This is a genomic window from Ruegeria sp. AF2, from assembly GCF_056542025.1.
In genome coordinates this window covers 970,751-1,084,041 of the sequence record NZ_JBQFZC010000001.1, presented here as the reverse complement: position 1 = coordinate 1,084,041, position 113,291 = coordinate 970,751, and the positions used below count along the sequence as shown (strand labels likewise).

Here is a 113,291-nt window from a genome sequence, read left to right as displayed (position 1 = left end):
TGAACGCAGGACCCGACTGCTGGCTTGCAAATACGATGCCGTCATAACCGATGCGGACTTCCATGATGTCGGTCACACCGTTTTCGGCGCATGCTTTAATCTCTTTTTCACGGATGGCACGCGATGCGTTTGCAACGTCGATCGTGTTTTCACCGACGCCTTCGCAGAAGCGTTTCAGACCGGCGGACGAGCCGCCTGATTCAACAACCGGTGTGGGGAAGTCGGTATTTTCACCGAACAGTTCTGCAACGATTGACGCATAAGGCAGAACGGTGGAAGAGCCAGCAACTTGAACGTTGTCACGCGCAGCAGCAGTGGTTGCCGAGACGGCAGCGATAGCCAGCGCAGAAGCCGACAGTTTTACAAAGGACATTTCAGTCTCCTTGAAAAGGATGGGTACTGATCATCCCCATGATGATCTGAGCGCAGCACTATGACGCCTGCGTAAGCCTTTTGTGACAGGTATGTAACGGTTTCATGACAACTCATGAATTTCTCAGAAATTCTTAACTTGACGAAGCGTCACCCCAGTAAAGCCTGCGTTTGGCACGACCTCAGCGTGGTAGAATGACCGTAAACGTCGCGCCCTGCCCCGGCTCACTTTCCACCCGCAACCTGCCCCGATGGCGATTGACGATATGCTTCACGATTGCAAGCCCCAGTCCGGTTCCGCCCAACTCGCGCGAGCGGTGACTGTCTGCGCGGTAGAACCGTTCGGTCAACCTGGGCAGGTGTTTGGCATCAATACCGGGCCCTTGATCAATGATCTTGATACGTACCGCAGGACCGCGCATCGCCGTATCCCGCTCAGACAGGGTTACGACCACACCGACCTTGCCACCGCTGCCCCCGTATTTGATCGCGTTTTCAACGAGATTGGTTATCACCTGACGAAGCTGATCGCTGTCTCCGACCATCTCGATCGCCTCGTTTGGGGCATCCAACGAAACAACAACACTGGCATCATCCGCCAGCGGTCGCAGAGTGTTTAAGGTCGATTGAATCAGGCCTGTTAGTTCCAATGGCTCTTTAGGTCTGACCCGTTCTTCACTTTCCACCCGATTGAGCGACAGCAAATCCCCCACAAGCCGGTTCATCCGATTGGCCTCATCCGCCATGATCTGAAGAAAGCGGTCGCGGGCGGCGGTGTCGTCGCGGGCGGGGCCTCGCAATGTTTCGATAAACCCCATCAAGGCCGTTAGCGGCGTGCGCAATTCATGGCTGACATTGGCCACAAAATCGCGCCGCATCTGACCGGCCTGTTCCAAATGCGTGATATCCTGAAATACCGCCAATACCGCCTCGGTCCCGCCGACGAATCTGCACTGCACCTCAAACGTCGTATCCTGAGCACCATCATTGGAAAGATGCCGCGCTTTGCCGGGTTGCTTCGAGCGCAGGCATTGTTCGACGGCATCGATGACCTGAGGTTGGCGCAGGATCGTGGCAAAATGCCTGCCTTCGATTGCGTGCCCCAAAAGCGTCCGTGCCTCGCTATTTGCGGCGACAATACGCTCGGTCTGACCGACCAGCACGGCGGGCATCGGAATGGCAGAAACCAATTCGGCAAGCAGGGTATCCGTCATGCGCGTTTAGACCGGACGCAATGTTTGGCGAAACTTGCGCATGTTGTCCTGATAGTGCAGCGCACTCAGCGTTAGTTTCTGGGCCGCCGCCTCATCAAGCTGCCGCACAACTTTGCCCGGCGAGCCCATGACCAACGAATTATCGGGAACCTCTTTGCCTTCGGTGATCAGCGCCCCCGCCCCTATCAGACAGTTCTTTCCGATCTTCGCCCCGTTTAGAACGATAGCCCCCATACCGATCAGCGTATTGTCTCCGATCGTGCAACCATGCAGCATGACCTTGTGACCAATTGTGCAGTTCTTCCCAATGGTCAGCGGATAACCCGCATCGATGTGCATCACGCAGTTTTCCTGCACATTGCTGCCTGCGCCCACACGGATTTCTTCGTGATCGGCCCGGATGGTGCACCCGAACCAGACCGAAGCGCCTTGTTCCAGGACCACTTTGCCGATCAGGTTGGCGTCGGGGGCTACCCAGGTGTCTTCGTGAATTTGCGGCGAGTGATCGCCCAAGGCATAGATGGTCATGACAAGCCCTCGAACTCGGTCTGCAACGAGCGAATGTGGTTCTGCAGGCTGGGCTGTTGGATGCGACGCATGCGTTCTGCGCTGACGATGGTTTTTAGCCTTTCCTCGGTGGTATCCAAATCATCGTTGATCAGAACATAGTCGTAGTAGCCCCAATGGCTGATCTCATCCCAGCTTTTCAACATGCGCTTGGCGATCACATCCTCACTGTCCTGCCCACGCCCTTCCAGCCTGCGGCGTAGTTCACGGATCGAGGGCGGGAGGATGAAAATCGACAACGCATGCTTGCCCAGATCCGAATTGCGAATCTGCACTTCTCCCTGCCAATCAACATCAAACAGCACATCGCGCCCCTGTGTGATGGACTCGCGGACCGGTCCAGCAGGAGAGCCGTAGAAGTTGCCGAACACATGCGCGTGTTCCAGCATCTGCCCATCCGCCACCTGCTGTTTGAACTCGTCCTCGGATAGGAAGTAATACTCCCGGCCATGCTCCTCACCCGGGCGCGGAGCACGGGTGGTGGCCGAGATCGAGAATCCCAAACCGACATCCCATTGCATCAAACGGCGGGCCAGAGTGGATTTACCTGCGCCCGAAGGCGAGGACAGTATGATTAATAGACCGCGGCGATCCGCCATGTGATGTTCCCGTCCTTATTCCACGTTCTGCACTTGCTCGCGCATCTGATCGATGACCGCTTTCAGCTCCAACCCAACCGCCGTCAGTTCGGCATTCTGCGATTTCGAGCAGAGCGTATTGGCCTCACGATTGAATTCTTGCATCAGGAAATCCAGCTTACGCCCAACCGGGCCGTCTTGCGTCAAAAGGGAACGCGCCGCAGTGACATGGGCCTTCAACCGGTCAATTTCTTCGGTGATATCGGCCTTGACCGTGATCAGGGCCAGTTCTTGTGCAACGCGATCAGGGTCCGCACCTTGCGTATTGTCGAGAACGCGCGTCAGATTTTCGCGCATGTTTTGCGCCATTTCCTCGCGGCGACGCTCGGCCAGATCAGCGGCCTGATCCGTCAGCTTTGCGACTTGGTCGAGTTGTCCCGCAAGAATGCCTGACAGAGCTTCACCTTCGGAACCGCGCATCTCAATGAATGAAGCAAGCAAGCCACCGAACTCAGATTTCAGGTGTTCGACAAGTTGGGCTGGATCATCCGCGTCAGCTCCGGCTTCCAACATCCCTTTCAACGCAAGAAGATCACTGGCTTTGGAGGGAGCCAACAATACGCCCCGCGCGCCAGCAAGCGCTTCGGTCTGGGCCAGTGCATCCAGCGCAGCTTCCATCGCTGGGGTATTCAACCGGACATCCGCGGCGGATTCTTCCCGTCCCATCCGAAGGGACAGCGTGATGTTCCCTCGGTTGACCTGCTTCGACAGATCGCCTCTCAGCGCGGCCTCTAACCCTGTCAACCAATCGGGAAGCCGCAGACGTAGATCCAGCCCCTTGCCATTGACGCTGCGCAATTCCCAAGTCCAGCTATGGGGACCAAACGCCCCCTTGCCCGAGGCGAAACCGGTCATGGATTTGATCATGCCTGCCCTTTCCGTCAAATTCACTGGTCGCACCTAATGCCATTGACCAGCAAGGGGCAAGACCTTGCTCATTCCCCAATCAATGCCAAGAGGTTAACCATTCGTTAAAGAATTGCTCCAAAATTGTATTAACCCGTGTCAATCTGACAGTCAGAAAAGCTGGCGGATCGCAGCTTTGCCCATTAGATGGCATTTTAGGAAAATCGCGAGTGATTGATGGTAGGGTGATGAAATGAAAACCTTTTTCGGGACTGGTTCCGGCTCAGAACTTGGAAAGATCATCGCAATGGACCGATTTGACAGCGGGCGAAGCCTTTCTCCCATCCGTCAGGCCGAAGCCTATTGGACCGCCTTGCTGACAGGTGAAGGCGTTCCGATGCGCTCGCAGATCGATCCGCGCGGCCTGGAGAATATTCTCGAATACACTTTCATACTGGAACGCATCGCGCCGGGTTTGGCCCGGTTTCGGCTGGCGGGAAGTCACCTGAACAATCTGGCGGGCATGGAAGTTCGCGGTATGCCTCTAACGGCTTTTTTCGAACCGAGTGCCCGCGATGATGTCAAATCCATTCTGGACCAAGTCCTCACCCGCCCCGCAGTTGCTGAACTGGGCTTGCTTTCGAAAGGCAAGCTCGGACGAACCAGCCTTCAGGCCCGCATGATCCTGCTGCCGCTTAAAAGCGATCTGGGCGACGTCAGCCGCATTCTTGGGGTCATGATCAGCGACGGAACCATCGGGGCAACACCGCGTCGCTTCATCGTCTCGGATCGCCGCGTCAACACGATCTCTGATTTGCAACAGCCTCCGAGGCCTGTCCAACAGCAAGCAGAGGGGTTCGCTGAAGACCAGACCACGTTCAAAGGGGCACCGCACCTAAGGTTGGTATCATCACGTGACGACTAAATGAAAACGGCGGGCATGAGGCCCGCCGTCTTACTAATTCAGGATGTATTCGAAGTCAGCTTGCAGCGCGCTTGCTGCGGTCACGACGTAGGTTGGTCAGTTCTTCCGCGACAAGGAATGCAAGTTCCAGCGACTGCGAGGCGTTCAGGCGCGGGTCGCAAGCTGTGTGATAGCGATCCGAAAGATCCTCTTCTGTCACCGCGCGCACACCTCCGGTGCATTCGGTGACATCCAGCCCTGTCATCTCGAAATGAACACCACCGGGGATCGTGCCTTCAGCCTGATGTACGCCAAAGAAATCGCGTACTTCGCGCAGCACGGAATCAAACGGCCGGGTCTTGTAGCCGGTCGCGGATTTGATCGTGTTGCCATGCATCGGATCGCAGACCCAAGTAACCTGTGCGCCCTCTTCCTTCACGGCTTTGACCAGACGCGGCAGATGCTCACCCGCTTTACCTGCACCAAAGCGCGCGATCAGAGTCAGACGCCCCTCTTCGTTTTCGGGATTCAACTTGGACATCAGAACCTTGAGGTCTTCGGCACTGGTTGTCGGGCCGCATTTCAGACCAATCGGATTCAGAACACCCCGGCAGAACTCGACATGCGCACCGTCGGGCTGACGGGTCCGATCGCCGATCCAGATCATGTGCCCGGAACCGGCCAACCAATTGCCCGAGGTCGAATCCAGACGGGTCAACGCCTCTTCGTACTCAAGCAACAGGCTCTCGTGGCTGGTGTAAAACTCCACCGATGAGAATTCGTGGGTGGTGTCGGCGGTGATGCCTGCAGCCCCCATGAAGTCAATCGAATCCTGAATGCGGTCGGCGATCTCAGAGTATTTCTGAACGTCTTGCCCGTCGGCAAAACCCAGCGTCCACGAATGCACGTGGCTCATATCCGCAAAACCACCGGTCGAGAACGCCCGCAGCAGGTTCAGTGTAGCCGCCGCCTGTGTATATGCCTGAAGCATCTTGTCGGGATTCGGAATGCGTGCCTCGGGTGTAAAGGCCAGCTCATTGATGATGTCACCGCGGTAGCTGGGCAACTCCACACCGTCCACAACCTCAGTCGGTGCACTGCGCGGTTTTGCAAACTGGCCCGCCATGCGGCCAACTTTAACCACGGGAACCTTGGCGCCGTAGGTTAGCACCATTGCCATCTGCAGCATCACCTTGAACGTGTCACGGATCGCATCCGCGCTGAACTGCTCAAAGCTTTCAGCGCAATCCCCGCCTTGCAACAGGAACGCTTCGCCACGGCCCGCGGCTCCCAGATGCTGCTTCAGCCGTCGCGCTTCACCCGCAAAAACCAGCGGGGGATACTGCGAAAGCTGCGCCTCGACTTTGGCCAGCGCGGCCGCGTCGGTATAGTCTGGCATCTGAACCCGGGGCTTGTTGCGCCAGTTCGTTTTTTGCCATTCAGTCATAGCTTTTATCTCCGCTGAAGTATTTCAGGTGGCCTCTATACAAAATGCATGAATGAGAGGCCATATCCCTTTTGCGCCTCTTGACGCCATAATCAAGCTTTGAGCATGGTGACTGGCATATCCGCCACCGTGGAAATCCCGGTGCGCGCCGAATCAAGGACAGTTCGCCATGCAAGAGCAACGCCAAGTTGTCACTGTGGATCATAGCACAGGCAAGCCGCATAACTTTGTATTTGTGCTTTTGGACAAGTTTTCCCTTCTGTCATTCGCTTCGGCTTTGGACAGTCTACGGATCGCCAATCGAATGGCCAACCGAGAGCTTTATACCTGGACCTTGACGGGCGAAGGCGGTGAAACAGTGACTTGTTCAGCCGGAACTTCTTTCAATCTTGATTCTGATCTGACCGAATTGCAGCGTGACGACGTCGTCCTGATCTGCGGGGGGGTCGATGTACAAGCGGCAACCACCAAGCGCATTCTGAACTGGGTACGGCGCGAAGCGCGTAAAGGGTTGAAAATCGGCGGTCTTTGCACCGCGGCCTATACGCTGGCCAAAGCCGGTTTGCTGGAAGGCAAGCGCGCAACGATCCATTGGGAAAACTCAGACAGTTTTGCCGAAGAATTCGACACAGTAGAGCTGACCAAGTCGGTGTTTTTGGTTGATGGCAACCGAATGACAACTGCTGGCGGCACATCCTCGATTGACCTGATGCTCAAGCTGATTGCCGAAGATTACGGAGAAGATCTGGCCAACGCGGTCGCTGATCAGATGATCTATTCTTCGATACGTACGGATCAGGACACGCAACGTTTGTCGACCCCTACACGGATCGGCGTACGCCACCCCAAGCTCAGTCAGGTTATCCTGATGATGGAAAAGAACATAGAAGAGCCAATCTCGCCTTCTATTCTAGCCAAGGACGTAGGCATGTCGACGCGCCAGCTAGAACGTCTGTTCCGCCGCTATCTCAGCCGCTCGCCCAAGCGCTACTACATGGAACTGCGCCTGCATAAAGCGCGGAACTTGCTGATGCAGACCGATATGAGCGTCATCAATGTGGCGCTGGCTTGCGGCTTTGCCAGCCCGTCGCATTTCTCCAAATGCTACCGGGCGCATTACAACACCACGCCTTATCGCGAACGCGGTGCACAGAGCGGTCGGTTGTCTGTTTAATCCAAAGCCGCAGGGAAACCTTACAAATCTTTCGCAAAGTAGTGCAGGTGCGGCCGTAACATCGGTTGATCCAGATAGGTCGTGGTTTCGATTGGTGAGTCCAGTTCAACAAAACCAAGTTTGGGGTACAGGTCGCGCATTTCGACATTCGGTGTAAGCGTATCGGCGATGAGGCGTTTCAAACCCATATCACGCGCGGCCTGTTCCCGGGCTTCGATCAAAGCACGCCCGGCACCGGTCCCCCGTGCCTCCTCGGTTACAAAAACCCGCTTAAGTTCTCCGGTTTGGTGATCAAATCGTTTCAGCATCCCACATCCAATGATGTCTCCGGCATCGTTTCGCGCCACCACAAGACATCCATTCGGGGGTAGGTAATCCTCTGTATGCGCCCAAAACTCCGCCAATGCGCTTTCGGGGGCTGCTGGATCAATCTCAAAGCCCATATCCTGCATTCGTTGCACGATAAGCGCGTAATACTGTGCCAGAATCGTATTCAGTTCGCGCTTTGGCGGCATTGTTTCACAAAGCTCGATTACAAAATCACTCATTCAAATCTCCTCATCACCCTGAAGCCCGGAACAGATACACCGTGACCGAATGGCATAGAAGCAAACGCCCTAACCCCGTTTAATACCGTCAGAGGGGCGTCATTCGGTAAACCGCGCCTTGCCCGACGGAAATGAACCAGATCGACCCATCTGGTGCTTCGGCGATGTCGCGAACACGTTCGGTCTCGGGGCCTTCGATCTGCTCAACCTCACGCAGTGGATCGCCCGCCAAACGTGCAATGTAGTCGAATTTCAAAGAGCCAACGAATAGATTCCCCTTCCATTCCGGCCAAAGTTTCCCGGAATAGACCATCAAGCCAGAGGGTGCGATGGAAGGATCCCAATAATACTCGGGCTGTTCCATTCCTTGCTTCGACGTGCCTTCACCGATCTTCTGACCCGAATAATGAACGCCATATGAAATCACTGGCCAGCCATAATTGGCACCGGGTCTGATCAGATTAACCTCATCCCCGCCTTTTGCCCCGTGTTCCGAAATCCAAAGCCGACCCTGCAGATCCAAATTGGCACCCTGAGGGTTTCTGTGACCAAACGACCAGATCTCGGGGCGGACACCGGGATTGCCCACAAACGGGTTATCACTGGGAACTGAACCATCACGGTTGATCCGAATGACCGTACCCATGTGGTTCGTCCGATCCTGCGCAGCCGGGCGATCACCTCGGTCACCGATAGTGACGAACAACGTGCCATCATTCGCTTCAACGACACGAGAACCAAAGTGGCGCCCGCCGGAGCCACCGGGAGAGGCCTCGAATATCACACGCAGATTGGTCAGACGTTCTCCGTTCTCCGATAAACGAGCGACAGCGACAGCGGTGCCTGCACCGCCTCGTTGCGATTTGGAGAAAGTCAGAAAAAGCTCGCGGGTCCGATTGAAGTCACGCGCGATGGTGACATCTAGCAAACCGCCCTGCCCGTTCGCGACCACTTTTGGCAGACCCTTGATGCGCTTCGCCTCACCTCCGGCAACGTACAAAAGCTCGCCATCTCGCTCAGTGACAACAAAGCTGCCATCCGGAAGAATGCCAATCGCCCAAGGTGTATCAAGGCCTCTGACCACCTGAGTAACCTGAACCGGCCCGCCGGTTGTGTTGATGACATCGGACCAGCCTGCAATCGACCAGCACGACAGAATGAGAATCGCAAAAGTCCTGATCATATCGACCCAATCCCTAGTGGTGCACCGCAACAAACTGACCTAGCCTAACAAAACAGATAGGATTGCTGCTTTCAAAAGCACTTTTTTGTTAGGACTTTTCTTTTTCGGACAGCTTGCCTAGGGTCATGCCCAGAACGACGACGTTCAAACGATAAATAGGGAGTAACCTAATGAAAAAGCTGCTTACCGCTACTGCAGCAACCGCTCTGCTGGCGGGTACCGCTATGGCCGAGGACGTGAAACTGGGCGTGCTGTTCGGCTTTACAGGCCCGATTGAATCGCTGGCCCCGGCCATGGGTTCGGGCGCAGAAATGGCGATGGCCGAGGTCACCGAATCCGGCAAACTGCTGGACGGCGCAAGCGTGACCGGAACCCGCGCCGATACCGGCTGTATCGACAATGGTCTGGCCACATCGAACGGCGAACGTATGATCGCCGATGGCGTCGCCGGTATCATCGGCGGCGACTGCTCGGGCGTCACTGGCGCGATCCTGCAGAACGTCGCGATCCCGAACGGCATGGTCATGATCTCGCCGTCGGCCACGTCTCCGGGTCTGTCGACCATGGAAGACAACGGCCTGTTCTTCCGCACCGCCCCGTCGGATGCGCGTGAAGGTCAGGTGATGGCTGACATCCTGAACGATCGTGGCATCAGCTCGATCGCGCTGACCTACACCAACAACGACTATGGCAAGGGTCTGGCGGACGCGATCCAGTCCTCGTTCGAGGCTTCGGGCGGCGAAGTCACCATCGTTGCCGCGCACGAAGACGGCAAGGCCGACTATTCGGCCGAAGTTGGCGCGCTGGCCTCGGCCGGTGGCGATATTCTCGTGGTCGCAGGATATCTGGACCAAGGTGGTTTGGGCATCATCCAGTCGGCTCTGGACAGCGGAGCGTTTGACACGTTCGGTCTGCCGGGCGGCATGATCGGTGACTCGCTGCCGGCAAACGTTGGCCCCGACCTGAACGGCTCGTTCGGTCAGATCGCTGGCTCGGGCGGTGAAGGTGCCGAGAAGTACTTTGCCATGGCTGAAGCTGCGGGCTTTGACGGTTCGTCGCCCTACTCGCCGGAAAGCTATGACGCCGCCGCGCTGTTCATGCTGGCGATGCAGGCCGCAGGTTCGACCAACCCCGCTGAATACGGCGCGAAAATCATGGATGTCGCCAATGCTCCGGGTGAGCAAATCTTCCCCGGAGAACTGGCTAAAGGTCTGGAGCTGTTGGCTGCCGGTCAGGACATCGATTATGTCGGCGCATCGGGCGTTGAGCTGATCGGCCCTGGTGAAAGCGCAGGTTCCTATCGCGAGATCGAGGTGACCGACGGCGAAAACAAGACCGTCAACTTCCGTTGATCCAAGGTTAAAAGTCATAAAAACAAGCAGCCCGGCCCTTGTGTCCGGGCTGTTTCAATGAAAAAAGGCCGCACTCCGGTTAACGGGGATGGTAAAAACGCCGAAAACGGCGGCTAGGGGAAAAGATGATCGTCGTCGATGACGTGCACAAGCATTTCGGCGGGTTTCATGCGGTGGACGGGGCATCGCTGGAAATCCAAAAGGGCTCGATCACCGGTCTGATCGGACCGAACGGGGCCGGAAAAACCACGCTATTCAACGTGATCGCGGGCGTACTTCCACCGACCAGCGGTAAGGTACACATGGACGGTGAGGATATCACTGGCCTGCCCCCGCACGAGCTGTTTCATAAGGGCCTGCTGCGCACCTTCCAGATCGCGCATGAGTTTTCGTCGATGAGTTGCCGTGAAAACCTGATGATGGTGCCCGGCGCACAATCCGGGGAATCGCTGTGGAACACATGGTTCGGGCGTAAGCGTATCGCGGATGAGGAACGCGCACTTAGGGCGAAAGCCGATGAGGTGCTGGAGTTCCTGACAATCGAACATCTGGCCGATCACAAGGCCGGTCAGGTCTCGGGCGGTCAGAAGAAGCTGCTGGAACTTGGCCGAACCATGATGGTCGATGCCAAGATCGTGTTTTTGGACGAGGTCGGCGCTGGTGTGAACCGCACCCTGCTGATGACCATCGCCGACACGATCCTGCGCCTGAACAAGGAGCGCGGCTATACCTTCGTCGTTATCGAGCACGACATGGATTTCATCGGCAAGATTTGCGACCCGGTCATCTGTATGGCCGAGGGAAAGGTGCTGGCCGAAGGCACTCTGGACGAGATCAAGGCCAATGAACACGTGATCGAAGCCTACCTAGGCACCGGCCTTAAGAACAAAGACAAGCTGGAGGCGGGCGCATGAGCGACAACCCCTACCAGGACGACAAGGGCAACAAGGACGCCTCGATCACCAATACGCATGGCGTCGGCACCATGACTCCAGCACATCGCAAAAGCGGTGAAACGCATCGGGTCGAGGGCGGTCCTTTCCTGATTGGCGACACCATGACTGGTGGCTATGGCAAAGGGCCGGACATCCTGCATGACTGCACCATCGCCGTTGACAAGGGCGAGATCGCGGTGATCGTCGGCCCCAACGGCGCGGGCAAATCCACCGCAATGAAGGCTGTGTTTGGTATGCTGGACGTACGCCAAGGGTCTGTGCGGCTGGATGGCGAAGATATCACCAATCTCAGCCCGCAAGACCGCGTGGTACGCGGCATGGGCTTTGTCCCGCAGACCTCGAACATTTTTACGTCGATGACAGTGGAAGAGAACCTAGAGATGGGTGCTTTCATCCGGCGCGACGACATCAGCCAGACGATGGAACAGGTCTATGACCTCTTCCCCATTCTCCGCGACAAACGCAATCAGGCCGCCGGAGAGCTGTCAGGTGGTCAACGTCAACAGGTCGCCGTGGGCCGTGCGCTAATGACCCAGCCCAAGGTGTTGATGCTGGACGAACCCACCGCCGGTGTCTCACCAATCGTGATGGATGAGCTGTTCGACCGGATCATCGAGGTCTCGCGCACCGGGTTACCGATCCTGATGGTCGAACAGAATGCCCGTCAGGCGCTGGAGATTGCGGACAAGGGATATGTACTGGTCCAGGGTCGCAATGCCTATACCGGGACAGGCAAGGAGCTGTTGGCCGATCCAGAAGTTCGCAAGAGTTTCTTGGGGGGATGACGCCAGTGACAGCTACTCTCGTGTTTGATCACTCTGAAATCAGGTCAAAAAGACGTACGAACTTGGAAAATGAGGTAACGAACTAATGGACTTCCTCAACGCCCTTGTGGCGCTCTCCAACTTCGTTCTTGTTCCCGCAATCGCCTATGGCAGTCAGTTGGCGCTGGGCGCTTTGGGGGTGACGCTGATTTACGGCATCCTGCGGTTTTCGAACTTTGCCCATGGCGATACGATGGCCTTTGGCGCGATGATCGCGGTGCTGGTCACTTGGGGCCTGCAAGCCGCAGGCGTCAGTTTCGGGCCGTTGCCAACGGCTCTGCTCGCCCTGCCCTTTGCCATTCTGGGCTGTATCGTTCTGGTGCTGATCACCGACCGGTTGGTCTATCGCTTCTATCGGGAACAGAAGGCCAAACCGGTCATTCTGGTGATCGTCTCGATGGGTGTGATGTTCATCATGAACGGGCTGGTTCGTTTCATCATCGGTCCGGATGACCAAAGGTTCTCGGACGGAGCGCGTTTCATCGTCTCGGCGCGAGATTTCAAGGCGATGACTGGGCTGCGTGAGGGGCTGGCAATCAAGACCTCCCAGGGCATCACGGTGATCGTGGCGGTTGTCGCCGTGGCGCTGTTGTTCTGGTTCCTGAACAAAACGCGCACCGGCAAATCAATGCGGGCCTATTCTGACAATGAGGATCTTGCGTTGCTGTCCGGTATCAACCCCGAGCGCGTGGTGATGATCACATGGATCATCGTTGCCGCGCTGGCGACCACTGCGGGCGTGCTTTACGGCCTCGACAAAAGCTTCAAGCCATTTGTCTATTTCCAGCTTTTGCTGCCGATCTTTGCCTCGGCTATCGTGGGTGGCCTCGGAAACCCTCTGGGAGCCATCGCAGGCGGTTTCATCATCGCGTTTTCTGAGGTGACGATCACCTACGCGTGGAAGAAAGTGCTGACTTATCTGGCACCTGAAAATCTGGAGCCGTCAGGTTTGGTGCAGTTCCTGTCCACCGATTACAAATTCGCTGTCAGCTTTGCCATTTTGCTGATCGTACTTCTGTTTAAGCCAACCGGCTTGTTCAAAGGAAAAGTGATATGAGCGAGCCCGTCAAAAACACGCTGCTTTTTGTGGTCGTCGGCGCACTCATCCTGTTGACCGGATTCACCCAAAGCTGGAACGCCGCAATCCTGATCCTGAACATGGGCTTGATCTCGGCCATCATGTCGATTGGCGTCAACCTGCAATGGGGCTTTGCTGGCCTCTTCAACGTTGGTGTCATGGGCTTTGTCGCGCTGGGCGGGCTAGCGGTTGTGCTGGTTTCGACACCCCCAACCCCCGGCGCCTGGTCTGGTGGCGGGTATGGCGTCATCCTGTCGCTTTTGATGGGTGCGGCAACCGTGGTTGCAGCTGTGATGGTGGCCCAAAAAATGCCCAAGGGACGCACACAAACCTTTGCGATCATCGGTATTCTGGTCGTAGGTTTTTTTGTTTACCGCGCAATTTTTGATCCCAACGTAGCTGCGATCGAAGCGATTGATCCTGCTGTCGCTGGTAATATCGGCGGTTTGAACCTTCCTGTCCTATTCGCTTGGCCTGCCGGGGGACTTTTGGCGGCGGGCGCAGCATGGCTGATCGGAAAAACAGCGCTGGGCCTGCGCTCGGACTATTTGGCAATCGCCACACTTGGTATCGCCGAGATCATCATCGCCGTCATGAAAAACGAGGACTGGCTGGCACGTGGGGTCAAGAACGTCTACGGCATTCCACGCCCCTCACCGGTGGTTGGCTACGAAGTTGAATTGCAGCAAGACCCAACTTTCCTTGCACGGGCCGAGTGGTTCGGGCTGGATCCGGTTACTGCCTCGACGCTTTCCGTCAAGCTGGGCTACTCTTTGCTGTTCCTGTTCGTGCTCCTGGTGCTGCTGTGGATGGCTCAGATGGCGTTGAAAAGCCCTTGGGGCCGCATGATGCGCGCCATCCGCGACAACGAGGTCGCCGCCGAGGCGATGGGCAAGGACGTCACCCGTCGCCATCTACAGATCTTTGTTCTGGGCTCAGCCATCTGCGGCATCGCCGGTGCGATGATGACCACTTTGGACGGGCAGCTGACGCCGGGCACTTACAACCCGCTTCGCTTTACCTTCCTTGTCTGGGTCATGGTGATCGTCGGCGGGTCGGGCAACAATTTCGGAGCCGTACTGGGAGCGTTCCTGATCTGGTTCCTGTGGGTTCAGGTTGAACCCATGGGCCTGTGGCTTATGAACCTGATAACCTCAGGTATGCCTGACGGCAGCGCACTTAAGACGCATCTGATCGATAGCGCCGCACATATGCGCCTGTTCACCATGGGGCTGATTCTTTTGATTGTTCTCAGATTCAGTCCAAGAGGGCTGATCCCCGAGAAATAAGCAAAATTTCCTGCGAAATTCCCCTAACGCACCGTTAATCGGTGCGTTTTATTGTGCGGCGAGTCAGAACGCTCTAAATCAGTGTATCGTGATCCACCACATCACGCTGTGCCCCATACCATGTTTGTTTGGTGCGGAGTTGTAACGATCTGACAGTTAACCAAGATGAGAGCACCGTAGTCGCAATGATTAAACCACTCAGAGTTTTCGCAATCGGGATCCCGCTGATGGCAACGCTATCAGCGTGTATTCCCTCACCCGAACAATTAGAGACCACCCCGGTCAAGGTCCAGACGCCCAAAGGTGTTGTGACCTGTCAGCTTTACCGCCAGGACCGCGTCACCTGGGACCGCGCAATCGATTTTCCGGCCACCAAAATGTCGGTGCCCGAGGCGGATAATTATTGCAGACAGGAAGGCCTGCGCCGGCTTAATCGATAACAATATGGGCGCGCGACTGGTTCGGCGCGCGCCGCACTCCGGCTTCTAGCGATTGCGGAACAAGCCGCCCAGAATGCCCCTGACGATGCGGCGGCCAGTTGTTCCTTTCAGCTCTTTGATCACGGCCTCGCTCAAGGCCGTGGCGAAGGTATCCTTTTTGCGCGAAAGACGAGATGACGATCGCCCAACGCGGTTGCCCGAATACCTTCGGGCCGAGGCGTATTCGCGTTCTGTCGGGCTCTGCTGTTCCAGAACTTCGTCGGATTCCGCCTGTTCCGCCGCATTCGCAGCGGCATCCGCGCGCGCCTGCAGAATCTCAAACGCCGATTTGCGGTCGATACGCTTGCCGTATTTTGCATCCATCGGCGAAGCTTTGATCACCGACTGACGCTCAGCTTTGGTAATCGGACCAAGTTGAGAGCCCGGTGGCCGGATCAAAGTGCGCTCGACCACGCCCGGAACACCTTTCTTTTGCAACATCGAGGTCACGGCCTCGCCCACGCCCACCTCTCGGATTGCGGTCTCAGTATCGAAAGCTGGGTTTTCACGATAGGTCTCAGCAGCAAGTCGCAGATTCTTGCGGTCGCGCGCGGTGAAGGCCCGCAGCGCATGTTGGACCCGGTTGCCCAGCTGACCCAGAATATCTTCCGGGATGTCCGCCGGATTCTGCGTGATGAAATAAACGCCAACGCCCTTTGATCGGATCAGGCGCGCCACCTGCTCGACCTTGTCCACCAGCACCTTGGGGGCGTCCTCGAACAGCAAGTGCGCTTCGTCAAAGAAGAACACCAGCTTCGGTTTTTCAGGGTCCCCCACTTCGGGCAGTTCTTCAAACAATTCGCTAAGCAGCCACAACAGGAAAGTCGCGTATAGGCGCGGAGAGCCCATCAGCTTGTCAGAGGCCAGAATGTTCACCATCCCCTGCCCGTTCGCATCTGTCCGCATCAGGTCGGCCAGGTCCAACGCAGGCTCGCCAAATAGATTGGTACCGCCCTGATTTTCCAGAACCAGCAAGCGGCGTTGAATAGCACCGATCGAAGATGTCGAGACATTGCCATAGCGCAGCGATAGTTGGGCGCGATTCTCGCCTATCCAGACCAGCAATGCCTGCAGGTCTTTCAGGTCAAGCAGCGGCATGCCTTCTTCGTCTGCGACCCGAAAGGCGATGTTCAGAATGCCTTCCTGCGCCTCACTCAGTTCCATCAATCGCGATAGCAGCAGTGGGCCCATCTCGGTTACGGTGGTTCGGACCGGATGCCCTTGCTCGCCAAACAGATCCCAGAACGTGACTGGACACGCGGCGTAAGAGAATGTGCCGAACCCGATCTTCGCGGCCCGATCCAAAAAAGCCTGGTGTAATTTGTGGGTTTCGCTTCCAGGCAGCGCCAGCCCCGACAAGTCACCTTTCACATCGGCCAGAAACACTGGAACCCCCGCCTGTGAGAAGCCTTCAGCCAGAATTTGCAGCGTAACCGTTTTGCCCGTACCGGTCGCACCGGCAATCAGGCCATGGCGGTTCGCATATTTAAGCGACAGCCCCTGTGCCACTGAATAGCCGTCGCCACCACCGCCTACGAAGATCTTGTTGTCCATTGAAAATCTGTCCCGAATTCTACCGATCTGCTGCAAGCATACAAAGTTAACCTTTCGCTGCGAGAGTAAATGTTGCTTCTCGTGGCCTGGCTGCGGGGGCAAACTTCCTCCCTGTCGACTGGCCGTGCCTTTGGGCACGGCTTTTTTTTTAATTTCTACGAAAACCGAAAGACGCAAGAATAGTTTTTTAGGGTTAGGAGTTGACCAACGGGTTCCCCTTTCGTAACGTCTGCGCATAACTAAGTCGGCCAGTCCGACGGGGAGAAAATATTCAGGAAGGGAGCCGCTCCACCGGCTCCCTTTTTCGTTGCAGATCGCGGTGTTTCCCACGCATTTCGGCAAAAAACGATCAATTCCCGGTCTGGAATTCGGATTTACCCTGACACCACTGAATTGCGGTGATAGAGGAAACAAAAAACTGGATCAGTTAGATGAGGCATTCATGATCAGGAAACTTGTCCCTTTTAATGTGGCGGCCGCAGCACTGTTATGCGGAACAGCATTTGCGCAGGAAACCACACAGCAACCTGAAGCCGGTGCTGAAGCCGAAGTTGGCAGCGATCTGGATCTGGGTGAATCCGGTCCCCGTGTTGGCGAGCAATACGTCAAAGAACAAACGGGTGAATGGAATATTTCCTGCATCAAAACCGAAGGCGAAGACGATCCCTGCGCGATGGTTCAGATCCTCAATAACCAACAGGGTGATCCGATTGCCGAAGTTTCGATCGGAAAACTGCCCGAAGGCGGTGCCGCTGTTGCTTGGGCGAATGTCGTTGTACCGCTCGAAACCCTGCTGCAGGCGCAATTGGCTATGTCGATCGATGGGGCACCGCGCAAGCTTTACAATTATCACCACTGCATTCCGGTTGGCTGCGTGGCGCAACTGGGTTTGACTCAGGGTGATATCGACGCGATGAAATCAGGCCAAAAGGCGGTGCTGTCGCTGGTTCCTGCGCGCCTGCCAGATCAGGTTCTGAATATGGACATGTCTTTGTCTGGCTTCACAGCAGGCTTTGACGGGCTGAATGTTTCCATAAACTAAGCCCCGCAAAAACATCGAATAAGAAAGCCGCCGTGATAACACGGCGGTTTCTTCATATACGCTTCAACGCAAGAACGGCGTTCAGCCCACCAAAGGCGAAAGCATTGCTAAGGGCGACATTAACTTTCGCCTCACGCGACTCGTTTGGCACCACATCCAGCGCGCATTCGGGGTCGGGCTCTTCATAGCCAATGGTCGGGGCGATCACCCCGTCGCGCAGGGCCATGATACAGGCTAATAGCTCAACTGCGCCGGTACCGCCGATCAGGTGTCCGTGCATGGACTTTGTTGACGAAATCATCAGATCGTCGGCGTGTGGACCAAACACACCAGCAACGGCTGCACATTCGGTTTTGTCATTTGCAGCCGTGCCGGTCCCATGGGCATTTATGTAACCCACATCGCTTGCATTCAGCCGTGCATCCGATAACGCCCCGGCCATGGCCCGTGCTGCCCCTTGTTTGCTGGGCATAACTATGTCGGCCGCGTCCGAGGACATGGCAAAGCCCACGACCTCGCACAGGATATCTGCTCCGCGCGCGCGCGCGTGTTCGTATTCTTCGAACACAAAAACACCCGCACCTTCGCCTTGCACCATCCCGTTTCGGTTTGCGCTAAAGGGCCGACAGGCATCTTTTGACATGACGCGAAGCCCTTCCCATGCCTTGACGCCCCCAAAGCACAGCATCGACTCCGAGCCACCGGTCACCATTGCGGGCGCTGCCCCGCTGCGCACCATCTGAAATGCCTGCGCCATCGCATGGTTCGAAGACGCACACGCTGTTGATACTGTAAAGCTAGGGCCTTTGAGGTTGTGCTCCATCGAAACGTGGCTGGCCGCCGCGTTGTTCATCAGCTTGGGCACGACAAAAGGATGCACGCGATTTTTACCATCCTCGTAAACCGAGCGGTAGTTGTCATCCCAGGTGGAGACGCCACCACCGGCCGTTCCCAGCACCACCCCCGACCGCGCGGCTGTGTCACCCGAGAATACGATACCGGATTGATCGATCGCTTCTTTGGCGGCGGTTAACGTGAACTGCGTGAACCGATCATACAGCGTCATCTGTTGGCGGTTGAAACGGCCCTCGGCCTCAAAACCCCGGACTTGACCGCCGATCTTGATCGACAGGCGACCCACATCACGAAACTCAAGCTCGGAGATACCACAACGACCCTCGCGCATGGCTTCCAGAGTGTCGGGGACGGAATGGCCCAACGCGTTAATGGTGCCAGCACCCGTAATGACGACGCGTTTCATACCAGCGGTCAGACCTTTTCAGACACGAGTTTTTCGATACCCGCAATGATCGCTGTCACATTCGAAATGTCGAAATCGCCGGATGTGGGCTCGTTTGCGTTGAAGGGCACGGTGATATCGAACTCTTCCTCGATGGCAAAGATACTCTCAACAAGACCCAGGCTATCGATGCCCAATTCTTCGAGCGTACTGTCGGGCGTCACATCCGAAGGCTCAAGCACGGCCTGTTCGGCAATGATTGCTATGACGCGGTCGCTGATGCTCATCTCGATCCCCTGATTTTCGCCTTGGGGATGATTTAATCACTTGAAGGCTGTTTGAAAACAGCCTTTTTCAACGCCTCGACGTCGCGCGACAATCGGGGCAGACGACGTTGGGCTTTATATATCTCGGTATGGCTTTCCATTTTAATGCCCGGGTAGCCCATGATCACGCGACCAGCAGGAACATTTGACAGAATCTTGGTGCCGCCACCGGCAATCACGCCATCACCGATGAAAATATTATCGACAACACCAGTCTGACCACCCAGTACCACGTTATTGCCAATCTCGACCGAACCAGAAACGCCGGTTTGACCACATAACAAACAATCCTGCCCGACTCGGGTGTTGTGTCCCACGTGGACAAGATTATCCAGTTTCGATCCACTTCCGATTACAGTATTGCGTATGGTCCCGTTGTCTACAGTGCAGTTCGAGCCGACCTCGACGTCATCGCCAATCTCGACCGCACCCAGCGAATGGATGCGCAACCAGCTTTGCGCCTTTGCACCCCCCTGATCACCCAGAGTTTTCCGCGCATTTTCGGCACCCGAGACTTCTGGTGTGACATAGCTGAAACCGTCCCCGCCGATACGGGCACCCGGCTGCGCGATAAAGCGATCACCGATTTGAGCCCGCGCACCGATGCTGACCATTTCGCGCAGCAGAGCGTTTTCACCAAGCGACGCATCCATACCGATCACGCAATGCGCGCCGATAACCGAACCCGCGCCGACGCGCGCGCGCGCACCGATAACAGCAAGCGGGCCGACCGATACGTCGACCCCGATCTCGGCGGTTTCATCAATGACAGCCGATGGATGAATTCCCGGCGCAATCCCCTGCCCGCGATCCAGCATCGCGGTGATCCCTGCCATCGCCATGCGGGGGCGTTGCACAAAAATGGCGGCCTCAAGCCCCAGTGCTTTCCAGTCCGCGCCATCCCACAAAACCGCGGCCCGTGCTGAACCGGTCTCCAAAGCTTCAGCATATTTTGGCGACATCGCCATGGCCAGATCGGTTGGCCCGGCATCTCCCGGCTCGGCTGCCCGCAAGATGGTCAGGCCAGTCTGGCCTTCTGCGACGACCCCCAGGGAATCGGCGATTTGTTGAACGGTAAACTGCATGTCGGGCGTCCTCGTGGCGGGATTTGCCTCGTGATTACCCTTGAACGTCCGGCAGGACCACCCCTGCCTTTTGCAGCGCTTCCCAGATCTTGCGATCCCGGTCATACACGTCGCGGCGATACTGCACCTCGCCTTTGGGGCCAATATAGGCCGTGCGATAAATCAGATGCACCGGAATTTTTTTATCCAGTTCAACCTTCGTTTCTTTGCCCGTGTTCAGCACGCGGTGGAAAAACGCCTTTGGATCCTCTTCCTGCTTGGCCAGCAGCTTATAGGCAAACTCGAACGGTTGCGCCAAACGGATGCATCCATGCGAGAATGCCCGAACCTCGCGTGCGAACAGAGATTTCTGAGGCGTATCATGCAGATAGATGTTGTACTTATTAGGGAACATGAACTTCACCAGCCCCAGTGCGTTGCTTTTGCTGGGGGGCTGACGCATGGAAAACGGGAAATTACGCGCAGTGAACTGGGTAAAGTCAACCGCTCCACGATTAACCTGACGGCCACGGCGGTCGGTGATCTGGATATGGCCGACAGCATTTGGATTGGCCCGTAATTGCGGCAGATATTCCTTCGTGATGATCGAGCGTGGCACATACCAACTTGGGTTGATCACCATATGCTCCATCTCATCCGAGAACTCTGGGCTTCGGCGATCATGTGTGTTTTTGCCGATCACGGCACGAGTCTCAAACGTGACCTGCCCGTCATCGACGATCTTGGCAGAAAAATCGGCCAGATTCACCAGAATATGCCGCTCACCACGGTCTTTGGGTAACCAGCGCTCCCGTTCAAGCGCAACGTAAACAGCTTTCAAGCGGTCTGAAACTGGGCGATTGATCTCGGAAATAGTGCCTTTGCCAGCTACGCCATCCGCCTCAAGACCATGAGCAGCCTGAAAGGATTGCACCGCCGCAAACAGCGCATCATCATAGTTTGGGCTGGCAGTAGGCTTCAGATAACCCATCGCGACAAGTCGATTGCGCAGCCTGATGACACTGTTCCCTGTGTCCCCAAGCTCAAGCTTGGAGACAGGAACGGTCTCGCCCCAGCCACCTTGTGTCATCAGCGCTTCCAGCGCCTTCTTCTGTTTCAACAGCGCAAGATACTGGCGCGATTGAGGCATCATATCCCTGAAATAGGTATCACCCTGGCTGGAAACGAGCAGTTCAAGATGCTCTGCGGCGCTGCGTCGTTCCACCGCCCGCACTAGGCCGGGATCAATCTGCGAAGGCGTTACAGAACCGGAATGCAAGTCTCTGGCATATTTGACAAAAACCCGAGTCAGCTCGGCCTCGAGCATGCCCAGATCACGGGTGTTGCGCGCGTCCTGCATCTTTGTCTTCAAAGTCTGGACGTCGTAACGTGCCCCAGGCAATCCATGCAGATCGGTCGTCGAAAGCGCTTCGATCAGGGCTTTGCGTCGTGCAGCATGTTCGGGCGTATCGCCAACCCAAACCGGATCAAACCCGTTTGTGCGATAAAACTCAGCAATTGCCGGGCTGTTGGACACACTTTCCGCAACGGCCATTTGAAACGCTGTGCCATCCGTCCCCGCCTGCGCGACTGAGGCCGAAGCCACAAGGAAAGCGGCGATAAAAACACTTGAACGAGCACGGGTAACAAATGACATAGGATGGCCCTGTTTCTTCAATGACTTGTCACGCCCTATAAGCGGCGTCTGAAAATAATGTTTTGCTGAGCGCCTGATGTCTATTCACAAATTCATCACCAGACCGCTTCTTTGACCCCTGGTGCGCGTTTGCATCGCCGACGCGCGAACTGCGCCAAAAGTAAGCATACTTGCATCAGTTGCGCAAAAAACTGCCGAAATTTCCGCCTTGATTTGACTGCGACCAAAGATTTCTTGGCTGTTGAATCCTACTGTGCCATAAATCCCGCATCTGGGATGGGAAAAAATTAATACGGCGCGCGTAACATCGTGTGCAGGCAGGAACAGTACGGGACGAAACAAAAAATGACCAAGAGCAGTACCTCGGGCCTGACCCGGCGTGCCCTATTGGGCGCATTCGCCGCAACCGCAGTTGTTGCAGCCCCCACATATTCCAACGCAGCTGGTTTCCTTCGCGGCGGAGGTGATATTCGCCGTATCCGCATGTATTCCGGCCGTACCGGTGAACGTATCGATATGGTCTATTGGGTTGATGGCAAATACATCAAAGACGCGGTGAAAGAGGTCAACCACTTCATGCGCGACTGGCGCAGCGATCAAGTCAAGTCCGTGGACCTGAGGACCATCGACATCATGGCGGCCACTCATAACCTTCTGGATGTCAGCGAGCCATACATGCTGCTGTCGGGCTACCGCTCACCGCAAACCAACGCAATGCTGCGCCGCCGCTCGCGGGGTGTTGCCAAGAATTCGCTTCATATGAAGGGTCAGGCTGCTGATCTGCGACTGTCATCACGCTCGGTCTCGCAAATGGGCAAAGCAGCGATGGCCTGCCGTGCCGGTGGCGTTGGACAGTACTATCGTTCGAATTTCGTTCACATGGATTGCGGTGTCATCCGCTCGTGGCGCGGCTAATCGAGCATTTCATCTTTCGCTGTTGCACGACCCCCATCAGATAGTTCTGACGGGGGTTTTGCTTTGCCAGGAAAGAACAGGTTCGAGCACCGTCAGTTCTGCGTAATATGACGACTAGCAAGGGTGAAATGGCGCACCTGAGAGGATTCGAACCTCTGGCCTCTGCCTTCGGAGGGCAGCGCTCTATCCAGCTGAGCTACAGGTGCCTTGGCCGTTAGCTACCCTCGTTCCAATCCGGGTGCAACTGCAAATCCGCAGTACGATCAGGCAAACAGATCGTGGGCAAGCTCCAACGCGTCGATCAGGGTGTCGACCTCATCCGTCGTGTTATAAAGCCCAAAGCTGGCACGACAGGTAGCAGTGACCCCCAAATGATCCATCAGCGGCCCGGCGCAGTGGTGGCCTGCGCGCACGGCGACACCCTTTTTGTCCAGAATGGTTGAAACATCATGGGCATGCCCTGCCCCATCCAAAGTAAAGCTGAATATCGCGGCTTTGTTCGCTGTGGTGCCTTGAACCTGCAGCCAGTTCAATCCATTCAACCGTTGCATCGCATAGTCGCGCAAGCCGGCCTCATGCGATGCGATGCTCTCCATGCCAAGGTCCATCATATAGTCAAGCGCCACACCCAACCCGATGGTCTGCACGATGCCGGGAGTTCCGGCCTCGAACTTCATTGGCGGATCGTTGTAGATCACCTGATCTTTTGAAACCTCTTTGATCATGTCACCGCCACCAATAAAGGGGCGCATTTCAGCCATGCGGTCCGATTTGATAAAAATTGCGCCAGAACCGGATGGGCCGTACAGTTTATGACCCGTGATGGCATAGAAGTCACATCCGATGTCATCGACATTGACGGGCATATGAACCGCGCCCTGGCTGCCATCCACCAGAACCGGAACGCCTTTGACGTGGGCGGCTTGCGTGATTGCTTTGACATCAACCACAGAGCCCAGCACGTTCGAGCACTGGGTCACCGCAACCAGCTTTGTCTTGGGGCCAATGGCGTCGATTACCGCCTGAGGGTCAAGATGGCCGGTCGCATCGACGTCGATCCATTTCAGCACCACGCCCTGCCGTTCGCGCAGGAAGTGCCACGGCACGATGTTGGCGTGATGTTCCATCACGCTGAGGACAATCTCGTCCCCCGCCTGCAGGCGTGGCATTGCCCAACCGTAGGCGACCAAATTGATTCCTTCGGTCGTACCCGAATTCAGGACAATCTCATTCTCGTTTGATACGCCCAGAAACCGCGCAACCGTGCCACGGACGGCCTCATATTTCTCGGTCGCGAGATTTGACAGATAGTGAAGCCCTCGATGCACGTTCGAATATTCGTGCGCATAGGCCTGCGTGATCGCGTCGATCACCACCTGGGGTTTCTGCGCGGAGGCCCCGTTGTCTAGATAAGTCAGCGGCTTTCCGTTGACCTGACGTGACAGGATCGGAAAATCTGCGCGGATTTTTTGTACGTCATACATAGACAGGACTTCCCTATACAGACCCGGCGGGGATCAGCCAAAGAACAAACGGGACGGCCACAAGACCAGAGATCAGGATCACAACAAACGACTTTCCCAACGACTTAAATCGATGCGCCTCGTTGAGAAAATGCAGGGTGATGTAAAGGCTAAGACCCAGCATCGCCAGACTGGCCGGTAAGAATAGAAACGGCAGCGCTGCAACCAGCGCTAGAATGATTGCTTGCCCCGCAATTTGCAGGATTTGCAACCAGACAATCAGCGTCATGAAGTCATTGAACGTTCCCGTTCCACCCAGGACGCGGCCCACTAATAGGAACGTCACGACGCTGATCATGATTGCCGCAACGGAAACAAAAAGCGTCCTCGATAGTGGCTCAGCCAGTTGCTGAACATCCGGACTGATAAGCGGCAGGACGAAGCTGGACGCAGACTGGACCAGAGCGTTCAGGATCACCGCAAGAGAAAAGGCGAGCCACAGTACATCCGTACCCAGCCGCAACGCGAGCAATCGTCTTGCGGCTTCGGCTGGATTGGACAGGGTCAGAACGACCAGGTTGAGCAGTGCGGTGGAATTCATTTAGCAGCCTTTTGCGATTGCTTGAGGCCCGACAACCAGAACCAGAGAAAAACCGCAACCCATAACAGCCCCACAAGTGTTTGCGCTGACCCGGGGCCGATGAAACCGGACACCAGCCCATTCAGCAACACCAAAGGCGCTGACGCGAGAAGCGCCCAGAACAAGGCTAGCCGCGCGCCATAGCTGGTGCCAACGCCCCCCATCATCCGCGCGATAAAATGGGTGAGCCAAGCAAGAAGATAAAAGCACAATGGCAGAATAAAGACCGAGCCCAACAGGGCCCCGCCCATCAGCATGTTCAGCTCTATCCCTTCCAGATGAGCCCTCCGTGCAAGGCCGGGCAATTGCGCGATAAAGCCTATTACACAGAACGCCATCACAAATGCCAATGCGCGATCTTCGCGCGGCCCCATATCAAGCAGCCGACGCACCACACGCCCCGGTCCGCGATACGTGGCCACGATATCAGTTGTGACAGGCATCAGCGTCGGCGTGCCAGCCAATCTTGCAATCGGGACACGATATCAGCTGCCAGATCCTCGTCCTCGATTTCATCAACGGCTTCAGCCAGGAAGGCCAGTGTCAACATGTCGGTTGCTTCTGCCGTTGGGACGCCACGGGAGCGCAGGTAGAACAAAGCCGTTTCATCAATGGCGCCCGAGGTCGAACCGTGCGAACACGCCACGTCATCGGCGTAAATCTCAAGCTCGGGTTTGGCGAGGAACTGACTGTCATCGTCCAGAAGCAGCGACTGGCTGATCTGGTAACCATCGGTTTTCTGGGCACCTTCCTTCACAAGGATCTTGCCCTGAAAAACACCGGTCGCACCGTTGCGCAACACTTTCTTAAACACTTGGCGGCTTTCGCAATTCACCGCATCATGGGTGACAAAGACCGTATCGTCGTGGTGAAAATCTCCATCGCCCACGCACGCACCCGCCACATGTGCGACCGCATCGTCACCGGTCAGCTCGACGACTTGCTCGTTTCGCGTCAAAACTCCGTTCACGGTCAGCGTGAAGGACTTATAGACGGATTCCTTACCAAGCCGCGAGAACATTTGAGTCGCCGCACGACGTTGGTGATCCCGGCCCTGCGCACGGATGTGATGCAGTGTGCCATTGTCGGCGATATCGATCTCCATACATTTGTTGAAGCGCGAAGCTGCGGGTCCGTTTTCAAGGATCGTGACTTCGGCACCGCTTTCAACCCGAACGACGTGATGCAGGATCGCATCCGACGTTTCAGATTCATGGCGATAAATCAGGTTAATCGGTTTGCTCGGCTTGCCGGATACATGAATGGCAACTCCATCTGACGCATAGGCCGTGTTCAGCGCCGCCAAGGGACGCGCCACTGGATCTTGGCCTTTTGCTTCAAGAACGCCGTATAACTCTTTGGCCCAATGGATGTCTTTGCAACAGATATCTTCCAGCCGATCGATCGTTACACCCTCCAGAGACAGATCATCAGACTCTTCCGGGCTGAATACGCCATCAATGAAAACGATCTTCAGTCGGTCGAGCGCGTGGAACAGAGCCGGTTCATCCGTTTTGAACAATGCAGCACTGGGAGCTTCCGCAGAGACCAGAGTGTCTGGACGGGTATATTTCCAGTATTCATCTCGACGACTGGGCAAACCCATCGCGCGTACACGTGCAATTGCGGCTTCGCGCGCTTTGCGTGTGCATCCCGCATCCGGCATGGTCAGCGCTGCCAGCCGTTCCTCGGTTGCTGTCTGTTTTGCTTGGGGCAAAGCCATCAGTTCACCTCGGCCAGTATGTCGGCATAGCCGTTGTTTTCAACTTCCAGCGCCAGTTCGGGACCACCGGATTTCACGATACGACCATCCGCCATGATGTGAACCACGTCAGGTTTGATGTGATCGAGAAGCCGCTGATAGTGCGTGATAACAAGGAACCCGCGCCCCTCATCACGCAACGCGTTCACGCCCTCGGCCACCAGTTTCATCGCGTCCACGTCAAGGCCCGAGTCTGTCTCATCCAGGATGCACATCTTCGGCTCAAGCATCGCCATTTGCAGGATTTCGTTGCGCTTTTTCTCACCACCCGAAAAGCCAACATTGACCGGACGTTTCAACATTTCAGCGTCGATTTTCAGCGCCTTGGCCTTGGCACGAACCTCTTTCAGAAAATCCGTCGCCGACAGCTCTTCCTCGCCACGTGCTTTGCGCTGCGCATTCACGGCGGTGCGCAGGAAGGTCATGTTGCCCACACCGGGAATCTCGACCGGGTACTGGAACGCCAGAAACACACCTGCGGCTGCACGTTCTTCCGGTTCCATCTCAAGCAGATCCTCGCCATCAAGCGTCGCGCCGCCCTCGGTCACCTCATAGCCATCACGACCAGACAACACGTAGCTGAGCGTTGATTTGCCCGAGCCATTGGGCCCCATGATCGCATGCACCTTGCCAGGCTCGAGCGTCAGGTCGACCCCTTTCAGAATTTGCTTGTCTTCTTCCTCAAGTTTGACGTGCAGGTTATTGATTTCCAGCATTTTCTGTCCTTTAGCATCTCGCAAGGGGCGCATTGCGACCCCGATAAGTTCTTATCCCAGCACCTTGCGGATCACGCGGGCGATGATCCATCCAAGCAACGCGCCTGCGCCCACTGCCCAAACCGGGTTTATGAAGTCCATGTACTTGGTATTGACGTAAGCAACCCCCAACAGGCCGCCGAGCACCGGCAACGCATAGCCAAGCACTGTCAGGACATCGTCCTTTCGGATTCGCTGTTGGGGTTTTGGTGTCATCAGCCGACTGATCCCTCAAGGCTGATTGCCACAAGCTGTTGCGCTTCCATCGCAAATTCCATCGGCAGCGCCTGCAGAACGTCCTTGCAAAACCCGTTGACGACCAAGGCCACGGCTTCTTCCTCGTCCATGCCACGCTGACGGCAATAGAACAGCTGATCGTCGTCTACCTTCGAGGTAGTCGCCTCGTGCTCGACCCGAGATGAGTTGTTCTTCACCTCGATATACGGAACCGTATGCGCCCCGCATTTGTCGCCGATCAGCAGGCTGTCGCACTGGGTGTAGTTTCGGCTGTCCTTGGCCTTTGGATGCATCGACACCAGACCACGATAGGTATTCTGCGCCTTACCGGCGCTGATCCCTTTCGATACGATCCGCGACTTGGTGTTCTTGCCCAGATGCACCATCTTGGTGCCGGTGTCGGCTTGCTGCATGTTGTTCGTGATTGCGATCGAGTAGAACTCACCCTGGCTATCGTCGCCACGCAGGATGCAGGACGGGTATTTCCAGGTCACAGCCGAGCCGGTTTCGACCTGCGTCCACATCACCTTGGACCGATCACCCCGACAATCGGCGCGCTTGGTCACGAAGTTGTAGATACCGCCTTTGCCATTCTCATCCCCGGGGAACCAGTTCTGAACGGTTGAGTATTTCACCTCGGCATCTTCTTCGACGATGATCTCGACAACTGCCGCGTGCAACTGAGCGGTGTCGCGCTGGGGCGCGGTGCAGCCTTCCAGATACGAGACGTAAGAGCCCTTGTCGGCGATGATCAGCGTGCGCTCAAACTGGCCGGTATTTTCTGCATTGATGCGGAAATATGTGCTCAGTTCCATCGGGCAGCGCACGCCCGGCGGGACGTAGACGAATGAACCATCCGAGAATACAGCCGAGTTGAGCGTGGCATAGAAATTGTCCGAGACCGGTACGACCGTCCCTAAGTATTTTTTGACCAGTTCCGGATGCTCTTTGATCGCCTCGGAAATCGAGCAGAAAATAACACCGGCTTTCTTCAACTCTTCCTGAAAAGTCGTCCCGACCGAAACCGAGTCAAATACTGCATCAACAGCAACCTTACGGCCTTCTGCCGGTGCATTCTCAGCGCCCTCGACACCTGCCAGGATCATCTGTTCTTTCAAAGGGATACCCAGCTTTTCGTAAGTCGCCAGAAGCTTGGGATCGACCTCATCCAGAGATTTGGGTTTATCTTCCATCGATTTCGGACGGGCATAATAATACTGGTCCTGAAAGTCGATCGGCGGGTAGTGCACCATCGCCCATTTAGGCTCTTCCATCTGGGTCCAGCGCTCGAACGCGGCCAGACGCCATTCGGTCATCCACTCAGGCTCATCATTTTTGTCCGAAATCAGACGTACAATATCGGGATTCACGCCTTTTGGCGCATACTCCATCTCGATATCAGTTTCCCAGCCGTATTTATAAGTGCTGACCTCGCGAACCGCGTCTACGGTTTCCTGATCGACACCCTCTTTCACCTGGGTATGGTCCAAAGCGGCCATAATTCACCCTCCGTCAGATCACGCGGCCCGCGCGCGATGCTTTTTCTCTTTTTCAAGCCACGTTTCCGCGAAACGCAGCACATCTTCTTCTGCCGTCTCTGGCCCCAGCGATACGCGGATTGCGCTAGAGGCCGTCATCTCATCAAATCCCATGGCCGTCAGTACGGCGCGTGCACGAACCTTGCCGCTGGAACAGGCCGAGCCCGCACTGATCGCGAAGCCTGACAAATCCATCTGCATGACCTGTGTCTCGCCCTTCCATCCCGGTGTGGCGAAGCACAGAGTGTTGGGGAGTCGCCTTTGGTCTTTCCCGACAAAAATAGTAGCTTTCGTACCAGCCTCAAGAGCGTTTTCTAGAATATTTCTAAGTTCTGCAACGTTTTCCCAAACGCCATTTGCTAAATCACGGGACGCGGCTTCAGCTGCTGCTCCGAACCCCGCAATTCCAGTGACATTTTCTGTACCCGAACGACGCCCCATCTCCTGCCCGCCGCCCTTGATTTGCGCAGCAAGATTGGTGCCGCGTTTCATCACCAACGCCCCGATCCCTTTTGGCCCGCCAAGTTTGTGGGCTGAAATCAGCGCCATCTCAGCCCCCAGCCAGTTGAAGGCTATCGGCAACTTACCAAAAGCCTGAGTCGCGTCGGTGACCGCAAGACCGGCAGGCAAAGTTTGAACAATTCCAGTTTCCGAATTGGCCAGTTGCAGCGTGGATCGGGAAGCGTCCGGCACGTCAACGTAACCGCCTTGGGAGACAGGCAGAACCTCATTAATCCAAGCTCTTACCGCGTCATGTTCAATCGCTGCACCTTGAAGATCGCGCCCCGCCATGGCCAAAGCCGCTGCCTCCGTCGCACCAGAAGTAAACACGATGTCGGCACCATCTGCCCCAAACGCTGTTGCGATTTGAGCCCGCGCTTTCTCGACCACCGCTTTTGCGGCGCGCCCTTCGGCATGGACCGAGGACGGATTACCCACCAAATCCATCGCCGCGATCATTGCATCGCGGGCCTCGGGCCTCAGAGCGGCGGTTGCGTTATGGTCGAGATAAACCCGTTTCATAGATGTATCTTTTCCAAGATGGGTTTTGACGGAACACAGAAAAACGTCATCAGATCAATCGTCCACGACTGCGAACAAGCTAGGAACAGCGGGACACGGTGCAAGATCATTCCGAATTACATCCGACAGCCGCGTTTGATGCAGGAATACGTAAACATTCGCGCTCAGGCTTTCCCACAACCGATTGGTCAGTGACTGCGCCCGGCTGCCCGAAGACGCGCCCGAGGCACCTGCCCCCTTGTGCATCGCATCCACCGTCTCATCAACCGCGGCCAGTATCTCGACCACACGGATTTCCGAGGCAGGTCGCGCCAGGCGATAGCCCCCACCCGGTCCGCGTACTGAACTGACCAGATCAGCTCGGCGCAGTTTCACGAAAAGCTGCTCCAAATACGGTAGTGAAATATCCTGACGTTCGGAAATCTCGCCCAACGTGACAAGTTTGTCCGAGGACTGAAGGGCGATATCCGCCAGCGCAACCATCGCATAGCGGCCTTTGGTCGACAGCTTCATTTTGTTTCCTTCAGGCAAGAACTGCGCGAAAACATTGACGTCGCCCGAGCCAGTGCGTATCTCCCACTGACAGCGTTTTCACGCGACACAATGTAATTAGAACCGTTCTAAGGTACCTGAGGATTACCGTCAAGATAATCTCGGGGCCGACGCGTCAAAAAACAGGACCAAAGCACACATGCCCGAGGTGATTTTTCCCGGACCCGAAGGCCGCCTGGAAGGCCGCTACCACCCGCAAAAGGAAAAAGACGCACCGATCGCTATCGTGCTTCACCCGCATCCACAATTTGGCGGGACCATGAACAACAAGGTGGTCTATAACCTGCATTACGCCTTTTACAACATGGGCTTCACGGTTCTGCGTTTTAACTTTCGCGGCGTTGGTCGCAGCCAGGGCGAGTATGACCAGGGTGTAGGTGAGCTGAGCGATGCAGCATCAGCGCTGGATTACCTTCAGTCGATGAACAACAACTCCAAGCATTGCTGGGTCGCTGGGTTCTCGTTCGGTGCATGGATCGGAATGCAGCTTCTGATGCGCCGCCCCGAGATCACTGGCTTCATCAGTGTATCGCCGCCCGCAAACATGTACGACTTTTCGTTCCTGGCACCCTGCCCGTCTTCTGGCTTGATCATCAACGGATTGGCGGACCGTGTCGCGCCACCTGCAGACACTGCGTCTCTGGTCGGAAAGCTGCATGAACAAAAGGGTATCACCATCACCCATAATGAGGTGGAAGGTGCCGATCACTTCTTCCAAGACCGCCACATGGACACGCTGATGACAGATGTGACGGATTACGTGAAACGCCGCCTGACAGAGAATACGCGCTGATGTCCGATACCATCACTACCCTCGCCGCCAGATTGGCCGAGGACACGATGAAGGTTATGGACGAGACGGGCGAGGATCGATTCTTTGTGGAGGTTGGAGACGTTCTCGGTGCAGCCTCGCAATCTCTGGAAGAAGCGTTCTTGACCGAAATCCGGGTTAGGCTGGCGGAACGTAAGGCACGGCAATTCGTGGTGAAAAGACTGTCTGAACATCGATCCAAGCTGAAAGCGATCGAAAAGCAGTAAAGATTGCTTAGCGTCTGAAGAAAAGAAAAGGAGCCCGAAAGCTCCTTTTCGAGGATATCGCTCGGTGGGCGCCTAAACCGGAAAACCTGTGAACCGCTCAACACTCTGGGCTGCATCAATGTCGACGGACCCCCCGTCTGCAAGCCACCCCAACGCCACAATCAAAACCGAAGCGATAATGACCGATTTTGCAAAAGTCGTCATCTTATCAAACTCATTAAAAACACACTAAAAACAATCGAGTGTTTAGCACGAATGCAAAGGCCCGAATAGTCGGGTTTACCTGACCTTTGGTAAAGTTAGGGTTTTGATCATCTGCAACTGAATCCCCTTGCCCAAATGATCGCAAGTATGCTCAACCTTTCGCGATAATTCAGAGAGGCATCGCTCGTGCCAAAGACCTACCTAATCCTAATGTTGGCTGTTATCGCGGAAACCATCGGCACGACTGCGTTGCAGGCTAGCCATCAGTTTACGCGATTTTGGCCGTCGGCTCTTGTCGTGGTTGGCTATGGGTCGGCCTTTTATCTTATGGCCCTCACGTTAAAGGTCATGCCTGTGGGCATTGTCTATGCAATCTGGTCGGGCCTTGGTATTGCCCTGATCGCACTGATTGGATTTCTGGTTTTTGGCCAAAAACTCGATTGGCCCGCAGTCTTGGGTTTGGGCATGATTTTGAGCGGCATTCTGATCATCCACCTGTTTTCAGCTACAGCGGGCCACTGACCGCCGGTTAGGGCTGGTATATTTTGTCGCGCCGCGTTATGCGCGCGGCAACTTCCCGTTCAAAGGCTGACCTCTCATGGACCTGCGCAACATCGCAATCATCGCTCACGTGGACCACGGCAAGACGACCCTGGTGGATGAGCTGCTCAAACAATCCGGCGCGTTCCGGGAAAACCAGGCCGTGGCAGAACGCGCCATGGACAGCAACGACCTGGAACGCGAACGCGGCATTACCATCCTGGCCAAAGCCACCAGCGTTGAGTGGAAGGATACCCGCATTAACATCGTCGACACCCCCGGCCACGCTGATTTCGGTGGGGAAGTCGAACGTATTCTCAGCATGGTCGACGGCGTTGTACTGCTGGTCGACGCCGCCGAAGGCCCGATGCCGCAAACCAAATTCGTGACCTCAAAGGCGTTGGCTTTGGGCCTGCGCCCGATTGTCGTGCTGAACAAGGTCGACAAACCCGATGCCGAGCCTGATCGCGCGCTGGACGAATGTTTCGACCTTTTCGCCAACTTGGGCGCCGATGACGATCAGCTGGACTTCCCGGCCATGTATGCTTCGGGCCGGTCCGGCTGGGCCGATATGGAGCTTGACGGTCCGCGCAAGGACTTGACCGCCCTGTTCGATCTGATCGTTGATCACGTCCCCGCCCCCAAGCAGATCGAGAAAAAGGACGAACCGTTCAGGATGCTCGCCACCACTTTGGGCAGCGATCCATTCATCGGTCGCATTCTGACCGGTCGTGTGGAAAGTGGAACTCTGAAAGCAGGTGACAGCCTCAAGGCACTCAGCCGAGATGGCACCCAGATTGAAAGCTTCCGCGCGTCGAAAATCCTTGCATTCCGTGGATTAGCTCAACAACCCATTGACGTCGCTGAAGCAGGCGACATTGTCACGATTGCGGGTATGAGCAAAGCCACCGTGGCAGATTCCCTTGTATCACCGCAAGTCGAAGAGGCCCTACCTGCCCAGCCTATCGATCCGCCAACCATCACAGTGACCTTCGGCATAAACGATTCCCCGCTGGCCGGTCGTGACGGCAAAAAGGTTCAGTCTCGGGTCATTCGTGATCGCCTGATGAAAGAAGCCGAATCGAACGTAGCCATCCGCATCAGCGACACGCCCGGCGGCGAAGCCTTCGAGGTTGCTGGTCGCGGCGAATTGCAGATGGGTGTTCTGATCGAAAACATGCGTCGCGAAGGATTCGAGCTTAGCATCTCTCGCCCACAGGTTTTGTTCCGCGAGGAGGACGGCCAGCGCCTTGAACCTATCGAAGAAGTCACGATCGATGTGGATGATGAATATTCTGGCGCGGTGATCGAGAAAATCACGGGTGCGCGCAAAGGTGAACTGGCTGAAATGCGCCCTGCAGGGGCAGGCAAGACCCGGATCATCGCCCACGTGCCGTCTCGTGGCCTGATCGGCTATCACGGAGAGTTCCTGACCGACACACGTGGAACTGGTGTCTTGAACCGTGTCTTCCACGGCTGGGCGGCCCATAAAGGACAGATCCCCGGCCGACGCGCAGGTGTTCTGATCTCGATGGAAAACGGCCAGGCGGTTGCCTATGCGCTTTGGAATTTGGAAGAGCGTGGCCGCATGTTCGTTGGCCCGCAAACTGATGTCTATCAGGGCATGGTGATCGGAGAGCATTCGCGAGACAACGATCTGGAAGTGAATCCGCTGAAAGGTAAGAAGCTGACAAACGTGCGTGCCAGCGGCTCGGACGACGCAGTAAGGCTGACCCCTCATATTCAGTTCTCGCTTGAAGAGGCAATCGCCTATATCGACGACGATGAACTGGTCGAGGTTACACCCAATGCGATCCGGCTTCGCAAACGTTATCTGGATCCGCACGAGCGTAAACGGATGTCAAAATCAGCCTGATCAATGCTGTGAACTTGTTCACGTTTTGGAAACATTGCCACATTCGTGACATTTTTGCGTCAGGCTAGAAACAACACAGAAAAAGAAGACCTGGTGCAACAGCAGGTCTTCTTTTTGTTTTTTATGGATTAATCGTGTTTGAGTGAGCTGGATCACAGAAATCCAACAGAAAGTTTGCTTGAAAATAGGCGATAGAAAGAGGACTTTGTGTTCAAAGTGTGACGCCGTTTGAGTATACGGCAATTTAGTTAACGAGTGCTTAAGGAGCGTGCGATGCGCATTAGATCCAAACTGTTATCGATTGCTTTTGCTTCTGCAATCTTACCCTTCACCTTCGGAAATTCCGCTCAGGCGGCTGGTACGTGCACTGTGAGCACGGCCAAACAGTCTGTTTCTTCGAACACTCTTTGTGCGTGTGACGTGGTTACTTCGGGCATGCTCCGGTATATCCAGCGACGCGCCGACTTCGAGTCGATCCTGGAGCGTACAATTCTTGATTGCCCGCGATTTGCAGCTGTTTTGACTGACTTGCCTACGGCGAGCATCGGCATTAACCCGCAGCGCACGGGTGACGGTGCCTCAGACGAAAGAACCGAGCGCGATAGGCCTGATACCCCGGTCACACCCGATACGCCTGACACACCTGATACGCCTGACACACCCGATACGCCTGAGAAGCCAAACGGCGACGACGAAAAAGCCAAGGAAGAAAGAAAAAAGGCAAAGGAAAACAGGAAAAAGGCGAAAGAAGAGCGTGAAAAGGCAAGGGAATACAGGGAAAGAGTCAAAGATAAAAGAAAGACAATCAAGCAGCACCGGCAAACGGCTAAAGACTATTCTGAAAAAGCCAAGCAACTACGTGACGCTGGCGATAAAAAGGGTGCGAAGCAGGCAAGGGAACAAGCGCGGCTGTTTGCTGGGTGGGCCAAAGAAAGCCAAGCTTGGGCTAATGAGCAACGTGCCTACGCACAACAACATGCCGCTAACGCCAAGATGTACCGGGAAAGTGCCCGGCAGTCGCAAGAGCGTTTGGGAAAACTGTCAATAGCCGAAGCCAAACGGGTCAAAGACAGAGCCAAATCCCAAGAACGTAGAGCTGAGCGCGAAAAAGAGGATGATCGCGGTCATTAATTCCTTCGATCAGGGTTGGGCGCGACCATGGCGCCACTGACGAGAATAGCGGATGGGCGGCGTGCAGATGCACCCGCCCACTCTAGTTGAGGTCGAAGAACTCAGCTTTTTCCATAAACTCCCAGCCATCTGGCGGGCTGCTTAGGATCTTGCATCCTCAGGAACAGATAGCGCGTCGCCTTCCAAGGCTTGATCTGATTGGTCAAATTATCCAGAACCAGATCGCCGTCGCTTGACCGATAGACCAAAACAGCATGAGAGTTTCTGCGCGTATCCAACACTGTCGCGAGCAGTAGTTTACGAGGGTCGAAACCGGCCTGGATCAAGTCTCTTTTCTTTAGAAGCGCAAAATCTTCGCAGTCACCACCGCGCGACGTTGGAAGCGCCCAAAGTTCACTGGTTTTGTATTGCGACTGATCCGTGACCTCTCGCGTGGATCGATTAACGCGGCGGTTGATCTCTTTGACAAGTTTCAATTCTTGGCTGGTGGATAAGGAACCGATACCTTTTTGCGCACATGCCCAGGAATATTTACCGCAAAGCTGACGCGCACCGGAAGGTGGTGGCGAGGCAGCGATACTCGGGATAAACGCGGCATCTTTCGCCGATGCTTCAGTCCCAAACAACAGCGAACCGTTAATCAGGATAGCCAAACCAAACAGCCCGCCAAGCTTGGCAGCGCTCTTTAAGTGGGCGTCTAAGGTCGTACCAAAGAATTTCATGCCTGTCCCTCGAGTCCTATTAGTCCCTGCAAACTGCGTGGATCAGAACCCATCTGTACACCGGACCATATCCGCAAACCGTGGTTATCACGCAATCAAATCCGAGATTGAGCGGAAAAAACGGCGGAAATTCGTCACTTTTCGTGACCATTTCCGCGCAAGAAAGTGGCGCGAAGTGCCACAATCGGACAGAGAAATATGTTCAAAGCCAACCGGAAGTATGCACAACCCATTGTAATAATGTGTATAAATTCAGAGCGATCGTGAAGAGCCGCCCACGCTAAAATGCATGGCAGGTCGCACGGCTCTGGGCCGGGCAGAATTTGAAAATTTCATGCGAAGGTAGATTGAGCCTGATTCTCAGTCGGTAATTTCAACGACCACCAGCTCTCGTTCGCTGGCGCCACGGGCATGATCCAATGCCTGCTGATATGCAGGAGAATTGTAGCACTCTACCGCAGCCTCGACGGTTGGGAAGCGGGCGACCACATTGCGTGGTCGCTCTTTGCCCTCTAACTGCACGTAACGTGCCGCGCGGGCGATGAATTCACCCCCATGCGCCGCAATTGCCGGCCCTGCAAGCTCGGCGTATTTTCCATAAGCATCGGCATCTGTCACAGTAACGTGTGCGATCCAAAGTGCTGGCATCTTATCCTCCCAAAACCTGTTCAGCGGCCTTGATTGCAGCCTCTGCATTCGAGGCATCCTTGCCCCCACCCTGTGCCATGTCAGGCCGTCCACCACCGCCCTTGCCGCCAAGTTCAGTCACCGCCGCGCGGACCAGATCCACCGCAGATACCGTGTCTGTCAGGTCCGAAGTGACACCCGCTGCGACAGCCGCTTTGCCGCCGGTATCAGCAATCAATAATACTGCACCCGTACCCAAACGGCTTTTGTGCTCATCAATCAATGCAGGCAGGTCCTTTCCGGAAACACCCGAGAGCGACTGCGCAAAGAACGCCACACCGTTTACATCGCGCGCTTCAGCGCCACTGCCCTGCCCCGCACCTCCGGCCATCGCCAGATCACGGCGCAACTGCGCAACTTCGTTTTGCAGCGACTTACGCTCATCCAGCAGAGTCTTAACACGCGCCACAACGTCATCAGGCTGCGCTTTCAACTCAAGCGCAATTGAGGAAAGGCGATGATCCTGTTTCGACAGATACTTAAATGCGTCATCACCGGTCAAAGCCTCGATCCGCCGCACGCCCGCGCTGCTGGCACTGTCGCCCAGCACGACGAAGGTTCCGATATCACCGGTCTGGCGCACATGGGTACCGCCACACAGTTCAATCGACCATGTTTCGCCATCCTGGCCTTTGCCGGTGGGTGCTTTGCCCATCGAAACCACGCGCACCTCATCCCCGTATTTCTCACCGAACAGAGCTTGAGCACCCAGTTCACGGGCGTCATCAGGTGTCATAATCCTGGTTTCCACGGTTGAGTTTTGCCGGATGAATGCGTTCACCTCTCGCTCAACTTTCTGCACTTCTTCCAGTGTCAGAGCCTTAGAATGGCTGAAATCGAACCGCAAACGATCTGATGCGTTGAGCGACCCGCGCTGCGCCACGTGGTCACCCAATGTCTCGCGCAGAGCTTCATGCAGAAGGTGCGTCGCGGAGTGGTTGGCACGAATGGCCGTGCGGCGCGCGTGATCGACTTCCAGCTCAACTGCGTCACCTTTTGAGATCGCCCCATGATCAATCGTGACCTTGTGAGCATAGACTTTGCCATCAGCAAACTTTCTGGTGTCTTCAACACGGGCGATATCGTCGCGCTCATCCAGCCTGCGAATTTCACCGGTGTCGCCGACCTGGCCACCGGCCTCGCCATAGAACGGTGTCTGGTTGACTACGACCCAGCCGGTACCACCCTTCTCGATCTTGTCGACCAATGCACCATCGACCACCAACGCAGCGACCTGCCCTTCGGCCTTTTCAGTATCGTAGCCAAGGAAATCGGTCGCACCGGCCGCATCCAGCACATCGAACCAAACCACCTGATCGGCAGATTCGCCAGACCCGGCCCACGCCGCGCGAGCCTTGGCTTTTTGTTCGGCCATGGCCACGTCAAATCCATCGGTGTCGACGGTTCGACCTTTCTCGCGCAGCGCATCCTGCGTCAGATCAAGCGGGAAACCATAGGTATCATACAGTTTGAACGCCGCGTCTCCGGGTAGTGGATCGCCTTCAGGTAGGCCCGAGACTTCCTCATCCAACAGCTTCAAACCGCGATCCAAAGTTTGCTTGAACCGAGTTTCCTCAAGCAGCAGTGTCTCTTCGATCAGTGGCTGCGCCTGACCAAGCTCTGAATATTGCGCACCCATCAATTGCACCAGCGTGGGTACCAGGCGGTGCATCACCGGATCTTTGGCCCCCAACAGATGCGCATGGCGCATCGCGCGGCGCATGATACGGCGCAGAACATACCCTCGCCCATCATTTGACGGCATCACACCATCCGCGATCAGGAACGAAGTTGAACGCAAGTGGTCCGCAATCACGCGATGATGCACGTTTTGATCCCCATAAGGATCAACACCGGTCGCATCCGCGGAGGCTTCGATCAGCGTTTTGAACAGATCGGTGTCATAATTGTCGTGGCTGCCTTGCAGCAACGCTCCAATGCGTTCCAATCCCATGCCGGTGTCGATCGACTGCATGTCGAGTTCGACCATCGAGCCGTCTTCGAACTGTTCGTTCTGCATGAAAACGATGTTCCAGATTTCGATGAACCGATCACCATCTTCCTCAGCCGAACCCGGAGGCCCACCCCAGATGTGATCACCGTGGTCATAGAAAATCTCGGTGCACGGGCCGCAGGGGCCGGTAGGGCCCATTTGCCAGAAATTGTCATTGGTAGCGATGCGGATGATCCGGTCTTCAGGGACACCAACCTTTTTCCAGATTTCAAATGCCTCATCATCGGTGTGATAGACAGTGGCCAACAGACGGTTCTTATCGATACCAAACTCTTTGGTGATCAGTTCCCAAGCGAACGGTATCGCCTCATGCTTAAAGTAATCCCCGAATGAGAAATTCCCCAGCATTTCAAAGAACGTATGGTGGCGAGCGGTATAGCCCACATTGTCCAGATCGTTGTGTTTGCCGCCTGCACGCACGCATTTCTGTGCAGTGGTAGCACGGCTGTAGTCGCGGGTTTCGACGCCAGTAAACAGATTCTTGAACTGAACCATACCCGAGTTGACGAACATCAGTGTCGGATCATTGCGCGGAACCAGCGGGCTGGACGCAACCACTTCGTGCCCCTGCTTGGCAAAGTAGTTCAGGAAGGTAGATCGAATGTCGTTCAGCGTTGGCATAAGGCTCTCTCGGCGCGCAGTCGTTATGGTCAGCAAAGGTTTAGCCCCACCCCCCGAGAGTGTCCACAGCATTGGCCCATCCGAAACGAAACAAGGCGGCCCCGAGGGGCCACCCTGTTCCAGATATTTTAGCACTACCGGGGTGCCGGGGGATTTCTTCGGTTCCCCCTCAGGCACGCTTTAAGCTTCGAGGATGTCATCCTCTTCCGCTTCGGGTGGCATTTCAAAATCTAACCCATGCGCGGCACGTATTTTGTCTTCGATCTCGAGCGCCGCACGGGAATTGTCACGCAGATATTGCTTGGCATTCTCACGCCCCTGCCCGATCCGCTCATCACCGTAGCTAAACCACGAACCCGACTTTTCGACCACACCGGCCTTGACGCCCAGATCCAGAAGCTCACCCATTTTGCTGATGCCTTCGCCATACATGATGTCGAATTCCACCTGCTTGAACGGCGGTGCCACCTTGTTCTTGACGACCTTGACGCGGGTCTGGTTGCCCACAACTTCGTCCCGATCCTTGATCGCACCGATACGGCGAATATCCAGACGGACCGAGCTGTAGAATTTCAACGCATTACCACCGGTAGTGGTTTCCGGGCTGCCAAACATCACACCGATCTTCATCCTGATCTGGTTTATGAAGATCACCATGCAGTTCGAGCGATTGATCGAGCCGGTCAGCTTGCGCATCGCCTGGCTCATCAGCCGGGCCTGAACACCCACGCTGCTGTCACCCATGTCGCCTTCCAACTCGGATTTCGGCGTCAGCGCCGCAACCGAGTCGACCACGACCATGTTCACGGCTCCCGACCGCACCAAGGTGTCGGTGATCTCAAGTGCCTGCTCGCCAGTGTCGGGCTGAGAGATCAGCAATTCATCCAGATCCACACCCAGCTTGCGCGCATATTGAGGGTCCAGCGCATGTTCTGCGTCGACGAACGCGCAGACTCCGCCGCGTTTTTGCTGTTCAGCGATGCAGTGCAGCGTCAGCGTGGTCTTACCCGAGCTTTCCGGGCCATAAATCTCGACGATCCGCCCCATCGGCAGGCCGCCGATCCCCAGAGCGATATCCAAGCCCAGCGAACCGGTCGAGCTCGCATCGATATCCTGCTTGGAATCTTCGCCCAACTTCATGATCGAGCCTTTGCCGAACTGCCGTTCGATCTGGGCCAATGCGCTGTCGAGCGCCTTTTGCTTGTCTGCGTTTTTCTTGTCGCTCATCGTCAGAAGATCCGCCATTGTCCTGTCGCCTTCTCTTTTGTCACACCCTTGATCGGGCGGCAATCGCTGCTTTGTTCGCCTCTTGTTCCTTATGGGACCAAAAAGAGAACATTTCAACTAAAACTTATGAAAACTACTCTTCAGCAATTGTGTTAAAGAGTCGTTTACGACAATCTGAGACATGAAAGGCATTGAAGAGAAAAGATAAATGCTTGTTTTCTATGAAAAGCGGCTTGCGCTTCTGTCTGTTCCAAAGACCGGCTCCACCGCGTATCAATCAGCTTTGCGCGATCGGGCCGATATCGTCGTGTCCGGACCAACAGACCTGAAACATGCGAACATGCGTCGCTATGATCGCTTCTTCCAGACCATGTTTCGCAAGATGTTTGATGCAGAAATGGACGTCATGGCCATTGTGCGCGAACCTGTCGATTGGTTGGGAAGTTGGTATCGATATCGAACGCGCGCCGAATTGGCAGGTCATCCGCATTCCACAAAAGGTTTAAGCTTCGAGGCATTCCTTGACGCCTATATGCAAAACCCCCGCCCGGCCTACGCAGATGTGGGATGCCAAACCGATTTTTTGCAACCCCGCAGTAACGGTAAAGGTGTTGCGCATATCTTCAAATATGACAGCCAGCAAAAGATACTGGATTTCCTTCAGAATCGGCTGGAATGTAAAATCGATCTACCACGAGAGAACGTCTCGCCCGCTTGCCCGATGGACTTCTCAAAACAAACTGAACTCCGGTTCCAATCATTGAACGCCGCAGAATACGCATTGTATCGTGCTGCCGAATAGCGTTTTCAGTTCATTTGCTGAAACACCGCTTCGGTCAGTTGGGTCAACGAAAACGGCTTGGGCAGGAAGGTGGAATTTTCGATCTGAGGACCAGATTCGCCGAACGCCCCCTCAGTATAGCCTGACATGAAGACCACCCGAACGTCAGGACGTGTTTTCATGGCCTCGCGCACCCAAGTCGGGCCGTCCATTCCGGGCATGACCACATCGGTGACAAAAACATCCACCAGCAAATTGGGGTCGTCCAACAATTGCAGCGCATCTTCGGCTGATTCAGCTTCAAGCACAGTGTAGCCTTTCAAGCGAAGCGCCCGCGTCGCGAAGGCGCGCACCGGGGCTTCGTCTTCGACCAACAAAACCACGCCTTCACCCAATCGGGAACTTTGCACCTCTGACGTATCGGGGGCCTCAGGCTCCGATTCTTGGACCCGGGAACTCACAGGCAAGAGCACAGTGAATTCCGTTCCCCGGTCCTGCACACTGTCGACAAATATGAAACCACCAGTCTGTTTTACGATCCCGTAAACAGTCGATAGCCCCAGCCCCGTCCCCTCGCCTGTGCGTTTGGTCGTATAAAATGGCTCAAACACCTTTTGCAGTTTGTCTGCAGGAATCCCGATGCCGCTATCGATGACTTTGACCGTAACATATTCCCCCGGCTGTACCGTAGCCCGATCGCGCGTGATCGATTGATCCAACGTCACTACTTCGGTCTCGATCCGAATCTCCCCACCCTCGGGCATCGCATCACGCGCATTGACGACCAGGTTCATCAAAACCTGCTCTAACTGGCGCTTGTCCGCGCAGACGGATTTGAGCACCGGATCATGACTGAGCGTCAGGCGGACCTTCTCGCCCACAAGACGGTTTAGCAAATGGATAAGGTCTGAAATCGTATCTCGCAGATCCAGCACTTCGGGCCGGAGCGTTTGTTTGCGCGAAAAGGCCAGAAGCTGGCTGACCAACGCTGCAGCACGGTTGGCGTTCTGATTGATCTGTACAAGATCGCCGTAATTCGGGTCATCTTGGTCATGGCGCAACAGCAACAGATCACAATGCCCCGAAATCGCCGTCAGCAAGTTATTGAAATCATGTGCCACCCCGCCCGCCAATTGCCCAACGGCTTGCATCTTCTGGCCTTGAACAAACTGCGCCTCCATCGTTTTCAGTTCGGTGGCATCGTTCAGAACCGCAATAAGACAGACCTGACCATCCCTGAGAATCCGTGACAGCGTAACTTGCACAAATACCTCTTTGTCCTTGCGCACCAAACGCAGGAATTCAGACCGCGGTGCTGCGCCTTGTTCGGCAGCACTCGCCAGCCAGTCCCTGATCGGATAGCCGAGCCCCTGCATCATGCTTTCGATATTCGTCCGCCCCGGTTGGATCTCACCGACCAATTCAACCGCGAGGTGGTTTGCTTCGCTAACATCTCCATCGGGAGACATGCACATGATCGCAACTGGCAAATCTGCAAATGATGTCGTGTGCTGCGGTCCTTCGGCGTGCTGCAGCGGCGTTAAAAGCAACTCACGCACAATACCGCTGTGCCTTAGCGTTGTGACAGTGAATGATGCTTCGGTTTCCCCGGTTTTAATCTGTATGATGCTACCATCAACTGCACCGCCAGCCTGAACCATCGGCTTGAGGCATGTGGGAATCTGACCAAAAAGCTCGATAGCCGCATCATTGGCATCCAGCACCACGTCATTTCGTCCGACCGTCAGAACCGGCCGCTGCACGCTGCGCCAGATCTGGGGTGCATCTATCCTAAAACGCCAGCAAAACCGATTTTCACCCAGCTTTGAAACAGATACCGGTATTGTTTGTCCGCGCGTGACAACATCTTCTTCCCAAAAGCCCCGTTTCAGGGCACGAGACTGCAAACGCAACAGCACCGCCGACGGGTTTGCAAATACGGTACGCAGAGACTCATCTAGTCGCGTACCCGCGTTCCGAATAAGACGCGCATTGGCCTGAGCGTTTGCAACTAGCACCTCGCCCGTCGCATCCGAAATGACACAGGCATCGGTTTCTTGCTCTAGAAAACCCGTCATCGCAGCGTATGTTTGCGCTTCGATCTGATTCAATATCCAAGCACGCGCCAATGCAAAGACCACTACTACCAGGAAGGACAAGCCAACGGCTGCGACCCCGGCACTTAACCGTGGCGGCAAGACGTCAAAGAAGGAAAGTACGCTCAATAAAATGGCGATCAATGCCAGTGAGGCATAGCGCCCACGATCAATGCCCCATCCACTTGATCGAGAGGGGGTAAATTCAGATTGAATAGACATAAACAGCCCGGATTATTACAATTTCTGATCAATATCTGCCTGCAATGGTTAATTGCTGCTTAATGATCAGTGACATAAACTTCTTAAGGTTGTGTTTTAAAGTTTATATTCGCGTCAAGTGTGCTGTAAAAAATCCATCGGTCCCGTGTGAAACCAGCCACGTTTTGCGGTATCCGCTCTGCCATTCGGGATTGCTGGCCAAGAATCCATCAATAATGTCGTCGTTTTCAATCGCCAGCATCGAGCAGGTCGCATAGGCAAGCACGCCTTTGGGCGCAACGAGAGGTGAAACATCTCGTAGAATGGTGGCCTGAATCTGCGCTAGTTCCTCCAAACGCTCGGGCGTTAGCGCCCATTTCCCTGCCGGCGCGCGACGCCACGATCCGCTGCCGGAACATGGGACATCTGTCAAAACCACATCGAACGGGGCCTGACCGGTGATTTGGCCTGTGGTCAGGATCGTGACATCCGCGCCCGCCCTTGCCGCGCGCGCTGGCAAGTCGCGCATACGGTTGGGATTGGCATCATGGGCAAAGACCTGAACACCCATATACGTAGCCGCTAAAGCAAGGGACTTGCCTCCGCCACCCGCACAATAGTCAAGGACACGCATGCCTGGCTGCAAATCAAGCGCGGCAACTACCGCTTGGCTCGCGGCATCCTGCAACTCAACCAGCCCATCTGTATACGGACCGCTCTGAGATATCTTGCGTGCGCCCTCGGTAACTTCCAATGCAGTATCGCAGGCCGGATGTGGATGCGCCGTGATCTCCTCGGCAGCCAGTCGTTGAATGGCTGTAGGCAGGTCAGTTTTCAGCAGGTTGACCCTCAGATGAATCGGAGCGCGCGATTGTAGCGCGGCTGCGGCAAGTTCAGCTTCGTCCTTCAACGCAGCCTGAAATTGAGGCCACAACCATTCGGGGATATCCAGACGTTCTGCGTCGCTCTGAAATGACCTGGCTTGGTCAGCCTCGGTTACCTCTGCAGGTGCATATCGCTCGCCCGAAAATACTGAAGTTAAGTCTGAGCCCAAGGATCGGGCGGCACCGATCATCAGGCCGCGCCCCGTCTCGGACCCACCGAGCGCCGAGAAGGATCGTTTGCACCGCAATGCATCAAACACATGATCCCGGATCGCAGCGCGATCCTTAGATCCCGCGAACCGACTGCGTCGAGCCCAGCCGGTCAACGCCTTCTCGACCGGTGCACCGGCAAGAATGTCATCGAGGATCTCGATCGAGGCCTGAACCCGAGCAGCAGGTGTCATCGCGTTTTCCGTTCGTCTACACGATCAATTTTGAGAGACCCCCTGAAGGGTCTCACAAACTTACATCACGCGATAATTGGGGCTTTCCCGTGTGATCTGAACGTCATGCACATGGCTTTCCTTCAAACCTGCGCCAGTGATTTTGACAAAGTTGCAGTTCTGGCGCATCTCATCGACGGTGGCACAACCGGTATAGCCCATCGCCGCGCGCAAACCTCCAACCAGTTGGTGCACAACAGCGCTTGCGGACCCTTTGTACGGCACCTGGCCTTCGATCCCTTCGGGCACCAGCTTGTCATTCGCGGCGTCCTTCTGGAAATAGCGATCCGCCGAGCCGCGCGCCATCGCACCCAGACTTCCCATGCCGCGATACGATTTGAACGAGCGGCCTTGATAGAGGATCACCTCGCCCGGGCTTTCATCCGTGCCCGCAATCATCGAACCCACCATGGCGCAAGATGCCCCTGCCGCAATCGCCTTGGCGAAATCGCCCGAGAATTTGATGCCACCATCAGCAATGACCGGAACTTCCCCCGCCGCAGCGGCACAATCCATGATGGCCGTCAACTGAGGGACGCCAACACCCGCGACCATCCGTGTGGTACAGATCGAGCCGGGCCCGATGCCCACTTTGATCGCGTCTGCACCTGCATCGATCAGAGCTTTGGTGGCTTCGGCAGTGGCGACGTTACCGGCGATGATCTGAACCTCGTTCGACAGCGTCTTGGCACGTTTCACCGCGTCCAGAACCCCTTGCGAATGACCATGTGCAGTATCCACAACAATGATATCGACCCCGGAATCGACCAACTGCTCTGACCGCTCGAACCCCGCGTCTCCGACCGAGGTTGCAGCAGCCACACGCAGACGGCCCAACCGGTCTTTACAGGCCGTAGGGTTCAGCACGGCCTGTTCGGTATCTTTCAGCGTCAGTAAGCCTGTCAGCTTGCCCTCGCCATCGACGACCAGCAACTTTTCGATCCGACGCGCACGCATAAGGCTTTTGGCCTCTTCCAGATCGGCGGGCTCTTGCAGCATCGCCAGATTGTCAGAGGTCATCATCGCTTTGATCGGCGTGTCATCCGAGGTCGCAAAGCGCATATCTCGGTTGGTGACAATGCCGACGACACGACCGCTTTCTTCAACGACCGGGAAGCCGGTGAAGTTGTAGCGCTCTACCAAAGCCTGAGCATCTGCCAATGTTTGATCCGCGCGCAGCGTGACCGGGTTATAGACGATACCGGATTCGAACCGCTTAACCCGACGCACTTCGCGGGCCTGTTCCTCGACCGAGAGGTTTTTGTGCACCACGCCGATGCCTCCAGCCTGCGCCATGGCGATAGCCATACGCGCCTCGGTCACCGTGTCCATCGCCGAGCTTAGCAGCGGGATGTTCATCGTAATCTCACGCGTCACGCGCGTGGTGGTATCAGCGGTTGCCGGCAGCACAGAAGATGCGCCCGGAACTAGAAGAACGTCGTCGAAGGTGAGTGCCTCACGAATCTGCATTTGATAACCCCATGCAAAAGCCCGTTTGACGGTGACCCTATTGCATGGATTTCACCCGAGGGAAAGCCCCGAACCCAAGTTGTTTTCCGCTGCGGGCTTCTACCACGCCCGAAAACGACGCAAGCAATGCAAAACGTGCCGCTGAATGCCCTTTCCCTTTGCGTTCAAACCCATATGTTCGCCGGCATACGCGCGAATACAAAGGCAGGCCATTCATGACCACCGATCCTCTTGTCGTTTTTACCCCGTCCGGCAAACGCGGACACTTTCCCGTTGGCACGCCAATCCTGACGGCAGCGCGCCAGTTGGGTGTCGATCTTGATTCAGTCTGCGGTGGACGCGGTATTTGTTCGAAATGTCAGATCACCCCCAGCTATGGCGAGTTTCCCAAGCATGGCGTGACCGTCTCGGAGGACGCGCTGAGCGAATGGAACGCGGTTGAACAGCGATATGACGACAAGCGAGGCTTGAAACCCGGGCGCCGTTTGGGCTGTCAGGCCTCGGTTCAGGGTGACGTGGTGATCGACGTGCCTCCTGAAAGCCAGGTTCACCGTCAGGTGGTCCGCAAGGCCGCCGCCGCCCGCGCCATCACCATGGACCCTGCAACACGCCTGTATTTCGTGGTGGTGGAACAACCCGACATGCACTCGCCCACAGGCGATCTGGAACGGTTAGAACGCGCCTTGCGCGAACAATGGAAGATCGATGCGATTACCGCTGATCTGTCGCTGATGTCCAAGCTGCAGCCAGTGCTGCGCAAAGGGAAATGGGAGGTCACGGTCGCCGTCCACAAAGGCCACAAGGACAACGTGGCCCGTATCGTCGAAATTTGGCCCGGCCTGCACGAACATGGGCTTTACGGTCTGGCTATCGACCTCGGCTCGACCACCATCGCTGCGCACCTGACCGATCTGGAAACAGGTGAAGTCAAGGCTTCTTCCGGCCTGATGAACCCGCAAATTCGTTTCGGCGAAGACCTGATGAGCCGCGTGTCTTACGCCATGATGAATCCCGGTGGCGACAAGGAAATGACCCGGGCCGTGCGCGAAGCGATCAACGATCTGACCACTTCAATCGCTGATGAGGCCGGGATCGATGCCGCTTTGATCGTCGAAACGGTGTTCGTCTGCAATCCGGTCATGCACCATCTTTTGCTGGGTCTGGACCCAGTCGAACTGGGTCAGGCGCCATTTGCGCTCGCGACGTCCGAAAGCATGTCCCTGCCTGCGCATGAGATGGACCTGACCACGATGAATCCACGCGCGCAGGTCTACATCCTGCCGTGTATTGCGGGCCATGTGGGTGCGGACTGCGCTGCCGTTGCCCTATCCGAGGAACCCGGCAAGTCCGACGATCTGGTACTGATCGTGGATGTGGGTACCAATGCGGAAATCTTGCTGGGCAACACCCACCGCGTTCTGGCCTGTTCGTCACCCACCGGCCCCGCATTTGAGGGTGCCCAGATTAGCTCGGGCCAGAGAGCCGCGCCCGGTGCGATTGAAAGAATCGAAATCGATCCTGTCACCAAAGAACCGCGTTTCCGCGTGATTGGGTCCGAAAAATGGTCGAATGACGAAGGCTTTGATCAGGACATTGCCACCACGGGCATCACCGGTATCTGCGGCTCAGGCATTATCGAGGCCGTGGCCGAGATGCGCATTGCAGGTCTTCTGGACGAAAGCGGGCTGATCGGCTCGGCCGCGCAGACGGGCACACCGCGTTGCGTTCCCGAAGGCCGCACCAACTCCTATCTGATCCACGACGCCAGCGCCGAGGGCGGTCCGCGTATCACGGTAACTCAGGGTGATATCCGTGCCATCCAGTTGGCTAAATCCGCGCTCTACGCCGGAGCGCGTCTCCTAATGGATGAGATGGAGGTTGACCGTGTGGATCGCGTGGTACTTGCCGGTGCCTTCGGCGCGCATATTTCGACCAAACACGCGATGGTGCTGGGTATGATCCCTGATGCACCGCTGGAGAAGGTCTCCAGCGCGGGTAATGCCGCTGGAACCGGTGCCCGGATCGCGCTGTGTAACATCGGATCGCGGGCCGAGATCGAACGCGTGGTGCGCGAGATCACCAAGGTCGAAACGGCAATCGAGCCCAAGTTTCAGGACCATTTCGTCGCCGCCAATGCGATCCCGCACAAAACCGATCCGTTCCCTGAATTGGCGCAGGTCGTCACCCTGCCCGCTCCGTCCTTCAATACCGGCGGCGGGGATGAGGAAAAATCTGGCCGTCGACGCCGCCGGAGGTCATAGTCGCCCCATCCACAGGAGGCGAATATGACATCAGTGAACGAGGAACAGGCGGAATTCTGGGGAAACTCGGAACAAGGCACCAAATGGCTGACCTATGAGGATCAGCTTGACCACGCCTTCGCGCCCGTTCTTGATCTCGTTCTGGACCGGGCCGCCCTGTCGGCGGGTATGCAAGTGCTGGATATCGGATGCGGCACAGGCGTCAGTGCAATCGCAGCGGCGCGTGCGGTTGGGGCCGAAGGACACGTATTGGCGGCCGATATATCGCAGCCGTTTCTGGACCGCGCAGCCAAACGTGCTGAAAGCAACGGGATACAGACTATCACTTTTCAGCACGCGGATGCGCAAACCTACGCGTTTGAACCCGGACAAATGGATGCCGCAATCTCCCGGTTTGGTGTCATGTTCTTTAGCGACTCGATCGCAGCATTCCGAAACATCGCCTCGGCACTGAAACCCGGTGGGCAAATGACGTTCGCTTCCTGGGGGCCATTGGACGTCAACCCGTGGTTCAAGATACCCCATGTCGCCGCCGTTCGGCGAATGGGTCAACCGCCCCGCGTAGACCGCTATGCGCCCGGGCCGCTGGCGTTCCACGACATCGACCATGTCAAAGGTCTGATGACCCAAGCGGGGCTGTCTGAAATAGCCGGCGACGCGATCACAGTGAACCTGACGGGTTTTGGCGGCGTTGAAGGCACGGCGAGGCTGGTGACACGTGTTGGTCCTGCGGGCCGTGTTGTTGCTCATTTCGAAGGGAGTGAGGCTGATACTGACGCTATTCAAGAAGCGGTCGCAAAAGAGTTCCGACAGTATCAGTCTGGTTCGGAGATCCTCATCCCGGCGATGATCAACCTCTATCAGGCCCGACGCGCAGAATGATTGGAGCGGGTAGCGGGAATCGAACCCGCGCGTTCAGCTTGGGAAGCTGACAGGCTACCATTACATCATACCCGCCGCTGGGCATTGATTAGCACTGCTCTTTACTGGGGTTCAAGGGTCAACAAACGCTGACGAATCGAAAAGGCCGGATCAATAAATCCGGCCCAATCCATTGTTTTATTTACCTTAAGCGCGGCGACGACGACCACCGCCACGACGTCCGCGTGCACCCTCGCCTTCGGCTCCGGCCTCAGCGGGTGGTTTGTTGAACCTGATCCACTCACCGCCATGTGCGTCGTTGTTGGTCAGCAGGTTGGCGGCGCGGATGGCCTCCATCTCTTTGCCCGCACGCGGAAGGGTCGAACCCAGACCGAACATCTGTACAAAGGTTTCGTCGTCCATATCCTCGGGCAGAATGATACCGGCGGCAGCAACGGCCTCTTTCTTTTCAGCAATCTTCTTCTGCGTAACCGGCAGAGCCACCGGGTTCATGATCGCTGAAGTCATTCCAGCACCCATTGCCATCGGCAGGAAGGCGTTGTTGATACCGTGACGGTTCGGCAGGCCGAACGAGATGTTGGACGCACCGCATGTGGTGTTCACGCCCAGCTCTTCCCGCAGACGACGGACCAGAGCAAACACCTGCTGGCCAGCAGTTGCCATCGCACCAATCGGCATGACCAGCGGATCGACCACGATGTCATGAGCCGGGATGCCGTGATCGGCTGCACGCTCAACGATGGTTTTGGCGACGGCAAAACGCACATCAGGGTCTTCCGAGATTCCGGTGTCATCGTTCGAGATCGCCACAACGGGTACGTTGTATTTCTTGACCAGTGGCAGAACCAGTTCCAGACGCTCTTCTTCACCGGTGACCGAGTTCAACAGCGGACGACCTTCCGCCGCCTCAAGACCGGCTTCCAAAGCGCCTGGAACCGAGGAATCGATGCAAAGCGGTACATCAACAAGCCCCTGCACCAGCTCGACGATCTTGGTCATCAGCGGCGGCTCGGTCTCGTTCGGGTTGGGGTTCGAGTTGTAGACGACGCCTGCGTTGATATCCAGAACGGTCGCGCCTGCAGCGACCTGCGCCAGAGCATCCGTTTCGACTGTCGAGAAATCGCCTGCTTCCAATTCGGCAGCCAGTTTCTTACGGCCCGTTGGGTTGATCCGCTCACCGATAACGCAGAACGGTTCGTCAAAGCCCAGAACGGCAGTTTTTGTTTTTGATTCTACGACTGTACGGGTCATGTCCGTTCCTTAGGAGTTAACTGGCTTTGCCGAAGCGCCGCCGTTGTTGATCGCCCAGTTGGCGTTGGTCTTGATCCCCCCCAGCGGGAAGAAGTGAACCTTGGTGATATTGAAATCCGGGTTGGCCGCTTTGTGATTGGCCAGTTCGGTGACCACATCGGTTGGCTCGTAAGGCAACAGCAGCTTGGACACGTCCATGGCGCGCTTCTGCAGGACTTTCAGCGATGGACCAACGCCGCAGGCGATAGCGAATTTGATCAGCGTCTGCAGCTTCGCCGGGCCCGCGATACCGATATGGATCGGCAGATCAATACCCGCTTCTTTCAGGCTATCTGCCCAAGCGATGATCGGCTTGGCATCGAACGCAAACTGAGTGGCCAGCGCCATTTCGGCGTCGGTGGTTTCCGAAAACTTCTGCTTCCAGCGCAGCGCGTCATCGACATTCTTGGTAGAGCCGTCGGGATCGATATCCTTGTTGCCTTCGGGGTGACCGGCTACGTGCAGTCGCTTGAACCCCGCCTTGTCGAACAGTCCGGTTTCCAGCAGCTGCATCGAGCTGTCGAAATCACCATGCGGTTTGGCGACCCCACCGGCCAGCAGAAGCGCCTGCTCGACACCCGCTTCACCCTGATACATGGAAATCCAGTTTTCCAGCGTCGCGGCATCCTTGATGATCCGTGCCGGGAAATGCGGCATGACAGGGTAACCTTCGTCCGCGATGCGCTTGGCGGTTTTGACCATGTCTTCGATTGGCGTGCCCTCGATATGGGCGATGTAGACACGGGTGCCTTCTGGCAGCAGCGCGCGGAAATCTTCGACTTTTTCCGCAGTGCGCGGCATCACCTCGATCGAGTAGCCCTGCAAAAAGGCTTCGACGGTCGGGTTCACAGGTCCGTTTTCGACCGCATCACGTTTCTTGAAGTTCAGCAAAGCCATAGCGGCCTCCCATAAAGATCTGGGGCTCATGCCCAACCGTCATTGGCGATCAGGGTCTTGATACGGTCCTGATCGTACTCTGTTTCCAAACGCGCGGCCTCGGCTTCGGCAATTTCGGACGGGTCGCCATCAACTGCGAAAGGCTCGGCTTTGCGCCACTCGGCCAGATAGGCATCACTATCCTTGGCGTTCACCTTCATTGCGGCCCGGTCGATGGCTTGTTCAAACCGCTCTTCCAACTGCCGCTTAGCGCCACGACGGCCCTTGCCGACGATGACTTGGGCGGGAATATCGCGCCAATATACGATGGTGACGTCAGGCATTACCGTGATTCCTCCTAACCAGATGGACCGGTTCTAAACTTCAATGTGGGTCCAAGTCGGTCGATTTTCGACATACGGCGTATTTGCAGCGACCTTTTTGCCCACGGCTGCATACCGCAGCTTTTAATGCCTTGGTGGCCAAAACCGAACATCAAAATCCTAATGACTTTAATGAGCGTCTTGCGTGATCCAATTGCGCGACCTATGGTCGGGGTAACTCGAAAATCGGAGGGCGTTTAAGATGGCGCCCAAGCGTCCCAGAGGTGCGGGCGCGTTCCCGAAAGCGGTCGAAAGCCCCGCGCCGGCAAGACCCGATCCAGATGCGTTGTATGCGGCACTGGATTTGGGGACAAATAGCTGCCGCATGTTGATCGCCCAGCCCAAGGGCAGTGGATTTCATGTGGTGGACAGCTTCTCCAAATCGGTGCAGTTGGGTGCCGGTCTGGAACGCACCGGGCGATTGTCGCGGGCGTCCATGGCACGTACCGTACAGGCGCTGCGGATTTGTCAGCAAAAACTCAAGCGTAACAAGGTCAAGCGCATGCGCTTGATCGCAACCGAGGCTTGCCGTCGCGCCAAGAATTCACGCGATTTCATCCGGCAAGTTAAACGCGAAACCGGCCTGACGCTCGACATCATCCAGCCCGAGGAAGAAGCACGTCTGGCTGTGATTTCCTGTGCACCGCTGGTGTCGACCAAGACCGAGCAATTGTTGGTCGTCGATATCGGCGGCGGCTCAACCGAACTGGTCTGGATCGACATCTCCTCTGTTCCTCGTCGGGATCGGCCTGCCGCGATTATGAGATTGCATAACGGGTTCCACACGCCTGAAAGCCCTTTCCCTGCGGCCAAGGTGGTCGATTGGATCAGCGTCCCGCTGGGCGTGGCAACATTGCGTGATCAGTTCAACGACGTCGAAGACGATGCCGCGCGTTTTGCGCTAATGAGCTGGTTTTTCGAAGAAAATCTGGCCGATTTCGCACCTTACAAGGATGAACAGGCCCGCGAAGGGTTTCAGATTGTGGGCACCAGCGGAACGGTGACCACTGTCGCCGCCTCACACCTTGGCCTCAAGCGCTATGACCGGACGAAGGTGGACGGATTGCGGATGACCAGCGATCAGATTGACAAGGTGATACGAGGCTATCTAGAACTCGGCCCTCGTGGGCGCCGCCGTGATCCCCGGATCGGAGAAGATCGGCAGGCCCTGATCATGTCCGGCTCGGCCATCTTGCAGGCGCTGTTGCGCTGCTGGCCCACCGATCGCCTTTCTGTGGCGGACCGTGGGCTGCGCGAGGGTTTGCTTTATGCGCAAATGAGTGCGGACGGTGTATTGGAAGACGGACCGTTCTGATGGCGAAGACACCAACTGGCAAAAGCAACTCGGGTCGCGGGCAACGCGACCTGAAGGTGAAGGTCAAGACAGCGCGCGGGCGCAAGCTCAGCTCGACCCGCTGGCTGGAACGGCAGTTGAACGACCCCTATGTCAAACGCGCGCAGGTCGAAGGCTATCGCGGACGCGCGGCATTCAAGATACTTGAGTTGGACGACAAGTTCCGGTTTCTCGTACCCGGCGCGCGCGTAGTCGATCTGGGTTGTGCGCCCGGTGGCTGGCTGCAAGTCGCCGTGAAACGCGTCAATGCACTCGGCGAGAAAAGCGGCAAGCGCGTCGGCACCGTTCTGGGGGTTGACCTTCAAGAGGTTGAGCCCGTCGCCGGTGCCACCGCGCATGTCCTTGATTTCATGGAAGATGACGCCGATCAGAAGGTCAAGGACTGGCTGGGTGGCAAAGCGGACGTGGTCATGTCTGATATGGCGGCTGCGTCTTCGGGCCACAAACAGACTGACCACCTGCGGATCATGGCCCTGTGCGAAACGGCGGCTTATTTCGCGTTCGACGTGCTGGAAGAGGGCGGCACTTTCGTTGCCAAGGTGCTTGCTGGCGGGGCTGAGGGGGACCTTCAGAAACTGCTCAAGCAGAAATTCAACAAGGTTGCCAATGTGAAGCCTCCGGCCTCACGTTCTGATAGTTCCGAGAAGTTTGTTGTCGCCACCGGCTTCCGGGGTTAAGCGGCGTTAATCCAGATCGATCTTTCCCGGCGCTATGCTCTGTTTCCGCAGAGACGCTGCAGCTATGCCTTGCAGCAATAGTGCTTCGCCATGATTGATATCGACAGGCTTGCGCGCGCGCAGCTCTTCAATACGCTGGTCAAGCGTCGTTTTACGGGCCGCCGTCAGCGGCTTTGCGAGGGTAGCTGTGCGATCCGGCATACATCACCTGTAGCAATCCGAGTGCTTATACCGGTTGGCTAACCGCAGAATGCGCCGTGAAGATGGCGCAAATCTGCCAGTTCCATGCCAGTTATCTCCCGAGTTCCTGCGCCAGTTGCATTAAGTTTGGATCATCGGGAAGAACTAACAAGGCCTCGTCCAATGTCGCCAACGCAGCCTGAACACCGCGATTGATGTGGGCAAGTTGAACCAGCATCGGCCAAGCCTCAACGCGCTGCGGGTCGAGCGTTACAACCTCGCGGAATGCACGTTCTGCAGCCGGCGCGTTTCTGAGCGTAAGCGCCCAGCCACCCAGCACCAAATGGGTCTCTGGAAAGTCCAAACGATTGGAAATGCTACGTTGCCAATCCACCATGCCCTGCTGCGCGCTTGCGCGTTGGTCTTGCGTCATGGCCTGCGCTGGGATCGATAAGAACTCTTTTGCAGCCGAGATGCGTACATTGCGCATGGGGTCGGATAACAACGGCTCTAACCGCGAAGCGCGCAACTGGGCAGGAACCTGACGCTGCAGTACCGGTCCATTGGCTCGTATCAGTGGGTCCGGATCGGTCAGCAACGGTGCTAGACGCTCGGCAAGATCAGGCGTTGCAAAAGGTTGCAACAAATACAGAGCGGTTGCGCGAACGATACCTGCCTGCCCTTCATCCAGAGCGATCGCGACCAGCGTTTCAGGGTCGTCCAATTGACCTCTGCCTGCTGCTGCAAATGTCGTGCCATAATGCGCCACTCTATAGGATGATTCCGGGAACCAGAGTTCAATCTGCTGCGCCGCCCAAGACTGATCTTCATCCGCATGGCAATCGGTGCAGGCATCAGTTCCGAGCCCCAGATCAGGGCGGGGAATGCGGAAGCTGTGATCGCGCCTGCCATCTACCCCCATATAGACACGCTCGATCATGTGGCAGTTCTTGCATTGGGCACCCGCAGAATTTTCAGCATGTTGGTGATGCGCGGGCGTGTCATATTCGGCCAGCCGAAGGGTCGGGAAATCCGGGTTGCCAGCGGGGGAGTGGCATTGGGTACACAACCCATTACCCTCGGCTTTCACCTCAGCCCGGTGCGGATCGTGGCAATTCATGCAACCCACCCCTTCTGCATACATGCGCGACTGCAGGAATGAGCCATAAACATAGACCTCGTCCAAAATCTGGCCATCTGGGTGATACAAACCTGGTCGCAGCAACGCCAGGTTATAGGCGTCGTGATACGGCTTGCCGGGAAGCGGATTACCATCTTCCAACGCCTCGCGCCGGGAATGACAGCCGGCGCATTGCTGAATTTCCGCTTCTGTCTGCCCCCTGCCCCATGTCATAGGGAATCCGAACTCGCTCAAACCTTCTTGCAACACTTTTCCGGTCGTCCACTCCAAATGCGCAGAACCCGGCCCGTGGCAAGCCTCGCACCCGACACCAATTTCGACCTGTGTCGAGGCATAGCGCCTTTCCTCAGAGTCGTAGTTCTTCACATAACCGGTCGCATGACACTCGGCACAGCGGGCGTTCCAGTTTTTGTACGGACCGGTCCAGTGCAGCCCATCATTCGGAGGCAGATCCTGATCCGGGTAAAGGTGGAACCAACGGCCCTTTTCGACGTCCCAAACCACATCAAAACTCTGCAATCGGCCGGGTTCGGTTTCGAAAAGATATTGCTGTAGCGGCGCGATACCGACCACGGAATGGACCGGATAGGTCGTTGTAACGCCGTCTTTTTCGATGACTTGCGCCGTAAGAGCTCCATCTTGATCCGCAAAGGCCACGCTCATTCCATCATGCGAGAATCGTGTTCCATCGAAATCAGCCTGAACATGGCCGTCCTCCACCTCGGTCCAGGCAAGCGCATGGTATGAGCTTTCCCAGGCTTCGGTTTCTTCCTTATGACAATCCGAGCACGCGTCTGATCCAACATAGTCCTGCGCCTGCGACTGCTGCGCGGTCGCCCAAAGGATCGCGATCACCAAGATTGCGCGGAGATACATCATTGCCCCTCTTCGTTTTGCAAATCGATCAGCGCGCCGTTGTATTCGGCCCCGAGGATCAGCATGGCCGAGCATAAGTATAGGAAAATCAGCGCTGCCATTGCCCCTGCAAGCCCGGCATACGTCGCGCTATAGGTCGCAAACTTGGCGATGTAGATTGAAAAGCCCCATCCACCTGCAGCCCACAAAGCCAATGTCAGGATTACGCCCGGCAAGATCTGTAGTAGGCTGTGCCGTCGGGTGGGCAAGATCAGATGGGCCAAAAGAACGGTGCCAGCGGGGACAGCCACGGTAAAGGTCCATCGCAGACGATCCACCGACAGCCAGTTGTCCACATCCACTGCCGTCTTTTCCGAAACCAAACGGGTATAGACCGGTAGAACGACTTCGACCGCCGCGATGGCCAGAATGGCAGCACCGCCGATTATGACCAGCACAAAGCACAGCAGTCGGGTCTTCCAGAACGGCCAATTGTCCGTGTCGTGATAGGCCTGTGCCATCGCCTTTCGCACAGCGGCGACACCGTTTGAGGCAAAGTAGATCGCCAACAAGCCACCCAAAGTGATCACGCCCGAGCCCGCACCGGCCAGAACAGCACGCAGTTCTGAAACGATGGGATCGGCCACATCTTTGGGCCAGGCGCCAAATATCAGTTCGATCAGTTCATCGGTCACATAGCCCTGTGACAAGGCCCCTGCCAACGCGACCGTGAATAGAACGAATGGAAACAGGGCCATCATCAACGACATGGCGACGTGGCTGCTCATGACGAAGCCGTTTTTGTCATTAAATCGGCGCACAGCAAGCCAGAGCGCACGCAGGAATTGGCCGAACGAGGGAATCAAAACAGTTGGCATTGCGCTAGCCTAGCCTGCCTTTTCCTTTGGCAGAACCGCCAATCGGATCAGGCCACCGATTTCATGCGTATAACCTTCTGTATGGATTGCATAAACCCGCCAGCCTGTGCAGGATCAATCAAAACACATCCAGGCAGCACTCAGACCAAGGCCATCTTATGACCTCTGACCCAGAAAACAGCCCTTCCCGTGCGCGTCCGCAACTGAGCGTATTGCGGGATGTAGCGATCGTGGCCACGCTAATGGTGCTTGGCCTCTATGCAGGGGCAAACTTTCTGGTGCCGTTGACCATGGCGTTGCTGGTCAACGTGCTGATCCTGGCCCTTAGCGACCGGGTCATTGCAGTGACGCGGGTGCCAATCTGGTTGGCGAATGTCGCGGGAGTAACGGTTGTATTGGCCGGTTTGTTCATGATCATGTACATACTGGGCAGTCAGGCCACGCAGTTTGCACGCTCGATCAACACCTACGAAAGCCAGTTTGACGGGGCTGTTCATAGAATTACCGGGTTGGTCGGCAACGATGTCACAAGTTTTATCCGAGACAATCTGGTCAGCATCGATATGTCCTATGTCGCTCGGATATTGCTGGGCAGCGCCACATCACTGCTTAACCAGTTCTTCCTTATCAGCCTTTATGTCGCCTTTCTGATGGCCGAGCGGTTGGCCTTTCGCAAGAAAATCCAGCTTGCCGCCGGCAACCCACGGCTGGGGGCTGACCTGGCCTTGGTTCTGGATGCGATTTCGTACAGCCTGCAGCGATATGTCGGCGTGAAGACCTTTATCAGTCTGATCACCGCCACCATCAGCTACGCCGTATTCAAAGCGCTGGGTCTGGAATATGCTGAAACCTGGGCCGTGCTGACTTTCGCCCTGAATTTCATCCCGTCAATCGGTTCGATCATCGCCGTCATCTTTCCCGCAATGATCGCTCTGGTTCAGTTTGAGACGATCGGGCCATTTCTCGTGATCGTTCTGGGGTGCGGCACACTACAGTTTCTAATCGGCAACTTTCTGGATCCGGCTATGCTTGGCCGATCGCTGAACATGTCGACCTTCCTAGTGATTTTGGCATTAACTTTCTGGACTACGGTCTGGGGTCTGATCGGAGCGTTCCTGAGTGTGCCTTTGACCGTCTGCATCCTGATCATCTTCAGCCACATCCCCGCGCTGCGCCCTGTCGCGATCTTGATGTCTTTGGATGGAAGGCTTGGCGAGGATGATCGGTCGTCAACCGAACATTCGGCTTGAAGGTCCGTCAACTTTGACAGCTAGCGACGAGGGCGCGTCGATCTTTCAACCTCAGCCGACCATACCCGCCTTCGATCAAGTCCAATTCGATAAGCCTGTGTAATGCTCGGTGAAGCGTTGGCGCAGAGACTGCAATCATAGCCGCCAGCTCCTCCTGCGAAACCGGTATCCAACCCTCTGCATCGGATGTCACCTCATCCAGATGCAGCAGCCTCAAAACCAGCCGTTTCTCGGTGCCGGTCACCGCAAGATTGGCTACGATACGCAGGGCTTTTTGCATGTTTTCATGACTTAAGGCGTAGAAATCCCGAACAAAGTCAGGAGAATCCTGCACCAAGCGTTCTAACCGCGGGGCCGGAAAGAAAAGCGTCTCGGTTGGACGAGTCGCTACCACGCTGATCAGCCGATGCGCAGTCGCAAACAACGCGAGATCGCCGATCCAAAAGCCACGTCCCTCTTGGTGTATGACAAATTCCTGACCGTCATCTGCGGGGACGGTGATCTTAACACTACCATCCAATACAGCGTGGATCCCGTTGGCGGGATCACCCTGGACAAACAAAGCTTCGTCAGCACCGTAAGTTCGGCGCACGGCGCTGCGCATCAGAGCATCCTGAAAGGCGGGAGATCTGGTTTTGAACCAGGAACTTTCCTGCAGCGCGTCTAGATCAGTTTCAATTAATGCCATCTATATATTTAAACTTCATCATATGATAAATTTCAATCAGGCTCACTGGCCTACATTACTTACACACGAATCCCGCAATCTGGCTATTTTCGCGGGATATCCAATGCTTAACGACTGCAACTAATCCTATTCTGGACACAAGTCTCAGATAGTTCACAGGGACAAATTGTCCACAAGTTCAGGAGTAAAACATGTTAACTACAACCCGGTTCTTGGAAAGCTGGCGTATCGGACTGCGCCGTACCGCAGCAGCGTCGATTGCCGTTCTGGTCGCACTGCCCGCATGGGCGCAGGATCAAAAACCCAACATTCTGGTCATTTGGGGCGATGACATCGGCCAATCCAACATTTCGGCCTACACAATGGGCCTTATGGGATACCAGACCCCCAATATCGACAGGGTCGCCGATGAAGGCATGATCTTCACCGATTATTATGGCGAGCAATCCTGTACAGCTGGCCGCTCATCTTACATCATGGGCCAATCGGTGTTCCGGACTGGACTGTCCAAGGTTGGCTTGCCTGGCGCTAAAGAAGGGATGCAGATCGAAGACCCCACGATTGCAGGGTTGCTTAAGGATCATGGGTACGTAACCGGCCAGTTTGGCAAGAACCACCTGGGCGACCGGGATGAGCATCTGCCGACAAATCACGGATTTGATGAGTTTTTTGGGAATCTCTATCACCTCAATGCCGAAGAAGAACCCGAGCATGAAGATTATCCCGGGGACGCGGTTCTGCCCGACGGGCGCACGTTCCGCGAGGCCTATGGTCCGCGCGGTGTGATCAAGTCCAGCGCAGGCGGCCCCATCGAAGACACCGGTCCACTGACACGCAAACGCATGGAAACGGTGGATCAGGAAACCCTGGAAGCTGCCGTTGAGTTCATTCGTGAGGCCAACCAGAACGGCACACCATTCTATGTCTGGTGGAATGGCACACGGATGCATTTCCGCACTCATGTCGGGGAAGAAATGCGCGAAACAGCCAACGAAATCCTAGGTAGTCCGGCCGATGAATACACGGCGGGCATGATCGAACATGACATTCAGGTCGGCCAACTGCTTGATCTGCTGGACGAACTCGGCATCGCCGACAACACGATCGTTCATTATTCCACCGATAACGGCCCGCATTACAACACATGGCCGGATGCCGCTTCGACACCGTTCTGGGGCGAAAAGAATACCAACTGGGAAGGCGGCTGGCGCGTACCATCCATGGTGCGTTGGCCCGGTAAGATCGAAGCGGGTTCGATCTCGAACGAAATCGTGCATCACATGGATTGGCTGCCCACCTATCTGGCGGTCGCTGGCGACCCCGAAATCAAGGAAAAGCTGAAAGCCGGCTATTCCTCACCTGCCATGGGTCGCGACTACAAAGTGCATCTGGATGGCTACAACATCTTGCCGCTACTGACCGGTGAGACCACTGAAAGCCCCCGCCGTGAAATCTTTTATTTCACGGATGACGGCGACCTGTCCGCTTTGCGTTTTGACGACTGGAAGCTGATCTTTTTGGAGCAAAAAGCATGGGCCACCCTGCGCGCATGGATGGAACCATTCACAGAACTGCGCGTGCCGATCATCGTGAATTTGCGCCGCGACCCTTATGAGCGTGGATACCGTACATCCAACACATACTACGACTGGATGATCGACCGAGTGTATTTCCTAGTACCGGCGCAGCAATATGTGGCGAGTTTCCTGAGTACTTTCCAAGAATTCCCACCACGTCAGAAGGCGGCGAGCTTCAGCCTGGATCAGGTGATGCAGAAATTGGCCACACCGACTTCGAACTAGAAAACAAGACAGGGGCCGTCTTAAAGCGCGGCCCCTTTTTCCAGTATCAGAGGCTATTACATGAGATTTCTCAAACTCACGGCGTTTATAGCCACCGTCCCCCTTGTGGCGTTCGCAGACCCCCTGCCCAGCTGGACCGACTCGGCATCAAAACAGCAGATCATCGACTTTGTTGACGCGGTCAGCGACCCGGCGAATGAACTCTATGTCACTCCCGCCGACCGGATTGCGGTGTTTGACAATGACGGCACGCTCTGGGCTGAACAACCGGTCTATTTTCAGTTCATATTTGCCATGGACCAACTGGCAGAGCTTGCTAAACAAGACCCATCGATCTTATCGACCCCAGCGTTGAAAGCGGCTGCTGAGGGTGATCTGAAAACCATTCTGGACGGCGGGCACGACGCTCTGATCGAAGTGGTCAACGCATCGCATTCCGGCAGCAGCGTTGAAGTATTTCAGGCGTCGGTGGCGGATTGGCTGGACACTGCACGACATCCCGAGACCGATCTGCCCTACGACCAGATGACCTATCAGCCGATGGTCGAGCTGTTGCGCTACCTGCGGGATGAGGATTTCAAAACCTATATCGTTTCAGGCGGAGGCCTGCATTTCATGCGTGTCTTCGCCGAACAGGCATATGGCATCCCGCCCGAACAGATTCTGGGCACCTATGGTGAGACCACGTATGACAATGTGGACGGCACGCCTGTAATCAACAAGGCCCCCGGCATCGCCTTCATCGATGATAAAGAAGGCAAACCTATCAATATCGAGCGCACCATTGGCAAGCGCCCCATATTTGCCGGGGGAAACTCGGACGGGGATTTTGCCATGCTAGAATGGACCACCGCAGGCGACGGGCCACGGCTGGGCGTTTTGATCCATCACACTGATGCGGATCGCGAATGGGCCTATGATCGCGAAAGTCCGATCGGGCGTCTGGTCGATGGGTTGGACAAAGGCCCGGATATGGGATGGGTCATTGTTGATATGGCCAACGACTGGTCCCGCATCTACACTGGGGCAAACTAAGCAACCCGGATCGCTGCGCCCCGATGTGGACATTACTCGTCTCGTTTTTTCTGTTTTCACTCTATTGCGTAGCGGTCGTCTTTGCAGTTCGCGCTGCGCAGACTGCACGCACACCTCAAGGCGCGGTAGGCTGGGTTGTGTTCCTACTGTCGGCTCCGATGTTTGGCGTGCCGCTGTATCTGTTCCTCGGTCACCATCGGTTCAGAGGATACCGGATCGCTCGGCAAGAAAGTGAGCGCGTCGTCGAAGGGATCAAGACCTTTGCCGATTTCTCGAAACCCGACCCTCAAACGATGCGAGTCAATCCTCGCGCGTTTGAAGCGTTGGCCCATTTGCCCGTCTCACGTGGTAATGGAGCCGAGCTGCTGATCGACGGCGAAGCTACGTTTGATGCCATTCTCGACGCCATAGATAAGGCCGAGAATTACGTTCTGATCCAGTTCTACATCGTCCGGGATGATGATCTTGGGCGAAGGGTGCGGGACCGGCTGATCGCCGCGGTCAAGCGTGGCGTACATGTTCGGTTCATGACCGACGCGGTGGGTAGCTATGGCCTGCCGTCCAGCTATTTTGAGACGCTGCGCCAGGCCGGTGTGGATGTTGCAGATCCCCGCGAACAACGCGGGCCCAATTTCCGGTTTCAACTGAACTATCGCAACCACCGAAAAACTGTGATCGTGGATGGCGATGTCGGCTTTATCGGTGGTCACAACATCGGCGTTGAATACTTGGGGCAAAGCCCTCGGTTCGGTCGCTGGCGGGACACGCATATCAAGATGACCGGCCACGTAGTACGGCAACTGCAATTGATTTTTACCGAGGATTGGCACTGGGCGCGCAGCGAAGACCTGATCGACCAACTCGATTGGGCTGGAACTGAATCTGATCAGGACATGAATGCGCTGCTGGTGGCAACGGGCCCGGGCGACGAAACAGAAACCGGCGCAATGATGTTCTTTGCGGCCATTTCTGAGGCGAAAGAACGGCTTTGGATCGCCTCGCCCTATTTTGTGCCCGACATCGACATCATGACCGCGCTACAGCACGCGGCGTTGCGTGGTGTGGATGTACGAATACTCGTGCCGGATGTCATCGACCATCGTCTGCCCTGGCTGGCCGCTTTTGCCTATTTCGACGAAATCCGAGACTGTGGCGCCCGTGTGTTTCGCTATACCGACGGCTTCATGCATCAAAAAGCGTTTGTTGTAGACGATACCTTGGCCGCCGTTGGCACCACCAATCTGGACAACCGATCTTTCCGTCTGAACTTTGAAGCGATGGCCCTGTTCTTTGACCGTCGCGCAGCAGAGGCCGTTGCCGCAATGCTGGAAACCGATTTTGAAGCAAGTTACGAATTGACCCGCAATTTGCCCCAGCAACCGTTCCACATCCGTTTTGGTGCGCCGCTTGCACGGTTGTTTGCACCGATCCTCTAGTTCAGGAACCGTTCTTCAAACACCCGCGTCATGAGGGCCACAAGGAACGCGGTTGACAGCCCAAAGGCCAGTAGGCCCGTGACCGATGCAAACGCTCCGAAGATGCGCAGCCCTTCGCCCAAGACGATGTCGCCGTAACCCAGCGTTGTGAACGTCACCAATGAGAAATAGAGGGCCGAATTCCAATCCGGCAGCACATCACCCCACACCCAGACAATCGCCCAGATCCAGACCTGAACCGTATGGGTCAGTACGATAAACACCAGCGCCACGCTGATCGGGCCTGCGGTTGCAAGGATAGTGCTGCGTGTCTCCCATTTCGCGACCAGTTTTCGGATGACCAGAACGCACCATGTCAGCAGCATGATTTCGATCAGAAAACAAATACCCAGATAGAAGCTGCCCCAAATGATTTGTTGCGACAATGTCATGTAAACGGCCTTTGTTCTGATCGCTGAAAACTGTGCCAGCATGGGGGTTTCGCGCGTTGCCGACAACCCCATGCGATGCGTAAGGCTGCGGCGAATAGAACCGATCTCGGCTCTGGACACTGGCGCGCCGCGTTGCACATTGTGACGGGACCAGATGAGAGTTTGCATGTTGCTATCAATTGATCACGTTCGAAAATCCTATCCCGGTGGGCGACCTGTCCTGACCGATGTTTCATTGACGCTGGAACAGGGGCAGACCTTGGCGCTGACCGGAGAAAGTGGCAGTGGCAAAAGCACATTATTGCATCTGGTGGCGGCGCTGGATGGGTTTGATGGCGGAGAGATTACTCTGGACGGGCGCGCCATGTCGGCCCTGAATGATGCGGAACGCGCCGAATTGCGTCGCGGCACCCTGTCTCTGGTCTTTCAGCAGTTCAACCTGATCCCGTCGCTGACCGTTGCCCAGAACCTCTCGATCCATGCGCGACTTGCGGGTCGGGACGACCCGGATTGGGTTGTCCACCTGACCGAGCGCCTTGGCCTGAGCGAATTGCAAGACCGCTACCCCGAGAACCTTTCGGGCGGACAGCAGCAGCGGGTTGCCATCGGACGCGCCATGGCGATCCGACCACGATTGCTGCTAGCGGATGAGCCGACGGGCAATCTGGACGAAACAGCAAGTGCGGTGGTGCTGGACCTGATGCTTTCATTGGTTGCCGAGACCGGCGCTGCGCTCCTGCTGGTCACCCACTCGAATGACATCGCCAGCCGTCTCGACCGACGTGCCCACCTGACGGGCGGGCATATCGCATGACACGCGCTGCGGTCCTGGCGCTGGTGTCCCATTGGCGGATGCACCCATTGCAATTGATGACGCTTCTGACGGGTATCGCGCTGGCAACTTGTCTGTGGTCGGCCGTGCAAGCCATCAATGCCGAAGCGCGCGCGAGCTATGAACGCGCCAGCACCCAGCTTGCCATCGGACAATTCGACGAATTGCGCGCCTCCGGTTCCACGATCCCTCTTTCCCGCTACGCCGAGCTCAGGCGCGCAGGTTGGCAAGTGGCGGCCGTCTTAGAAGGCACGCTGCGCATCAAGGACCGTTCCGTACGTCTGATGGGGGTGGATTTGGTGGCCTACCCTGTCCTGCCCGCGATCACCCAGATCGAGCAAGGCGCGGATGCCCCCGACCCAGCTGATATGCTGACAGCTCCGGGGCGGCTGCTGATGTCACCCGCCCTGGCCCCGCTGTTTCAATCTAGTGACGACTTCCCACCGGTACTTTCCAGCACCGCGCTGCCAGCTGATCTGGTGCTCACCGATATTGGAGTGGCCGAGCGTCTTCTGAACCGTCCCGGTCAGATTTCCCGTCTGGTGATCTTGCCCAATCAGCCCCGTGGGGTCCCATCTCTGTCAGAACTTACGCCTGAACTTCAACGCATTAGCCCCTCGGCCCAGTTGGATACCGCGCAGCTTACCGACAGCTTTCACCTGAACCTCTCAGCCTTCGGCTTGCTGTCTTTCGCCGTCGGCCTGTTCATCGTTCACGGAACGGTCGGCCTCGCCTTCGCGCAGAGGCGTGGCACTATCCGTACATTAAGGGCGTTGGGCCTTCCCATGCGGGACCTGATCTGGATCGTTCTGGGTGAATTGCTTCTCTTGGCCCTGATCGGTGGCCTGTTCGGGTTAATTCTGGGGTATTTTCTGGCTGGAGCCTTGTTGCCTGATGTCGCCGCCACGTTGCGCGGCCTCTACGGGGCAACAATCGACGGGCAGATGTCATTACGCCCCCAATGGGTCGCCGCAGGTCTTGCGATGGCAACAGGCGGCACGTTGGCGGCCAGTGGCCACGCTCTTTGGCGACTTTCGCGCATGCCCATCCTCGCAGGGCCGGGCTTACAAGCTTGGCGTGGCAATAAAGCCTCGGCCCAGATTACAGGCGCATGTGGCCTAGCCCTGCTAGCAGTGGGCTTTATCGCATATTTCACAATCGGCGGACTTATCGCAGGATTTGCCTTGCTTGCCGGGATGCTGACCGGAGCGGCCTTGTTGCTGCCGCTCGCACTGTCAGGGATATTGACCTTGTGCCTGCGCCGGGCCCGCACGCCTGTTGGTCAATGGGTGCTCGCGGACATGCGGGCGCAATTGCCCGGTCTGTCACTTGCGCTGATGGCCTTGCTGCTGGCGCTCGCCGCGAATATCGGCGTCGGCACAATGGTTTCAAGCTTCCGCCTCACCTTTACTGGCTGGCTCGATCAACGGTTGACCTCCGAACTTTACGTGACCGCAGCCGACAATGCACAAGGCGCAGCCCTTATCGATTGGCTCGACCCAAGGGCGTCAGCTGTCCTACCAATTCGCAGCACCGAATTGCCGCACGAGACCGGGCCGTTGTTTCTGTACGGGATTGTTGATCACGATAGCTATCGCAACAACTGGCCACTGATCGCCAAGGATCCCGACGTCTGGGACAACGTCCTGTATCGCGGCGCCGTACTCATCAACGAGCAACTCGCACGACGCGCGGATCTATGGCCTGGAGATACCATCTCGATCACACCCGAGCACAGCTTGCCGATTGCAGGTGTCTATTCCGATTACGGGAACCCGACAGGTCAGGCCATAGTCGCTATGCCGATGCTAGATCAGATTGCCCCGGATACGGATACACGCCGCTTCGGCATCCGCGTCATACCGGATCAAGCCTCGGAGCTGGCACAGGCGCTGCGTGACCAATTTGACCTACCCCCATCGGCAGTTGTGCAGCAGGCCGCTATGAAAGCGCAATCGATGGCTGTTTTTGAGAAAACCTTCGTCGTCACCTCAGCGCTGAATGTGCTGACACTGGGCGTTGCGGGGTTCGCGATACTCACCAGCTTGCTGACACTGTGGACCCAGCGCCTGCCTCAGGTCGCCCCGGTCTGGGCGCTGGGTCTAACGCGCGCGCAACTGGCCAAGCTAGAGCTTCTGCGCAGTGTCCTGCTTGCGGTGATGACCGCTTGTCTTGCCCTTCCATTGGGCCTTGTATTGGCATGGGTGCTGCTGGCCGTGATCAACGTGCAGGCCTTCGGATGGCGCTTGCCCATGTATTTGTTCCCAACTGACTGGCTGAGCCTGTTCCTGCTGACTCTGGTTGCCGCCGTGCTCGCAGCAGCCCTACCCGCATTACGATTGCTCCGCCTGCCACCTGCTGCGCTGTTGAGGGTTTTTGCCAATGAACGTTAAAGCCTTCATTCTGTTCATCCTCCTTCCAATTACCGGTTGGGCGCAGGGTTATGCCGGGTTGGGCGGCAATGCGGATGGCTTTACGCGTCCTGAACCGGACTACAGCTTTCAGTTTCCGCAAGATCACGGCGCCCATCCTGATTATCGGATTGAATGGTGGTATCTGACGGCAAACCTCAAAGACGCAGAGGGCCGCGACTATGGCATACAATGGACCCTGTTCCGTTCGGCACTGAAACCATCCGAAGCTGACGGCTGGCAAAACCCACAGATCTGGATGGGCCATGCCGCGCTCACAACCCCAGAAACACACTATTTCGCCGAACGACTCTCTCGCGGCGGTGTCGGACAGGCTGGCGTTACGGCCCAACCGTTTGAGGCATGGATCGATGAATGGCACATGCGCGGCGATGATTTGGAAACCCTGAGCCTGACAGCAAACGGATCAAACTTTGGGTATGATCTGACTCTGAAGGCCCAAGGCCCATTGGTGTTTCACGGGGCCGAGGGGTATTCGGTGAAATCCGCCGATGGTCAGGCCAGCTATTACTATTCACAACCCTTCTACTCGGTCGAGGGCACGCTCCACCTGCCCAACGAAGATGTCGAAGTCGCCGGCCAGGGTTGGCTGGATCGCGAATGGTCTTCGCAACCCTTGGCCGAAGATCAAAGCGGCTGGGACTGGTTCTCGCTCAGCTTTGACGACGGTGACAAGCTGATGGCCTTCCGCCTACGCGGGGATCGAGGGGATTTCACGGCCGCTACATGGATTGAGCCTGATGGGCAAACGACCCCCCTACCTGACGGCTCAGTACTGCTAGAACCCCTTGAAACCGCCCGCGTGGCACAACGTGACGTTCCGATCAAATGGCAGGTGTCGTTGCCGGATCGCGGGATCGATGTTGAAGTCGATGCCATAAGCCCGAAGGCTTGGATGGGAACCCGGTTCGAATACTGGGAAGGCCCAATCACCATCACAGGTAGCCACACAGGACGCGGATATCTTGAGATGACGGGGTATTGAAGTTGAAATTTCGTGTTCTTTCAAGCTAGCGGATGTCCCCAAACGGGGTCAGAGCTTGCTGTTCAGGGTCATGCAATACCCAGAGCCCACTTATTCAAATTCGAGACCATGTAGAAATCCAGTTCCCACTCCTGGTCATATTCAGAAACACAAGAAACAACACGCCGAGCCGTCCCACACATCATAGTGATATTCCCGAGCTGTTTGCAGGACGTTGCTGGTATTTGATGTCGGAGCTGAAGATCAGTTTCACGACACTGAACCTCGTCGTATTATAACATACTCTGCTATCCTGAGTGCGATAAACACCCGGTCAGGATTGCACATATTATTAATCGATGGGAGGCGAGGGAATCAGAAAAATCGCTATGTCATAACACGTTAACAAAACACGCAAGGAATAGGCAGAAGACTTGCAATAGCTGTCTGGTCTGAGCGAGGCGCAAGCCAAACATTTTTCCATTTCGCTCATGCGGTTGTGCGGAAAATTGAAAAATTCGATCAAATCCACTAGTGTTCAAAACACGGCAATTTCGCCCGTTTCAACAAAACTATTTTTAACTAATCGAATTCGGGCGTTGCCTGTTACACACACTTATTTGAAAGGAATTGAAAATGGCTAATGGCGTTGAAGTGAGCCGCGAAGAGATCGAAGCCTATTTGAACTCACTCGATCTAGGGCAACCAGAACAGGTAAAAGGTATCGATTTTTGCGATGCGTGGCCTGTGGTACGAGTGGTTCTGGAAAAGATCAAAGAAAAGGCGAACGGTGCAACCAAATTTATCATCAAGTGGATCATTGAATTACTTGATGCCTACTACGAGCAAAAGTGTAGCTAACGCTCTGCCCGCTGCGTTCTACGCAGCGGGTCCCACCCACAGGTCAATTACAAAGCCGCCATCTCGCGCGACTGGGCATCAGAACTATTAAGAATTGCTGGATGTGACTACTTCAGAGTTCCGCGATTTAGTGGACAATGGCGCGTTGCCTCAACCAATATCGCACTGGCGGGATCGAGCGCTGGAACGCGCGTGATTAGCACCCATTCTGAATACCGAAACCGACCGTCCAGAAAATGTTATGGAAGTGTGAAATATCTGCATAAACCTAGAATTGTGAAGCCACGGCTTGTCCAGAAATGGCGATATGACTCGTGCATTCAAAGCAAACTCGTTGATGAATCAAAACAATTCAAAGTAAATGTCCCCAAAAGAAAAAACAGCGAGCCGGCTCCCCTAACTCACTGTTTTTACTTTGGTACCCAAGGCCGGACTCGAACCGGCACGGTATCACTACCGGGGGATTTTGAATCCCCTGCGTCTACCATTCCGCCACTTGGGCCACGAACACTGGATTAGCGCCCTACCGAGAGAAGGTCCAGAGGCAAAAAACAACCACTGCTCTGAATGTTTCATCGAAGGAGGTTGACGGTCAGTCGGGTGCATGGTTTGGCTTGCCGCAGCGGTTACCAGGATACTTATTCTTCATGTTGCGATCCCTTTATGACTGGACCATTCGTCTGGCCGAACATCCTCATGCGCTCTGGGCGCTGGCTGTTGTGGCTTTTGTCGAAAGTTCGTTTTTTCCGATCCCACCCGATGTTTTGATGATTCCCATGATCCTTGCGCGTCCGTCGCGGGCCTGGCTGATCGCGACGGTCGCCTTGGTTGCCTCGGTGCTGGGTGGGATATTGGGTTATGCAATTGGGGCATTCTTTTACGAAAGCCTTGGGCAGCCTGTTCTGGAAGCCATGGGCAAAGCCCACGCAATGGAAGAATTCAATACCCGCTTCAATGATTTCGGCTTCTGGGCCGTGCTGGCGGCTGGTGTGACGCCTTTCCCATATAAGGTCATCACCATCATGTCGGGCTGGACCGGGATGCCGATTGGGACGTTCATAGCCACCTCGATCCTGGCGCGCGCCTTGCGCTTCTTTCTTGTGGCCGGGCTGCTGTGGAAATTTGGGGAACCAATCCGTGACTTCATCGAAAAACGGTTGGGTTTGATGTTTACCCTATTCATAATCCTGCTGTTTGGCGGCTTTCTTGTGGTGAAATACTTATGACGCGCAAAAGACTTCTGGTTCTGGTTGCCGCATCCGGCTCGGCCGCGTTGCTACTTGGGGCTTGGGGCTTTCAATACATCGGTGGGCTCGCGCCGTGCAAAATGTGCATCTGGCAGCGGTATCCCCATGGTGTCGCAGTGATTCTTGGTGCTCTAGCCTTTGCCTTCCCGGGCGTCCGCCCCCTGCCCCTACTAGGCGCTCTGGCCGCGGCCACAACGGCGGGAATAGGGTTTTACCATGCTGGGGTCGAGCAAGGCTGGTGGGAAGGCCCATCGACCTGCACATCTGGTGATATCGGCGGCCTGAGTGCAGAAGAGTTAATGGATCAGATCATGTCCGCCCCGCTCGTGCGTTGCGATGACATCCCGTGGGAGATGTTCGGGATTTCCATGGCGGGCTGGAATGGATTGATTTCGACGGGTCTGGTCCTGATCTGGATCGCAGCCTGGCGCGCGCGCTAGGGTTTATAGCTGATCCAGTTCGGCATCCCAGTAGAGGAAGTCGATCCAGCTTTCGTGCAGATGGTTCGGGGGGAACTTCCGACCGATATTGCGCAAAGCCTCAGCATCCGGCTGACGCGGCGGTTTATTCAGAGACATTCTGGCTTGTCGCAGGGATTTTGAGCCCTTGCGCAGATTGCACGGGCTGCACGCTGCAACGACATTCTGCCAACTTGTGACCCCGCCCGCAGCGCGCGGTACAACATGATCAAAGGTCAGGTTTTCACGGCTGCCGCAGTACTGGCATTTGAATTCGTCCCGCAAAAATAAATTAAAGCGCGTGAAGGCCACGCGCTTTCTGGGTTTTACATAGTCTTTCAGGACAACGACCGAGGGTATTCGGATCTCGGTACTGGGACTGCGGACAACCTCGTCATATTCCGCAACAATATCCACCCTGTCCAGCCAGGCAGCTTTGATCGCCTCCTGCCACGGCCATAAAGACAACGGGTAGTAGGAAAGAGGTCTGTAATCGGCGTTCAAAACCAATGCCGGATGATGCTTGAGCGCACCGGTTTCCCTGACAAATTCGGTCCTGAAGTCTCCGTCCATAACAGAATCGCTCCTCGCTCTGTACTGCCCGTTTGTGACATCAGAGCGGGGAACACCCGCCCCGGCCTTAAGTTGACTATATATCGTGTTAAATCTCTGACAAGTGCCGAGTTCACACAACATCTCGGGTATTGGTTAGGCCGAATACGTAACAGATAAGTGACACTTATCCACAGGTTGCGCAGATGTGGTCTGCAAGCTATGGCGGGGCATGTCCTGGTTCATCCGTTTCAACAAACCTTACGATGTATTGCCGCAGTTCACCGACCGCGCCAATTCTGACTCGCCCCGCAGCACGCTCTCGGAATTCATCGACCTGCCCGGTGTCTATCCTGCGGGACGCTTGGACCGGGATAGCGAGGGTTTGATGCTGCTGACTGATAATGGGCGATTGCAGGCGCAGATATCAGACCCCAAGCACAAGATGCCTAAGACATACTGGGTTCAGGTCGAAGGCATTCCCGATACAGCGGCACTAAAGGCGTTGCGGGAAGGTGTTGAACTTAAGGATGGTTTGACGCGCCTCGCCAAGGCGCGGCTGATTGACGAACCCGAATGGCTATGGCCACGCACCCCGCCGATCCGGGTTCGCCAAACGGTGCCCGACAGTTGGGTTGAACTGACGATAAAAGAGGGCCGCAACCGTCAGGTTCGCCGGATGACAGCCGCAGTCGGGCACCCAACTCTGCGCCTGATCCGAGCCCGTGTTGGAGATTGGACTTTGGACGGCCTTGATCCCGGTCAGTGGGAAAGCCTGCCGATGCCAGCTGTTGACGCAGCACCGTCGCGCAAGCGGGACCGCCGCCCGCGCCGGTGACAAAAACTGCGTGATGTGATAGGCTTAGGGCATGAAGGTAACTCCGGATATCCCTGCCCCGTCTGCCATCCTGGAAGCCGCGCTGTATGTCGACGATCTAGATGCGGCCGAGGATTTCTATGGTCAGATATTGGGGCTAGAGAAAATCCAGCGCGTCACCGACCGCCATGTGTTCTATCGGATCGGCGGGTCCGTCCTGTTGCTGTTCAATGCCAGCGAAACCGAGAAACCGCCAGGCAACCCTGATCTGCCGGTCCCACCGCATGGGGCGCGTGGTCCCAGCCATGTTTGCCTTGTCCTGAGCCGCGATGAAATCACCGTGATGCGCAAGCATCTGTTGGACTGGAACATCCCTGTCGATGCCGAGTTCGACTGGCCCAACGGAGCCCGGTCGCTCTATGTACGAGACCCTGCAGGCAACTCGGTCGAATTCTCGGAAGGAAGGCTTTGGGAGTGATCGATCAGCGAAGCGGCTGCTTCTCGCCCCCGATCACACGGTAGATTTCGCTAGAGACAACGCCGACCTCACCAAGTGCCGCCTGAAAAGCAGCCATATGAGGGGTCGCGAAATGGGCCTCAAGCGCGGCCTGATCCTGCCATTCCTCATAGACCCGAAAGCGGGTCGCCTGACCCAGGATTTGACTGAATTCATAGATCAGGCATCCGGGTTCTTTCAGAGTTTCCGCAACCATTTCCTGCGCGGCAGCAATGGCTATCTCGACCGCTGCATCTGAAACTTCGACCACTCCTGTCACGATCAGCATCATGCTCTCCTTAGATCGCCCCGCAAGTCAGAGGCTCAGCTTATCCCGCATGAAGGCCAGCGCAACACTCAAGCCATCCGGAGCAATCCCGTGGCCGGTGCCCTTCATTATATGGGCATAAACCTCTTTGAACCCGGCCGCCTGAAGTGCCTCAGCTGCTTCTGGCAACGATTGCGGCGGTACAACGTCATCGGCATCGCCATGCACCAGCAGGATCGGCATGCGACTTACGGTTTCGTCTGGCAGCAAATCAGGTTCCAGCAAACGGCCCGAGAACGCTACGATCCCGGCCACTGGGTCCTCGCGGCGCGGGGCTACATGTAAGCTCATCATCGTGCCCTGGCTGAAACCGAACAGCACTACCTGCTCTGGCAGGACATCCTCATCCACCATCAGCGCATCAAGGAACGCGTTGAAATCCTCAACCGCCATTTCCATACCCCGTCGGGCTTCCTCCTCGGATGAGCCATCAATCCACGGGATCGGGAACCACTGGAAACCGTTGGGCATACCGATGATCTGTTCAGGCGCGTCCGGAGCTACAAACAACGTATCCGGCAGATGCTCGCCCAACGGATCAGCCAGCCCCAAAAGATCGGCCCCGTTTGCACCATAACCATGCACAAACACCACGACCGAGCGTGTGTCGCCTGAAACCGGCTCTTTCCTGAGCGCGTTCAAAACCCGTGTCATCTGATCCCTTCTCTGTCTTTTGCGACCCGGTAATAGGCCCACAGCACCCGCGCCGCAACCGATCGCCACGGCGACCATGCTTCAGCCATCTGGCGTAACTCTTTGTCTTTTGGTCGTTCTGGCAATTCATAGAGGATGCGTGCAGCTTCCTGTAAGGCCAGATCGCCCGGTGCAATCACATCGGCGCGACCCAGCGAAAACATCGCATAAATCTCGGCAGTCCAGACACCGATTCCCGGTACCTCGGTCAGAATTGCGACCACTTCGTCATCTGGCGCATCACGCAACGCTTTGTAATCGATCCGCGCCTCAGCCAAGGCGCGGGCATAGCGAATTTTCTGACGGCTGAGACCCACAGCGCGCAGATCATCATCAGTGGCCCACATAATCTTGCGCGGACCGGTCAGTTTTGCGTCCTGCAGCCTCTTCCAGATTGCGTTTGCCGAGGCCACGCTGACTTGCTGACTGACAATCGCGCTGAGCAATTGGGCGAACCCGTCAGGCTTGCGCCTGAGTGGCAGGGGGCCGGTTTGCTCCATCGCATAAGCCATCCGGGGGCAGGCCTCAGCCAACCACTCGGCCCCTTCGGTAACGCTGTCCGGTGTTTCGATGATGCGTCCGACGGACATGCGCTCTCCGATAAGTGATCCTTGTCCGCACGTTAGGCGGATGTGCCGCATATGCAACCCGCTTGTGCCAAGTCTCAATCGTAGATAACCATTCGCCCATGACAATGATCGCTGCCACCCCTGACGATAGTCAGGCCAAACGCAACGTTGCCGTTTTGGTGGCGGCGCAGGCGATTTTAGGCGCGCAGATGCCGATGATGTTCATCGTCGGCGGGCTGGCAGGCCAATCGCTGGCCAGCAACGCTTGCCTTGCGACGCTGCCGATTTCACTGATCGTTCTGGGTTCAATGCTGGCGGCAACGCCGATTTCAGCCATCATGCAACGCTGGGGACGCCGTGCCGGGTTTCTTGTGGGATCAACCGCAGGTGCCGCAGGGGGCGTTATCGGGGCTTACGGCCTTTATCTCGGCTCGTTCCCGATCTTCCTGATCGGCAGCTTCCTGACCGGCATATACATGAGCGCACATGGCTTTTATCGCTTTGCAGCAGCAGACACCGCCTCTGATGCATTTCGGCCCAAGGCGATCTCATACGTCATGGCCGGAGGGCTTGCGGCGGCGATCATCGGCCCTCAGATCGTCAAGCTGACCTCGCAGGCGTATGTGGTCCCGTTTTTGGGCACTTATCTGGCGGTGATCGCGATCAACGTAATCGGCTCAGCCCTGTTCTTCTTTCTCGACATCCCTACTCCGCCGAAACCGACCGAAGATGAACCCAAAGGTCGCACACGGCTGGAGTTGCTGAAAACTCCACGCATCGCAGTGGCGATCATCTGCTCAATGGTTTCCTACGCGCTGATGAACCTTGTAATGACGTCTACACCTTTGGCCGTCGTCGGGTGCGGATATACCGAAGGAGATGCCGCGGATATCGTCACCAGCCACGTACTGGCGATGTACATTCCCAGCTTCTTCACCGGCCACCTGATCGCGCGGTTTGGGGTCGAAAAGATCGTAGCTCTCGGTTTGGCGATCCTTGGCGGTGCAGGCATTGTCGCCCTGCAAGGTGTTGATCTAGGTAACTTTTTCGTCGCCCTGATCCTGCTTGGCATCGGATGGAACTTTGGCTTCATTGGCGCCACCAGCATGTTGGCAGACTCGCATGAAGTGCACGAACGCGGGCGAATGCAGGGCCTGAATGACTTGCTGGTGTTTGGCGGCGTGACTTTGGCCTCGCTTGCCTCTGGCGGATTGATGAACTGCTCGGGCGGTTCAGCGGTCGAGGGTTGGACGGCCGTAAACCTCGCCATGATCCCGCTGCTGACCCTTGCAGGTGGCGCGCTGCTGTGGCTGGTTCTGAGGCCTTCGGACCCACAAACCGTCTGACGTTACCAGCGCCCGGTCGCTGCCGTTTTCATCAGGGTAAACCGACGTCGGATTTCACCCTGAGCCAACGCACCTGCGGCCACCCGGTCCGGTCTGGCCAATGCAGTCCGCAACACCCATTCCGTCTGCCACCCCGCATAGAGCGCAGGCCGTGCTTGTGCCGAGATCTCGTTGCGGGTGGACCGCGCTTGCGCCAATCGGTCCAAAGCCTTCTGCGCCAGCGCCCGAACCCCGTCATGGGTTCCGTCCAGCAAAGGAATGCGCCCACGTGCCTCAAGCTCGGGAATTGCGCGCAGCCAATTCGCGATCCCCGCTGCATATCCGAATTCACGCAGAACAGTTTCATCCGCCGAACCCAAAGCCTGCGCCGACACCACCATTAATGTTCCAGCGCTATGGGCAATATAGGCGTCAAAATGCGCCTCATCCTCGAACGGATCACGATAGATATCCCAACGCCTTACGGCCACATATTCATCCAGCAGCGCTGCCAGATGCGGAGAAATCACGCGCGACACAGGTGTGACAACCTCGTGCCGACGAACAGATGGACCTTCGGCAATCTCTTGCAAGGCATCGCGCCACCATTGCAGCCGCATCTCAGCGATCATGCTCTCTTGCGTCACCCACGGGGCACGGGCCACCTCGACGTTCAGCGCATAAATCGGGAACAAAACTGCCCGTGCCTCAACTGGCGCGGCCATGGCAGCCATAAAGCGATCGGGATCGGCCCGATGAACCAACGCAGCACAAGCCTTGATGTCGTCGTCGAACTCCACCTTATTCGGCGGCCGCTGACTGCGGGGCGCAATCGCTCACCAGTTTCCACTGAATCGCATCCAGCAGCGCTTCGAACGAGGCATCAATTATGTTCGCACTCACCCCAACCGTAGACCAGCGCCGCCCTTGCCCGTCTTCGCTGTCAATGATCACGCGCGTGACCGCCTCGGTCCCGCCCTGAGTGATGCGCACCTTGAAGTCGACCAGCCGCATATCCGACAGTATCTGCGAATACTGCCCCAAATCCTTGGCCAGAGCTTTGGCGAGCGCGTTCACCGGACCGCGATCACTACCGCTTTCGTCCAACGACTCACTGACCGACAGCTTCTTCTCGCCATCCACTTTCACAACAACAACCGCCTCGGACAGGCTGACCATCTTGTTGTATTTGTTTTTTCGGCGTTCAACGGTCACCTTGTAGCGCTTGACCTCAAAGAATTCGGGCAATTGCCCCAGCTCATCCCGCGCCAGCAGCTCAAAACTAGCCTGCGCGGTGTCGTAGGAATACCCCTCGGCCTCGCGCAGTTTTATCCGCTCAAGGATACGTCCCAACGCCGGATCGCCCGCTTCTACGGCCAATCCCGCATCGGTCAGACGTTTGCGCAGGTTCGATTGCCCAGCCTGGTTCGACATCGGAATGATGCGCGCATTTCCAACACTTGCCGGATCGATATGCTCATAGGTTGTCGGGTCCTTGAGGATCGCGCTGGCATGCAGCCCGGCCTTATGCGCAAAAGCCGACGCGCCCACATAGGCGCTCTGCTTGCTGGGCACTCGGTTCAGAATATCATCCAGCATCCGGCTGATGCGCGTCAGCCCCGCCAGCGCCTCGGGCATCACTCCGATCTCATAGCACGAGGCATAGGGTTCTTTCAGCATCAGCGTTGGGATCAAAGCGGTCAGGTTGGCATTGCCACAGCGCTCTCCCAACCCATTCAACGTACCTTGAATCTGCCGCGCCCCCGCATCGACTGCAGCCAGCGAGCACGCTACTGCGTTCTCGGTGTCGTTATGCGTATGAATGCCCAGCCGATCCCCCGGCAGACCGGCCGCAATCACCTCGGATACGATCCGACCGACCTCTGCCGGCAATGCTCCGCCATTGGTGTCACACAGAACCACCCACCGTGCCCCTGCATCGAGCGCAGCGCGGCAGACTTCAACCGCATATTCCGGGTTGTCCTTGTAGCCATCAAAAAAATGCTCGGCATCAAACAGAGCCTCCCGCCCCTGCGCCACGATATGCGCGACCGAGGCGCGAACGTTCTCGGTGTTTTCCTCCAGCGTGATACCAAGTGCGTGGGTCACGTGGTAATCGTGCGATTTCCCGACCAGACAAACGGCTGGTGTTCCCGCGTTCATTACAGCCGCCAGAACGTCATCATTCTCAGCCGACCTGCCCGAGCGTTTGGTCATTCCAAACGCCGTCATACAGGCCGACGTCTCAGGCGCGCTTTCAAAAAACGCACTGTCGGTCGGGTTCGCTCCGGGCCAACCCCCTTCGATGTAATCAATCCCCAGCGAATCCAACGCCTGCGCGATCTGCACCTTCTCGGCTGTCGAGAACTGCACACCCTGAGTTTGCTGCCCGTCGCGCAACGTGGTGTCGTAGAGGTAAAGGCGTTCCTTGGTCATTCGACCTCCTCCAGCTTGGCGGCGTCGAATCCGGCGCCGGGCACCAATTCCACACCATCCTTGCTCATCCGAACCTCAAGCCCGGCGGCGATATATGCCGCCTTTAGACGATCAACCTCAGAGAAATCCTTGCTCTGCATCGCAAACGCGCGCGCAGCGGCCAGCTTTTCTGCATGAAACGACAGATTAGCCGAAGCGGTCTCGGCCCAAGCGCCCATATCGTCCCCCAACAGTCCAACCAGCTGCGCACTTGCCAGCAAAGCCGAAGCATCACCATCTGCAGCCAAACGATGCAGTTCCGCGATGGCACCTGCCGTGTTCAGATCATCCGCAAGCGCATCGATGACCGCAGGTGCCGCGGTGGCGGCGGGCTCGATGCCCGCTGTCAACGCCCGCCACTTGCGCAATGTTGCCTCGGCTTCGCGCGCCTTCTTCTCGGTCCAGTCCATCGGCTTGCGATAATGGGTCTGCAAGAACACAAACCGGATCACTTCACCCGGCACACCCTGCTCAAGCAGATCATGAACGGTGAAGAAATTGCCCAGCGATTTGGACATTTTCTTGCCCTCGACCTGCAGCATCTCATTATGCATCCAGACACGCGCGAATTCACCATGCGGGTGGGCACATTTGCTCTGAGCAATCTCGTTCTCGTGGTGCGGGAACATCAGATCGTTGCCGCCACCGTGAATATCAAAGCTCTCGCCCAGCAATTCATAGCTCATGGCCGAGCATTCGATATGCCACCCCGGACGCCCCCGGCCCCATGGGCTGTCCCAGCCGGGCAACTCATCGGTCGACGGCTTCCACAGCACAAAATCCATCGGGTTCTTCTTGTAAGGCGCGACCTCGACCCGCGCCCCGGCGATCATGTCATCAACCGACCGCCCCGACAGCGCACCATAGTGCTCCTTCCAGCTGTCCACCGCGAACAACACGTGACCCTCGGCAGCATAAGCGTGCCCCTTGGCCATCAGGTCTTCGATCATCGCAATCATCTGCGCGATATACTCTGTGGCGCGCGGCATCGCGTTGGGTTCCAACGCCCCCAGCGCGCCCATGTCGTGCAGATACCAGCCGATGGTTTCGTCCGAACGTTCCTGCACCAACTGTTCCAAAGACCCGTCAGCCCCAGCCTTCTTGCGCGACAATGCGGTGGCGTTGATCTTGTCATCCACGTCGGTGAAATTGCGCACATAGGTCACGTGATCAGCACCGTATACATGCCGCAACAAACGATAGAGCACGTCGAACACAACCACAGGCCGTGCGTTCCCCAGATGCGCCCGATCATAGACCGTCGGACCACAGACATACATCCGCACATTATCGGGATCGATCGGCGCGAAATCCTCTTTCGTCCGAGTCCTTGTGTTGTGCAGTTTGATCGTCGTCATCGGGTCGTGCTCCTGAAACAGCATATACGTCACGCGTTGGCGCGGGCTTAGCAACTTGTCTCAGAGATGAAAACGAAAGAAACCGGCCCGCTTGAGAAATCAGCAGGTAATGCAGCAGATAATGATGCAAGTTTTCCGGTTCATGCGCTTTGCCTAGCACGGGATTGATGCTGAGCCAAGCCTTGAGTTTCAACCTCCACAGAGGCAGTCTGCCCACCATGACCCGTGATTACGTCAATTCCGTATGCGCAGACCTGCCCGGTGCCGAACTTTCGGACCCTTGGGGTGGCGGCCACGACGCATGGAAAGTTGGCGGCAAGATGTTCGCCTGCGTCGGTTCGGTCGGGGATGGTGTATCGGTCAAGACACCCGACATTGAGACCGCGCAGATGTTGATCGACGCAGGGATTGGCACCAAGGCCCCGTATTTTCACCGCAGCTGGGTTCGCCTGCCGTGGGAAACCGCCGCCGACGAAATGCAACATCGCCTGATCACCTCATACGATATCGTCCGTGCATCGCTGACCAAGAAGATACAGGCGAGTTTGCCGCCGCGAAGCTGATTGACAAAATTGCTGTGCTTTGCCCCATTCGGCGTCATAGCCGGTCGGGAGAATCCCTTGAAACTATCGCATCGCATTACGCATCTGACCGAGGGTGGATCAGACGGCTGGGAGGTGTTCATCCGCGCGCGTCGGATGATTGCCGAAGGCCATGCCGTCACCGAGTTGACGATCGGCGAGCATGACATTCGGACCGATCAGTCGATATTGTCGGCCATGGAAAGTTCGGCCCGCAGCGGGCACACAGGATACGCGATGGTTCCGGGCACTGATCTGCTGCGTGATACTGTGGCCGCCCGTGTCCAAATGCGAACAGGTGTAGCGACCACACGCAACAACGTTATCATCACCCCTGGCGGTCAGGCCGCATTGTTTGCGGCGCACACCGCGCTTTGCGATCCGGGCGATATCGCGCTCTACCTGGATCCGTATTATGCCACCTACCCCGGCACGATCCGTGGCGTTGGAGCGGTAGCCAAACGCATAGAAACACGCGCCGAAGATTTGTTCCAACCTCGCGCTTCCGATATCGATGGCGCGGCAGGCGGGGCGGTGTCGCTGCTGATAAACTCCCCAAACAATCCAACTGGTGTGGTCTATTCCGCCGAAACACTTTCTGCCATCGCCGAGGTTTGTCAGCGCCGCGATCTGTGGCTGATTTCCGATGAAGTCTACGATACGCAGGTTTGGGAGGGTGAACACCTGTCACCTCGCGCTCTACCCGGCATGGCTGAGCGCACTCTGGTCGTGGGTTCAATGTCGAAATCTCATGCCATGACTGGCTCGCGTTGTGGGTGGATCGTTGCTCCGGAAGGCGTGATCGACCACCTGATCAACTTGGCAACACACACAACCTATGGTGTGCCCGGCTTTATACAGGATGCGGCCAACTATGCGCTGAGCGTGGGACAACCTCTCGAAGACAAAATTGCCGCGCCGTTTCGCCGCCGCCGCGCTCTGGCGATTGAAGTGCTGGCTGTGCAGCAGGTCGTCACCTTAATACCGGCGCAAGGCGCGATGTATCTGATGCTGGATATCCGGGCTACGGGTCTTAGCGGTGATGTGTTCGCAAATGCGCTGCTGGACACGCATGCCATCGCTGTGATGCCCGGTGAAAGCTTTGGTTCTGCCGCCGCAGGTCACATCCGCGTGGCCATGACAATCGATGACGAGAAATTCGTCACATCGCTACAGACCCTATGCGAATTTGCCGCTCAATTGGCAGAGGGATGACAATCGACCACCGAGTTTCAGAAGCGGAATGTGGTGCGCAAGTTGAACACATTTGCGTCGAGGCTTCGACCAGACTCCGGTATATCATCGAAGTTCTGCCGCAGCGCTTCGCCACTGATTACAAACCGATCGCCAAGCGGATAGGCAACACCGATCCCGTAAACGGCTGCCGTATCACTGTCACCCGACGTACTGGCCCGCGCGGTTCCCAAGACAACATAGCCAAGGGCTGATCCAAAGTCGTAGCCGCCGCGCAACTTCAATCGCGACATACTATCAAGGCTTCCTTCGGATTGTCCCAGATCAAGATTCAGGCGGTTATATTCCAACTCACCGCCAAGTACGAAATTTCCAAAATCATAGTCGTATCCGATCAGCGGGCCAAAACTGCCCCCGCTTCCGCCTGCCCCTCCGGACCCATCAACATCTGCATAACCAAAGCTGAAACCAGCGTACGCGCCTGTCCAGTCTTCTGCCACAACCTGCCCTGCACCTGTTATCAGTGCTGCGGCGAGTGCGGCCAGTAATGACTTCATGCAGACCTCCAAACATCCGTTGCCGGTTTGGGCGCATCCCCGAGGCAGCGATCTGCTGATCAGCTAACCCCAGTATTTACTTAAACCTAAGGTACAAATCCAAATAACTACGTGCAGATTAACAGATTCTTACCGCTATTGGAAAAAAACATTTAGTCACGAGGATTTGCGCCCAGTTCATTTTGACTGACGACCCAATAAAATTAGTCCAAAGTCGCAAACAGAACAGATTGTCCAGAAGTGCATTGAAACAATGGGCGCATCAGACTGAGGAAGTTGATGCATAACGAAGTTTGGAAGATTCGGCTGGTCAGCCGCACCATTGGTGCGGATCGCGGTCGTGCGGCACGAGGACGGCCAGCACTGGTCTAAGTACACTCACCCACAACGTACTTTTTTGACCGGACACACACATGAACGAACAAACCCGAAACTCATCCCGCAGCGGTGGCCGCGCCGCGCGTCGTGCCGCCCGTGCGTCAGCTCTTCCGGAACATCTTCGCCCGATTAGGCCTGGTATGGAGGGCGGAACCCTGAAGGTTCTGACCCAAGCACAGATCGAACGCATCCACGAGGCCGCTCTGACCGCTCTGGAAACCATCGGCCTTGCTGATGCGCCACAAAGTGGGATCGACTATCTCGTGGCTGCGGGATGCACCTTGGGCGACGATGGCCGCATCCGCTTTCCGCGCGCATTGGTCGAGGACACAATCGCCAAGGCCAATCGCTCGATCACTCTGCACAGCCGGGACGGCAAATCAGATCTGGAGCTGTCGGGAACGCGTGTCCATTATGGCACCGCAGGCGCAGCGGTCAGCATGGTCGACGTGCATGGGCAGGAATATCGCGACTCGACCCTGCAGGACCTGCATGACGCGACTCGCATCTGTGAACAGCTTGAAAACATTCACTTTGTTCAACGCCCCATGGTGTGCCGAGATATCGCCGACAACCTTGAGATGGATCTGAACACGGTCTACGCCACCACCTCAGGCACGTTCAAACATATCGGTACGTCGTTCACGGAGCCCAGCCATGTGGCCCCCGCCATCGAGATGCTGCACATGATCGCGGGCGGAGAGGACAAGTGGCGCGAGCGGCCCTTCATGTCCAATTCCAACTGCTTCGTTGTGCCTCCGATGAAATTCGCCACCGAAAGCTGCGAGGTGATGGAAGAATGCATCAAGGCCGGAATGCCGGTATTGTTGCTATCTGCAGGCATGGCAGGAGCTACCGCACCCTCGACCGTTGCCGGAGCGATCACACAAGCCACCGCCGAATGTCTGGCGGGTTTGGTTTATGTAAACGCCGTAAAGCCCGGTGCTCCCGCGATTTTTGGCACTTGGCCTTTTGGTCTGGACCTGCGCACGGGTGCAATGTCCATCGGCTCGGGTGAACAAGCTCTGCTAACCGCTGGCTGCGCGCAAATGCACCAGTTCTACGATCTGCCCGGTGGTGCCGCAGCTGGTGCATCGGACGCGAAATTGCCCGACATGCAGGCCGGGTGGGAACAAATGTGCTCGAACGTCATGGCTGGGCTGTCAGGACTGAACATGGTGTATGAAGCCGCAGGCATGCATGCCTCGTTGCTGGGGTTCTGCCACGAGAGCCTGATCCTGAGCGATGACCTGATCGGACAGGCACAGCGCTGTGTGCGCGGAATCGAGGTAACGGACGAGACGCTGGCACTGGATCAGATGGCCGAAGTCTGCATGGGTGGTCCTGGGCATTATCTTGGCACCGATGCGACGCTAGGCCGTATGCAGGCAGATTACGTCTATCCTACCTTTGGTGACCGATCATCTCCGAAGGAATGGGTTGAGCTTGGCAAACCAGATCTGATCGAAAAGGCAGTGAAGCGGAAGGAAGAGATCCTCGCCGTACCATCCCCGGCCAGATTCGACCCGCTTTTGGACGCGGAAATTCGCGGCAAATTCAACATTTACTTACCCGCGTAAGCCGCTGAAAAATAAGCGGCCCGGATATTCCGGGCCGCCAGCATTCCTGCTTGATCAGCCGTTGGACGACGGCAGCAGGCCCGCTTGTTCAGCGATGGTGATCTCATCCTGATCCAGCGCACCGTCGCCGTTTGCGTCCATCTGCGCAAAGCCTTCGGCATCAACGTCAGGCACGACGGCCTGAACTTCATCGATCGTCAGTACTCCGTCGCCGTTGGTATCGGCGGCGCTTTGGCCGACGGCCAATGTCGGCAGGCCAAGTGCGAAGGTTGAGATAAGGGCCAGAATTTGCGGTTTCATGTTATGCCTCCTGATTGCGTTTTCTTGAGTGTTTGCGTCCGGACAAGCGCCAAAAAAAGGCCATCCTGAAGGCGTGTCACCCGCTCAGATTGATATGGTCGCTTTCAAGCCAATCTCTGCGTGTTTGACTGAGTCGCATTTGCGGAGGCTTGCCGGGCGAAATGGCCAGGACAGGTTTCGGCAACTCTTGCCCGATCCAAACAGGATGATCCGGCGATGCCCTGCTCAAATCCACGACTCGGGGTTGAAAAAAGAGAGGGGGCCGAAGCCCCCTGTCAGTTTCGCCTTCCAGGCTCATTTCGTTGACCGCCCGGTGTTTTTTTGCCTGCGGCCTGGACTGCGCATGGGACGAGCGCACCCGTCCCGTGAGAGAGTGGGAGGGAGCAAATATTCCGCCCCACCCTGTTCCCGGCCGACACGGGCATGTCGGCCGAGTGAAACAAGGCATCGATGGTAAGTCTCAGCGCCTTGCTTCGTATTCGTCGGGGCCGGTTACTGTGGCAGCATCCGACCCCTGCACCCCGGGTTGCCGGGGCGCTAAACTCAGCTACACCCGCTTGTCGCGCCGCAGGTGTTGCATTTCATGCAGGTGCCGTTGCGCACCAGCGTGTAGTTTCCGCATTCGCCGCATGGATCGCCCTCGTACCCTTGCATCTTGGCTTTGGTACGGGCGTCCATTCCGGTCGCAACCGCCGTCTCAGCGGGTGCTTCGAATGTCGCTGCGGTTTCCGCCATACCCGTCACGTCAGCCTGTCCGCCATTGAAGACCATCAGGTCTTGCGGCAGTCGTTTGCGCAGATAGCCGGTTGAACTGATTTGTTTCAGCACTTCCAAGGATTTGGTCGCCGCGCTTTCACTGATTTCCGATACGTTGGACAGACCATCCTCTTCGCCGCGACCCAGATCGTCGAAGGTTGCGCCTTCGGGTTTGACATGCGCCAGATCGGTGCGGTCCAGATAGGACACAGCCAGTTCGCGGAAGATGTAATCAAGGATCGACGTCGCGTTCTTGATCGAGTCGTTGCCCTGCACCATCCCGGCCGGTTCGAACTTGGTGAAGGTGAAAGCGTCGACGAACTCCTCCAGCGGCACGCCGTATTGCAGGCCAACCGACACAGCGATGGCAAAGTTGTTCATCATCGCCCGGAAGCCAGCGCCTTCCTTATGCATGTCGATGAAAATCTCGCCCAATTTGCCGTCTTCGAACTCGCCAGTCCGCAGATAGACCTTGTGGCCGCCAACGATCGCCTTTTGGGTATAGCCCTTGCGGCGATGCGGCAGTTTCTCGCGATGGCTGCGGATCATTTCCTTGACCACAACCTTCTCGATCACCTTCTCGGCCAGAACGACAGCTTTTTCTTGCGTCGAACCGCTTTCCAGAATTTCCGCCGCTTCGTCATCATCTTCGACCAGTGCCGCGGCCAGAGGCTGCGACAGTTTCGAGCCGTCGCGGTATAGCGCGTTCGCCTTCACACCCAGCGACCAACTGAGTTCGTATGCCTTTTGGCAGTCCTCGATGGTCGCGTCATTCGGCATGTTGATCGTCTTGCTGATCGCGCCTGAGATGAAGCTCTGCGCCGCCGCCATCATGGTGATGTGGCTATCAACCCCAAGGAAACGCTTGCCTTTTTTACCGCACGGGTTGGCGCAGTCGAAGATGGCGTAATGCTCTTCCTTCAGATGCGGCGCACCTTCCAGCGTCATGGTTCCGCAAACATGGTCGTTGGCCGCGTCGATATCCGCCTTGGTAAAGCCCAGATGGCGCAGCAAATCGAAAGTCGGGTCATTCAGCTTGGTCGCCGGGATGCCCAGAACACCGGTACAGAAGTCCTCGCCCAGCGTCCACTGGTTGAAGACGAACCGAATGTCGAACGCGCTTTCCAGTGCGGCATCTACTTTTGCCAACTCGTTCGGGCCAAAACCATGACCGGTCAGCGAGGTGTGGTTAATCCCCGGCGCGTTGCCGATGGTGCCATGACCAACCGCATAACCCACGATCTCTTCAATCTGAGCCGAGGAATAGCCCAGCTTTTCCAGCGCCGAAGGCACCGAGCGGTTGATGATCTTGAAGTAACCACCGCCGGCCAGCTTCTTGAACTTGACCAGAGCAAAGTCCGGTTCGATCCCGGTCGTGTCGCAATCCATCACCAGACCGATGGTGCCGGTTGGTGCGATAACTGTGGCCTGCGCGTTGCGATAACCGTTCTTTTCGCCGAGGCTCAGCGCTTCATCCCAAGCTGACATGGCCAGATCGATCAAACGCTTATCCGGGCAATTGTCGTGATCCAGAGGCACCGGCTTAACAGCCAGTTTTTCATACCCCTCGGTCACTCCTTGCGACGCACGACGGTGGTTGCGGATGACGCGCAGCATATGGTCTGCGTTGCGCTCATATCCTTTGAACGGGCCAAGCTCGCCTGCAATCTCTGCCGAGGTCGCATAAGCCACACCGGTCATGATCGCGGTCAGCGCGCCACAGATCGAACGCCCCTCATCCGAGTCGTAGCTGTAACCCATGTTCATCAGCAGACCGCCAATGTTGGCATAACCCAGACCCAGCGTACGGAAATCGTAAGAGAGTTTCGCAATTTCCTTAGACGGGAACTGCGCCATGGTCACCGAGATTTCCAGCGTCAGGGTCCACAGACGCGAGGCGTGCATATAGTCCGCCGCCTGGAACTCACCGTCCTTGAAAAAGGTCAGCAAGTTCATCGACGCCAGGTTACAGGCAGTGTCATCGAGGAACATGTATTCCGAACACGGGTTCGAACCGCGGATTTCACCGTCTTCGGGGCAAGTGTGCCATTCGTTGACAGTATCATGGAACTGGATGCCAGGATCGGCACAGGCCCATGCGGCGTGGCCGACCTTTTCCCACAAATCACGTGCTTTGACTGTACGAGCAACCTTGCCGTCGGTGCGGTTGATCAGTTCCCAATCCGCGTCTTTTTCAACTGCGGTCAGGAACGCATTGGTCACCCGGATCGAGTTGTTCGAGTTTTGGCCCGAGACCGAGCTATAAGCCTCCGAATCCCAGTCCGTATCGTAGGTCGGGAATTCAATGCTATCGTGGCCCTGCTTGGCGTAGTCCAGAACGCGCTTGATGTAAGTTTCTGGGATCGCGACCTTTTTCGCTTCGCGAACCGCATTTTTCAGGGCGTCGTTTGCGTTTGGATTATAGGCATCATCGGCAGAGCCGTCCCAAGACCGGATGGCTTCGAAAATGCCGTTCAGCATCTTCTCGTGCATCTTCGATCCGGCAACGATCGAGGCCACCTTCTGCTCTTCGATCACTTTCCATTCGATGAATTGCTCGATGTCCGGGTGATCTGCATCGACGATTACCATCTTTGCTGCTCGACGGGTTGTACCGCCTGATTTGATCGCGCCAGCGGCGCGGTCGCCGATCTTGAGAAATCCCATGAGGCCCGAAGACTTGCCGCCACCCGAAAGCGCTTCACCCTCTGCACGCAGATGGCTGAAGTTGGTTCCGGTGCCCGAGCCATACTTAAACAGGCGCGCCTCACGCACCCACAAGTCCATGATGCCGCCTTCGTTGACCAGATCATCGTCGACCGACTGGATGAAGCACGCATGCGGTTGCGGATGCTCATAAGCGGATTTCGATTTGGTTAGCTTGCCGGTTTTGTAGTCAACATAGTGGTGCCCCTGCGCCGGGCCATCGATCCCATATGCCCAGTGCAGACCGGTGTTGAACCACTGCGGCGAGTTCGGAGCTGCACGCTGGGTCGCCAGCATATAGCGCATCTCGTCAAAATAGGCGCTCGCGTCCTCTTCAGTCGAGAAATAGCCGCCCTTCCAGCCCCAATAAGCCCACGCGCCGGCCAGACGATCAAAAACCTGTTTCGATGAGGTTTCGCCATCAAATTCAGCATCTTCCGCAGGAACCGATCGCCACAGGAATTCGGGAACGTCCTTTTCCTTAACCTTCTTCAGCTTGGAAGGAACACCGGCCTTGCGGAAGTACTTCTGTGCGATGACATCGCTAGCCACCTGGCTCCATTTTGCAGGCACTTCGATCTCGTCCAGACGGAACACGATTGTGCCATCCGGATTGCGAATCTCGGATATTGCGGACACAAAATCCAGATCGCCATATGCATCCTGTCCCGGTTTGGTGAATTTTCTTTCAATCTTCATGTCCGCTGCCCCAGCTTCGATCTGTCCAAATTTCAAGTCCCGGCACTAAATCTTGATGCTGCGGGGTGCCGCCCGCACTACCGACGAATTTGAGACGCAAGGGACCGGACGCTGCCTAGAACAGCGCAGAACCGCGAATACGGTCTACGTCATAGTGGTATGCTTTCCGTCCCTCGCCCGATGCCTTTTCCGGTCATTGCCTACCAGATTTAGTGGCTCGTCTTTCGGCCCATACAATCTGACGTATATTCCCATAGTTGGTCAACGGGCTTTTTCGGTCATTTATGGAATCTTTTAGCTTGACCTGTTTTGCTGAACCGGCGGAATTTCGCCGCATCGCGATTCCTCCACAGACATGTCCCGGACGACCAGCCCATTCCGCCTTGATGTGTCAGAGTGATTTCTCGTGTTTTCCGCCACAGTTAGAGGCCATTGATCAACCGATCCCGCGTTAAGGACATGTTCAGAGAATCATCGTCACGACATCGCAGCGCGTGCCATACTTGAAATCACACGACATTTCTGGATGGGAAATCTACTCTACATGCGTTTGATTTCATTGTTAACTATTGTGGCGCTAATCGTGTCCTGCACATCACAGGAAGCACCACCTGCATCTCGCAGCGCGCAATTCGACGGTTATCCGCAGAACCTTTTCAATTCCTTCAGGACCGACTGCGCGGGGCCGGGCGACAAGTATATCAAGACCACCGCGAGCATCTTTGAATGCCGCGAGACCTTGCCGCCCGAGGCAACGGCGTATTTGATTCTCAGCTTCAACGGCTATCCGCAGAACTTGCCGCAAATCGTAACGCGACTGAGCTCGACCAAGAATCAGGCCGGGTATCGCGTGGACGCAGAGTTGTACTTTCTGGTTCCGCAGAAAGATGGTTCAACTCTTAGAATACCTATTGAAAGCAAAGATTTGGACAGGGATTTTTCCAAACTCTACACCGACTATGGCGGAACGCCAGTGTAGAGGAAAAATGGTCGGGGCGGCAGGATTCGAACCTACGACCCCCTGTACCCAAAACAGGTGCGCTACCAGACTGCGCCACGCCCCGGACCGTGCGCCTTCCTAAACGTGCCGATCTGATTTGAAAAGCCCTAACAGGGCCAAATTGCAGGACCTTGCGAAAAAACTTCGTGGCGCATCTGCGATCCAGGCCGAATGGCGTAACGCTCGGCTAGGCCAGCGTTGATTTCCAAGACTGCATAAACCGAATCGCCGCCTTCGATTGGGCTCAGATCCCCCGGAATTGCACCTTCGTGCACACGCGTCACAGTGCCCGCGCGATCAACAAAGATCATATCAAGCGGAATCAGGGTATTCTTCATCCAGAACGCAACAGGTTGAGGGGGATCAAAAACAAACAACATACCAGATCTGTTGGGCATGCTTTCGCGAAACATCAATCCGCGCGATCGCTCTTTCGGTGTGATGGCCAGTTCAACGTCGAAGCGAACCTCTGCCAGATCATTTCGAAGCTCGACACGATCCGGACGGCATTCAGCCCGCGCGATCCCGCCAATCAAAAAACTCAGGAGCGCCAGTACGAAAGCCGTTCTCATCATTCAGAACCTAGTCGTTCAGGGCCGCTTCCCAGGCCAGAACCTGCGCGGCCATTCTTCCACGCTTGCCATCAATGACCCGCATGGCCAGCGCTTCGCCCGGTTGCAGATCTGCCAACCCAGAACGACGTAGCACCTCAATATGCAGGAATACGTCTTCACTGCTGCCGAAAACATTGGCAAAGCCAAACCCTTTGCCCTTGTCGAACCATTTGACGCGCGCAGCCTCAAGCGGAGCGCTGCCGATCACGGTTGGATCAAGCTCGGCAAAATCGGCCAACATCATGGTTTCCGCGCGAACAGGCGGGTCAACACTGATCACTTCGACCGCTTGAACACCGCGATCAGTTTTGTGGGTCATGATCTCGATGCCGGCGCCATCCGCGACCGAGCTTTGCCCGAAGTTTCGCAGCACGTTGACGTGCAACAGAATGTCCGGGCCGCCTTCGTCAGACACAACAAATCCGTATCCCTTGGCGGGATCGAACCATTTTACGTGTCCACGGACGCGGTACATGCTGTTCAGATCTTCTGGCACTGTTTTCCCATTACGATAGGCAAGTCGTTAAGGGTTTCTTGTTTATGTTTTGGCTCGCAAATTCAAGCTGAAAAAAGCTATTGTCTGCAAACAGTTGCATTTCACGCAACGCGAACGTCATGGATTTAACCTCAGCACTTGCCAGTCGGAATCGACATTTTGTCGCTTCCACTGAAACCTGTCATGCAACCTGAAGGCACCATCGGCCCAGAACTCGACTTCGACAGGTGTTACACGGTATCCCCCCCAAAATTCAGGGCGAGGCGGGTTGGTACCCAACTTTGCGGTCACTTTAGCCACTTCGGCCATCAGGGATGCACGACTTTCCAGCGGTTGCGACTGGTGCGACGCCCAAGCACCCAAGCGGCTTTTGAGCGAGCGCGAGGCGTAGTATGCGTCCGCCTGCGGCCCATCTTCCTTGGTGATTGTACCACGAACACGGATTTGTCGCCGCAAAGATTTCCAATGCATCACAAAAGCCGCTTTGTGGGCGCTGTCCAACTCCTGAGCCTTGGCGCTGTGATAGTTCGTATAGAAAACAAACGCGTCCTTCTCGATTTCCTTCAGCAGAACCATACGGGCGTTCGGCAAACCTTCCGGGTCCACGGTTGCCAAAGCAATCGCATTAGGATCATTCGGTTCGGTCTTTTCTGCCTCGGCCAGCCACCGATCCGCGATTTCAAACGGATCAGCCCCGGCGAAGATGCCATTATGCTCGTTCATTTCCATCCCCAGGAAACAATTAACATGACCCTAAGGCGAGAACCCGCTGCGGGCAAGAGCGCATGGCCTTGAAGCAGGACAATCAATGGCATAAACCAACCGAACACAATGCGACGACAGGCGGAGAACCGAAGATGTCAAATCAGTTGATGGCCGGAAAACGCGGCCTCATCATGGGACTGGCCAATGACAAATCAATCGCATGGGGTATCGCCCGCGCCTTGTCCGACGCCGGGGCCGAGCTGGCCTTTTCCTACCAGGGGGACGCCCTGAAAAAACGCGTCGATCCATTGGCGGCGCAGTTGGGCAGCGAGATCGTTTTGCCCTGTGACGTCAGCGACGAAGAATCAATTAATGAACTCTTCAGCGCGCTGGAAAAGAAATGGGGTAAACTGGATTTCGTCGTCCACGCCATTGGCTTTTCTGACAAGAACGAATTGCGCGGGCGCTACGTCGACACATCGCGCGCGAACTTTAACCTGACGATGGATGTTTCGGTCTACTCTTTCACCGCCGTTATGCAGCGCGCGGAGAAAATGATGAACGAAGGCGGCAGTGCGATCACCCTCACCTATTACGGCGCTGAACAGGTCATGCCACACTACAATGTAATGGGTGTTGCAAAAGCCGCCCTTGAGGCATCCGTAAAGTATCTGGCCGAGGATTTGGGCAAAGACGGCATTCGCGTGAATTCGATCTCGGCAGGCCCGATCAAGACGCTCGCGGCCAGCGGCATCGGCGATTTCCGTTACATCATGAAGTGGAACGAGTATAACTCGCCCCTGCGCCGGAATGTGACCATCGATGATGTTGGTAAATCGGCCCTGTATCTGCTGTCTGATCTCAGCAGCGGAGTGACAGGTGAGAATCTGCACGTGGATTCAGGTTATCACATCGTCGGAATGAAGGCCGTCGACGCGCCGGACGTTGAAAAAGGATAATAGACAATGAGCGCCAAGGACCGCCTGCCACACGAAAAAGGCTTCCACATCAGCTGGGATCAGATTCATCGCGACTCGCGCGCTCTTGCGTGGCGTCTGGATGGGCAAGGACCAAATGATGGCGCTTGGCGTGCGGTCGTGGCAATTACACGTGGCGGCATGGCCCCCGCGATGATCGTCAGCCGCGAACTGGATATCCGTACGGTCGATACCGTCAGCGTGAAATCCTATCATCATCAGGCGCAGGGCGAAGCAGAAATTCTCAAAGCGCCCAATGCTGATCTGATGGGTGATGGCACCGGTATTCTGATCATCGACGATCTGGTCGATAGCGGCAAAACGCTGGAACTGGTGCGCGAGATGTTCCCCAAAGCGCATTTCGCGACCGTATACGCCAAGCCCAAGGGCCGTCCGATGGTAGACACCTTCATTACCGAGGTCAGTCAGGACACATGGATTTTCTTCCCATGGGACATGGCGCTGCAATATGTCGAACCCTATCGGGGCACCGATTAATCAAGCGTTTTTCATAAGCGCTGAAATCACGGACTCACCATGACAATGACCCGCACTGCCGCCACCTTTGCCCCTCCGGTGATGGAGGCACGCCGTTGGCTGGACGGGGTCGAGTTCGCGGTTGAGCGTCCGTTGATCAATGTCAGTCAGGCGGCTCCGGTCGATCCGCCCCCGTTAGCGCTGCGGCAAGCAATGGCCGAATTCGCGGTCGAGCAGGACAGCGCACATCTTTACGGCCCGGTTCTGGGCAACGATGACCTGCGGTCCGAACTCGCGGCTCAGATCAGCGCACATTATGCGGCTGAGGTATCGGCGAATCAGATCGCAATCACCTCGGGTTGCAATCAGGCCTTTTCAGCCGTGATTTCGGCAATTACCGATCAGGGGGATGAGGTGATCCTTCCGACCCCTTGGTATTTCAATCACAAGATGTGGCTGGATATGGCCGGGGTAAAAGCCGTTGATTTGCCCACAGACGATGATTTGCTTCCCGATCCGGAACGGGCCCGCGCCCTTATCACCGAAAAGACACGGGCGATTTCGTTGGTGACGCCGAACAATCCCGGTGGTGTCGAATACCCTTCGGACTTGGTGCGCCGCTTCTATGATCTTGCGCGGGAAACGGGGCTTCGTCTGTTGGTTGACGAAACCTATCGCGATTTCGACAGCCGATCAGGCGCGCCTCATGACCTGTTCCAGCAATCGGGTTGGGACGATACGTTTGTCCATCTCTACTCGTTCTCAAAAGCCTATCGCCTGACCGGTCACCGTGTTGGCGCGATTTCAACCAGCCCCGCCCTTTTGGCGGAGATCGAGAAATTTCTGGACACGGTCGCAATCTGCCCCGGCCAGATCGGCCAGTTTGCCGCGCTTTGGGGCATGCGGAACTTGACCCAATGGGTTGCGGGTGAACGAGATGAAATTCTCGACCGAAGAGCGGCCATCGCGGAAGGAATGCCACGCCTTGAAGACAAAGGCTGGCGTCTTTTGGGACTTGGCGCTTACTTTGCCTACCTCGAACATCCCTTTGGCATCGCTTCCGACGAATTGGCCCGACGGCTGGTACCCGAGGCAGGTATACTGCTTTTGCCGGGTACCATGTTCATGCCAGAGGGCAATTCCGCGGGAAAGCGGCAGGTTCGCGTAGCATTTGCCAACCTTGACCGCGCCGGTATCGCGCAATTGTTCGACCGATTGCAGGGCTTGTCCTTCTAAGCTTGCCCCCCGGCTGCACGCATCGTATTCAGGGCCGCAACCGACTGGGCAGACATTTGCCGACAAAACCAAGAGGGCACCATGGCCGCAGGCATGAAAAACCTATCCAAAACCTTTGTCTGGATTCTCATGGGTCTTTTGATGCTGGGCCTTGCGGGCTTTGGCGCCACCAGCCTGACCGGAACCGTGCGTACGGTTGCGCAGGTCGGTGATGAAAGCGTTTCGGTCGACGCGTATTTTCGTGAGCTTCAGCGCGAGATCCGGGCCGTCGAAGCGCAAACCGGACAGGCAATGCAGATTTCGCAGGCACATGATCTTGGCCTTGATCAACTTGCCCTTTCGCGCCTGATCGCGCTGGCCGCAATCGATAACGAGGTCGGACAGCTTGGCATTTCGATCGGTGACGAGAACCTGCAGGACGAGATTGTACAGATACCGGCGTTCCAAGGTGTAAACGGTACATTCGACCGCGAAGCCTATCGCTTTCAGCTGGAACAGGTCGGAATGACCGATTCCGAATTCGAATCGGATCTGCGCAAAGAATCTTCACGCACCATCGTGCAAGGTGCGGTCATGAGCGGTGTTGAAATGCCCCGTACTCTGACCGAGGCTTTGTCGAACTATGTGCTGGCCCGCCGCAGCTTTACCGTGGCGACCCTGTCAGCCGACCTTCTCGAAACGCCCGTGGCCCAACCCACAGACGCGCAGATTCAGACATATTACGATGAGAATATCGATCAGTTCACCCTGCCCCGCACCAAGCAACTGACCTACGCCATTCTGTCGCCCGACATGCTGCTCGATACGATCGAAGTGGACGAAGATTCTCTGCGCCGTCTATACGACCAACGCGCTGACGAATTTTTCCAACCCGAGCGCCGCTTGGTCGAGCGTCTGCCCTATCCCAGCGAAGAATCCGCAACCGAGGCGCTGGCACAACTTGAAGTTGGCGGGGCCGATTTCGAACAGTTAGTCCGCGAACGTCAGCTTGAGCTGAGCGATGTTGATCTGGGCGATGTCACCCGTGAAGATCTGGGCGATGCAGCCGACGCCGTGTTTGCCGCCGAGATCGACGATGTGGTCGGCCCGCTTCCCACGGTGTTCGGCCCTGCCCTGTTCCGGATCAATGGATCGCTGGCCGAGAACAATGTCAGTTTCGAAGACGCCGAACCCGAACTTCGTGCAGAACTCGCCGCCGACCGAGCGCGCCGTCAGATCGAAGCACAGGCCGAAGACATCAACGACCTGCTTGCAGGCGGCGCAACACTGGAAGAACTGGCCGGTGAGACCGAGATGGAACTGGGTCAGATCGACTGGACCCAGCAAAGCGACGATGGCGTTGCCGCGTATGACGGCTTCCGCTCAGTCGCTGAGGCTGTGCAAGAAGGTGATTTCCCAGAGGTCGCGTTCCTTGAAGATGGTTCGATCTTTGCGCTGCGCTTGAATGAAGTGCTAGAGCCGCGCCCGGAACCTCTGGAAAGCGCCCGTGACCGTGTCGCCGAGGCATGGCTGCAGGTAGAAACTGCGAAAGCGCTGCAAAATCAGGGCAACACGGTTCTGACCCAGCTGGCAACAGATGGCGACTTTACCGCCACTGGCCTGCCCTTCCGCGTCGAAAATGCGCTGACACGTACCGCATTCCTCGAAGATGTTCCCGTGGACTTCATGACTCAGGTGTTTGAAATGGACCCTGGTGAGCTGCGTGTCATTCCCGGAAACGGTAACGCCCTGATCGTGCGTCTGGATGAAGAGCTACCTCCGGCGGAAACCGATGAGCAACGCCAGATGCAGGATGCACTGGCTGCGCAATTGAGCCAGGCGCTGGCGCAAAACATCTTTGACATCTATGTGCGCAATGCCCAGACACGCGCACGCCCTGTGCTGGATCAGCAAGCGCTGAACGCGGTACGGGCCAGTTACTAAAAGAGACAGAACATGGCCCTGACCCCGGATTTCGAAAGTTTCGCGCGCGCTTATGATGCGGGCGAAAATCGGGTCGTCTATACCCGCCTCGCCGCTGATCTGGATACGCCGGTTTCACTGATGCTGAAACTGACAGGCGCTCAGAAAGACGCCTTCATGCTCGAGTCGGTAACCGGGGGTGAAGTGCGTGGGCGCTATTCGATCATCGGAATGAAGCCCGATCTGATTTGGCGCTGTCAGGGCGAGACATCGGCCTTGAACCGATCAGCCCGCTTCGATGCCGAGGCGTTCGAGCCACAGGATGGCAACCCGATGGACAACTTACGCGCCTTGTTGGCTGAAAGCCGCATCGCGCTTCCCGATGACCTGCCGCAGGCCGCCGCTGGCCTGTTTGGCTATCTGGGCTACGACATGGTCCGGTTGGTGGAATACCTGCCGGATGTGAACCCTGACCCGTTGGGCCTGCCAGATGCGATCATGCTGCGCCCCTCGGTCATTGCTGTGTTGGACGGCGTCAAAGGCGAGGTTACCGTGGTGTCGCCCGCATGGGCCAGCGAGGGCCAAAGCGCCAAAGCCGCCTATGCGCAGGCCGCCGAGCGTGTGATGGATGCCGTGCGTGATCTTGAGCGTGCCATGCCGGCCGAGACGCGCGATCTGGGTGACGCAATAGAAGTTGGGGCTCCTGTCTCTAACTTCACCAAATCGGGCTATATGGAAGCCGTTGAAAAGGCCAAGGAATATATCCGTGCAGGTGATATCTTTCAGGTCGTCCCAGCCCAACGCTGGACACAGGATTTTCCGCAGCCGCCATTTGCCCTCTACCGCTCGCTGCGGCGCACCAACCCGTCGCCGTTCATGTTCTATTTCAACTTCGGCGGCTTTCAGGTCGTAGGTGCAAGCCCAGAAATTCTGGTGCGTGTCTTCGGCAATGAGGTCACGATCCGCCCTATCGCGGGTACCCGCCCGCGTGGCGCGACGCCCGAAGAAGACAAAGCCAACGAAATCGACCTGCTGGCCGACAAGAAAGAACTCGCCGAGCACCTCATGTTGCTGGACCTGGGCCGCAATGACACCGGGCGTGTTTCTAAGATTGGAACCGTGCGTCCTACCGAAGAGTTCATCATCGAGCGCTACAGCCACGTGATGCACATCGTATCAAACGTGGTCGGTGAACTGGCCGAAGACAAGGACGCATTGGACGCGTTCTTTGCCGGGATGCCTGCAGGCACGGTATCAGGCGCGCCCAAAGTGCGCGCGATGGAGATCATCGACGAGTTGGAGCCTGAAAAGCGCGGCATCTACGGTGGCGGTGTCGGGTATTTCAGCGCAGGCGGCGACATGGATATGTGCATCGCACTGCGGACGGCCATTGTGAAAGACCACAAACTGTATATCCAAGCTGGAGGAGGCGTTGTCTATGACAGCGACCCAGAAGCGGAATACATGGAGACCGTCCATAAATCGAACGCCATTCGCCGCGCGGCTGCGGATGCGGCGCGGTTTACAGGCAGCGGAAACAGCTAGTAGGGCGGCGGATGGTCGCTGCCGTCACCCGTCCGTCAGCGATCCGGCAACGCCCTGCTGGACTTCTTTCATCATCACGGCAGAAATTGGGGCCATCGCCACGCGGCTGCCGCGATCCTCAAGCCCCCACAGCAATAGAGCCGAGATCGTCTCGGGACGCAGACGACCCAGCATCACCACGGCACCTTCCTGTCCGGCGCGGAAGGCTGCCTGATCCAGAAAACGCCGCATGATCTTGGGGTCCTGTTTGGCACCATCGAAATCGCGGAACACTACGCTGGATGGAATGCCGTTGCGCGCTGCAAGCTTTTGCGCAGTGTTTAGACCATTGTCCTGCGTCACCAGCCCGCGCCCGGTATCTCCGGCAATCGCCGCAACCTGATCAGCCAGCTTTCGGTTGCCCTGAATGCCGCTTCCGACACCTTCCAGAATGCCTACGGTTTGAGGCAATTGATCCAACCACACCGACAACGACACCTCAGCGTCCTGAGCACTGGCGGCTTCGTGCATGTCAACCAAGGCCAATACTTCAAATCCAGCCTCGCGATGACGGGCCATTTTTTCAGCTGCATTCGGGTCAGACGGGCTGACGGCAAAACTTAGCGGGTATGGGAAATCCTGCAACGCCTCGGCCCCAAAAGCCCCTTCATCATCGATCAAAATGATCGACATCAATGGCTTGGATTCTGGGTTTTCGAAGGTGGCAGCATGTGCTTCGATGGGCTTGGCCACCACTTCTGGAGTAATCACGGCTTGTTCGACGGGCGGGTCATCCCTCTCGGTTAGGGGCACGACACGCTTGCCGATCAACGAACCGGAACCTGTGGCCCCCTCTCCGCCAATTTGCGGCAGGGTCAATACTCGCGGCTGACGTACAGGGCGGGTATCTTCTTCACCCTCAACCGCGATTGGATTTTCATCAGGCACGGGTTCCGCTTCCTGAGCCTCTGGAGCTGCATCCGGCACATCCGCGATCTCAGGCTGCAAGGCAGCGACCTGAGGGGCCTCCTTGGGCGTTTCTTCCGCAACCTGCGGTTTCGGGGCTTCCTCGGGCGCAGGCGCTGCTGGAGCGTCCGCGAGCGCTGCCGGTTCGGCTTCCTGTTGTGGCGAGGTCGGTTCGGCAAGTGGATTTGGCGGTGCCGCGGGCGCTTCGGTTTGAACGGTCACGTCAGAAGATGAGATCGCTGCAGGTGCCTCGGCTACGGTCGGTGCTCCACCCGCCTCAGGACGGGCACCGGGCTCAAGCTCGATACCTGCCAAGCCATCCAGCGAATCTGATGATAGATCGGGGGTTTCAGGGCCGGATGGTGGCAACTCAACCAGATCAGCATCGGCATTGCTTTCTTCAACTTTCGCAGCCTCCAGGGGCTGCGGAGTATCAGCCACTTCGGGCGCTGTTGCCGTCACATCTGGTTTACGTGACAAAGGAGTTGTCAGCGAAAGAACCGCGCCCAGTGCCAATACCGAGACCGCCCCGGCGATCACTCCACCGTAAAATCCGCTCATCGAAATCTCGCCTCTCGCGTTGTTTCGTGCCTCATCTGCCCAGACGCCATCTTCCGCGACGCTCACCTGTACGGCGTCAAGTTGGGTATGTCCTCTTGACGCTGCCGCACAAGCCTGAGCATGTATGTCCCGACATTATACCGCGCTCAGGGACTGCATCGCCAGCCCGAAATGCCCATAGGAAGATAAGTGCCCAAATGCTGCTGCTGATCGACAACTATGACTCGTTTACCTACAACCTCGTTCATTATCTGGGTGAGCTCGGGGCCGAGATGGTCGTGCGCCGGAACGACGCGCTGGACGTACAGGAAGCAATGGCGATGAACCCGGCTGGTATTCTGCTCAGCCCCGGCCCTTGTGATCCCGATCAGGCGGGCATCTGTCTGGCCCTGACCGAAGCCGCGGCCGAGACGCAAACACCGCTGATGGGGGTCTGTCTGGGGCATCAAACCATCGGTCAGGCATTTGGCGGCAAGGTTGTGCGCTGTCATGAGATCGTGCACGGGAAAATGGGCACGATGAAACACACCGGCAAAGGTGTATTCGCTGGCCTGCCCTCGCCCTTCGAGGCCACCCGGTATCATTCGCTTGTCGTAGAACGCGAAAGCCTGCCCGATTGCCTTGAGATCACGGCCGAGCTTGAGGATGGCACGATTATGGGTCTGCAGCACAAAGAACTGCCGATCCACGGCGTCCAGTTTCACCCGGAATCCATCGCGTCCGAGCATGGTCACGCCCTGCTCAAGAACTTCCTGAACGAAATGAAAGTCCCCGCATGAGCGACGCTCTGAAACCGCTGATCGGTGCTGCGGCCGATCGACCTTTGACCCGTGCCGAGGCTGAACAGGCCTTTGGCATCCTCTTTGATGGGGCCGCCACGCCCAGCCAGATTGGCGGGTTGCTGATGGCAATGCGCACGCGCGGCGAGACGGTCGAGGAATACGCCGCCGCCGCTGCCGTAATGCGCGCGAAATGCAATGCAGTGAAAGCTCCCGCTGGCGCGATGGACATCGTTGGCACGGGGGGCGACGGCAAAGGAACACTCAATATCTCGACAGCCACGGCTTTTGTGACGGCGGGCGCCGGTGTCACCGTTGCAAAACACGGTAATCGGAACCTGAGCTCGAAATCCGGCGCAGCAGATGCTCTTGGGCAGCTAGGTATCAACGTAATGGTCGGCCCGGAAGTTGTTGAAAAAGCGCTGAAAGAGGTCGGTATCGGTTTCATGATGGCCCCAATGCACCACCCGGCGATCGCCCATGTCATGCCTTCGCGGCAAGAACTGGGTACGCGCACGATTTTCAACATTCTGGGCCCCCTGACCAACCCCGCCGGGGTGAAGCGCCAACTGACCGGTGCGTTCAGCCGCGACCTGATCCGCCCGATGGCCGAAACTCTGGGTCTGCTTGGGGCTGAACATGCCTGGCTAGTCCACGGCTCAGACGGTACGGATGAGCTTACGATCACAGGGATCAGCTGGGTCGCATCGGTTGAGGATGGCGTTGTAAAAGAGGTTGAGCTTCACCCCGAAGATGCAGGCCTGCCGGTGCATTCGTTCGAAGATATCATCGGCGGCACCCCCGAAGAGAACGCGGTCGCCTTCCGCGCCTTGCTGGATGGGGCACCTTCAGCCTACCGCGACGCGGTGTTGCTAAACTCGGCAGCGGCGCTGGTCGTTGCAGATGCGGCAAGCGATCTGCGCGAGGGCGTTGCGATGGCCACAGAAAGCATTGACAGCGGCAAGGCCCGTGAAAAGATCACCGCGCTGGCGCGCATTACACAGGAAGCCGCATGACCGACACCGTTCTGGACAAAATCAAAGCGTACAAGCTGGAAGAGATCGCTGCGGATAAAGCGCATAAGCCTCTGGAAACACTAGAATCTGATGCACGGAACGCACCCGAGGTACGCGGTTTTGCCGAAGCCCTGCATTCGGCTGTGCGCAAGGGGTACGGATTGATTGCCGAGGTCAAAAAGGCCAGCCCGTCCAAAGGTCTGATCCGCGCTGATTTCGATCCGCCCGCGCTTGCCAAAGCTTATGAAGAGGGCGGCGCGGCTTGCCTGTCGGTTCTGACGGACACGCCTAGCTTTCTGGGTGACAAGTCCTTTCTGACCGAAGCGCGCGCGGCCTGTTCGTTGCCAGCATTGCGGAAGGACTTCATGTACGACCCCTATCAGGTGGTCGAAGCGCGTGCATTGGGTGCGGATTGCATCCTGATCATCATGGCATCGGTCAGCGATGCACAGGCCGCCGAGCTTGAGCAAACCGCGTTTGACTGGGGCATGGATGTTCTGATCGAAGTGCACGACGCCGATGAACTTGCACGCGCATCGCAGTTGAAAAGCCCGCTTATCGGGATAAACAACCGCAATCTCAAGACGTTCGAGACGACTCTCGATACCACCCGCCACCTTTCAAAGCTGGTTCCAGCGGATCGCACGATCGTCTGCGAGAGCGGCCTGAGCACTCCGGCGGACCTCGCCGATATCGCCCGCTACGGTGCGCGCTGTTTCCTTATTGGTGAAAGCCTGATGCGTCAGGATGATGTAGCTTCGGCAACTCGAGCACTGCTCGCCAACCCGCTCATTCCCGGAGTGATGTGATGCCGCTGACCCATTTTGATGCCAAAGGTGAGGCCCATATGGTGGACGTGTCCGACAAGGCTGTCACCGACCGGGTTGCGGTTGCATCTGGATACATCAAGATGGCGAAGGAAACCTTTGATATCATTTCAGAAGGACGCGCTAAGAAAGGCGATGTTCTTGGTGTTGCCAGACTTGCGGGCATAATGGGCGCCAAGAAAACGCCTGACCTGATACCTCTGTGTCATCCGCTACCCGTGACCAAAGTCGCCATTGAACTGAGCTTAGACCCGGACCTTCCCGGCGTTCAGATTGAAGCGACAGTAAAGACTTCCGGCCAGACCGGCGTAGAGATGGAAGCGCTGACAGCAGTCTCGACAACCGCACTGACGGTTTATGATATGGCGAAGGCCGTGGACAAATCGATGGAGATCGGCGGCATTCGTGTTCTACTGAAAGACGGCGGAAAATCAGGGCGTTACGAGGCATCATGATCTCGGTTGAAGAAGCGCGGGCTCTGCTGTTCGATCTGGTCTCACCGCTGCCCGCAGAAACGGTTGCCCTTGCCGAGGCTGCCGGTCGTATCCTGGCAGAAAACGTTGCAGCAACGCGTGATCAGCCGCCCTTTGCTGCGTCATCGATGGATGGGTACGCCGTCAAGGCGGCCGAAGTCGAACTGCACGCAATGTTCAAAGTGGTTGGCGAAGCAGCGGCCGGACGTCGCTTTGCTGGAAGCGTCGGACCCGGCCAAGCTGTGCGTATATTCACTGGTGCGCCTGTGCCGGATGGTGCAGATTTCATCGTCATACAGGAAGATGTCGACCGACGCGGTGATCTGATCACCATAACCGACGCCCCCGGTGAAAAGGCCAATATCCGCCCTGCGGGGATCGATTTCAGCATCGGTACGCAGATCACGGCCCCGCGCCAGCTCAGACCCGAAGATGTCGCATTAATGGCAGCGATGAACATCGCTTCGGTCCCTGTGACCCGCAAACCCGTGGTTGCACTAATCTCAACCGGTGACGAACTGGTGATGCCCGGAGAAACACCCGGCCCCGATCAGATCATCGCCTCAAATACCTTTGGTCTTAAGGCGTTACTGGAAAACGCTGGCGCACAAGTTCGTGTACTTCCTATCGCACAAGATACCTTAGCGTCATTAGAAACAGCTTTTTGCTTGGCACAGGGCGCTGACCTTGTGGTGACAATCGGAGGGGCGTCGGTTGGCGAGTACGACCTGGTTGCGGATGTCTCGGAAGGTCTCGGGCTGAAGCAATCGTTCTACAAGATACGCATGCGACCGGGTAAACCACTGATGGCCGGGCGGCTTGGGCATGCTGCGATGGTCGGTCTACCCGGAAACCCGGTCAGTGCCATGGTGTGCGGCTATCTGTTTCTTATCCCGATGGTGCGCCGCATGTCGGGGATCGAAAGGGTCCTGAACCCGTTCAAGCGCGCCCGCCTTTCTGCCCCGCTCGGAAAAAATGGCCCGCGTGAGCATTATATGCGGGCGGTGTTGGACAGCGGCGGCATCCGCGCCTGTGATGATCAGGACAGCTCGCTGCTAAGTGTTTTGGCGCAAGCCAATGCACTATTGGTACGCCAACCCCACGATCCCGCGCGCGAGGCCGGGGATGAGGTCCTTTACCTGCCGATCTAGCAAATCCGTTGACACAAAACGTGAACATGCGTAGAACAAAAGAAAACGCATGAGCGACGAGGTATGAGCAATGCTGACCAAGAAGCAATTGGATTTGCTGGAATTCATCCACAAACGCGTGCAAGCGGACGGTGTTCCGCCCAGTTTTGATGAGATGAAGGCCGCGTTGGATCTACGGTCAAAATCCGGGATTCATCGACTGATCACCGCGCTGGAAGAACGTGGCTTTATCCGCCGCCTTGCCCATCGAGCCCGTGCCATCGAAATTGTCAAGCTGCCAGAAAGCCTTGGGGGAGAGCCCACGGCAGGTTTCAAACCGCGTGTGATTGAAGGCGATCGCCCTGAAGGTCCACGCCCCGCGAACTTTGAACCCGTCACAGTTGATGCGATGGAATTGCCTGTTATGGGCCGGATTGCTGCCGGTGTACCGATCGAAGCGATCAGCCATGTTTCGCACCGCGTTGCGGTACCGGGCTCGATGGTTTCGGGCCGTGGTGAACATTATGCGCTTGAGGTTCGTGGCGACTCGATGATCGACGCCGGTATCAACGATGGCGATGTCGTGGTGATCCGCGAAACAACGGCCGCTGACAACGGTGACATCGTGGTGGCATTGGTGGAAGATCAGGAAGCCACGCTGAAACGGTTTTTCCGCCGAGGTCAGGCCATTGCGCTGGAAGCGGCAAATCCGGCCTATGAGACCCGCGTGCTGCCAGAGGACAAGGTGAAAGTTCAGGGCCGCCTGGTAGGCTTGATCCGAAGCTACTGAGGCAGCTTGGGGGACCAGAGGCGGCGGCCTGAGATATCAGAACTCGCGAACAAACGCCCCTTGGACAACGCAAGACTGCCTGTCTTCTGCAGAAATTCCGTATCGTAAACGCTGCATTCACCGGTCAAAGTCAACGACACCGGGGCGACAATGATCTGATCTTTCCTGCATTCCTGAAAGGCGCTCGCAGCCCGCTTGCCAGTCAAGTGGACAAGCTCTTTGTCTCCCAGCAGAAAACGTTGAATTCCCGCTGATGCCTCTGGCCATCGCAAAGCGGCCTTTGGTTGATCTGCCCCGTCCCCGTCATTTTCCAGCCAAACCGACGCGACAAATCCGCTGCCTTTCGGTTTGCTCAGCGCGCGCCCGTGTTCAGTCATCACTCCGACCAGCCCGCCGGTATCGGCGATCAGCACGTCTGGGCGGCTTCCCTGACCCCACAGCGCTATCGCCAATGCTGCCGGGGCAATGCCGAGCCACCGTGCGTGCCCTTGCCACAGCATTAGCCACAGAAGAGACAGAGCCAGAACAGGCAATACGAAATAGTCTGGGCTTACCACGTACCCGCGCGCGCCCTCCAGTCCCGCGACCCAATCGGCAACGGTAAGGATCCATCTCAGCCCAAGACCCATTACGTGCAATGCAATCGCTTCAAGCCCAAAAGGTGCAAGAAGGGCGGCGACAACCGCACTTGGAACGACCAGCGTTCCCATGACGGGCACGGAGACGAGATTTGCCAGCAACCCGTAGTGCGAAATAGCGTTGAAATGCGCCGCCCCGATCGGAGCTGTCGCGATCCCCGCGATCGCCGAGGATGTCAACAAGGCCAGCACAGGCCGCAGCCATTTTGGGCCTGGCATTGGGCCATAGTCCCGCAACGCGCCAAACCCTGCGACCAAGGCGGTTGTAGCAGCAAAAGACATCTGAAATCCGGGGCTCAAAAGAGTTTCTGGACGAAAGGTAAGAACAATCAGCGCAGCTACGGCCACCGCCCGCAACGAAATCGCGCGCCGGTCCAACAATACGGCCCCCAGCATAACGCAGACCATCACAAAGGCGCGCTCAGTCGCGACGTTCCCACCAGACAGAAGCAGGTAGATTGTCGACGCGAATAACGCGCAGAGCGCGGCCACCTTGCGTACGGGCATGCGAAGCGCGATGACAGGTACCATTGAGAACCCCATGCGGCACGCCACAAAAACGAAACCGGTCAACAAACCCATGTGAAGGCCCGAAATCGCCAGAAGATGAGCCAGGTTGGACGCGCGCAACGCCTCTAACGAGGCCTGCCCCATCCCGCTGCGATCACCGGTAGTTACGGCGGCGGCAAAGCCCCCGACTTCGCCCGGCAGGATCGTGCGCACCCGATCCGAGATCTCCATGCGCCAGGCCGTGATACGCACTCCGTCCAAACCATCTTGCGCCGCAGCCGACGTCAGGACCGGAACCCGAGTGTATCCAACAGCGCCGAGTTGCTGGAACCAGGCGTGGCGGCGAAAATCAAAACCTCCGGGTTCAACTGGCCCTTGCGGCGGCGAAAGATGTGCTGTGGTCATAATCCGCTGACCCGGGGACAGCGCAACTGACTCCCCGTGAATAGACAGCCGGATGCGCCGGGGTCTTTGATCAGCAGGAACGTCCCCGATCCGCACCTGATCCAATGTCACCCTCAGCGCATCCGACGCAGAGCGGTCCAGCGCTACGACCCTCCCCTCGACTGGGCCATAGTAACGCCATTGCAGGACCGGCTCCGCAACCATATGTGCCCGCGTCCCGGCCAGAGCGAACCCCATCGCGATCAGGGCCAACCCGGTGGCCAGGGGTGACCACGCGGTTCCCATCCAACGGGTGGAGGCAAGTGCCAGACAGGCAAGCACCAGAACGCCGACATAGAGCTCAACCTCGGGTTCGAACCTGAGGCTGAAATACCAGCCAATCCCGACCGACATGCAAATCGGAGACCACGGAAACAGGTGTCCCCGCTGGGTCAGCAATGCGGTCTCGACCCGTGTCAGAACACGCATGGTTGCCCCCGTCCTTCGGGCTGGGTAGATAGTCGCCAAACTATGCCCGCTAAGGTTACCAAAAGGTTAATCCACACCATGTCCGATCAGGTCGTCACCCGTTTTGCCCCCTCTCCCACCGGATTTCTGCATATCGGTGGCGCCCGCACTGCGCTGTTCAACTGGCTTTATGCGCGGGGCCGCGGCGGCAAATTCCTGCTGCGGATCGAGGATACCGACCGGGAACGTTCCACGCCGGAAGCGACCGCAGCTATTTTGCAGGGCATGAACTGGCTGGGGCTGGATCATGACGGCGAAGTCGTCAGCCAATTCGAAGGCGCCGCCCGGCACGCAGAGGTCGCGCATCAGTTGCTGTCCGAAGGCAAGGCATACAAGTGCTTTTCGACGCAGGAAGAAATCGCTGCGTTCCGCGAACAGGCCCGGGCCGAAGGGAAATCGACCCTGTTCCGCAGCCCATGGCGCGAGGCCGACCCGTCCACCCATCCCGACGCCCCTTACGTGATCCGCATCAAGGCTCCGCAAGACGGTGCCACTGTGATCCGCGATCAGGTGCAGGGCGATGTCACCATTCGCAACGATCAGTTGGATGACATGATCCTGCTGCGTTCGGATGGGACTCCGGTCTACATGCTGGCCGTTGTGGTTGACGATCATGATATGGGCGTGACTCATGTGATCCGGGGCGACGATCACCTCAACAACGCCGCCCGTCAGATGATGATCTACGAGGCGATGGGTTGGGATGTACCAGTCTGGGCGCATATCCCTTTGATCCATGGACCCGATGGGAAAAAGCTCAGCAAACGTCACGGTGCGTTGGGGGCGCAAGAATATCAGGCTATGGGATATCCGGCATCCGGAATGCGCAACTATCTGGCTCGGCTGGGCTGGAGCCATGGGGATGATGAGTTCTTTACCGATGCCCAAGCTAAAGAGTGGTTCGATCTGGATGGCATCGGCAAAAGCCCGGCGCGATTTGATGTGAAGAAGCTTGAAAACCTTTGTGGACAACATATTGCCGTCGGGGAAGATGCCGCGCTGCAGCATGAAATTCAGGGATATCTGAAGTCAGCTGGTTTGCCGCCGCTTTCCGAAACACAATCCAGTGATTTGATCCGTGCGATGTATTGCCTCAAGGACCGCGCACGCACGTTCCCGGAACTCATTGAAAAAGCTCATTTTGTGCTTACGTCGCGACCTATCCAGCCAGATGAAAAGTCCGCAAAGGCGCTGGCATCTGTATCCGACGGTATACTGAAAGAATTGACGCCGCAGCTGCAAAATGCTAGCTGGTCCCGGAACGAACTGGAGGAGACCCTGAATTCGTTCGCAGAGGCGAATGGGGTTAAGTTCGGCAAATTGGCTGGTCCGCTGCGGGCGGCACTAGCGGGCCGGGCAGTTACACCTTCGGTATTTGACATGATGCTTGTGCTTGGGCGCGATGAAACCCTGGCGCGGCTTTCTGATGCAGCGAACCCGGCCTGATTTCACATAAGGGTAACGCTGCTCCGTTAAGAACGGACTGCGCGACGGAACGCAGTCGTTGCCTGCTTTGTCGGACAGCGATCCGGCATGCGCACGAATGAAGAAGGGACAAACATGACCGAGAGCAAAAAATCAGCCAAACTGACTGTCCACGGCGAAAGCTATGATCTGCCGGTGTTTTCTCCGACCGCTGGGCCCGATGTGATCGATATCCGCAAGCTCTATGGTCAGGCTGGCGTCTTTACTTATGATCCGGGTTTCACGTCGACTGCAAGCTGTGACAGCACCATTACATTCATCGACGGTGACAAGGGCGAGTTGCTGCATCGCGGTTATCCGATCGAACAGATCGCCTCGAAGTCGCATTTCCTCGAACTCAGCTATCTACTGCTGTATGGCGAGCTGCCTTCGGCGAAGGATCTGGAGAACTTCGAGACCACAATCACCCGCCACACGATGCTGCACGAGCAGATGCAGTATTTCTATCGCGGCTTCCGCCGGGATGCGCATCCGATGGCCATCATGGTGGGTGTGGTTGGTGCCATGTCCGCGTTCTATCACGATTCGACCGACATCGCGGACCCGCGTCAGCGTGAAGTAGCTTCGCACCGTTTGATCGCAAAAATGCCGACCATCGCGGCCTGGGCCTACAAATACCATATTGGTCAGCCCTTCGTGTATCCGCGCAACGACCTGGACTATGCGTCAAACTTCCTGCGCATGTGTTTTGCCGTTCCTGCCGAAGATTACGAGGTGAACCCGATTCTGGCACGCGCCATGGATCGTATCTTCATGCTGCAGGCGGATCACGAACAGAACGCCTCGACTTCGACGGTGCGTCTGGCATCTTCTTCGGGTGCAAACCCGTTCGCCTGTATCGCGGCCGGTATCGCCTGTCTCTGGGGTCCGGCCCATGGTGGTGCGAACCAGGCTTGCCTTGAAATGCTGGAAGAGATCGGCAGCGTGGACCGCATCCCCGAGTTTATCGAGCGCGCCAAAGACAAAGATGACCCGTTCCGTCTGATGGGCTTTGGCCACCGCGTCTACAAGAACTTCGATCCACGCGCGAAAGTGATGAAGCAATCGGCAGACGAAGTACTTGACCTGCTGGGCGTGGAAAACAATCCCAAACTACAGGTCGCGAAGGCGCTGGAAAAACAGGCTCTGGAAGATCCGTATTTCATCGAAAAGAAACTGTTCCCGAATGTCGACTTCTATTCGGGCATCGTGATGGAAGCGATGGGTTTCCCGACCTCGATGTTCACGCCAATCTTCGCGTTGTCACGTACCGTTGGCTGGGTTAGCCAGTGGAAAGAAATGATTGCCGATCCACAGAATAAGATCGGACGCCCACGTCAGCTTTATCTGGGCGCGACCAACCGCGATTACGTGGACATCGAAAACCGCTGATCCACACACAATATCGATGTTAAGACCCCGGTTATCCGGGGTCTTTTTTCCGTAGCGTTACCAAAATGAGACCGTTCGAAACCAAACGTAAATGACTGTTTCGATGCATCTTTCCGCACTGCGTTAGTCCGCCTAATGTTGCCGCGTCCGGCGAATAGTGTTTGGTTCTCATGCGTTTAATCCTCTTTTTCATTATGTTGCTACTTGCGCAATCGGCATCCGCTCAAAGCGTGCTGGAACGTGCTTTTGAGAAGCAGCAGCAGGAAAACGCCGCCGGGTCGCTGGCAATCTTAGGGCTGGCAGGCATCCCGGACGATTCTGCCAGCGCAATCTCGCTGCAATCAAATACAGACAATCGCGATTACGATTTCAAATCCGCCCAGCTGGGCGGCGGGTTTCGCCTTGCTGAGGGCGTGCCGATCTATCTTGAGGGGTATATTGGCTACGCGCGCTATGACCCCGTTCTGACCTTCAGCGGCACCGGAGATACCACGCGTATACCGCTGAAATGGACCAGCCTCGCCCTGACCGGCGGTGTCGGCTATCAGTTCGACATCGGCGAGTATTGGAAAATGACCCCGATGGCCCATATCTCGGTCGGACGTACGCAATCCGACGCATCTGTCGGTGCGCAAGCCATCGCCAACCGCCTGGGGCTTGATCGAGACTTTCTCGAAAGCGGCGGCATCTGGGCTGGTGGCGCAGGCGGATCGATGACGGTCTCGTACGAAAAAGCTCTGTCCAACGACCGGGAATTCGAGGCAAGCCTGCGCTATACCCATATCGAATACTGGCCTATCGGAGACAACGAGGACTTGTTGGTTGAATCAACTGCCGCAAATGCAGTTCTGTGGTCACGCTACCGCTTTCCAACTGGAAAACGCATGTTCGGTCGCCCGGTCCGCTGGGTGGGCGATCTGTCCCTGTCCTATCTGATCGGGGATCAGTCACTTGTATTGGGCACCGACTGGCTGGCCCGCGTAGGTGGCGGGATCGAGGTTGATCTGTCCGACACATGGGTGCCTTGGGTATCAACGACACGGTTTATGGTCCGTTATTACGGCAGCGATACGGTTAACGGATTCTCCGCCGGGATTGGCATCAGTTTCTGAACAAAGGTTTCAGAACAAAGCCAGCTGATCACCGGGCTGAGGTGGCGGCGCAAAAGCCGCACAGTTTAGTGGCGGCATATCAGTCGACAGCCCGAGACGTTTGACTGCGGCCTTGAACCGTTGCGCAATCATCTCGGCATAGGTCCCCTCGCCCCGCATGCGGTGGCCCCACCGGGGGTCATATTCCCTACCCCCATGCATTTCGCGCAGCCGTGCCATCACCTTCTCAGCCCTGCCCGGCTGATGTTCGATCAACCACTCGCGCCAGAGCGCGGATACTTCACGGGGAAGCCGCAGCATGATCCAGCTTGCAGCATCAGCGCCAGCCTGCTTTCCGGCCTCCAACAGGTTTTCCAATTCATGATCGGTTAAACCGGGAATCACCGGAGACGTCATAACGCGCACAGGCACGCCAGCCTCGGTCAGGTTGCGGATCATTCCGAGCCTGCGCTGCGGCGAAGGTGCTCGTGGTTCCATCCGCCGGGAAAGATCCCGGTCCAATGTGGTCAGCGAAATGCCAACCCGGACAAGACCATTGCTGGCCATCGGTCCCAGAATATCAAGATCACGCTCGATCAGAGTCCCCTTGGTCACAATACCGACCGGATGTTGAAAATCTCTCAGAACCTTTAGACAGCTTCTTGTTATCTTGCGTTTTTTTTCGATCGGCTGATAGGGGTCGGTGTTGGTGCCCAGTGCAATCGTGGCCACCTTGTAAGAACGTGCCGAGAGTTCGCGACGCAATAGCTCAGCCGCATTGGGTCGCGCAACAAGGTGGGTTTCGAAATCCAAACCCGGAGACAGCCCCAGATACGCATGCGTTGGCCGAGCAAAGCAATACACGCATCCATGCTCGCAGCCCCGATATGGGTTTATGGATCGGTCAAAAGGTAGGTCCGGCGACTTGTTATAGGTGATCAGATTGCGCGCCATTTCTTCCCGAACTTCGGTCCGCAACGGGGGCAGTTCGTCTGGCAAATCCCAGCCATCTTCGGTCAACTCGGTTGTAAACCTCTCGAATCGACCTGCTTCGTTTGAGGTTGCTCCGCGCCCAGGGCTTTTGATGGCAGCAGTCATTTGTTCGCCTTTTGTTCCTATCCTAGATGTAATTAAAACCAGTTTCACTGGCAAGATTCATGTTTCGATTCCCAAAAATCATCAGATGCTCGAAACCGGCGACGCATTAGACTGCAGGTGAATTTACCGTGGCTAATGAAACCAATGCAGGATGATCTTGCAAAATTCGATGTCGCTGAGTGCGAATATTCGGCCTATAGGTCGGTCTCAGAACGACCTAGGTCGCAATCGTCACAGTAGACCTGCGACGAAATGGCCAAAACGGTGAAAATGCCACCACGGGCCGCAGGCCCGCACAGCTCAGGGAAATACCCATGTCTGATGAAGAAGACATCGTCCTGTCCGAACTGAATGATGACGAACTCGTCGAACAGATGTTCGATGACCTTTATGACGGCCTGAAGGAAGAGATCGAAGAAGGTGTGAACATCCTGCTCGAGCGCGGATGGCAACCCTATGACATCCTGACCAAAGCGCTGGTTGGCGGCATGACAATTGTCGGCCATGACTTCCGCGACGGCATCCTGTTCGTGCCTGAGGTGCTGCTGGCGGCCAACGCCATGAAAGGCGGTATGGCGATCCTGAAGCCTCTGCTGGCTGAAACTGGTGCTCCGCGCGTTGGCAAGATGGTGATCGGCACCGTAAAGGGCGACATCCATGACATCGGCAAGAACCTTGTTGCGATGATGATGGAAGGCGCCGGGTTCGAAGTTGTCGATATCGGCATCAACAACCCGGTCGAGAACTACCTCGAAGCGCTGGAAAACGAACAGCCCGACATTCTGGGCATGTCCGCTCTGCTGACGACGACGATGCCTTATATGAAGGTCGTAATCGACACGTTGGTCGAACAAGGCCTGCGTGATGAGTACACCGTTCTGGTTGGCGGCGCTCCGCTGAACGAAGAGTTCGGCAAGGCGATCGGCGCTGACGGCTATTGCCGCGACGCAGCCGTGGCGGTGGAAATGGCCAAGGACTTCATGTCGCGCAAGCACAACCAACTGGCCGGCTAAGGCGCGAGATCATATCGTGAGACAGGCCGTCCTTTTTGGGGCGGCCTTTTTTGTCCGAACCTCGGGCACATATATAGCTAAAGACCAGCCAGAGAGATCAGATGACCGACTCACAGATCCCAGACGATGACAGCCTGACCCGTCAAGGCTATGTCGCACCGCACAGCGCCGAGTCGATTCTTCTGATCGCATGCGGTGCACTGGCCCGCGAGATTCTGGAGCTGAAAGAACGGAACGGCTGGGATCACATGGCCCTGACTTGCCTGCCCGCCATTTTGCATGTGCACCCGGAAAAGATCACACAGGCGGTCGAGGATGCGGTTGCCAAGCATCGGGACTCCTACGATCGCATCTACGTTGTCTATGCTGATTGCGGAACCGGTGGGTTGCTACAAGCAGCGTGCGAGCGACTGGGGGTCGAGATGATCCAAGGGCCCCATTGCTATTCCTTCTTCGAGGGCAATCTTGCCTTTGCAGCGTATGGCGACGATGAAACCACCGCTTTTTATCTGACAGATTTCCTTGCGCGGCAGTTTGATGCGTTTGTCTGGAAACCGCTGGGTCTAGACCGGCATCCTGAATTGCGAGAGATGTATTTCGGCAATTACACCAAGCTCGTCTATCAAGCACAAACTGATGATCCCAACCTCACTCGCCGCGCGCAGGAGTGTGCCGAACGGATGGGGCTGGAATTCGAACGTCGGCAAACCGGCTATGGCGATTTGGAAACCACGCTTGCTGACTGGGCAGCGCGCAAATCCACCTAAAAGTCAGGCGCTGGCCAATGCCACTTCGCGAATACGTTCTATCATAGCGCGTAACCCGTTCGAACGTTGGGCAGACAAATGATCCTGCAACCCCAGACGCGCGAGTTCTCCACCGGCATCAACACCGGGCACCTCGGCCACCGGCAAGCCGTTATACAGGCTACGCAGAACCGCAATCAGGCCCCGAACAATCAGGGCATCGCTGTCACCGTCAAAGCGGAATTGACCGCCCTCAATGGTTGGATGCAGCCAGACCTGACTGGCGCAACCATTCACCTTGGTCGCAGGGACTTTGAATGCATCATCCAGAGGCTCCATCGCTTTGCCCTGCTCGATCACATGGCGATAGCGGTCTTCCCAGTCCTCCAGGAACTCGAAATCCTCGACTATCTCTTCGAAGGCTGGCGTTGCCATATCGGGTCCGTCCTTGCGTTACGCATTCACAATTGTGAACTATGCTCAGCGCTACCGACTGTCTAGTCCCCAGCGTGGCTTTTCAAACGATCGAATTTGCGTTAACCCGATGCAGGTAAAGTTGCACAAAGTACTGGGTCCATGCACAAAACTCTGCCTGTTCTGATGATCTCCACAATGGCTCTGTCCGCTTGTAGCAACTGGAGCAACTCAAGCGCGAATCCATCGAACTGGTTTGGCAGCAGCACACCCAGCCCATCCGAAGTATCAGCCGATGACGCTAATGCCTTGGTTCCCGAAAATGCCGACAAAAAAGGCCTGTTCGAGCGTCCGGACGCCGAGGATAATAGCGTTCCAATCGCCGTGAT

The 113,291-nt window shown here is 56.5% G+C and carries 108 protein-coding genes and 4 tRNA genes (2 of these 112 running past the window's edge); 54 read left to right on the top strand and 58 right to left on the bottom strand.

The window, feature by feature from the left end:
• From ACR0NM_RS05325 to ACR0NM_RS05305, 5 genes are all read right to left on the bottom strand, one after another.
• On the bottom strand, positions 1-373 hold the 5' end (the start) of the coding sequence (locus ACR0NM_RS05325) for a substrate-binding domain-containing protein (protein WP_170393061.1). The gene continues 668 nt to the left of window position 1, outside the view; 373 of the gene's 1,041 nt are visible here — the first part of the coding sequence; the start codon lies at positions 371-373; the stop codon falls past the left edge of the window.
• Between the two features lie 181 nt (positions 374-554).
• Entirely contained in the window at positions 555-1,586 is a 1,032-nt protein-coding gene (locus ACR0NM_RS05320) for an ATP-binding protein (protein WP_480613536.1), read from the bottom strand.
• 6 nt (positions 1,587-1,592) lie between these two features.
• Positions 1,593-2,114, bottom strand: a complete 522-nt coding sequence (locus tag ACR0NM_RS05315; RefSeq protein ID WP_170646059.1) for a gamma carbonic anhydrase family protein — start codon at positions 2,112-2,114, stop codon at positions 1,593-1,595.
• Positions 2,111-2,752 carry a guanylate kinase gene (gene gmk, locus ACR0NM_RS05310; protein WP_480613534.1) on the bottom strand — a complete coding sequence of 214 codons (642 nt, stop codon included), beginning with the start codon at positions 2,750-2,752 and terminating at the stop codon, positions 2,111-2,113. The genes ACR0NM_RS05315 and gmk overlap by 4 nt, the downstream gene beginning before the upstream one ends.
• 15 nt (positions 2,753-2,767) lie before the next feature.
• A complete protein-coding gene (locus tag ACR0NM_RS05305) occupies positions 2,768-3,658 on the bottom strand; it encodes a YicC/YloC family endoribonuclease (protein WP_480613532.1) in 891 nt (296 codons plus the stop codon).
• Between the two features lie 232 nt (positions 3,659-3,890).
• Here ACR0NM_RS05305 and ACR0NM_RS05300 point away from each other — a divergent pair, with 232 nt between their 5' ends.
• On the top strand, positions 3,891-4,562 hold the full coding sequence (locus tag ACR0NM_RS05300; RefSeq protein WP_480590316.1) for a PAS domain-containing protein: 672 nt from the start codon (positions 3,891-3,893) through the stop codon (positions 4,560-4,562).
• A gap of 55 nt (positions 4,563-4,617) precedes the next feature.
• Here the strand turns inward: ACR0NM_RS05300 and ACR0NM_RS05295 are convergent, their stop codons facing one another.
• The gene (locus tag ACR0NM_RS05295) at positions 4,618-5,988 is read right to left on the bottom strand and encodes a class II 3-deoxy-7-phosphoheptulonate synthase (RefSeq protein WP_170393056.1); all 1,371 of its coding nucleotides are present in this window, start codon (positions 5,986-5,988) and stop codon (positions 4,618-4,620) included.
• 169 nt (positions 5,989-6,157) lie between these two features.
• Here ACR0NM_RS05295 and ACR0NM_RS05290 point away from each other — a divergent pair, with 169 nt between their 5' ends.
• Positions 6,158-7,162, top strand: coding sequence for a GlxA family transcriptional regulator (locus ACR0NM_RS05290; protein ID WP_170393055.1), 1,005 nt, complete (start codon positions 6,158-6,160; stop codon positions 7,160-7,162).
• Between the two features lie 20 nt (positions 7,163-7,182).
• Here ACR0NM_RS05290 and ACR0NM_RS05285 read toward each other — a convergent pair whose 3' ends face one another.
• Together ACR0NM_RS05285 and ACR0NM_RS05280 are read right to left on the bottom strand one after the other, a co-directional pair.
• On the bottom strand, positions 7,183-7,710 hold the full coding sequence (locus ACR0NM_RS05285) for a GNAT family N-acetyltransferase (RefSeq protein ID WP_170562711.1): 528 nt from the start codon (positions 7,708-7,710) through the stop codon (positions 7,183-7,185).
• Between the two features lie 88 nt (positions 7,711-7,798).
• On the bottom strand, positions 7,799-8,893 hold the full coding sequence (locus tag ACR0NM_RS05280; RefSeq protein WP_480613530.1) for a PQQ-dependent sugar dehydrogenase: 1,095 nt from the start codon (positions 8,891-8,893) through the stop codon (positions 7,799-7,801).
• A gap of 170 nt (positions 8,894-9,063) precedes the next feature.
• Between ACR0NM_RS05280 and ACR0NM_RS05275 the strand changes: the two genes are divergently transcribed.
• The 6 genes from ACR0NM_RS05275 (at position 9,064) to ACR0NM_RS05250 (ending at position 14,832) form a co-directional block, all read left to right on the top strand.
• Positions 9,064-10,245, top strand: coding sequence for an ABC transporter substrate-binding protein (locus tag ACR0NM_RS05275; protein ID WP_170393052.1), 1,182 nt, complete (start codon positions 9,064-9,066; stop codon positions 10,243-10,245).
• A 125-nt stretch (positions 10,246-10,370) separates the two neighbouring features.
• Positions 10,371-11,159 (top strand): ABC transporter ATP-binding protein, encoded by a 789-nt coding sequence (locus ACR0NM_RS05270; protein WP_170393051.1) that lies wholly within the window; start codon positions 10,371-10,373, stop codon positions 11,157-11,159.
• Positions 11,156-11,986 (top strand): ABC transporter ATP-binding protein, encoded by an 831-nt coding sequence (locus ACR0NM_RS05265; RefSeq protein WP_170393050.1) that lies wholly within the window; start codon positions 11,156-11,158, stop codon positions 11,984-11,986. Before ACR0NM_RS05270 ends, ACR0NM_RS05265 begins: the two co-directional genes overlap by 4 nt.
• 85 nt (positions 11,987-12,071) lie before the next feature.
• Entirely contained in the window at positions 12,072-13,082 is a 1,011-nt protein-coding gene (locus tag ACR0NM_RS05260; RefSeq protein ID WP_170393049.1) for a branched-chain amino acid ABC transporter permease, read from the top strand.
• Positions 13,079-14,392 (top strand): branched-chain amino acid ABC transporter permease, encoded by a 1,314-nt coding sequence (locus ACR0NM_RS05255; protein WP_223118035.1) that lies wholly within the window; start codon positions 13,079-13,081, stop codon positions 14,390-14,392. Before ACR0NM_RS05260 ends, ACR0NM_RS05255 begins: the two co-directional genes overlap by 4 nt.
• A 227-nt stretch (positions 14,393-14,619) precedes the next feature.
• Positions 14,620-14,832: a hypothetical protein gene (locus tag ACR0NM_RS05250; RefSeq protein WP_480438555.1), complete on the top strand. Its 213-nt coding sequence runs from the start codon at positions 14,620-14,622 to the stop codon at positions 14,830-14,832.
• A 45-nt stretch (positions 14,833-14,877) separates the two neighbouring features.
• Here ACR0NM_RS05250 and ACR0NM_RS05245 read toward each other — a convergent pair whose 3' ends face one another.
• Entirely contained in the window at positions 14,878-16,425 is a 1,548-nt protein-coding gene (locus tag ACR0NM_RS05245; protein ID WP_480613528.1) for a helicase HerA-like domain-containing protein, read from the bottom strand.
• A 442-nt stretch (positions 16,426-16,867) separates the two neighbouring features.
• Here ACR0NM_RS05245 and ACR0NM_RS05240 point away from each other — a divergent pair, with 442 nt between their 5' ends.
• Complete coding sequence (locus tag ACR0NM_RS05240; RefSeq protein WP_170393045.1) at positions 16,868-17,467, top strand: invasion associated locus B family protein; 600 nt, start codon at positions 16,868-16,870, stop codon at positions 17,465-17,467.
• Positions 17,468-17,519: 52 nt separating this feature from the next.
• Here the strand turns inward: ACR0NM_RS05240 and ACR0NM_RS05235 are convergent, their stop codons facing one another.
• Genes ACR0NM_RS05235 through ACR0NM_RS05220 form a run of 4 tightly spaced genes read right to left on the bottom strand, consistent with a single transcriptional unit; the run spans position 17,520 to position 21,754 of the window.
• On the bottom strand, positions 17,520-18,728 hold the full coding sequence (locus tag ACR0NM_RS05235; protein ID WP_170625892.1) for a beta-ketoacyl-[acyl-carrier-protein] synthase family protein: 1,209 nt from the start codon (positions 18,726-18,728) through the stop codon (positions 17,520-17,522).
• Between the two features lie 8 nt (positions 18,729-18,736).
• Positions 18,737-18,994 carry an acyl carrier protein gene (locus ACR0NM_RS05230; RefSeq protein ID WP_170393043.1) on the bottom strand — a complete coding sequence of 86 codons (258 nt, stop codon included), beginning with the start codon at positions 18,992-18,994 and terminating at the stop codon, positions 18,737-18,739.
• 32 nt (positions 18,995-19,026) lie between these two features.
• Positions 19,027-20,118 (bottom strand): UDP-3-O-(3-hydroxymyristoyl)glucosamine N-acyltransferase, encoded by a 1,092-nt coding sequence (lpxD, locus tag ACR0NM_RS05225; RefSeq protein ID WP_480613526.1) that lies wholly within the window; start codon positions 20,116-20,118, stop codon positions 19,027-19,029.
• A 34-nt stretch (positions 20,119-20,152) separates the two neighbouring features.
• Positions 20,153-21,754, bottom strand: a complete 1,602-nt coding sequence (locus ACR0NM_RS05220; RefSeq protein WP_223118031.1) for a L,D-transpeptidase family protein — start codon at positions 21,752-21,754, stop codon at positions 20,153-20,155.
• Between the two features lie 345 nt (positions 21,755-22,099).
• Here ACR0NM_RS05220 and mepK point away from each other — a divergent pair, with 345 nt between their 5' ends.
• Entirely contained in the window at positions 22,100-22,669 is a 570-nt protein-coding gene (gene mepK, locus ACR0NM_RS05215) for a peptidoglycan L,D-endopeptidase MepK (RefSeq protein WP_170393040.1), read from the top strand.
• Positions 22,670-22,798: 129 nt separating this feature from the next.
• On the opposite strand, the gene ACR0NM_RS05210 is transcribed toward mepK, so the two are convergent.
• From ACR0NM_RS05210 to iscR, 10 genes are all read right to left on the bottom strand, one after another.
• Positions 22,799-22,875 (bottom strand) — tRNA-Arg (locus tag ACR0NM_RS05210).
• A 57-nt stretch (positions 22,876-22,932) separates the two neighbouring features.
• Positions 22,933-24,153 (bottom strand): cysteine desulfurase, encoded by a 1,221-nt coding sequence (locus ACR0NM_RS05205; protein ID WP_170562686.1) that lies wholly within the window; start codon positions 24,151-24,153, stop codon positions 22,933-22,935.
• A 13-nt stretch (positions 24,154-24,166) separates the two neighbouring features.
• Positions 24,167-24,733, bottom strand: coding sequence for a Yip1 family protein (locus tag ACR0NM_RS05200; RefSeq protein WP_170393038.1), 567 nt, complete (start codon positions 24,731-24,733; stop codon positions 24,167-24,169).
• Positions 24,730-25,215, bottom strand: a complete 486-nt coding sequence (locus tag ACR0NM_RS05195) for a YIP1 family protein (protein WP_170393037.1) — start codon at positions 25,213-25,215, stop codon at positions 24,730-24,732. The genes ACR0NM_RS05200 and ACR0NM_RS05195 overlap by 4 nt, the downstream gene beginning before the upstream one ends.
• Positions 25,215-26,495, bottom strand: coding sequence for a Fe-S cluster assembly protein SufD (gene sufD, locus ACR0NM_RS05190; protein WP_480613523.1), 1,281 nt, complete (start codon positions 26,493-26,495; stop codon positions 25,215-25,217). The genes ACR0NM_RS05195 and sufD overlap by 1 nt, the downstream gene beginning before the upstream one ends.
• Positions 26,495-27,250, bottom strand: coding sequence for a Fe-S cluster assembly ATPase SufC (sufC, locus tag ACR0NM_RS05185; RefSeq protein ID WP_480613521.1), 756 nt, complete (start codon positions 27,248-27,250; stop codon positions 26,495-26,497). Before sufC ends, sufD begins: the two co-directional genes overlap by 1 nt.
• Positions 27,251-27,301: 51 nt before the next feature.
• On the bottom strand, positions 27,302-27,505 hold the full coding sequence (locus ACR0NM_RS05180) for a hypothetical protein (protein WP_170405842.1): 204 nt from the start codon (positions 27,503-27,505) through the stop codon (positions 27,302-27,304).
• Positions 27,505-29,025, bottom strand: coding sequence for a Fe-S cluster assembly protein SufB (gene sufB / locus ACR0NM_RS05175; RefSeq protein WP_480613519.1), 1,521 nt, complete (start codon positions 29,023-29,025; stop codon positions 27,505-27,507). The genes ACR0NM_RS05180 and sufB overlap by 1 nt, the downstream gene beginning before the upstream one ends.
• A gap of 18 nt (positions 29,026-29,043) precedes the next feature.
• The gene (locus tag ACR0NM_RS05170; RefSeq protein ID WP_480613517.1) at positions 29,044-30,087 is read right to left on the bottom strand and encodes a cysteine desulfurase family protein; all 1,044 of its coding nucleotides are present in this window, start codon (positions 30,085-30,087) and stop codon (positions 29,044-29,046) included.
• Between the two features lie 54 nt (positions 30,088-30,141).
• Complete coding sequence (gene iscR / locus ACR0NM_RS05165) at positions 30,142-30,600, bottom strand: Fe-S cluster assembly transcriptional regulator IscR (RefSeq protein ID WP_170393031.1); 459 nt, start codon at positions 30,598-30,600, stop codon at positions 30,142-30,144.
• 178 nt (positions 30,601-30,778) lie between these two features.
• Here iscR and ACR0NM_RS05160 point away from each other — a divergent pair, with 178 nt between their 5' ends.
• The 5 genes from ACR0NM_RS05160 (at position 30,779) to ACR0NM_RS05140 (ending at position 35,428) form a co-directional block, all read left to right on the top strand.
• Positions 30,779-31,432 (top strand): alpha/beta hydrolase, encoded by a 654-nt coding sequence (locus ACR0NM_RS05160; RefSeq protein WP_008758207.1) that lies wholly within the window; start codon positions 30,779-30,781, stop codon positions 31,430-31,432.
• Entirely contained in the window at positions 31,432-31,677 is a 246-nt protein-coding gene (locus tag ACR0NM_RS05155) for a hypothetical protein (RefSeq protein WP_170393030.1), read from the top strand. Before ACR0NM_RS05160 ends, ACR0NM_RS05155 begins: the two co-directional genes overlap by 1 nt.
• 390 nt (positions 31,678-32,067) lie before the next feature.
• Positions 32,068-32,403 carry a DMT family transporter gene (locus ACR0NM_RS05150; RefSeq protein ID WP_480453698.1) on the top strand — a complete coding sequence of 112 codons (336 nt, stop codon included), beginning with the start codon at positions 32,068-32,070 and terminating at the stop codon, positions 32,401-32,403.
• Between the two features lie 76 nt (positions 32,404-32,479).
• Entirely contained in the window at positions 32,480-34,297 is a 1,818-nt protein-coding gene (typA, locus tag ACR0NM_RS05145; protein WP_170595576.1) for a translational GTPase TypA, read from the top strand.
• Between the two features lie 273 nt (positions 34,298-34,570).
• Positions 34,571-35,428, top strand: a complete 858-nt coding sequence (locus ACR0NM_RS05140) for a hypothetical protein (RefSeq protein WP_170393028.1) — start codon at positions 34,571-34,573, stop codon at positions 35,426-35,428.
• A gap of 101 nt (positions 35,429-35,529) precedes the next feature.
• Here ACR0NM_RS05140 and ACR0NM_RS05135 read toward each other — a convergent pair whose 3' ends face one another.
• The 4 genes from ACR0NM_RS05135 to recA form a co-directional block, all read right to left on the bottom strand.
• Entirely contained in the window at positions 35,530-36,150 is a 621-nt protein-coding gene (locus ACR0NM_RS05135) for a transglutaminase-like cysteine peptidase (protein ID WP_170562671.1), read from the bottom strand.
• Between the two features lie 360 nt (positions 36,151-36,510).
• A complete protein-coding gene (locus ACR0NM_RS05130) occupies positions 36,511-36,798 on the bottom strand; it encodes a DUF1330 domain-containing protein (protein ID WP_170393026.1) in 288 nt (95 codons plus the stop codon).
• 1 nt (position 36,799) lies between these two features.
• Complete coding sequence (gene alaS / locus ACR0NM_RS05125; RefSeq protein WP_480613926.1) at positions 36,800-39,472, bottom strand: alanine--tRNA ligase; 2,673 nt, start codon at positions 39,470-39,472, stop codon at positions 36,800-36,802.
• A 180-nt stretch (positions 39,473-39,652) separates the two neighbouring features.
• Positions 39,653-40,717, bottom strand: a complete 1,065-nt coding sequence (gene recA / locus ACR0NM_RS05120) for a recombinase RecA (RefSeq protein WP_170393025.1) — start codon at positions 40,715-40,717, stop codon at positions 39,653-39,655.
• A 322-nt stretch (positions 40,718-41,039) separates the two neighbouring features.
• Here recA and ACR0NM_RS05115 point away from each other — a divergent pair, with 322 nt between their 5' ends.
• Complete coding sequence (locus tag ACR0NM_RS05115; RefSeq protein WP_480613515.1) at positions 41,040-41,501, top strand: gamma-glutamyl kinase; 462 nt, start codon at positions 41,040-41,042, stop codon at positions 41,499-41,501.
• A 5-nt stretch (positions 41,502-41,506) separates the two neighbouring features.
• On the opposite strand, the gene ACR0NM_RS05110 is transcribed toward ACR0NM_RS05115, so the two are convergent.
• The 3 genes from ACR0NM_RS05110 to guaB all read right to left on the bottom strand — a co-directional run bounded on the left by ACR0NM_RS05110 (position 41,507) and on the right by guaB (position 46,574).
• Complete coding sequence (locus ACR0NM_RS05110; protein WP_480613513.1) at positions 41,507-43,798, bottom strand: ATP-binding protein; 2,292 nt, start codon at positions 43,796-43,798, stop codon at positions 41,507-41,509.
• A 103-nt stretch (positions 43,799-43,901) separates the two neighbouring features.
• Complete coding sequence (locus tag ACR0NM_RS05105; protein ID WP_480613511.1) at positions 43,902-45,065, bottom strand: RsmB/NOP family class I SAM-dependent RNA methyltransferase; 1,164 nt, start codon at positions 45,063-45,065, stop codon at positions 43,902-43,904.
• 60 nt (positions 45,066-45,125) lie between these two features.
• Complete coding sequence (guaB, locus tag ACR0NM_RS05100; RefSeq protein ID WP_170646100.1) at positions 45,126-46,574, bottom strand: IMP dehydrogenase; 1,449 nt, start codon at positions 46,572-46,574, stop codon at positions 45,126-45,128.
• A gap of 215 nt (positions 46,575-46,789) precedes the next feature.
• On the opposite strand from guaB, the gene ACR0NM_RS05095 reads away from it, so the two are divergent.
• Both ACR0NM_RS05095 and ACR0NM_RS05090 read left to right on the top strand, forming a co-directional pair.
• Positions 46,790-48,835 (top strand): ASKHA domain-containing protein, encoded by a 2,046-nt coding sequence (locus ACR0NM_RS05095; protein WP_170732258.1) that lies wholly within the window; start codon positions 46,790-46,792, stop codon positions 48,833-48,835.
• A 24-nt stretch (positions 48,836-48,859) separates the two neighbouring features.
• Positions 48,860-49,717 carry a class I SAM-dependent methyltransferase gene (locus tag ACR0NM_RS05090; RefSeq protein WP_480613509.1) on the top strand — a complete coding sequence of 286 codons (858 nt, stop codon included), beginning with the start codon at positions 48,860-48,862 and terminating at the stop codon, positions 49,715-49,717.
• A 1-nt stretch (position 49,718) separates the two neighbouring features.
• Here the strand turns inward: ACR0NM_RS05090 and ACR0NM_RS05085 are convergent.
• The 4 genes from ACR0NM_RS05085 to ACR0NM_RS05070 form a co-directional block, all read right to left on the bottom strand.
• A tRNA-Gly gene (locus ACR0NM_RS05085) sits at positions 49,719-49,792 on the bottom strand.
• A gap of 111 nt (positions 49,793-49,903) precedes the next feature.
• Positions 49,904-50,968, bottom strand: a complete 1,065-nt coding sequence (locus ACR0NM_RS05080) for a methyltetrahydrofolate cobalamin methyltransferase (protein ID WP_480613507.1) — start codon at positions 50,966-50,968, stop codon at positions 49,904-49,906.
• Between the two features lie 9 nt (positions 50,969-50,977).
• Entirely contained in the window at positions 50,978-51,904 is a 927-nt protein-coding gene (locus ACR0NM_RS05075) for a methylenetetrahydrofolate reductase (protein ID WP_170610761.1), read from the bottom strand.
• 26 nt (positions 51,905-51,930) lie between these two features.
• Positions 51,931-52,227, bottom strand: a complete 297-nt coding sequence (locus ACR0NM_RS05070) for a virulence factor (RefSeq protein WP_480613505.1) — start codon at positions 52,225-52,227, stop codon at positions 51,931-51,933.
• 241 nt (positions 52,228-52,468) lie between these two features.
• Here ACR0NM_RS05070 and ACR0NM_RS05065 point away from each other — a divergent pair, with 241 nt between their 5' ends.
• Positions 52,469-53,581, top strand: coding sequence for a Ppx/GppA phosphatase family protein (locus ACR0NM_RS05065; protein WP_170393015.1), 1,113 nt, complete (start codon positions 52,469-52,471; stop codon positions 53,579-53,581).
• Positions 53,581-54,297, top strand: a complete 717-nt coding sequence (locus ACR0NM_RS05060) for an RlmE family RNA methyltransferase (RefSeq protein WP_170610764.1) — start codon at positions 53,581-53,583, stop codon at positions 54,295-54,297. The genes ACR0NM_RS05065 and ACR0NM_RS05060 overlap by 1 nt, the downstream gene beginning before the upstream one ends.
• 6 nt (positions 54,298-54,303) lie before the next feature.
• On the opposite strand, the gene ACR0NM_RS05055 is transcribed toward ACR0NM_RS05060, so the two are convergent.
• From ACR0NM_RS05055 to ACR0NM_RS05045, 3 genes are all read right to left on the bottom strand, one after another.
• The gene (locus ACR0NM_RS05055; RefSeq protein WP_170393013.1) at positions 54,304-54,498 is read right to left on the bottom strand and encodes a hypothetical protein; all 195 of its coding nucleotides are present in this window, start codon (positions 54,496-54,498) and stop codon (positions 54,304-54,306) included.
• Positions 54,499-54,589: 91 nt separating this feature from the next.
• Positions 54,590-56,494: a cytochrome c3 family protein gene (locus tag ACR0NM_RS05050; protein WP_480613924.1), complete on the bottom strand. Its 1,905-nt coding sequence runs from the start codon at positions 56,492-56,494 to the stop codon at positions 54,590-54,592.
• Positions 56,494-57,351, bottom strand: coding sequence for a YihY/virulence factor BrkB family protein (locus ACR0NM_RS05045; protein WP_170393012.1), 858 nt, complete (start codon positions 57,349-57,351; stop codon positions 56,494-56,496). Before ACR0NM_RS05045 ends, ACR0NM_RS05050 begins: the two co-directional genes overlap by 1 nt.
• A 158-nt stretch (positions 57,352-57,509) precedes the next feature.
• On the opposite strand from ACR0NM_RS05045, the gene ACR0NM_RS05040 reads away from it, so the two are divergent.
• Positions 57,510-58,601: an AI-2E family transporter gene (locus tag ACR0NM_RS05040; RefSeq protein ID WP_170393011.1), complete on the top strand. Its 1,092-nt coding sequence runs from the start codon at positions 57,510-57,512 to the stop codon at positions 58,599-58,601.
• 7 nt (positions 58,602-58,608) lie between these two features.
• Here the strand turns inward: ACR0NM_RS05040 and ACR0NM_RS05035 are convergent, their stop codons facing one another.
• Complete coding sequence (locus tag ACR0NM_RS05035) at positions 58,609-59,205, bottom strand: Crp/Fnr family transcriptional regulator (protein ID WP_480613503.1); 597 nt, start codon at positions 59,203-59,205, stop codon at positions 58,609-58,611.
• A gap of 275 nt (positions 59,206-59,480) precedes the next feature.
• On the opposite strand from ACR0NM_RS05035, the gene ACR0NM_RS05030 reads away from it, so the two are divergent.
• Genes ACR0NM_RS05030 through cls form a run of 3 tightly spaced genes read left to right on the top strand, consistent with a single transcriptional unit; the run spans position 59,481 to position 63,562 of the window.
• Positions 59,481-61,091, top strand: coding sequence for an arylsulfatase (locus ACR0NM_RS05030; RefSeq protein ID WP_255612093.1), 1,611 nt, complete (start codon positions 59,481-59,483; stop codon positions 61,089-61,091).
• Between the two features lie 60 nt (positions 61,092-61,151).
• Positions 61,152-62,126 carry an HAD family hydrolase gene (locus tag ACR0NM_RS05025; protein WP_480613501.1) on the top strand — a complete coding sequence of 325 codons (975 nt, stop codon included), beginning with the start codon at positions 61,152-61,154 and terminating at the stop codon, positions 62,124-62,126.
• Positions 62,127-62,149: 23 nt separating this feature from the next.
• The gene (gene cls, locus ACR0NM_RS05020; protein WP_480613499.1) at positions 62,150-63,562 is read left to right on the top strand and encodes a cardiolipin synthase; all 1,413 of its coding nucleotides are present in this window, start codon (positions 62,150-62,152) and stop codon (positions 63,560-63,562) included.
• Here the strand turns inward: cls and ACR0NM_RS05015 are convergent.
• A complete protein-coding gene (locus ACR0NM_RS05015) occupies positions 63,559-64,161 on the bottom strand; it encodes a potassium channel family protein (RefSeq protein WP_370644421.1) in 603 nt (200 codons plus the stop codon). The two genes, cls and ACR0NM_RS05015, sit on opposite strands and share 4 nt — an antisense overlap.
• Between ACR0NM_RS05015 and ACR0NM_RS05010 the strand changes: the two genes are divergently transcribed.
• The 4 genes from ACR0NM_RS05010 to ACR0NM_RS04995 all read left to right on the top strand — a co-directional run bounded on the left by ACR0NM_RS05010 (position 64,160) and on the right by ACR0NM_RS04995 (position 69,082).
• Entirely contained in the window at positions 64,160-64,807 is a 648-nt protein-coding gene (locus tag ACR0NM_RS05010; RefSeq protein ID WP_480613497.1) for an ABC transporter ATP-binding protein, read from the top strand. The genes ACR0NM_RS05015 and ACR0NM_RS05010 overlap by 2 nt on opposite strands.
• Positions 64,804-67,218 (top strand): ABC transporter permease, encoded by a 2,415-nt coding sequence (locus tag ACR0NM_RS05005; protein ID WP_480613495.1) that lies wholly within the window; start codon positions 64,804-64,806, stop codon positions 67,216-67,218. Before ACR0NM_RS05010 ends, ACR0NM_RS05005 begins: the two co-directional genes overlap by 4 nt.
• Entirely contained in the window at positions 67,208-68,242 is a 1,035-nt protein-coding gene (locus ACR0NM_RS05000) for a lipocalin-like domain-containing protein (protein WP_480613493.1), read from the top strand. The genes ACR0NM_RS05005 and ACR0NM_RS05000 overlap by 11 nt, the downstream gene beginning before the upstream one ends.
• A 615-nt stretch (positions 68,243-68,857) precedes the next feature.
• Positions 68,858-69,082 (top strand): hypothetical protein, encoded by a 225-nt coding sequence (locus ACR0NM_RS04995; RefSeq protein WP_170393004.1) that lies wholly within the window; start codon positions 68,858-68,860, stop codon positions 69,080-69,082.
• Positions 69,083-69,498: 416 nt separating this feature from the next.
• On the opposite strand, the gene ACR0NM_RS04990 is transcribed toward ACR0NM_RS04995, so the two are convergent.
• Positions 69,499-69,584: transfer RNA gene (locus ACR0NM_RS04990), tRNA-Leu, on the bottom strand.
• A 145-nt stretch (positions 69,585-69,729) separates the two neighbouring features.
• Here ACR0NM_RS04990 and ACR0NM_RS04985 point away from each other — a divergent pair.
• Both ACR0NM_RS04985 and ACR0NM_RS04980 read left to right on the top strand, forming a co-directional pair.
• On the top strand, positions 69,730-70,308 hold the full coding sequence (locus ACR0NM_RS04985; RefSeq protein ID WP_170393003.1) for a YqaA family protein: 579 nt from the start codon (positions 69,730-69,732) through the stop codon (positions 70,306-70,308).
• Entirely contained in the window at positions 70,305-70,769 is a 465-nt protein-coding gene (locus ACR0NM_RS04980) for a disulfide bond formation protein B (RefSeq protein ID WP_170421771.1), read from the top strand. Before ACR0NM_RS04985 ends, ACR0NM_RS04980 begins: the two co-directional genes overlap by 4 nt.
• A 3-nt stretch (positions 70,770-70,772) precedes the next feature.
• Here the strand turns inward: ACR0NM_RS04980 and ACR0NM_RS04975 are convergent, their stop codons facing one another.
• Positions 70,773-71,360, bottom strand: coding sequence for an HNH endonuclease (locus tag ACR0NM_RS04975; protein WP_170405905.1), 588 nt, complete (start codon positions 71,358-71,360; stop codon positions 70,773-70,775).
• 211 nt (positions 71,361-71,571) lie between these two features.
• Here ACR0NM_RS04975 and ACR0NM_RS04970 point away from each other — a divergent pair, with 211 nt between their 5' ends.
• Both ACR0NM_RS04970 and ACR0NM_RS04965 read left to right on the top strand, forming a co-directional pair.
• Positions 71,572-72,177, top strand: a complete 606-nt coding sequence (locus tag ACR0NM_RS04970) for an rRNA large subunit pseudouridine synthase E (protein ID WP_480561456.1) — start codon at positions 71,572-71,574, stop codon at positions 72,175-72,177.
• A gap of 31 nt (positions 72,178-72,208) precedes the next feature.
• Positions 72,209-72,634, top strand: a complete 426-nt coding sequence (locus ACR0NM_RS04965) for a VOC family protein (RefSeq protein ID WP_170392999.1) — start codon at positions 72,209-72,211, stop codon at positions 72,632-72,634.
• A gap of 4 nt (positions 72,635-72,638) precedes the next feature.
• Here the strand turns inward: ACR0NM_RS04965 and ACR0NM_RS04960 are convergent, their stop codons facing one another.
• Genes ACR0NM_RS04960 through ACR0NM_RS04950 form a run of 3 tightly spaced genes read right to left on the bottom strand, consistent with a single transcriptional unit; the run spans position 72,639 to position 74,263 of the window.
• Positions 72,639-72,941: a putative quinol monooxygenase gene (locus ACR0NM_RS04960; protein ID WP_170625868.1), complete on the bottom strand. Its 303-nt coding sequence runs from the start codon at positions 72,939-72,941 to the stop codon at positions 72,639-72,641.
• 27 nt (positions 72,942-72,968) lie between these two features.
• A complete protein-coding gene (locus ACR0NM_RS04955; protein WP_170392997.1) occupies positions 72,969-73,634 on the bottom strand; it encodes an alpha/beta fold hydrolase in 666 nt (221 codons plus the stop codon).
• On the bottom strand, positions 73,631-74,263 hold the full coding sequence (locus ACR0NM_RS04950) for a DNA-3-methyladenine glycosylase family protein (protein ID WP_480613491.1): 633 nt from the start codon (positions 74,261-74,263) through the stop codon (positions 73,631-73,633). Before ACR0NM_RS04950 ends, ACR0NM_RS04955 begins: the two co-directional genes overlap by 4 nt.
• Positions 74,264-74,361: 98 nt before the next feature.
• Here ACR0NM_RS04950 and ACR0NM_RS04945 point away from each other — a divergent pair, with 98 nt between their 5' ends.
• On the top strand, positions 74,362-75,588 hold the full coding sequence (locus ACR0NM_RS04945; protein ID WP_170595543.1) for an MFS transporter: 1,227 nt from the start codon (positions 74,362-74,364) through the stop codon (positions 75,586-75,588).
• A gap of 2 nt (positions 75,589-75,590) precedes the next feature.
• On the opposite strand, the gene ACR0NM_RS04940 is transcribed toward ACR0NM_RS04945, so the two are convergent.
• Genes ACR0NM_RS04940 through cysS form a run of 3 tightly spaced genes read right to left on the bottom strand, consistent with a single transcriptional unit; the run spans position 75,591 to position 79,400 of the window.
• On the bottom strand, positions 75,591-76,367 hold the full coding sequence (locus ACR0NM_RS04940; protein ID WP_170595541.1) for a squalene/phytoene synthase family protein: 777 nt from the start codon (positions 76,365-76,367) through the stop codon (positions 75,591-75,593).
• Position 76,368: 1 nt separating this feature from the next.
• The gene (gene cimA / locus ACR0NM_RS04935) at positions 76,369-78,003 is read right to left on the bottom strand and encodes a citramalate synthase (protein WP_170595539.1); all 1,635 of its coding nucleotides are present in this window, start codon (positions 78,001-78,003) and stop codon (positions 76,369-76,371) included.
• On the bottom strand, positions 78,000-79,400 hold the full coding sequence (cysS, locus tag ACR0NM_RS04930) for a cysteine--tRNA ligase (protein ID WP_480613488.1): 1,401 nt from the start codon (positions 79,398-79,400) through the stop codon (positions 78,000-78,002). The genes cimA and cysS overlap by 4 nt, the downstream gene beginning before the upstream one ends.
• Positions 79,401-79,618: 218 nt before the next feature.
• Between cysS and ACR0NM_RS04925 the strand changes: the two genes are divergently transcribed.
• Together ACR0NM_RS04925 and ACR0NM_RS04920 are read left to right on the top strand one after the other, a co-directional pair.
• Positions 79,619-79,963 carry an MmcQ/YjbR family DNA-binding protein gene (locus tag ACR0NM_RS04925; RefSeq protein ID WP_170662636.1) on the top strand — a complete coding sequence of 115 codons (345 nt, stop codon included), beginning with the start codon at positions 79,619-79,621 and terminating at the stop codon, positions 79,961-79,963.
• Between the two features lie 57 nt (positions 79,964-80,020).
• The gene (locus tag ACR0NM_RS04920; RefSeq protein WP_480613486.1) at positions 80,021-81,196 is read left to right on the top strand and encodes a pyridoxal phosphate-dependent aminotransferase; all 1,176 of its coding nucleotides are present in this window, start codon (positions 80,021-80,023) and stop codon (positions 81,194-81,196) included.
• Between the two features lie 17 nt (positions 81,197-81,213).
• Here ACR0NM_RS04920 and ACR0NM_RS04915 read toward each other — a convergent pair whose 3' ends face one another.
• Entirely contained in the window at positions 81,214-81,732 is a 519-nt protein-coding gene (locus tag ACR0NM_RS04915) for an outer membrane protein (protein ID WP_170405935.1), read from the bottom strand.
• A gap of 413 nt (positions 81,733-82,145) precedes the next feature.
• Between ACR0NM_RS04915 and ACR0NM_RS04910 the strand changes: the two genes are divergently transcribed.
• Positions 82,146-83,690, top strand: a complete 1,545-nt coding sequence (locus tag ACR0NM_RS04910; RefSeq protein ID WP_170421793.1) for a trimethylamine methyltransferase family protein — start codon at positions 82,146-82,148, stop codon at positions 83,688-83,690.
• A gap of 54 nt (positions 83,691-83,744) precedes the next feature.
• On the opposite strand, the gene ACR0NM_RS04905 is transcribed toward ACR0NM_RS04910, so the two are convergent.
• On the bottom strand, positions 83,745-83,990 hold the full coding sequence (locus ACR0NM_RS04905; RefSeq protein WP_170595529.1) for a CREC-EF hand family protein: 246 nt from the start codon (positions 83,988-83,990) through the stop codon (positions 83,745-83,747).
• 543 nt (positions 83,991-84,533) lie between these two features.
• The gene (locus tag ACR0NM_RS04900; RefSeq protein WP_480613483.1) at positions 84,534-88,151 is read right to left on the bottom strand and encodes a vitamin B12-dependent ribonucleotide reductase; all 3,618 of its coding nucleotides are present in this window, start codon (positions 88,149-88,151) and stop codon (positions 84,534-84,536) included.
• A 544-nt stretch (positions 88,152-88,695) separates the two neighbouring features.
• Here ACR0NM_RS04900 and ACR0NM_RS04895 point away from each other — a divergent pair.
• Positions 88,696-89,130 (top strand): hypothetical protein, encoded by a 435-nt coding sequence (locus ACR0NM_RS04895; protein ID WP_170392985.1) that lies wholly within the window; start codon positions 88,696-88,698, stop codon positions 89,128-89,130.
• An 8-nt stretch (positions 89,131-89,138) separates the two neighbouring features.
• Here ACR0NM_RS04895 and ACR0NM_RS04890 read toward each other — a convergent pair.
• From ACR0NM_RS04890 to pdxH, 4 genes are all read right to left on the bottom strand, one after another.
• Positions 89,139-89,215 (bottom strand) — tRNA-Pro (locus tag ACR0NM_RS04890).
• 43 nt (positions 89,216-89,258) lie between these two features.
• Positions 89,259-89,726: a DUF192 domain-containing protein gene (locus ACR0NM_RS04885; RefSeq protein WP_170392984.1), complete on the bottom strand. Its 468-nt coding sequence runs from the start codon at positions 89,724-89,726 to the stop codon at positions 89,259-89,261.
• Positions 89,727-89,733: 7 nt separating this feature from the next.
• A complete protein-coding gene (locus ACR0NM_RS04880; RefSeq protein WP_170392983.1) occupies positions 89,734-90,261 on the bottom strand; it encodes a cold-shock protein in 528 nt (175 codons plus the stop codon).
• Positions 90,262-90,378: 117 nt separating this feature from the next.
• Positions 90,379-90,984, bottom strand: a complete 606-nt coding sequence (gene pdxH / locus ACR0NM_RS04875; RefSeq protein ID WP_170405948.1) for a pyridoxamine 5'-phosphate oxidase — start codon at positions 90,982-90,984, stop codon at positions 90,379-90,381.
• A 134-nt stretch (positions 90,985-91,118) separates the two neighbouring features.
• Between pdxH and fabI the strand changes: the two genes are divergently transcribed.
• The 5 genes from fabI to trpE all read left to right on the top strand — a co-directional run bounded on the left by fabI (position 91,119) and on the right by trpE (position 97,103).
• On the top strand, positions 91,119-91,925 hold the full coding sequence (fabI, locus tag ACR0NM_RS04870) for an enoyl-ACP reductase FabI (RefSeq protein WP_170405951.1): 807 nt from the start codon (positions 91,119-91,121) through the stop codon (positions 91,923-91,925).
• Between the two features lie 6 nt (positions 91,926-91,931).
• On the top strand, positions 91,932-92,441 hold the full coding sequence (gene gpt / locus ACR0NM_RS04865; RefSeq protein ID WP_480613481.1) for a xanthine phosphoribosyltransferase: 510 nt from the start codon (positions 91,932-91,934) through the stop codon (positions 92,439-92,441).
• A 39-nt stretch (positions 92,442-92,480) separates the two neighbouring features.
• On the top strand, positions 92,481-93,656 hold the full coding sequence (locus ACR0NM_RS04860) for an aminotransferase (RefSeq protein ID WP_480613479.1): 1,176 nt from the start codon (positions 92,481-92,483) through the stop codon (positions 93,654-93,656).
• An 81-nt stretch (positions 93,657-93,737) separates the two neighbouring features.
• Entirely contained in the window at positions 93,738-95,579 is a 1,842-nt protein-coding gene (locus tag ACR0NM_RS04855) for a peptidyl-prolyl cis-trans isomerase (protein ID WP_480613477.1), read from the top strand.
• Between the two features lie 12 nt (positions 95,580-95,591).
• Positions 95,592-97,103: an anthranilate synthase component I gene (trpE, locus tag ACR0NM_RS04850; protein ID WP_480613475.1), complete on the top strand. Its 1,512-nt coding sequence runs from the start codon at positions 95,592-95,594 to the stop codon at positions 97,101-97,103.
• 24 nt (positions 97,104-97,127) lie between these two features.
• Here trpE and ACR0NM_RS04845 read toward each other — a convergent pair whose 3' ends face one another.
• On the bottom strand, positions 97,128-98,609 hold the full coding sequence (locus ACR0NM_RS04845; RefSeq protein WP_480613473.1) for a divergent polysaccharide deacetylase family protein: 1,482 nt from the start codon (positions 98,607-98,609) through the stop codon (positions 97,128-97,130).
• Positions 98,610-98,806: 197 nt separating this feature from the next.
• Here ACR0NM_RS04845 and ACR0NM_RS04840 point away from each other — a divergent pair, with 197 nt between their 5' ends.
• The 6 genes from ACR0NM_RS04840 (at position 98,807) to lexA (ending at position 103,624) form a co-directional block, all read left to right on the top strand.
• A complete protein-coding gene (locus tag ACR0NM_RS04840; protein ID WP_170392975.1) occupies positions 98,807-99,388 on the top strand; it encodes an anthranilate synthase component II in 582 nt (193 codons plus the stop codon).
• A complete protein-coding gene (gene trpD / locus ACR0NM_RS04835; RefSeq protein ID WP_480613471.1) occupies positions 99,385-100,404 on the top strand; it encodes an anthranilate phosphoribosyltransferase in 1,020 nt (339 codons plus the stop codon). Before ACR0NM_RS04840 ends, trpD begins: the two co-directional genes overlap by 4 nt.
• Entirely contained in the window at positions 100,401-101,213 is an 813-nt protein-coding gene (gene trpC, locus ACR0NM_RS04830) for an indole-3-glycerol phosphate synthase TrpC (RefSeq protein WP_480613469.1), read from the top strand. Before trpD ends, trpC begins: the two co-directional genes overlap by 4 nt.
• Complete coding sequence (moaC, locus tag ACR0NM_RS04825; protein ID WP_170595517.1) at positions 101,213-101,686, top strand: cyclic pyranopterin monophosphate synthase MoaC; 474 nt, start codon at positions 101,213-101,215, stop codon at positions 101,684-101,686. The genes trpC and moaC overlap by 1 nt, the downstream gene beginning before the upstream one ends.
• Entirely contained in the window at positions 101,683-102,855 is a 1,173-nt protein-coding gene (locus ACR0NM_RS04820) for a molybdopterin molybdotransferase MoeA (protein WP_170595515.1), read from the top strand. The genes moaC and ACR0NM_RS04820 overlap by 4 nt, the downstream gene beginning before the upstream one ends.
• Positions 102,856-102,925: 70 nt before the next feature.
• Positions 102,926-103,624 (top strand): transcriptional repressor LexA, encoded by a 699-nt coding sequence (lexA, locus tag ACR0NM_RS04815; RefSeq protein WP_170392970.1) that lies wholly within the window; start codon positions 102,926-102,928, stop codon positions 103,622-103,624.
• Here the strand turns inward: lexA and ACR0NM_RS04810 are convergent.
• Complete coding sequence (locus ACR0NM_RS04810) at positions 103,618-105,645, bottom strand: ComEC/Rec2 family competence protein (protein WP_480613466.1); 2,028 nt, start codon at positions 105,643-105,645, stop codon at positions 103,618-103,620. The two genes, lexA and ACR0NM_RS04810, sit on opposite strands and share 7 nt — an antisense overlap.
• 78 nt (positions 105,646-105,723) lie before the next feature.
• On the opposite strand from ACR0NM_RS04810, the gene gltX reads away from it, so the two are divergent.
• The 3 genes from gltX (at position 105,724) to ACR0NM_RS04795 (ending at position 109,652) form a co-directional block, all read left to right on the top strand.
• Positions 105,724-107,130, top strand: coding sequence for a glutamate--tRNA ligase (gene gltX / locus ACR0NM_RS04805; RefSeq protein WP_480613464.1), 1,407 nt, complete (start codon positions 105,724-105,726; stop codon positions 107,128-107,130).
• 114 nt (positions 107,131-107,244) lie between these two features.
• Positions 107,245-108,540 carry a citrate synthase gene (gene gltA, locus ACR0NM_RS04800; RefSeq protein WP_170392967.1) on the top strand — a complete coding sequence of 432 codons (1,296 nt, stop codon included), beginning with the start codon at positions 107,245-107,247 and terminating at the stop codon, positions 108,538-108,540.
• Between the two features lie 170 nt (positions 108,541-108,710).
• Positions 108,711-109,652, top strand: coding sequence for an autotransporter outer membrane beta-barrel domain-containing protein (locus tag ACR0NM_RS04795; protein ID WP_480613462.1), 942 nt, complete (start codon positions 108,711-108,713; stop codon positions 109,650-109,652).
• A gap of 9 nt (positions 109,653-109,661) precedes the next feature.
• On the opposite strand, the gene ACR0NM_RS04790 is transcribed toward ACR0NM_RS04795, so the two are convergent.
• The gene (locus ACR0NM_RS04790) at positions 109,662-110,729 is read right to left on the bottom strand and encodes a PA0069 family radical SAM protein (RefSeq protein ID WP_480613460.1); all 1,068 of its coding nucleotides are present in this window, start codon (positions 110,727-110,729) and stop codon (positions 109,662-109,664) included.
• Between the two features lie 314 nt (positions 110,730-111,043).
• Here ACR0NM_RS04790 and ACR0NM_RS04785 point away from each other — a divergent pair, with 314 nt between their 5' ends.
• Both ACR0NM_RS04785 and ACR0NM_RS04780 read left to right on the top strand, forming a co-directional pair.
• Positions 111,044-111,742: a corrinoid protein gene (locus tag ACR0NM_RS04785; protein WP_170392964.1), complete on the top strand. Its 699-nt coding sequence runs from the start codon at positions 111,044-111,046 to the stop codon at positions 111,740-111,742.
• A gap of 101 nt (positions 111,743-111,843) precedes the next feature.
• Positions 111,844-112,509, top strand: a complete 666-nt coding sequence (locus ACR0NM_RS04780; protein ID WP_480613458.1) for a DUF1638 domain-containing protein — start codon at positions 111,844-111,846, stop codon at positions 112,507-112,509.
• 3 nt (positions 112,510-112,512) lie between these two features.
• Here the strand turns inward: ACR0NM_RS04780 and ACR0NM_RS04775 are convergent, their stop codons facing one another.
• A complete protein-coding gene (locus ACR0NM_RS04775; protein WP_170595504.1) occupies positions 112,513-112,923 on the bottom strand; it encodes a SufE family protein in 411 nt (136 codons plus the stop codon).
• A gap of 177 nt (positions 112,924-113,100) precedes the next feature.
• Between ACR0NM_RS04775 and ACR0NM_RS04770 the strand changes: the two genes are divergently transcribed.
• Positions 113,101-113,291, top strand: partial view of a hypothetical protein gene (locus ACR0NM_RS04770; protein WP_480561439.1) — the 5' end (the start) only. Its footprint extends 298 nt past the window's final position; only the first 191 of its 489 coding nucleotides appear in the window; the start codon lies at positions 113,101-113,103; the stop codon falls past the right edge of the window.

Coding starts and splice junctions, on each gene's coding strand:
- ACR0NM_RS05275 (WP_170393052.1), top strand. CDS start 9,064: ATGAAAAAGCTGCTTACCGCTACTGCAGCAACCGCTCTGCTGGCGGGT.
- ACR0NM_RS04980 (WP_170421771.1), top strand. CDS start 70,305: ATGACGCGCAAAAGACTTCTGGTTCTGGTTGCCGCATCCGGCTCGGCC.
- ACR0NM_RS05300 (WP_480590316.1), top strand. CDS start 3,891: ATGAAAACCTTTTTCGGGACTGGTTCCGGCTCAGAACTTGGAAAGATC.
- ACR0NM_RS05075 (WP_170610761.1), bottom strand. CDS start 51,904: ATGGCTTTGCTGAACTTCAAGAAACGTGATGCGGTCGAAAACGGACCT.
- ACR0NM_RS05105 (WP_480613511.1), bottom strand. CDS start 45,065: ATGACACCTGCTGCTCGGGTTCAGGCCTCGATCGAGATCCTCGATGAC.
- ACR0NM_RS05140 (WP_170393028.1), top strand. CDS start 34,571: ATGCGCATTAGATCCAAACTGTTATCGATTGCTTTTGCTTCTGCAATC.
- cysS (WP_480613488.1), bottom strand. CDS start 79,400: ATGACGACGATCAAACTGCACAACACAAGGACTCGGACGAAAGAGGAT.
- ACR0NM_RS05260 (WP_170393049.1), top strand. CDS start 12,072: ATGGACTTCCTCAACGCCCTTGTGGCGCTCTCCAACTTCGTTCTTGTT.
- mepK (WP_170393040.1), top strand. CDS start 22,100: ATGACCAAGAGCAGTACCTCGGGCCTGACCCGGCGTGCCCTATTGGGC.
- ACR0NM_RS05015 (WP_370644421.1), bottom strand. CDS start 64,161: ATGCAAACTCTCATCTGGTCCCGTCACAATGTGCAACGCGGCGCGCCA.
- cls (WP_480613499.1), top strand. CDS start 62,150: ATGTGGACATTACTCGTCTCGTTTTTTCTGTTTTCACTCTATTGCGTA.
- ACR0NM_RS04810 (WP_480613466.1), bottom strand. CDS start 105,645: ATGCGTGTTCTGACACGGGTCGAGACCGCATTGCTGACCCAGCGGGGA.
- gmk (WP_480613534.1), bottom strand. CDS start 2,752: ATGGCGGATCGCCGCGGTCTATTAATCATACTGTCCTCGCCTTCGGGC.
- ACR0NM_RS04915 (WP_170405935.1), bottom strand. CDS start 81,732: ATGAAGTCATTACTGGCCGCACTCGCCGCAGCACTGATAACAGGTGCA.
- ACR0NM_RS04775 (WP_170595504.1), bottom strand. CDS start 112,923: ATGGCAACGCCAGCCTTCGAAGAGATAGTCGAGGATTTCGAGTTCCTG.
- ACR0NM_RS05040 (WP_170393011.1), top strand. CDS start 57,510: ATGACCTCTGACCCAGAAAACAGCCCTTCCCGTGCGCGTCCGCAACTG.
- ACR0NM_RS04925 (WP_170662636.1), top strand. CDS start 79,619: ATGACCCGTGATTACGTCAATTCCGTATGCGCAGACCTGCCCGGTGCC.
- ACR0NM_RS04855 (WP_480613477.1), top strand. CDS start 93,738: ATGGCCGCAGGCATGAAAAACCTATCCAAAACCTTTGTCTGGATTCTC.
- ACR0NM_RS05290 (WP_170393055.1), top strand. CDS start 6,158: ATGCAAGAGCAACGCCAAGTTGTCACTGTGGATCATAGCACAGGCAAG.
- ACR0NM_RS05060 (WP_170610764.1), top strand. CDS start 53,581: ATGGCGAAGACACCAACTGGCAAAAGCAACTCGGGTCGCGGGCAACGC.
- ACR0NM_RS05170 (WP_480613517.1), bottom strand. CDS start 30,087: ATGAAACGGGTTTATCTCGACCATAACGCAACCGCCGCTCTGAGGCCC.
- ACR0NM_RS05305 (WP_480613532.1), bottom strand. CDS start 3,658: ATGATCAAATCCATGACCGGTTTCGCCTCGGGCAAGGGGGCGTTTGGT.
- ACR0NM_RS05200 (WP_170393038.1), bottom strand. CDS start 24,733: ATGAATTCCACCGCACTGCTCAACCTGGTCGTTCTGACCCTGTCCAAT.
- cimA (WP_170595539.1), bottom strand. CDS start 78,003: ATGACCAAGGAACGCCTTTACCTCTACGACACCACGTTGCGCGACGGG.
- ACR0NM_RS04945 (WP_170595543.1), top strand. CDS start 74,362: ATGACAATGATCGCTGCCACCCCTGACGATAGTCAGGCCAAACGCAAC.
- ACR0NM_RS04840 (WP_170392975.1), top strand. CDS start 98,807: ATGCTGCTGCTGATCGACAACTATGACTCGTTTACCTACAACCTCGTT.
- ACR0NM_RS05270 (WP_170393051.1), top strand. CDS start 10,371: ATGATCGTCGTCGATGACGTGCACAAGCATTTCGGCGGGTTTCATGCG.
- ACR0NM_RS05320 (WP_480613536.1), bottom strand. CDS start 1,586: ATGACGGATACCCTGCTTGCCGAATTGGTTTCTGCCATTCCGATGCCC.
- ACR0NM_RS04955 (WP_170392997.1), bottom strand. CDS start 73,634: ATGACACGGGTTTTGAACGCGCTCAGGAAAGAGCCGGTTTCAGGCGAC.
- ACR0NM_RS05045 (WP_170393012.1), bottom strand. CDS start 57,351: ATGCCAACTGTTTTGATTCCCTCGTTCGGCCAATTCCTGCGTGCGCTC.
- ACR0NM_RS04905 (WP_170595529.1), bottom strand. CDS start 83,990: ATGAAACCGCAAATTCTGGCCCTTATCTCAACCTTCGCACTTGGCCTG.
- ACR0NM_RS04965 (WP_170392999.1), top strand. CDS start 72,209: ATGAAGGTAACTCCGGATATCCCTGCCCCGTCTGCCATCCTGGAAGCC.
- ACR0NM_RS04885 (WP_170392984.1), bottom strand. CDS start 89,726: ATGATGAGAACGGCTTTCGTACTGGCGCTCCTGAGTTTTTTGATTGGC.
- gpt (WP_480613481.1), top strand. CDS start 91,932: ATGAGCGCCAAGGACCGCCTGCCACACGAAAAAGGCTTCCACATCAGC.
- ACR0NM_RS04960 (WP_170625868.1), bottom strand. CDS start 72,941: ATGCTGATCGTGACAGGAGTGGTCGAAGTTTCAGATGCAGCGGTCGAG.
- ACR0NM_RS05235 (WP_170625892.1), bottom strand. CDS start 18,728: ATGAAACGCGTCGTCATTACGGGTGCTGGCACCATTAACGCGTTGGGC.
- sufC (WP_480613521.1), bottom strand. CDS start 27,250: ATGCTGGAAATCAATAACCTGCACGTCAAACTTGAGGAAGAAGACAAG.
- alaS (WP_480613926.1), bottom strand. CDS start 39,472: ATGCCAACGCTGAACGACATTCGATCTACCTTCCTGAACTACTTTGCC.
- ACR0NM_RS05090 (WP_480613509.1), top strand. CDS start 48,860: ATGACATCAGTGAACGAGGAACAGGCGGAATTCTGGGGAAACTCGGAA.
- ACR0NM_RS05135 (WP_170562671.1), bottom strand. CDS start 36,150: ATGAAATTCTTTGGTACGACCTTAGACGCCCACTTAAAGAGCGCTGCC.
- ACR0NM_RS05220 (WP_223118031.1), bottom strand. CDS start 21,754: ATGTCATTTGTTACCCGTGCTCGTTCAAGTGTTTTTATCGCCGCTTTC.
- fabI (WP_170405951.1), top strand. CDS start 91,119: ATGTCAAATCAGTTGATGGCCGGAAAACGCGGCCTCATCATGGGACTG.
- ACR0NM_RS05280 (WP_480613530.1), bottom strand. CDS start 8,893: ATGATCAGGACTTTTGCGATTCTCATTCTGTCGTGCTGGTCGATTGCA.
- ACR0NM_RS04780 (WP_480613458.1), top strand. CDS start 111,844: ATGACCGACTCACAGATCCCAGACGATGACAGCCTGACCCGTCAAGGC.
- ACR0NM_RS05155 (WP_170393030.1), top strand. CDS start 31,432: ATGTCCGATACCATCACTACCCTCGCCGCCAGATTGGCCGAGGACACG.
- pdxH (WP_170405948.1), bottom strand. CDS start 90,984: ATGAACGAGCATAATGGCATCTTCGCCGGGGCTGATCCGTTTGAAATC.
- ACR0NM_RS05285 (WP_170562711.1), bottom strand. CDS start 7,710: ATGAGTGATTTTGTAATCGAGCTTTGTGAAACAATGCCGCCAAAGCGC.
- ACR0NM_RS05240 (WP_170393045.1), top strand. CDS start 16,868: ATGATCAGGAAACTTGTCCCTTTTAATGTGGCGGCCGCAGCACTGTTA.
- ACR0NM_RS05055 (WP_170393013.1), bottom strand. CDS start 54,498: ATGCCGGATCGCACAGCTACCCTCGCAAAGCCGCTGACGGCGGCCCGT.
- ACR0NM_RS04820 (WP_170595515.1), top strand. CDS start 101,683: ATGATCTCGGTTGAAGAAGCGCGGGCTCTGCTGTTCGATCTGGTCTCA.
- ACR0NM_RS05205 (WP_170562686.1), bottom strand. CDS start 24,153: ATGTATGACGTACAAAAAATCCGCGCAGATTTTCCGATCCTGTCACGT.
- ACR0NM_RS05255 (WP_223118035.1), top strand. CDS start 13,079: ATGAGCGAGCCCGTCAAAAACACGCTGCTTTTTGTGGTCGTCGGCGCA.
- ACR0NM_RS05245 (WP_480613528.1), bottom strand. CDS start 16,425: ATGGACAACAAGATCTTCGTAGGCGGTGGTGGCGACGGCTATTCAGTG.
- moaC (WP_170595517.1), top strand. CDS start 101,213: ATGCCGCTGACCCATTTTGATGCCAAAGGTGAGGCCCATATGGTGGAC.
- ACR0NM_RS04785 (WP_170392964.1), top strand. CDS start 111,044: ATGTCTGATGAAGAAGACATCGTCCTGTCCGAACTGAATGATGACGAA.
- trpE (WP_480613475.1), top strand. CDS start 95,592: ATGGCCCTGACCCCGGATTTCGAAAGTTTCGCGCGCGCTTATGATGCG.
- recA (WP_170393025.1), bottom strand. CDS start 40,717: ATGGCGGATCTTCTGACGATGAGCGACAAGAAAAACGCAGACAAGCAA.
- ACR0NM_RS05030 (WP_255612093.1), top strand. CDS start 59,481: ATGTTAACTACAACCCGGTTCTTGGAAAGCTGGCGTATCGGACTGCGC.
- ACR0NM_RS05250 (WP_480438555.1), top strand. CDS start 14,620: ATGGCAACGCTATCAGCGTGTATTCCCTCACCCGAACAATTAGAGACC.
- ACR0NM_RS05265 (WP_170393050.1), top strand. CDS start 11,156: ATGAGCGACAACCCCTACCAGGACGACAAGGGCAACAAGGACGCCTCG.
- gltA (WP_170392967.1), top strand. CDS start 107,245: ATGACCGAGAGCAAAAAATCAGCCAAACTGACTGTCCACGGCGAAAGC.
- ACR0NM_RS04795 (WP_480613462.1), top strand. CDS start 108,711: ATGCGTTTAATCCTCTTTTTCATTATGTTGCTACTTGCGCAATCGGCA.
- ACR0NM_RS05295 (WP_170393056.1), bottom strand. CDS start 5,988: ATGACTGAATGGCAAAAAACGAACTGGCGCAACAAGCCCCGGGTTCAG.
- ACR0NM_RS04970 (WP_480561456.1), top strand. CDS start 71,572: ATGTCCTGGTTCATCCGTTTCAACAAACCTTACGATGTATTGCCGCAG.
- ACR0NM_RS04860 (WP_480613479.1), top strand. CDS start 92,481: ATGACAATGACCCGCACTGCCGCCACCTTTGCCCCTCCGGTGATGGAG.
- trpC (WP_480613469.1), top strand. CDS start 100,401: ATGACCGACACCGTTCTGGACAAAATCAAAGCGTACAAGCTGGAAGAG.
- ACR0NM_RS04845 (WP_480613473.1), bottom strand. CDS start 98,609: ATGAGCGGATTTTACGGTGGAGTGATCGCCGGGGCGGTCTCGGTATTG.
- ACR0NM_RS05035 (WP_480613503.1), bottom strand. CDS start 59,205: ATGCGCAGCGCCGTGCGCCGAACTTACGGTGCTGACGAAGCTTTGTTT.
- ACR0NM_RS05315 (WP_170646059.1), bottom strand. CDS start 2,114: ATGACCATCTATGCCTTGGGCGATCACTCGCCGCAAATTCACGAAGAC.
- ACR0NM_RS05195 (WP_170393037.1), bottom strand. CDS start 25,215: ATGCCTGTCACAACTGATATCGTGGCCACGTATCGCGGACCGGGGCGT.
- ACR0NM_RS05050 (WP_480613924.1), bottom strand. CDS start 56,494: ATGTATCTCCGCGCAATCTTGGTGATCGCGATCCTTTGGGCGACCGCG.
- ACR0NM_RS04985 (WP_170393003.1), top strand. CDS start 69,730: ATGTTGCGATCCCTTTATGACTGGACCATTCGTCTGGCCGAACATCCT.
- ACR0NM_RS04910 (WP_170421793.1), top strand. CDS start 82,146: ATGAACGAACAAACCCGAAACTCATCCCGCAGCGGTGGCCGCGCCGCG.
- typA (WP_170595576.1), top strand. CDS start 32,480: ATGGACCTGCGCAACATCGCAATCATCGCTCACGTGGACCACGGCAAG.
- sufB (WP_480613519.1), bottom strand. CDS start 29,025: ATGGCCGCTTTGGACCATACCCAGGTGAAAGAGGGTGTCGATCAGGAA.
- ACR0NM_RS05130 (WP_170393026.1), bottom strand. CDS start 36,798: ATGCCAGCACTTTGGATCGCACACGTTACTGTGACAGATGCCGATGCT.
- ACR0NM_RS05010 (WP_480613497.1), top strand. CDS start 64,160: ATGTTGCTATCAATTGATCACGTTCGAAAATCCTATCCCGGTGGGCGA.
- ACR0NM_RS05160 (WP_008758207.1), top strand. CDS start 30,779: ATGCCCGAGGTGATTTTTCCCGGACCCGAAGGCCGCCTGGAAGGCCGC.
- ACR0NM_RS05025 (WP_480613501.1), top strand. CDS start 61,152: ATGAGATTTCTCAAACTCACGGCGTTTATAGCCACCGTCCCCCTTGTG.
- ACR0NM_RS05230 (WP_170393043.1), bottom strand. CDS start 18,994: ATGAGCATCAGCGACCGCGTCATAGCAATCATTGCCGAACAGGCCGTG.
- lpxD (WP_480613526.1), bottom strand. CDS start 20,118: ATGCAGTTTACCGTTCAACAAATCGCCGATTCCCTGGGGGTCGTCGCA.
- ACR0NM_RS05095 (WP_170732258.1), top strand. CDS start 46,790: ATGACCACCGATCCTCTTGTCGTTTTTACCCCGTCCGGCAAACGCGGA.
- ACR0NM_RS04995 (WP_170393004.1), top strand. CDS start 68,858: ATGGCTAATGGCGTTGAAGTGAGCCGCGAAGAGATCGAAGCCTATTTG.
- iscR (WP_170393031.1), bottom strand. CDS start 30,600: ATGAAGCTGTCGACCAAAGGCCGCTATGCGATGGTTGCGCTGGCGGAT.
- ACR0NM_RS05005 (WP_480613495.1), top strand. CDS start 64,804: ATGACACGCGCTGCGGTCCTGGCGCTGGTGTCCCATTGGCGGATGCAC.
- ACR0NM_RS05000 (WP_480613493.1), top strand. CDS start 67,208: ATGAACGTTAAAGCCTTCATTCTGTTCATCCTCCTTCCAATTACCGGT.
- ACR0NM_RS04975 (WP_170405905.1), bottom strand. CDS start 71,360: ATGGACGGAGACTTCAGGACCGAATTTGTCAGGGAAACCGGTGCGCTC.
- ACR0NM_RS04895 (WP_170392985.1), top strand. CDS start 88,696: ATGCGTTTGATTTCATTGTTAACTATTGTGGCGCTAATCGTGTCCTGC.
- lexA (WP_170392970.1), top strand. CDS start 102,926: ATGCTGACCAAGAAGCAATTGGATTTGCTGGAATTCATCCACAAACGC.
- ACR0NM_RS04790 (WP_480613460.1), bottom strand. CDS start 110,729: ATGACTGCTGCCATCAAAAGCCCTGGGCGCGGAGCAACCTCAAACGAA.
- ACR0NM_RS05180 (WP_170405842.1), bottom strand. CDS start 27,505: ATGACACCAAAACCCCAACAGCGAATCCGAAAGGACGATGTCCTGACA.
- ACR0NM_RS05080 (WP_480613507.1), bottom strand. CDS start 50,968: ATGACCCGTACAGTCGTAGAATCAAAAACAAAAACTGCCGTTCTGGGC.
- guaB (WP_170646100.1), bottom strand. CDS start 46,574: ATGCAGATTCGTGAGGCACTCACCTTCGACGACGTTCTTCTAGTTCCG.
- ACR0NM_RS05065 (WP_170393015.1), top strand. CDS start 52,469: ATGGCGCCCAAGCGTCCCAGAGGTGCGGGCGCGTTCCCGAAAGCGGTC.
- ACR0NM_RS04950 (WP_480613491.1), bottom strand. CDS start 74,263: ATGTCCGTCGGACGCATCATCGAAACACCGGACAGCGTTACCGAAGGG.
- ACR0NM_RS04900 (WP_480613483.1), bottom strand. CDS start 88,151: ATGAAGATTGAAAGAAAATTCACCAAACCGGGACAGGATGCATATGGC.
- ACR0NM_RS05070 (WP_480613505.1), bottom strand. CDS start 52,227: ATGCCTGACGTCACCATCGTATATTGGCGCGATATTCCCGCCCAAGTC.
- ACR0NM_RS05110 (WP_480613513.1), bottom strand. CDS start 43,798: ATGTCTATTCAATCTGAATTTACCCCCTCTCGATCAAGTGGATGGGGC.
- gltX (WP_480613464.1), top strand. CDS start 105,724: ATGTCCGATCAGGTCGTCACCCGTTTTGCCCCCTCTCCCACCGGATTT.
- trpD (WP_480613471.1), top strand. CDS start 99,385: ATGAGCGACGCTCTGAAACCGCTGATCGGTGCTGCGGCCGATCGACCT.
- ACR0NM_RS05115 (WP_480613515.1), top strand. CDS start 41,040: ATGCGTCGCTATGATCGCTTCTTCCAGACCATGTTTCGCAAGATGTTT.
- sufD (WP_480613523.1), bottom strand. CDS start 26,495: ATGGCTTTGCCCCAAGCAAAACAGACAGCAACCGAGGAACGGCTGGCA.